The organism is Kocuria sabuli (assembly GCF_040981185.1).
Classification (GTDB): Bacteria; Actinomycetota; Actinomycetes; order Actinomycetales; family Micrococcaceae; genus Kocuria; species Kocuria sabuli.
Window position 1 is genome coordinate 1 of record NZ_JAVHZE010000005.1, and the last position, 113,278, is coordinate 113,278.

Sequence of the window (113,278 nt, forward strand, 5' to 3'; positions counted from 1 at the left end):
CCCCCTGGTGGTCGTCGTCTACAACGACTCCGCCTACGGCGCTGAGGTACACCACTTCGACGCCGACGACGAGGATCTGCGGATCGTCCGCTTCCCGGTGACGGACATCGCCTCGATCGCGCGCGGCCACGGCGCCGCGGGCGTGGTCGTCCGGACCCGCGAGGACCTCGCCGCGGTCTCCGCGTGGGTCGACGGACCCCGTGACCGTCCGCTGGTGATCGACGCCCGCATCGTCTCCGACGGCGGGGCGTGGTGGCTGGCGGAGGCCTTCGCCGGGCACTGAGGAGAACGACGGCGGGAGAGGCCCGGGGCCGGGCCTCTCCCGCCGTCCGTGCCGGTTCTCAGGCGCGCGCGGGCACCGGGTCGACCATGGCGTTGGTCAGCGCGCCGATCCCGTCGATCTCGACCTCGACCACGTCGCCGGAGGTCAGGAACACCTGCGGGTTGCGGGCGCGCCCCACCCCGCCCGGGGTGCCCGTGAGGATGATGTCCCCGGGGTGCAACGGCAGGATCGTGGAGAAGTAGGAGACGAGGTGCTCGGGGCTGAACAGCAGGTCCCCGGTCGAGTGCTCCTGCATGGTCTCGCCGTTGACGCGGGTGCGCAGGGTGGCGGCGCCCGGGTCGAACTCGTCGGCGGTGACCATGACGGGGCCCACCGGGGTGGACCTCGCCCAGATCTTGCCCTGCAGCCACTCCTTGGTGCGGAACTGCCACTCGCGCATCGAGATGTCGTTGGCCACGGAGTAGCCGGCGATGTACCGGCCCGCGTCCTCCTCGTCCACCTTGTGGGCGCGCTTGCCGACGACGACGACGAGCTCGCCCTCCCAGTCCAGCTGCGTGTCCTCGGCCACGGCCTCGATCGCGTCGTGGGGGCCGGTGAGGGTGTCGGTGAACTTCGCGAAGACCGTGGGGTAGCCCGGCAGCTCACGCCCCATCTCCTGGATGTGGGACCTGTAGTTCAGTCCCACGCACAGGATCTTGGACGGGTCGACGACGACGGTCTCCAGCTCCGCCGAGGCCGCCGGGTGCTGGGGCCCCGAGGCGTCCGCGGCGATCTGCTGCCAGTTCTCGTCGGCCAGGAGGGCGCCGAGGTCGGCGTAGCCGTCGATCTCGGTGAAGGTGTTCCCGTCCAGGCGGGCGGCCGTGGTGGTGGTGCCGGTGCGCAGGGTTGCAAGCTTCATCTGTTCCTCTGTTCCTGGTCGGGGGTGTTCCGGACGCCGAGCGCACGGTTGCGCACGCGCTCTCGGATGTGCTCGGGCCAGGGCGCCGACTGCTCGCTGCCCGGTGGCACGCACACGGTGACGAACCGCCCGTCGGCGGACAGCCGCCGGGGCCGGCCCTCGAAGGCCTCGCCCCACATCTGGAAGGAGAAGGTCATGGACCTCTCCCCCAGCCGCTCCAGGCGCAGCTCGGTGGTGACCTCCTGGCCGAAGTACAGCTTGGCCCGGAAGTTCACCTCGTGGCGCACCCGCGGGGACCGGCCGAAGTAGTCCGGGAGGGCGAGTTCTCGGAACAGCTGCGCCTCGCATGCCTCGGCGCAGCGCATGATCGCCGAGTTGTGCTGGTGCCCGGCGGCGTCGGTGTCGACCCACTCGATGCGCCGGGACGTGGTCGCCATGAGGACCGGGGTGTGCACGGGGCCTCCGTAAGTACGAGATGGGCTGGGGAGATCACGTGGAACGGGCCGGGGGTCCCGGCCCGCTCCACGCGTGGGGAGCGGGCCGGCTCAGCCGACGGGCTGGCCCGCCCGCTGGGGGGTCCAGCGGACGTGGGTGGGCAGCTCCTCGGCGATCGGGTCCCGCACCAGCGACAGCCGGGGCCGGACCGCGTCCGTGCGCGCTGACGGCGGCTTGCGCCGGCCGGCCCGGAACTGCTGCGGCCACTCGGCCCCGGCGCCCCGGTAGTCCTGCTCCGCGGCGGCGTGCAGGGTCCACTGCGGGTCGTACAGGTGGGTCCGCCCGAGCGCGCAGAGATCCGCGCGGCCGGCGAGCAGGATCGAGTTGACGTCGTCGTAGGTGGAGATGGCGCCGACCGCGATGACGGCCGCGCCCGTCTCCTTGGCCACCCGGTGCCGGATGACGTCGGCGAAGGGGGTCTGGTAGCTGCGGCCGAACCGGGGCTTCTCGTCCTTGGCGATCTGACCGCTGGAGACGTCGATGCCGTCGGCGCCGTGGGCGACGAACGCCCGGGCGATCTCCGCGGCGTCCTCGACCGTGTTGCCGTCCGGCAGCCAGTCGACGGCCGACAGGCGCACGAGCAGCGGCTTCCCGGCCGGCCACACGGCGCGCACGGCGTCGAAGACCTCCAGGGGGTAGCGCAGCCGGTTCTCCCGGGAACCCCCGTACTCGTCGGTGCGGTGGTTGGCGACGGGCGAGAGGAACGAGGAGAGCAGGTAGCCGTGGGCGGCGTGGACCTCGAGGAGGTCGAAGCCGGCCTCGGCGGCGCGCCGGGCGGCGTCGACGAACTGCTGCTTCACCTCGTCCATGACGGCCCGGTCCATCTCGCGCGGCACCGCGCTGCCCTCGCCGTAGGGCACGGCCGAGGGACCCACGGTCTCCCAGTTGTCCTCGGGCAGGGGCTGGTCGATGCCCTCCCACATGAGCCGGGTGGAGCCCTTGCGCCCGGAGTGGCCGATCTGCGCGCCGATGGCGGCGGTGGAGCGCTCGTGGACGTAGTCGACGATCCGGCCCCAGCTGTCCCGCTGCTCGTCGGTCCACAGACCGCTGCAGCCCGGGGTGATGCGCCCGGCCTCGGACACGCACACCATCTCGGTCAGCACGAGACCGGCCCCGCCCATGGCCTTGCCCCCGAGGTGGACCAGGTGGAAGTCGCCGGGCACCCCGCCGGCCGCCGAGTACATGTCCATCGGGGAGACGACCACGCGGTTCTTCAGCTGCAGGTCCCCGATCCGGTACGGCTGGAACATGGCGGGGGCCACCTGCTCGAGGCCCTGCGCCCGGGCGAACGCGCGGTCCGCCTCGGCGGCGAAGTCCGGGTCCCGCAGCTTGAGGTTCTCGTAGGTGATCCGGCGGGAGCGGGTGAGCAGGTTGAAGCAGAACTGCACCCGCTCCTGGTCCGTGTACTGACCGATGGTCTCGAACCACTCCAGGGAGGCCTGCGCGGCGCGCTGGGTGGACTCCACGACGGGGCGCCGCTCGGCCTCGTAGGCCTCGAGGGCGTCGGCGACCTCGGCGTGCTCGTGCAGGCACGCGGCCAGTGCCAGGGCGTCCTCCATGGCGAGCTTGGTGCCGGAGCCGATCGAGAAGTGGGCGGTGTGGGCGGCGTCGCCGAGCAGGACCACGTTGCCGTGGCGCCAGTTCTCGTTGCGCACGGTGGTGAAGTTGATCCACTTGGAGTTGTTGGTGAGCACCTCGTGGCCCTGGAGCTCCTCGGCGAAGATCTCGCGCAGCCGGGCCACGGACTCCTCGTCGCTCACCCCCGGCGGGAACACCGTCGACTCGCCGGCGTCGAAGCCGGCGGCCCGCCACACGTCCTCGTGCATCTCCACGATGAAGGTGGAGCCCTCGTCGGAGTAGGGGTAGCCGTGGATCTGCATGACGCCCCACTCCGTCTCCTTGACGAAGAACTTGAACGCCTCGAAGACCAGATCGGTGCCCAGCCACATGTACTTCGACGTCCGCGGGTCCAGGGTGGGTCCGAAGACCTCGGGGAACCGGTTGCGGATCCCCGAGTTCAGCCCGTCGGCGGCCAGCACGAGGTCGTACTGCGCGCTGAGCTCCTCGACGTCGGGGGCCGGGGTGCGGAAGCGGAGGTCCACCTCGAGCGCCTGGCAGCGCTGCTGGAGGAGCTGCAGCAGTTCCTTGCGGCCCATCGCGGCGAAGCCCTGACCGCCCACGGTGGTCTGCTCCCCCTTGTAGTGGATGTCGATGTCGGTCCACCGGGCGAACCGCTCGGCCATGGCCGCGGCGACGACGGTGTCGGCGTTCTCGATCCCGCCGAGCGTCTCGTCGCTGAACACCACGCCGAAGCCGAAGGTGTCCTCGGCGGCGTTGCGCTCCCACACGGTCACCTGGTGGGCGGGGTCCAGCTGCTTCATGAGGGCGGCGAAGTACAGCCCGCCCGGGCCTCCGCCCACGATCGCGATCTTCAATTCGGGGTTCCTCTCTCAGGACGGGAATTCTGGGGGCTCAGGACGCGAGGGTCCCGGCGGGGTGGGCGAGCTGCTGCTCGGCCTCCTGCTCGATCCGCTGCCGGAGCCGGAAGTGCTGGAGCTTGCCACTGGGGTTGCGGGGCAGCTCGTCCACGAAGCGGACGTCCCGCGGGTACTTGTAGGGCGCGATGGTCGCCTTGACGAAGTCCTGCAGCTCACGCCGCTTGGCGTCGTCCGCGGTCACGCCCCGGCGCAGCACCACGAAGGCGCAGACCACGCTGCCGCGCTGGGGGTCCGGACGGCCGACGACCGCGGACTCGACGACGTCGGGGTGGAGGTTGACGGCGTTCTCGACCTCGGGCCCGCCGATGTTGTAACCGGCGGAGACGATCATCCCGTCGGTGCGGGCCTGGTAGAGGAAGTAGCCGTCCTCGTCCTGCAGGAAGGTGTCCCCGGTGACGTTCCAGCCGTCGACGACGTAGTTGAGCTGCCGCTCGTCGTTGAGGTAGCGGCAGCCGGTCGGGCCGATCACGGCCAGCCGGCCCATCCGGCCGGGGCCCAGCTCGTGGCCCTCGTCGTCGAGGATCGTGGCCCGGTAGCCCGGGACCGGCCGGCCCGTGGCCTCGGGCCGGATGTCCTCTCCGGCCGCGGAGATGAACACATGCAGCAGCTCGGTGGCGCCGATGCCGTTGACCAGCTCCAGCCCGGTCCGCTCCCTGACCTCCCGCCACGTCTGCGCGGGCAGGTGCTCCCCCGCGGAGACCGCCACCCGCAGGCCGCGCAGCAGGTCCTCCCGGTTCTCCTTGAGGACGGCCCGGTAGGCGGTGGGGGCGGTGAACAGGACGGTCACGCCGTGGTCGTGGACCAGCTGGGCGAGCTCGAGCGGGGTGTTGCGCTCGGTCAGCAGGCTGGAGGCGCCGAAGCGCAGCGGGAAGACCACCAGTCCGCCCAGGCCGAAGGTGAACGCCAGCGGCGGGGAGCCGGCGAACACGTCGTCGGCCCGGGGCCTGAGGACGTGCCGGGCGAAGGTGTCCGCGTTGGCGAGCACGTCCCGGTGGAAGTGCATCGTGATCTTGGGGACGCCCGTGGTGCCCGAGGTGGGGCCCAGGAGGGCGACGTCGTCGGCCGCGGTCGGCACGGCCTCGAACTCGCCGGGCTTGGCGGCGCAGCGCTGCACGAGGTCGTCGGCGCTGTCCCCGCCCACCGGCACCAGCCGGACGTCGCGGCCCACGGCCGGCGCGAGATCCGCGAGGAACCGGGCGTCGGAGAGCAGGACCGTGGACCGGGTGCGCTCGACGAGGTGCCGGACCTCCTCGGCGCGCAGGATCGGCATGGTGGTGACCACCACGGCGCCGGCCTTGAGCACGCCCAGCCAGGACGCGACCAGCCAGGGGTTGTTGGGCGCGCGCAGCATCACGCGGTTGCCGGGGACGACGCCGAGGTCCTCCGTCAGCACCTGCGCCACCTGGTCGGCGCGGCGCTGCAGCTCGCCGTAGCTCCAGGTCTCGCCGTCGGGCGTGTGCAGGGCGGGGCGGTCGGGGCCGAAGGCCTCCACGGCCCCGTCGATCAGCGCGGAGGCGGCGTTGAGCCGGTCCGGGTACTGCAGCTCGGGGAGGGTGAACTCCAGGACCGGCCACTGCTCGGCCGGGGGCAGGTTGTCCCGCGCGAAGGTGTCCTGGTGCGCGGAGGGAGACAGGTGCATGACGTCCTCTTCATCGACGGGTGCATCACGGAGTGCGGGCGGAACGGGTGCCGGGTCAGGCGCCGGGGCGGATCATGCCCTCCTGGGCCACGGTGGCCAGCAGGCGGCCGGCCCGGTCGAAGAACTGGCCCCGGGCCAGGCCGCGGTGGCGCTGGAGGGAGCAGGCTTCCTGCACGTAGAGCACCCACTCGTCGGCGCGGCCCTCGCGGTGGAACCACATCGAGTGGTCGAGGCTGGCGGTGCGGAGACCGGCGTCGCCCCACGCCTGGCCCTGCGAGCGCAGCAAGGGCTCCAGGATCGTGTAGTCGCACACGTAGGCGAGTGCGGCCCGGTGCAGGTCGGAGTCGTCGGGCAGCCGGTCGAAGGCCTTCACCCACACGGCCTGCCGGGGCTCGGCGCCCGGGGCCGCGTCGAGGTAGAGGGGCCCGTCGACGTGGCGCATGTCGAAGGACCGCCCGTGCGCCCAGTACCCGGCCGCCGATCCGTCCACGCCGGCGAGGATCTCCGCCGAGGACGGCAGGTCCTCCGGCGCGGGCACCTGCGGCATCGCCGGGGCGTCGTCGGGCCCGTCCTCGGGAACGTGGAAGGAGCCGGTGGCGTCGTAGACGGCCCTGCCGTTCTGGAAGGCGCGCACGTGCCGGGTCGAGTAGCCGCGGCCGTCGCGCACCCGCTCGACCTCGTACCGGACGGTCGCGCCGATGTCGACGGGCCGCAGGAAGTAGCTGTGCATCGAGTGCAGCACGCGGTCCCCGCCCACGGAGCGCATCATCGCGGCGGCCGCCTGGGCGACCATGTCCCCGCCGAAGGCCTTGGTCCAGGGGACCCACTGGGTCCCGGCGGCCCAGGCCTCGTCGTAGGCCTGCGCCTCGACGGGCTCCAGGCGCAGGGCGGCGAGGAGGCGCGTGGAGTCCGGCGCCCGGGTGGCGCTGCCGGCGGCGCTCATGCGCGGCGGTAGTCCGCGAGGGACTCGTCGGCGACGTCCTCGAGGTTGACCACGAGGTTCTCGGGCGTGCGGGCGGTGAGCCACACGAGGTCCTCGGTGACGGACATGTTCGCCTCGACGTGCGGCATGAACGGCGGGACGAAGACCCAGTCGCCGGCGGTCATGTCGATGTGGTCCCGGTAGTCCTCGCCGAAGTAGATCCGGCCGTGGCCGCTGAGGACGTAGCCGCCGGTCTCGGCCTCGCCGTGGTGGTGCGGCAGGGAGCGGTAGCCCGGGGTGTTGGAGACCTGGCCGAACCAGATCCTGGTGGCCGGGGTGTGCTGGATGCTCACGCCGGACACGCGCACGCAGTCGCCGGACTGGGCGGTGTCGGTGTCCTCCTGGCCCGCCCGGGTCACGACGGGGACGACGCGCCCGTCGGGCCCGGCGTAGACACTGTTGTCGCCCTCGGTGCGGTACTCGCTGACCGTGCTCATCGGATGTCCTCCCTCGTTGTGTATGTCGCCTTTATGACGACCGTCACGTAGAGTGAATGTAACACGGGTCACAGGGGCTGGGCCAGAGGTTCTCCTCCCGCACCGCAGCACCGCCCGTCCGACCACCGACGCCCCGACAGAACGGAGCCACCACCATGCGGAACATGACCGTCAACCCCGCGGCCCTCCCCCAGCCCTCCGGCTACGCGCACGCCGTGCGCGCCGGCGACACCGTCTACCTGGGCGGGCAGACCGCCCTCGACCAGGACATGCGCATCGTGGAGGGCGGGATCGTCGAGCAGTTCGTCCAGGCCTTCCGCAACGTGCTCACCTCGCTCGAGGAGGCCGGCGGCAAGCCCCAGGACCTCGTGAGCGTGACGATCTACCTCACCGACGTGGACGACTACATGGCCCACGGCAAGGAGATCGGCCGGCTGTGGCGCGAGATGGCCGGGCGCGACTACCCCGCGATGGCGGGGATCGGCGTCAGCCGGCTCTGGCAGGAGGAGGCCCTGATCGAGATCCAGGGCGTCGCGGTGATCCAGGACGAGGCGTAGGCCCCGCCCGGCACCGTCCGCTACTCGTCGCCGGCGAGGACGCGGCGCGCGTGGGCGTCGGCGGGCGCCGCGAGCAGGCCGTGCAGCTCACCGAACAGCTGCTCGGCCACCAGGCCCCGCCACCCCTCGGGCAGCATCTCCAGCGGCAGCCCGGGGTCGAGGTAGGGCAGGCGCCGCCACTCGGTGACCATCGGGATGTAGGCGGCGAAGGCGGCGCGCTCGCCGTCGCCCGCCGTGCCGGGGCCCTCGACCCACCGGTCGCGCACGGGCGTGTGACGCGCCACGAAGTCCGCGTACTGCGCCTCGAGCGCCTCGAGGTCCCACCACTGCCGGACGGCGTCGCGCATCGCACGCGCCCCGAGGTAGTCGCCGCGGAACCAGTCGATGTACGGGGAGAGGTCGTGACGCTCCATGTGGGCGTGGGCGGCGTCCCGCAGGTGCTCGGGGGCGATCCACACCCCGGGAGACACCGCGCCGAAGCCCATGCGGATGAGTCCGCTGCGGATCCGGTGCCGCAGGTGGCGCTGCTTCTCGGGGACGGTGAAGACCGCGAGGATCCACTGGTCGGTCAGCACCGCGCGCCGGGCGCTGAAGATGCGCTCGTCGCCCTCGCGGAAGGTCTCCTCCAGGCCGGGCGAGACGGCGTAGCCGCTGAGCCCGGAGACCTTCACACTGTGCAGGACACCGCGCTTCTTCAGCCGGGAGATGGAGGAGCGCACGGCGGGGGCGTCCACACCGAGGTCGGCCATCAGCCGGATGAGCCCGGACACCGGCAGCGCCCCGCCGTTGGCGCGGCCGTAGAAGCCGAACAGGGTGATGATCAGCTGCTGGTGGTTCAGCGGTCCGACCTCGGCACGGCCGCGGACGCCGTTGCCGCTGTCCTCGATGCTCATGAAGAACAACCCTAGCGGCGGGCACGACGAGCGGCGGACGGGCTTCCGGGCAGCCGCCGGGGCCTGACCCGCCCGCCCTTGGGCCCGGGCGGCGACGTCAGCGGTGCAGCCGGACGCTCAGCCGGGGCAGCAGGACCTGGACCAGCGGCCCGATGGCCAGTGCATAGAGCACCGTGCCCAGGCCCACGGTGCCCCCGAGCAGCCACCCAAGAAGCACCACGGTCGCCTCGATCGAGGTGCGCACGAGACGCACGGATCCTCCGGTGCGCCGCACCAGGCCGGTCATCAGCCCGTCGCGCGGACCGGGCCCCAGGTGCACACCGATGTAGGCGGCGGTCGCCACGGCGTTGAGGAGCACCCCGGCGAGGACGAGCAGCACCCGCAGCGGCATCGCCTCGACCGGAGGCAGCACCAGCAGGGTGGCGTCGAGCACGATCCCGACCACCACCGCGTTGCTGATGGTGCCGATCCCGGGCCGCTCGCGCAGCGGGATCCACAGGAGCAGCAGCACCAAACTGAGGGCGACGACGACCGTGCCGATGCTCACCCCCAGCTGCCGGGCCAGTCCCTGGTGCAGCACGTCCCACGGGGTGACCCCGAGCTCCGACCGGACGAGCATGCCCAGGGTGATGCCGTAGAGCACCAGGCCGGCGTACAGCTGCACGAGCCGCCGGGGCAGCCTGCGCGACTCCGGCCGGTCGATCGAGCGGGCCAGGGCACGCGGACTCCAGTTCATGGGGATCATCTTCGCACCGGCGAGGTGGAACAATGCACCCATCCCTCTCTCGCGACCGGAAGGTGCCTCGTGACCGGCATGGAGATCGCCGTCGTCGCGCTCGTGGTGAGCGTGGCGTCCTGCCTCCAGGGCGCCATCGGCTTCGGCCTGGGCCTGCTCGCCGCACCCGTGATCGCCCTGTTCGATCCCACCCTGCTGCCCGGTTCCCTCATCCTGGTGGCCCTCGGGCTCACCGTGCTCGGCGTGCTGCGGGACCGCGCCGCCGTGGACGTCAAGGACGCGAGCTGGGCCGTGGCGGGGCAGGTCCCCGGCACGGTGGCGGGGGCCCTGCTGGTGGCCGCCCTGCCCGCCCGGACGCTGGCCCTCGTCCTGGCGGGCACCGTGCTGCTCGCCGTGCTGCTCAGCGTGTGCGGCTGGCAGCCGCGGCCACGGCCCGCGACCGTCGCCGCCGCCGGGGCGGCCTCCGGCCTCCTGGGAACGGCCACGTCCATCGGCGGTCCGCCCATGGCTCTCGTGTGGCACGGGTCCTCGCGCGCCCGGATGCGCGGCACCATGAGCGCGTTCTTCCTGTTCGGCACGCTGCTGTCCCTCACGGCGCTGACCGTGGTGGGGTCGCTCGACAGCCGGACCGTGCACTTCGCCGCCGTTCTGCTGCCGGCCATGGTCGTCGGCTTCGCGGCGTCCGGAGCGGTCAACACGCGGATCAACAGGCGCATCGTCCGGCGGGTGGGCCTCGGCGCCTCCACGCTGGGCGCCCTGCTCGTCCTGGCGCAGGCGCTCTGAGAACCTTAGACGGAGAGGCTTCCGGCTCACGGCGCCGAGAAGCGGACGGTGGGACGACGACGGACCGAGCTCAAAGCTGGTCGAGCCGCCGGTAGCGGGACGGCGTGGTGCCCGTGGTGGCCCGGAAGTGCCGGTTGAAGTTGGAGAGATTGGTGAAGCCCACGCGGTAGCAGATGTCCGAGACCGGCAGGTCGGTGCCGCGCAGCAGCCGGCAGGCCTCGGTGAGCCGCATCCGGGTCACCGTGCGGTTGAAGCCCACCCCCGTGGCCCTGGCGAACAGCCGGGAGAACGCGTCCCGGCTCAGGCCCACCGCCTCAGCCACCTCCGGCACGAGCATCCGGTCGGCCAGGTGCTCGGTGATGTGGTTCAGCGCCCGGTTGAAGACCTCGGCCTCCTCGGCGCCCAGGCGGTAGGAGCCGCCGTGGCTGTCCAGGTAGCGGCGCTCCGCCTCCGGGGACTCGGCGAGGAGGCCCAGCAGCTCCGCCACGGCGGCCAGCCGGCGGAGACCGAACGTCCCATTCACCGCCTCCATCGCCGCCGCACCCTGGACGGCGGTGCGGCCGGTGAACTCGATGCCCCGGGCCGCGGCCTCCAGCAGGGGCCGCAGGGCCTCGAGCTCGGGCAGCGTCCCGGCGGCGGCGAAGAACCGCTCCTGGTCGAACTGGAGCACGGCGTCCCGGTTCCGGACCACCTCGTCGTCGTCGCGGTGGGAGATCCAGTTGTGCGGCAGGAACGAGCCCATGACGCTCAGGTGCCCCGGTCCGAACGGCCCCGCGTAGTCGCCGGCCATGACCGTCCCGGAGGACTCCCGGATCAGGTGCACCTCCACCTCGGGGTGGTAGTGCCAGCGGGCCAGGGGGTGGGGCCAGTCGTGCTGGTGCCACCGCACGGAGCTCGACGGGTCCGGGATCACCAGCTCCCGGACCGGGGAGGTGGCGTCCTCCGTCGTCGCGCTCCGTGCGGTGGCCTCCACGGTCAGTCCCCCGCCACGCGGATCTGGATCTTCGTGTCGGTGGGGCGGCCCTCGGCGCCGCGCTCGAACGCGGCCACGGCGTCGGTGAACGGATAGGTCGCGCTGATCAGGGCCGCCAGGTCCACGGCCGGCGACGCCGCGAGCTCGATGGCCCGCTGGTAGGAGTTCGCGTAGCGGAACACGGTCTCGATCCGCAGCTCCCGGGCCTGGGCCGCGGCGACGTCCAGGGGCACCGGGTCCACGGGGATGCCGACCAGGACCACGGTCCCGCCGGGCGCGGGGAGCTCCCACAGGCCGCCGAACACGTGCGGGCTGCCGCTGGCCTCGAAGACCACGTCCGCGCCCCAGCCGTCGGTGGCCCCCCGCACCACCTCGCCGAGGTCCTGCCGGGACACGTCCACCGGGTGAATCGTCGGATAGGCCTCGATCTTGGCGAACTTCTCCGGGGCCACGTCCGAGATGTACACCCGGGACGCCCCGCTCGCGGCGGCCGCGATGGCGGTGAGCACCCCGATGGTGCCGGCGCCCAGCACCACGACGACGTCGCCCGGCGCCAGGCCGGCCTTGGTCACCGCGTGCACCGCCACGGCGAAGGGCTCGATCAGGGCGCCCTCCTCCAGGGAGAGCTGTTCCGGCAGCCTGTAGATGAAGTCGGCGGGGTGGACGATCTCGGGCTGCAGGCAGCCGTCCACCGGGGGCGTGGCCCAGAACTGCACGTCCGGGTCCACGTTGTACATGCCCAGGCGCGCGGCCCGCGAGCGCGGGTCGGGGATGCCCGGCTCCATGCAGACCCGGTCCCCCACCGCCAGGTGGTCCACGCCCTCCCCCACCTCCAGCACCGTGCCGGAGGCCTCGTGGCCGAGGACCATGGGGTGCTCGACGACGTAGGGCCCGATCCGCCCGTGCGTGAAGTAGTGGACGTCACTGCCGCAGATGCCCACGGTGTGCACGCCGATGCGCACCTCGCCGGGACCCACCGGACGCAGCCCTGGGACGGGCCGGACCTGGATCTCGTGCTGGCGTTCGAGGACGACGGCGTCCATGGTGCTCTCCTGGGTGTTCGGGGTCTTCGCGGTGGTGGTCTTGGAGTTCGTGCTGGCGGTGAGCGTCGTGGGGTTCATGGTGTCAGGTCCTTTCAGGCGGCGACGGCGAGGCGGTCGCGGCGCGGGAGCATCCGGCCGTCCGCGGTAGTGATGCCGGGCTGGGGCGGGTGGATGAAGAAGGTGGTGACGGTGCCGAGGAGCATCAGGCCGACGAAGACCCAGCACACCCCGATCGGGCCGATCACCGGCAGCAGCAGGGTGGCGATGCCGGGGCCGAGGAACGTGGTCAGCCCGGAGGCGAGGTTGTGGGCGGAGATCGCCGCGCCGCGGTGCTCGGGGGCCAGAGCCGGGAAGATCGCGCCCATCGGGACGAACGCGGTGACGGACAGGGCGAAGAGCACGGCGGCCCCGACCATCGCCGGGAAGCTGGGACCGAACCACACCGGGACGTAGGCGAAGGCGAGGACCGCGAGGGCCATGCCACCGAAGCCGAACCAGCGCATCTGGCGCATCCAGCCGTAGCGGTCACCGAGCCGGCCCCAGACGATGTTGGCGCCGATGGTGATGGTGTTCATGATCGCCCAGAGCATCATCCACTCGGGCAGGGAGAACCAGGCCGCGCCACCGATCTCGCCGGTGGTCAGGTACAGCGGCATCATCATGGGGAAGGCGTAGAGCGTGAGGTTGCACAGGACGCGGATGACCACGGAGAGGGCGATCTGCCGGTTCTCCACCAGGATGGTCACCCCACGCAGCAGTTCGCGGGTGCGCTCCGCGCCGTGCAGCTTCTGGGAGAGGTCCGTCTCGGGCGGGGCGCCGGGGACCAGGAAGGCGCACATCAGGGTGCCGGCCGCGACGAAGGGCAGGGACGCCCACAGGGTGGCGTACTCGCCGATGACCGGGACCAGCAGGCTGGGCACGTAGGCGCCCATCACGCCGATGCCCAGCGAGAAGGACGCCCAGAACCAGCCCATGGCCGAGGCCAGGCGGCTGGGGTGCACCGACTGCGCGATGAGCACCACGAAGGAGTACATGAACAGCGGGTAGGCGACCCCGCGCAGGGCGTAGATGAGGATCGTGCCGACCACGCTCTGCAGCCCCACGGTGAGGAACAGGACGTGCAGGACCATCCAGAGGACGCCACCGAGGACCATCAGGCGCTTGGCGCCGATGACCTCGGCGAGCACGCCGGTGGTCCAGGCGGAGACGGCGACCACCAGGCCGTAGACGGTGAAGACGAGGCCGGCCTGGGTGGGCGTGAAGCCGTTCTCGACGAGGAAGCGGGACAAAAACGTGAGCTCAAAACCATCACCGGTCATGAAGACGGCGAGGGCAAGATAGCCGAAAAGCAGGCGGCGGGGCATGCCGAACATGCGGAAGTACTCCTTCGTGGACACCAAGTGGGAGGCACCTGGCGAGCAGAAGAGCGGGCAGCCGGTGCGCGATGTCCTCAACGCTACGGAGGTGTGACGCGGGCCACTAGCCGATTAATCCTGCGCGGATTGGTACTTTTGCGCGCTGCTGAGGTGGGTACATCATCGGTGGAGAAGCTCACACCGCGAACTCCCTGCCGGGCGTAATCGGAGGGGATGAGGCAGCGCTCTAGCAGGGGTTACTGGCTGATTGGCGCGCTACTCGCAGTAGGACGCATGGGTCTCACCAAGTCAGCAAGGCCTATGGGGGAGTCCGTCCGGAGCCCGGCAATGTGAGTGAGCACTGGTGATCACGGCTTGAGTGGAGGTTCCTCTACCGCGGCCGACATCCCGATAAAGTTCGGGCTTATGACCCCTGTACAGCCGAAGCTGCCCATGTCACCGCCTGTCAAGATGGTCGATCTCTTCGCAGGCCCCGGTGGACTTGACGTCGCCGCCCACTGGTTGGGCATCTCAGTGGTCGGCATCGAGTGGGACGAGAATGCCTGCGCCACCCGGCACGCCGCCGGCCTGAAAACGGTGCAGGGAGACGTCAGCCAACACGGTCCCGCCGAGTTCCCCAATGCGACCATCCTCGCCGGCGGACCTCCCTGCCAGACTTACACCGTGGCCGGAACGGGCGCCGGACGCCGGGCGTTGGAGCAGGTCCTGGCCTTCATCAGACGCATGGCCGCCGGAGAGGACGTCAGCGCTGAGCTGGCGCACCTGGACGACGAACGTACCGGACTGGTGCTGCAACCCCTCCGCTGGGCCTTGGAAGCATACGCACAGGGACGCCCCTACGAGACCATCGTGCTGGAACAGGTACCAGCCGTGCTGCCAGTCTGGAAGGCCATGGCACAGGCCCTGCACAGCACCGGGTACAAGACCGCATGCGGCATCCTGCACGCGGAGGAGTTTGGCGTCCCGCAAACCAGACGACGAGCCGTTCTGATCGCCCGCCGCGACCACATACCCCGCCTGCCGCGACCGACGCACCGCCGATTCCGCAAGGGACAGGGGCGTGAGGAGGAGCATCCACCGCTGCTGCCCTGGGAGGCCGTGCTGCGGCCCTACGAGACCCTCGGCAGCACACTGGAACGACCAGAGCCGTTCGTCGTCGTCTCCAACTACGGCACAGGCGGGAACCCGAAGGCTCGTGGACGACGCACCTCCGAGGAACCGGCCGCCACGGTCACCGGCAAAATATCGCGTAACCGCCTGGTAACCCACGACGGCCTAGAGCTCGCGCGGCTGAAAGAGGCCGAGGCCGGTCAACTACAGACATTCCCCGCAAACTATCCGTGGTCCGGCAGCGACATTGCCCAGCAGATCGGCAACGCCATCCCCCCACGATTGGGCGCCCACGTCCTGGCAGCCGCCCTCGGCCGTGAGCTCGACCCCGCAGCCCTCGACAGAGCGGTACGGAACAGATGGGAGCAGACCGGTGGTGGGAAACGTCTGCTCGTAGCAACCGTGGACACGGTATCAATGCGGTGAGAGCACGGGGGGACCCAACCGAGCCCAAAGTGGTGGCCCCGCAGGCCCTGCGCGCATCGGCGAAAGGGGAGAAATATACGTTCTATGATGCCGAAGTAGGGACCTGACCGGCAGTGAATTGTGTCGGTTCACCTTGATACACCTTCATGGCCTGCTCCCTCGCCTTATTCACAGGCCGTCCCCGCGACACGTGAGCACAGAAAGCAGGAAGACGCCCGTGGCCGACGCCGACGTCGTTGAAACCATCCAGCTCGCCCCCGATGCCGGTTTGGTCAAAAGTCTCGGAGCTCACCACACTCTCGAATCCGCGCTCGCGGACCTGGTCGACAACGCGATCGACGCCGGTGCCGGTCGCGTCGTCGTGCGGCTGCTGACACGAGGCTCTCATCTGGCCCGTGTGGAGGTCCTGGATGACGGGACCGGCATGGACCAGGAAGCCGCGACCCAGGCCATGACGATTGGACATCGACGAGACTACGTGACCTCGGACCTCGGGCACTTCGGCATGGGCTTGAAGGCCGCCTCGTTCGCGCACGCCGATACCCTGACGGTGTGGTCTCAGCGCGACGGCACGGAGCCGGTCGGACGTCGTATCGTGCGTGCGGACTTCTCCCGCGACTTCTCCTGCGAGCTACTGTCCACCAACAGGGCCGCTGCTGCTGCCGAGGCCCGCAGCGTGCACACGGGAAGGACCTCGGGTACGAGCGTCGTCTGGACCGGTATTCGGCACGGTTACCGTGGCGCCAGCCCGGCGGCGGCCGTGGAGTGGCTCGATGACCAGGAGAACAAGGTCCGGGTCCACCTCGGTGTCGTCTTCCACCGCCTCATCGCCTCGGGGCGTCTGCGGATCGACATCTCCGTGGACGAGATTGACGCCGGCGGTGGCGCGCTGGCCGTTCCGGTATCGGCAATCGACCCGTTCGGCTACGCCGTGTCGGGTCATCCGGGGTACCCGAAGACTCTCGTGGCCGCCGTCGGTGAGCAAAAGATCTCGATGACCGCCCACGTGTGGCCGGCGAAGAAGGACATCACCGGTTTCCGTATCGGGGACCGCAACGGTGAGAAGCTGCAGGGGTTCTTCATCTACCGCAACGACCGGCTTCTTCACGCGGGGTCGTGGGCGGACACCGCCGTCCCGTCCCGGGAACGGCAGCTGGCCCGTGTGGTCCTGGACGACCCTGAGGCGATCCAAGGGTTCGTCACGATGAACTCGGAGAAGCAGGGGGTTCGCTTCCAGCACGCCTTCCACGAGGCGGTCTCGCGCGCCGTCTCCGAGGACGGGACGGGCTTCGAGGAGTTCCTCGCCGACGCCGAGCAGGCCTACACGATGGCGAACAAGCGTCGGGTGGCACGCCGGAAGCCTGCGATCACCCCGGGCAAGGGTTTCGCTCCGGGAGTGCGCAAGGCCTTCGAGTCTGAGCTGCCTCTGATTCAGGGGGACGAGATGCACCTGCGGTGGAAGAACCTGCCGGAAGACGAGTTCGTCGATGTCGACTTCCCGGAGCGGGTCCTGTACCTCAACGCCCGATACCGTTCTCTGTTCACGCCCGAGCGAGGCAGCCTGAACGACGCTCCCGTGGTCAAGGCCCTCCTGTACCTGTTGACGCATGAGATCTACGAGGGTCAGGTCCTGGGCGCTCGTGACAGGGATCAGATAGAGCTGTGGAAGGCCGTGCTCGGCGCGGCCGTGATGGAGGAGGCCAGGATGCGTGGGGACAAGCAGCCATGACGGCGGGGTGGCCTTCTGACGCTCGGCACCTTACACCGGACACCCTCAACCTGTTGTGGTCCACCGGTGCGCCCATGGTGGTTCCGGTCTCCGGCTCCCCCTGGGTCCGGCTCGGCCTGGATCCGGTGACGGATCGCCTCACGCTCACCACTCCGTACACCCGTCCCGAGCCCGACACGTCCCGTTTCACGCACATCGACTACCAATCGGTGGTCAGCGACGAGGACGATGTGGGAGAGCTGACCGTCACCGTGCCCGAAGGAGGCCTGCATGGTGTGTACGGGTTGTTGACCACAGTCATCGACGAAATCCAGCTCCATGGACGCACTCTCGCACACTCCCTGGCTGTTGCTCTGGAACGTCACCAGGACGTGCTCTCCACCCGTGGTGCGCTTCCCATCGAAGCGGAGGTCGGTCTATTCGGAGAACTTCTGCTGCTGGACCATGCGATCCGGGTATACGGGGCCGTGGAGGCAGTTTCCTCGTGGCAGGGACCGCTCGGTGAGGAGCACGACTTCACGCTCCCGGGCACCTACCTCGAGGTGAAGACCACGATCGGCGAGGCCCGCCGCCATGTCATCCATGGGTTGGGGCAGCTGGTCCCGTCGGTCGACGGTCTGCCCCTGCACCTCGTGTCTGTGCAGTTGACGCGCACTAATCATCACGACGGACAGACTCTGTCTGGGATTGTCGCCTCACTGCGCGCATCGGCCGCCGCGGTCGTGTTCGACCTGGAGGAACGGCTGGCTGGGGCCGGATGGCGTGACGAGGACGCGGACCTGTACACGACCTCTTGGACACTGCGCAGCTGGCCTCGAGCCTATCTGGTCGACGACTCGTTCCCGGCCCTAACACCGCGACGCGTTTCTGCTGTCGTCCCCGACCCCCATCTGATCTCCGGTGTCGTCTATCAGGTCGACGTGACACCCCTGCCCCACACCCCGTTGCTGGCCCTGCCCGGATTCGTCGAAGACAAGGAGCACTGAACATCGTGCAGACCTATACCGCGCCCACGTGGACTCCTGCGCTGCGTAACCTCATGACGGGTATGGCTGGCGGCCGGCCCTTCGAGCTGCTGCCGGCGCTCACAGGCTTCAACGGTGGCACGCCCGTCAGCCAGGACGATTTTGCCTCATGGATTCGGGGCATCTCCGAGAACGACGCGGCGCTGGCGCAGATGCGCATCGCACTGGCGGGGTGGGACGCAGCGGAGTCCGCAGACCTCACCGGTGCGCCAAAGACGCAGCAGCGGCGCCGTGCCGTGTACGAGAAGCTGGGCCTGACCGGTTCTGCGCTGACGGCTCTCGACGAGCGCATGCCGGTCGCCGAAGAGGCCGACATCGTCATCTCCACCGACTTCACCAAATGGTATGACGCTGCCAGCAGCGAGCGCCCCAATGTCTACTGGAGTCACTACCGCGACTATCTGCGCGATCAGAAGGGGTGGGGAGGTGAGGCAATTGCTTCCCTCGACGAGGCGTCCACCCAGGTGGTCCGGCGGCTCTCGGATCCGTGCCGAGCTGACGCCAAGCGCACGAAGGGCCTTGTCGTTGGGTATGTGCAGTCGGGTAAGACGGCCAACTTCACCGGAGTGACGGCAAAGGCGATCGATGCCGGATACCGGCTCATCATTGTTCTGACCGGAACGATCGAGATTCTACGCGCCCAGACACAGCGCCGCATGGACATGGAGTTGATCGGCGTCGAGAACATTCTGGCCGGCGGGGACGAGGACGATCCCGATGTGCAGAAAGAGCAGGACTATCTGACCGATGAGGACTGGGACCAGGGCAAGTTTGTCTCGCACGGTGCTGCCCTGGATCAGTACAACGTTCCTGCTATCCGGCGCGCTACGACGCTGCACCGCGACTACCGCCGGCTGCCTGAAGGCATCTCGCAGTTCCGCTTCTCACGCGCCGACAAGTCGAAGCCGCTCAACGCCCCGGTGAACCTGCAGGGGACCGCGGCGTATGTCGCGATTGTGAAGAAGGAGAAGAGCGGGCTCAAGCAGCTGATCCAGGATCTCAAACCCCTGAAAGACCGACTCAAGGAACTGCCGGTGCTGATCATCGACGACGAGGCCGACGTCGCGTCGCCGGACACCACGAACCGCACGTCCCTGAAGGCGACCACCAATGCCGGTAAGCGCACGGCGATCAACGAGAAGATCCGGGAGATCCTCGCCCTGTGTCCGCGCGCCCAGTACGTCGGGTACACGGCGACTCCGTACGCCAACGTGTTCGTTGACCCCGGGGACGAGATCGATCTGTTCCCCACCGACTTCGTGATCTCACTACGTCGGCCACCGGGCTACATGGGTGTGCAGGAGTTCCACGACGTCGGTACCAGCTGGGACGGCGAGCGGCCCACCGTGGAGACCTCGAACGAAGAAGCCCACATCCGCTACCTCGAGGGCGACCCCGAGGAGGACGTGCCCACACGCAACCGCGAACTGCTGGAGGCCATCGACGCCTGGGTCCTGTCCGGTGCCGTCAAGAAGTACCGTGAGGCCAACGAGGGGCTCTCCTTCAAGCACCACACCATGCTGGTGCACGAATCGGTCAGGACGATCCACCACGCCGATGCCGCCGAGGCCGTCCGCTCGCTCTGGAAACAGGCCGCGCACAGCACCAGCGTGGGACGAGAGCGTCTGAAGAGCCTCTTCGTCAACGACTTCCAGCCCGTCATGAGGGCTCGCCCGGAAGGCCACCTGATCCCGGAAACCTTCGAGGAGCTCGAATCCTACATCGGGGAGGCCCTGCAAGAGATCAGGAAGGATACCGACCCCGTCCTCGTCGTGAACTCGGATAAGGAGATCCAGGCCAACCAGAAGGCGCTGGACTTCCAGGCCGACAAGGTATGGAAAATCCTCGTCGGCGGCACCCAGCTCTCCCGCGGGTTCACCGTCGAGGGACTCACCGTGTCCTACTACCGACGGAAGGCCGGCCAGGCCGACACCCTGATGCAAGCCGGGCGCTGGTTTGGCTTCCGCCAGGGCTACCGCGACCTGGTCCGCCTGTACATCCCCGAAGAGCTCTACCGCGCCTTCGAAGCACTCCTGATCGACGAGGAACACTTCCGCGCCGAACTGCGCAAATTCGAAGGACTCGACGAGAACGACAAGCCCCTGATGCTGCCGGTCAACATCCCACCCAAAGTTCAACAGAGCCTCGCCTGGCTCAAACCCACCGCTCGCAACAAGATGTACAACGCCGTGATCACCTCCGAGGCGACCATCGGAGGATTCAAAGACCTCTACGGCATCCCCACCTCCCCCACCGCCCTGCGCAAAAACCTCACCGATGTCGGCCTCTCCCTCCTGCAACACACCACGACGTCAGTCCAGATACCGGGCCACCGCGGCTCGGCCCTTCCCTTCCGCCTCGGCACCATGAGCGCCCCAGCACTCCTCCAACTGCTCGACAAGCACATCTGGCAAGAAAAATGGGCCGTCTCTTACCATCCCACCCTGAAATTCCTCCACACCGCCACGGACGATGGCCGGATCAAGGAATGGGCGCTCGCGTGGCACCAACCTGACGGTGTCGAGCACATGATGATCGAGGGCCTCGGTACCGTGCCGGTCGTCAAGCGTTCGCGCCGTGAGCGGCGCGGCGACTTCCCGGGCTCCGACCGGAAGCACGCCAATGCGGTGCTACCCCTGGCGCAGGGGAAGGGCCTGGCCGACCTGCTGCCTTTGGCGGGCCGCGGGGTTGTCATGGCCTACCTGGCCTATGACCCGGCGGAGTCCGGTGAGCCGACCAGCGACGACTTGTTCGTCCTGCTTTCGGTCGCCGTGCCCAATGCATCCGTGCGACGGGCCAGCGACAAGATCTACTGGTCCGTGGAGGCGCCTGACGACAGGCTGCAGGTACTGACTGCGAAGTGAGGAGACCGTCGTGCGGGGGTTTTGATAACCCTTGGGCTCCACACGCCCAGTGGTGGTCCCCTTGCTGCGTTGGCGGGGTTCATCTCCCAATGCTGTGGCCGAATCACCTCTCACAGCAACGGTAAGCGCCTAGCCTACCGTCGTCCCGTCAGATCCACTGGGGGGTGTCTATGCGCGTGGCGGGCACCTCGGAGGAGTACTCCGTCGCCGACGGTAAAAAGGTTCTGCGCTGGCATCGGCCCGGGGGTGCCTCTCTGCACAAGTCATCGAGTGGACGGTACGCGGACATGTGGATCATTGCGGTTTCTGCAGGTGGGCTCGGTAAGCTGGATTATGGGCGCTACGTTAATACTGGGGGTGGGCAAGTGCTGCCGTTGACGGTGGTGTCGGTCGAGGACGGGGTCAGGACCGGCCCATAATGGACGCTGATAGTGCTCTTCCAAGCCCGAATGGCGGGATACTGCCGGTGTCGCGTGCATTGGCGTGGATGATGATGGCCGTCCCTTAGGAGTGACGTGGGACTGTGACCGTCGGTGAGTTATATGGGCTGGGCTGTCGTACGCATATCGTCCCGACCGCTGGCTGGTGGTGCACTACAACCGCAGTGTGGTCACCACCGGCGTTGGGGTCGCCCTGGCCGTCGTCGTCATCTGGGATGGACAACTGCGGCGAAATAGCTGTTGCACCATCCTTGAGTCACGAGGCACTCCCCTGGTCATCTGGAATTCGGTGACTGCCTTAGCGGAGCCTCGATAATATGGCGGCGATTCTCCTGCGCATCACATCAGCTTGCTAGTGAAACAGCTCGTCCGGGGACGAGGCGGAACAGCTGACCTTTGTGGAGGAGTGCCCCTAGGGAGCTTATGCGGCTCCCATATGCGTCAACAGTGTATTTTCGCTTGTGTGGAAAATTTTAAGCGTGTACTGGCCGCCCCTGGGTCCAGTTGCTTGCGTGACCCCAGAGAGCGTAAGGGCATAGTTGTCGAGGAGTTCTCTCCGCACGCGATTCTGCCCCCTGTTGAGGACGATGAACTCCAAAGGGTTTTCCGATGGCTGCAGAACAAGGATCTGGCTAGCCTTCTGACGGTCGCTGTGGACGACGCCGTAAAGTACGTCCTTGATGGCTCGAGGACGGGGCGGTTCGATCTCAACTCCGACGAGGTCGACTCCGACGAGCGGTCCGCGGTCGGGACAAACTTGCAGTACCGGATCATCAACGCGCTGGACCTGCTTAAGGAGCGCCCGCTTGACACTGTAATTGACGGGGTACCTGTCGAGCTCAAGGCGACGGTGCGCAATAATTGGATGATCCCCACCGAGGGGCAGTGCGAGGTCTGCCTGCTGTCCGAGGTAGACACGAAGAACATGCGTCATCGGGCACTGCTGATGCGCACTCACCGCGCTTGGCTCAACAAACCGAACAAGGATAAGAAGCGCACCATTGGGGCCGGTGCTATACGGACCTACTCCTTGACCGTGCTGGACTGGACCCCATTACCTCCTGAGCCGCTCAAACTACTCACTTCTGATCAGCTTGCCATCGTCTTCGCTCCCCGTGTCGGTCAGACAGAACGCCTGACCTCCTTATTCGGATTTCTGCCCGACATCGTTTTCCCTCGCAGCTCGATCGAGACTGTCTGCTCAGGAAAAAAGGACCCGATACGACGCGCCCGTCAGGCCAAACCAAAAGTTCTAGATCGTCACGGCTTCATAGTGCTGTGCGGCGCCTGGCGCGAGGATCTCGAGACCGCGGCCGAGAGAGGCTACGACATCTCCAATAATGCGTGGATCTCGCTGAGTCCGGAAAAATTCAAGACCTCCTTTCCGTCTGAATTCTTGTTCTGAGACCATTGGATAGTTTCTCGCTCCGGCCCTCAATCGAGGGCTTCACAGGTGAAAACTGCCTTAGTCTGGCCGATGCACTGCATAGCACGCCTGTGCTGGCAGCGATGAGGGCGGACTGCGCAATTCTGCGGAACAGGCGAGCAATACGGCTCTTTGTATCCACCGATGAGCCATCCTGGACTGGAAGGCAACCCGCCGTGGGCGATTTCACACTCTATTTGATATCGATTCACAAATCGACCTTCACAAATCAGGAATAGTTAGATCTGGGGTATTGACGGCGCAGGACCGGCGACGCAGGGGAACACCGATGATCAGCTCCTGTCCCGAGTGGATACAGGAAATCTTGGAAGAGGTGAACACCGCCACGATCGTCGATGAGACGGCAACTCTTTATATTTTCCTGGATCTCGAAAGAGAGGCTGGAGGCGTCATTCCGCTGACCGTGGGGCCAACCGGCTGACCCATGCTCCTGTCGATCAGGGCTTCGCCGGTCGCACGGCGAAGCAGTACACCCGGTCGCCACTCGTTCCGGCCATAGGTTGCGGTGGCACCGACAGCGCGGTCCGTACTGCCCTCCTGATTCATAGGGGCGCTGGTCCGACATGGGTCGACAGCTCGATAGAATCGATCACCATGGCCTATGAACATCCGCAACCACCTGTGTCACCGCCCTACCATATGGTGGACCTCTTCGCCGGACCCGGCGGACTCGACGTAGCCGCACATTGGCTGGGGATATCAGTGGTTGGGATCGAGTGGGACAAGAACGCCTGTGCCACCAGGCGCTACGCCGGATTAGGAACCGTGCAGGGCGATGTTCGCGATCACGCCCCTGGAGAATTCCCCATGGCGACCATACTCGCCGGCGGACCTCCCTGTCAGACCTACACCGTGGCTGGCACGGGCGCCGGCCGCAAGGCGTTGGACCAGGTCCTGTCCTTCGTCAAGCGCATGGCTGACGGAGACGATATCGCCGAGGACTTGACCGCCCTCGATGATGAGCGCACCGGATTGGTGCTGCAACCGCTGCGCTGGGCCTTGGAAGCCCATCGACGGGAGCACCCCTACGAGGTCATCGTATTGGAGCAGGTACCGGCTGTACTGCCCGTATGGGAGGCCATGGCAAAGGTGCTGGAAGGCATTGGCTACAAGACCGCTACGGGGATCCTGCACGCAGAGGAATTCGGGGTTCCACAAACCCGTCGACGAGCCATCCTGATCGCTCACCGGAACCACACGCCCCGCCTCCCACGACCCACCCACCTCCGCTTCAACAAGACGACGAGCTCACCCGTACAATCACCGCTGTTACCGTGCGAGACCATCGGCGGGACGCTCAAACGAGCCGGCTCCTTCGTGGTCATCTCCAACTACGGAACCGGTGGCGACCCGAAGGCTCGTGGCCGTCGCACCTCGGCCGAACCCGCCTTCACGGTCACCGGAAAGATCTCGCGCAATCGCCTGGTGTCGGACGACGGCCGCGAACTCGACCGGCTCGACCTCTCCGAGGCCGGTCAACTTCAAACCTTCCCCATTGACTATCCCTGGTCCGGCAACGACGTCGCCCAACAAATCGGAAATGCCATCCCCCCACGACTGGCCGCCCATGTCCTGGCAGCAGCCCTCGGCCATGAACTCGACCCGGAGGCCCTCGACGAAGCAGTGCGAGGCGCTTGGGAGGACACCAGCAGGAGTGCACCTTTGTGTGCGAAGTTCCTGGACCCTCTATCAGTGGAGGCACCGCACACGTCCGGTGAAAGTGAGCCTTTTTGGGTACTCGTGGCGACTCAGTCCTGACCGGCCCAGGCCCCATTGATCCCAGAGCACACGTAGTGACCGCTCGGGTGCAATGAGGGATGCGGGCCGGGGTCCTGCTGACTGGGCTGTCGTGGATTGATGCATGGAGGCCGCCTGTTCCCCTGATCAACAGTCAAGGAAGCCCCCCCCCCCGTGCCGACAGGACGTAAGAGTGTTAGTCGGGACGGATACGCGCGATGATCAGCAGCATCGATTGGTGATGATACTGGCGCGAAATCATGGGCCCAGCTGAACCTGCACCGCAAACGCATCCGGACCTGAATCCGGGATCTGCCCGGGTCGGCGACGGGCGCATACAAAGCTGGCACTCCCGCTCGGGATGAATCCCAAGCGGGAGTGCTGGCAGACGGAATCGGTGACGTGGTCGCGTCTCGACAACACTGCATCGCCCCCCACCGGGATCGAGGGGACGTCAACGCCCTCGACGCAGCACTTCTTGTTCGCCGACTGCGCCACGACGACCACACCGTTTTTTCGCGCCACCTTATGGCTGAAGCACGCCTGAGGTTCGCTGTGAAAACCGGAACATTATCAGGCGGTATTCAGTCGGGTTCACCACTTGGACCTCGGATCTACGACTGTGTCACAACATCGTCAATATGCAGATTTGAAGCGCCCCGTAACCACCTCGAGACGGATGTACTCGCATATAAATATAACCAGAAGCATGAACCAACGTGGGTTCTTCCATGTTTTCGCGGGTTCCTCGGCCCACCACAACCTTTCGTTTCCGAAAGCCAATTACTCGACTGGGGCCGCGCTGTCCACCGGCCACAGGGGTCGAGATCAAGATCCATCGTCACGACTCCGAAGAACACGAGCCTTTTGACCAGGAGCAGCTCCCTCAACTCCACGCATGGCAGTAGCAGTGGACGCGTCCACCTTACGCGGAAGCAAACCCATGGGTCCGCGTGTTTCCGGTACACCGGATGAGGACAAACCGACAGTTATTGAGTCGGACACGCTGCATAGACTGCAACGCAACACAGAACAAGTCAGGCGCCTCCCGATCTTTGGACAAATATTTATTGACCGATGGTTGGGGTGGGGGCAACCGCTCCAGGCGTGCAACGCGCACGCGCTCGATGGCAACAAAGTAATTCTTAGGAGCACCGTGACTACTACTTCTATCACCATGATCGACCTTTTCTCAGGCTGCGGTGGGATGACCCAGGGTTTTGTCCAAGAAGGATTCAAACCTGTCTTGGCCGTCGAGTTCGACCAAGCGGCAGCATCCACGTATGCGGCAAACTTTGGGGAGGAGCACATGTATTTTGGTGACATCCTGGAGCTTCCGGACGCGTACATCCCCGAGGCCGACATCGTCATCGGTGGTCCTCCATGCCAGGGGTTCTCCAACTTGGGCAGCAAGGACGTGAACGATCCCCGGAACAAGCTCTGGAAGGAGTACATCCGCGTCGTCAGGAAGGCAAGACCGCAGGTCTTCGTTCTGGAAAACGTCGAACGCTTTTCGAAAAGCACCGAGTTCCAGATGCTTTTGGACGAGGCTGATGGCGGTATGCTCGCCGAGTACGAGCTGCGTTGGCGTGTCCTGCTAGCGGCTGACTACGGAGTCGCACAGCGACGCCCGAGAACTATTCTGATCGGTTCCCGAATAGGAGCCATAGAACCCCCTGCGCCGACACACTCCAAGGACGGGCTCGGAGGACTTATACCGTGGCGAACGGTCAGGGACAGGATCGACGGACTCCCTGCCCAGCCTGATTTGACGGAACTCCCTGACCGCGTCACCGAGTGCTTCGGGCACCAGATCGCCGGCGCATTCACCTCCGAAGAGATTCACATCGGACGGAACCCGCGGCCGCTCTCCCTGCAGCGTTACGATCACGTACCTCCCGGAGGAGGCCGGTTCAACCTGCCGACGGCACTCCAGCCCAACTGCTGGAAAAACAAGGCGGCCGGCACGACGGACGTGATGGGCCGCATGCGGTGGGATGCCCCTTCCCTTACCATTCGCACGGAATTTTTCAAGCCGGAGAAGGGTCAGTATCTTCACCCCCAATGGGATCCAATAGATCCATCAAATAGAGTAAATCGCGTAATCACCCATCACGAGGCTGCTCGGCTGCAAGATTTTCCCGATAGCTTCCTCTGGTGTGGTAGCAAGATTCAGATTGCTCGTCAAATCGGCAACGCCGTCCCCGTGGGTCTGGCAGCAGCTGTGGCAAGACAGATGAGGACCGCTTTTAAAGCACCGCATGAAGAGGTGCGCGCAACATGGAATATCAGGGGTTAAATTAAAATATGATGAAAATAAATTTCCGTGAGCCACGTTACGAGTTGGGCACTCATGCCTCCACCGAAACGGACGCGCATCAAGTCGACAACATCAATTACATATGGGACTCGCGGAATCACATCGGCTCCAAAGGGATTCTTGTCTTCAGCCACTATGCGCTCCGCTCTACAAACTCTAGGGTTTGGGGCCTTCTCGATTAAGTTTCAGCCGGCGCGTCAGCTGTTGCGCAGTGAACCGGTGATCGTGATGACCCGGCATATTTATTCAGGTTGACAGCCGACCTTGGAAAGTGACACCTCCGAGTGATCCCGTGGTCATGGCTTCACTGCTACCGCCGCAGGGAAAGGGAGTGTGTGAGGCCAGCGTCACCACTGTGGGCAGCCTAAAGGCTTGGTGACAGAACACATACCGACCATGCCCCCTCGCTCATGAGCGACAATTGAACGGTGGATAGCATGCCGCCGATAGGAAGGCCCGGCGCACAGGACGGGGCCAGAAAGAGACCCCCGACCGTTCTCCCGTGCGCCGTGGATGCATCGACCTCGGCCAGAATGTCACTCCAGCGGCGCCGTGACACGGCCCCTGAGCTTTTGCTTAGGAAGGAACTTCACAGCCGGGGCCTGCGCTATCGCGTGGACTCGAAACTTCCGGACATGCCTCGACGACGGGCCGATGTGTTGTTCACGCGCCAGAAAATTGCGGTCTTTGTAGACGGCTGCTTTTGGCACGTCTGCCCCATCCATGCCACGAGCCCCCAAAACAACAGTGCTTGGTGGCGCACCAAGCTCGACGGCAACATTGCCAGAGATCGGGACACCGACCGCCGTCTACTGGAACAGGGATGGCAGGTTCTGCGCTTTTGGGAACACGAGGACATGACACTCGCCGCCGACATCGTCGAATCGCATGTGAGAGGCACCTTAGTACCGTGAAACATACCTGCATGCTCTAATTCGCTCCGAGTAGTACTGCGCGTACGGCGTCTGCTTCAGACGATCTTTCATAACAGCGAGATGAGGGGCTTGAGCATCGGGACACCGATCAAGCAGGAACGCGTGACATTGTGTCGCATGCACTTTCAGAAGAGTGGTCAAGGTCAGCGACCTCAGCGACCCTCCACCGCCCCTTCAACCTGGGGCACCCTTCCTGCCCTGGGTGTAGCGCTGATTCGATAGGGCATAGCGCTTCACTACATGTACGGGCATACAGGTTTACTGGTTCCGTCGCCCCTAGAATAGTGCTGAATCGAATTACTGCTCTTCGCTACCTCCCGCCGCTTCTTCGGCCTCCGTGATAGCACCTTGGGGAATGGTCGAGTTGGCTCGATCCGGGATAGCCTGAACAGCACTTACGAGTTCGTCGTAATCGCGGATCCGTCCTTGTTTGAGCAGGCGATCGAACGTCAGGCCCGGGCTCCAGTTTGCTGGCTTTCCCGATTTAACCCGTTTCATCGCCCGAATCAGAGCTGGCAGATCTAAGTGATAGACGTAGTCCACGGAACCCGACTGATCGGCAATAATTTTTAGCATTGCCGGACGTGGCTCCATGGTGATCACGGCGTAGTGCGGCATTGGCCCGCGCCGCTGAGACGCAAGCTTGGATCCTTGTGAAACGCAATCTTGGGCGCGATCGGTCCTGAGTGACCATTTCGACGATAGGCCTAGGTGAAGGAACGACTCTCTGCCTTCGTCCACAGACGCACACGTGAGGTCAAGCTTCAGCAGCGACTCTTCTGGCATGTAGAGCTTCAGACGCGCGCTCATGCGATCCTGTTCCGCGAATTCCGCGGTTGCCTTGGCCAGCCCCTTCTTTAAGTGACTGGTGGCGACAGAAGCGGGTAACTGGTCAGCGATCTTCTGCAGCTGTTCGAGACTCGGCGCCGCTTCCCTATGTTTAGACACGTACTCCGGGAACACCCTAAGATGTGCATACTGTTCAAATTCCAGAGCAGAACGTGACCGGCAAATTGCCAAATCTGGCCGGAGGGGCTGCAGATGTTGCTGGATGGCTTCTTCCATCCGCGCTCCTGCATCTTTCCCAACCATCTTTTCGGACGGTACGCCCAGCTCACTGAAGAGGGCTTGACCAAGTTCAACAGAGCCTGGATCGTTCGCATCCGAGGTGTTCGGGTTGGCGGTGACTTGTCCATTTTTGCTTCGAAAACCGCACAGACTAGCAGCGAAGGGAGCAGGCATGAGACCGAGCTTCCCATTAAGGACGGGGTGCTGGTGTCCGACACTCCAGACCGAATAAGATCATCAATCTATCGGGCCGGATAGGACTACGACCTTCGCGCGACTACGACCACGGCTGTGGCCGTTCTGGGCATTACTGTCACTTGCATTCGACGGCCGCCCGTAAAAAGCCATTATGTCCATCTGTTAAAACTCAATGACCTGCCTGACCGCCCGCCCCGCGTCCAGCTCGTCCATCGCCTCGTTGATCCGGTCCAGCGTGATGTGGGAGGTGATCAGCTTCTCCAGGGGCAGCACGCCGTCCCGCCACATCTGCTCGTACTTGGGGATGTCCACCGCGGGCACGGCGGAGCCGAGATAGCTGCCGATGATTTGGCGGGCCTCGGCAGTGATCTTCAGCGGCTCGATCTGGGACATCGCCCCGGGCGCCGGCAAGCCCACGGTGACGGTCACCCCGCCCACGGCGGTGGCGTTGAACGCGGTCTCGAACGCCCGGGGGTGCCCGGCGGCCTCGATCACCACGCGCGGCTTGTCCTCCAGCGCCACGAGCTCGTCCGGGGTGAGCGCCTCGTCGGCGCCGAACTCCCTCGCCAGCTCCAGCTTCTCGGCCAGCGCGTCCACGGCGATCACCCGGCGGCAGCCCACGGCCTTGGCGACCAGCACCGCGGCGAGTCCCACGCCGCCGAGACCGACCACGGCCACGGCGTCGTCGGGGGTGGCCTGCGCCGCGTTGATCACGGCCCCTCCCCCGGTGAGCACCGCGCAGCCCATGACGGCCGCGATCGCGGCCGGGACGTCCTCGCCCACGGGCACCACGGAGCGGCGGTCCACCACGGCATGGGTGGCGAACCCGGAGACCCCCAGGTGGTGGTAGACGTTGCCGCGGGTCTCGGAGGTGAGGTGCTGCGAGCCCTCGATGAGGGTGCCGGAGGCGTTGGTCTTCGAGCCGACCGTGCACGGCAGCAGCCCGTCGGTCCGGCACGCGGCGCACTCGCCGCAGCGCGGCAGGAACGCCATGACCACGTGCTGGCCCACGGCCAGGTCGGTGACCTCGGCGCCCACGTGCTCGACGACGCCGGCCGCCTCGTGCCCCAGCAGCATCGGCAGGGGCCGCGGCCGGTTGCCGTTGACCACGGAGAGGTCGGAGTGGCACACCCCGGCGGCGGTGATCCGCACCCGCAGCTCGGTGGGCCCGGGCTCGCCGAGCTCGAGCTCCTCGACGCGCAGCGGCTGCGACTCGGCGTACGGGGCGGCGGCTTCCATGGTTTCCAGCACGGCTCCACGAATCTTCACGACGACCTCCGGTATCGGGACAGGGGTGGAACGACGCTCACGCTACCGCCCGGTCCGGTGGTTATCGAGGAGGTGCGCCCGAGCGTCCCCGTTGGGCGGAGCAGTCGAGGTGCTGGCCGGAAGCGCGGCTATCCGAGCAGAACCGGCAGGAGCAGGCCGATCCCGGTGAGGACGGCGCCGACTCCGAGCAGCCACCACGTCGTCCGGTAGGGGGCGGTGAGCGCCCACCGGTGCGGGTCGCGGACGTGGAAGTACACCGTCACCTCGGCCCCCGCGGCGGGAGCAGGGACCGGCGGATGCGGCCAGGGCTCCTCGTGGATTTCGTAGCGTGTGGTGTGCCAGCGCAGGTGGTGCGCCCCGTCCGCGAAGACGTGGATGGCCTCGGTCCGGTGCCACCGGGCGTGCAGGCATCGGATGAGCACGGCCGCCACCACCAGCGCCAGACCGGTGTTGGTGGCCGCGGCGCTGAGGACCTCGAGCAGAGCCGCCCCGCAGAGACCGTCCACGGCCTCAGGCGGTCGTCGGCGGAGCGGCCCGGTGGACCAGTCCCCGCCGCCGGGCGAGGACGATCAGGATGACCGCAATGACTGCGATCACGGCCATCGGCACCAGCATGAACGGGCCGCCGACGCCGGCGGACCGGTCGAGCGTCTCGTTCATCCGCCCCGTGGGCACGGACATGAGGAACAGCAGGACGTTGTTCGCCGCGTGCACGAGCGAGGCCGCCTCGAGCCCGCCCGTGGCGTGGGTCAGCAGCGACATCGCGATCCCGAAGACGAGGTAGTAGACGATGAGCCACACGTCGGTCGCGAAGTGCGCGACGGAGAACGTCACCGCGCTCACGAGGGTCCCGAGCACCAGGGACGGAACGGCCCCGGAGACCCACGAACCGGCCGCGCGCTGGATGACGCCGCGGAAGAGGTACTCCTCGGACGCCGCCTGCAGGGGCGTCGTCAGCAGGACGACGGCGAGGAAGGCCCATGCGGTCGCGCCCCAGGAGAGCGGGCCCGGCGCCTCGACGAGCGCCACGACCGCGACGTAGACCACGAACAGCGGCCCGACGACCAGGGCGGCCCGGCCGAACCAGTTCCAGCGGAAGCGGCCCGCCACCGAGTGCAGCGTGCCCACCGGTTGCCGGTGCAGGTACCGGTGGAGGAGCACGGCGACGCCGGCGGAGGCGATCAGGGACAGGTTGGTCGCCAGCAGCAGCGCCGGCGTCATGGTGATCCGCCCGCTCGCGATCTCCTCCATCGTCGTGCTGCCCAGGAGGAGGTCGATCCCCAGGGCACCGAGGGTCAACGCGATCGAGATCAGCAGGATCGCGGCGCCGACGGCCACGATGCTGAGCAGTCCCTTCCACCAGCGGTTGCGGGGCGTGCGGTAGAACTCCGAGTAGGTGAGCGGCTCCGTCGTCGTGGGAACGCCGGCGGGCGGGGCGGCGCCGCCCGGACGCCCCGGGTACGGGGCAGGGGCGCCGGGCCAGCCCGCGGGCGGAACGGGGTGGCCGAGGCCCCCGGCGGCGTCCGGGGACGGGGCGTCGGGGTGCCAGGGGGCCGGTCGCCGTGGGGGATGCGAACTCATGCTCACAGGGTAGATCCCGGAGGTGCTCCCGGGAGACGGGGACCCGGAGCTGGGGTGTTCTTCCCAGCCGACTCCGAGCCGGAGGACGATCCCACGCCGCACAACCCACGTGACCGGACCCTTCAGGCTCGACTCCTCGCGGGCATGCTCATGCCCATTTCCGACCGCCGCAGCGAAATGTCAAAGATCCTGGACATTGAATGTCAACGATCCCTAACATGTAGCCATGGTCCCCCGAGAGTCCACCACCGCGGCGGCACACCCGGTGCGACAGCGCCGCAAGCAGCAGCGCATCACCCAGGCCCAGCTCGCCGACCTGGTGGGCGTGAGCCGGCAGACCATCATCGCGGTCGAGCAGGGCGACTACGCACCATCGGTGTACCTCGCCCTGCGGATCGCCCGCACGCTGGGGGCGACCGTCGAGGAACTTTTCACCCACGAGACGGGAGAGAGCAGATGACACGCAGGGACAACTTCCTGGACCGCGCGGCGCAGCGGATCATGGACCTCGACAGTCCGGCCTACGGCGACGAGCGGGAGCGAGCCGTGTTCATGGAGGCCAGCTCCTTCGGACTGACGACCGGACTCTTCATCGGCCTCCTCGGCGCCGTCGTCGCGTCGGTCTTCGGACTCCTGCTCCTGCCCGTGGTCCTGCTGGTCCTGACGGTCCTCCCCTCGGTCGCGGCCCTGTGGTACGCCGGACGACGGGGCGTGAATCTGCAGGAGCTGGCCGAGAACGCGGGCTCCCGCTCGACGACGGTCAACACCGTCGTCGTCGGGGCCGCGATGGTGCTGACCTTCGCCGCCATGACCTACACCGTCCTGACCGGCCACCCGGTGCTACCGGCACCGTCGCTGGAGGCGACCCCGGGCGAGGGGCTCCTGGGCGGAATGGCACAGGGCGCCCTCATCGGCGGAATGCTCGGCGGGCTCGCCCTGATCATCGGCAGTGTGCGCGACTTCCGGCGGACGAGCCGCCGCCACAGACGGCTCCGCGGCTAGGGCACCGACACCTCCGGCCGCCCACCCGTCGGCGCCCCTGACCCTCCCCAGCTGCATCTTCCCGGCAGCGCCGCCCTGGCCCTGCACCCGCGGGTACCCGGACACCACCCGGACAAGTTTTCACGTAATGATTGACACGTCACCGCATATCCATGGAAACGACTGGACAAAGGTCTAGCCTCGAATCAGGAGGTACGGACATGAGAGCGAGAATCGGTGACGTCGTCGCAGGCAGTGGTGCGACGCTGATGGCGGTGACCCTGGCCGGGATGGTCCTCGACCTGAGCGCAGGAGTGGTGCCCGGCGTGGCCCTGACGATGCTGCTCAGCCTCGGCCTGCTGGGAGTGGTCGCCGCCCTGGTGTGGCGTTTCGAGCAGGCATCGGCCCAGCAGCTGAGCTCCGTGCAGTCCCTGCAGGAGGTCCGGCAGCGGCGCACCGAACTGATCCGGCGCCAGCAGGCCGAGAACGGGACCCCCCAGGCATCCATCGCGGCCTGAGGCCCACCCGGCGCAGTCCAGGAACTCGGGTCCCTCGCCGGCGGGACGACCGGCGCCCGCATCGACGTGCGCAGCCTTCGCACTGACGGAGAGGAAGCGGCGGATGCATGCACGGATCACCACCTATGACAGCGGCTACCCGGAGGACTACGACGCCGGGCTGGCCGCGCTGCGTGCGGAGATCGCTCCCCAGATCCGATCGCTGCCCGGCTACCGCGGGGCCCTGAGCCTGCTGGACCGGGCCACCGGCCGGTCCCTGTCGATCACGTTCTGGAAGGACGCCGACGCCGTGGCCGCCACCCGGGCCACCGCGGAGCAGATCCGGGAACGGGCTGCGGCGACCTCGGGATCGCGGGTCGTGGAGGTCGTGGAGTACGAGGTCCGCCTCACCGACGTGCCCCTCCCACCGGCAGGCGGGCCGGACACTCCCCCGCTGCCGTGAGATCGCGCCGCCGCGTCGCGGCTAGGCCTGCTCCTCCCCGAGGACGTGCCTCCGCTGCTCGGCGTAGAACTCCGCCTCCGCGGGCTCGGGCCGGTCCTGGCCGTTGAGCAGCCGGTGCCACAGCGGGTAGTAGGCGGGCAGCTGCGAGGCCGACGTGATGCGGTCGCGGGCCTCCTGCGGCAGCGTCAGCTCGGCGGCGTCGAGGTCCTCCTGCAGGTGCTCGAACCGCCGCGCGGCGATCACGGTCCCGTCGATGCCCGGGCGGCCCAGGATCCAGGAGATCACCACCTGCGGGATCGACCAGCCGATCTCCCCGGCGATCTCGTCGAAGAGCTCGATCAGGTCGTAGGCGCGGTCCCGGTCCACCACGTGGGGTTCGGGCCACCCGGTGCCCTGGCGAGTGTCGGCCGGGGTCTCGGCGCCGCGGCGGACCTTCCCGTTGAGCAATCCCTCGCCCAGCGGGCTCCAGCCGAAGGTGGCCACCCCGAGGTCGCGGGCGGCCGGGACGATCTCGTACTCGATCTCCCGGGCCTCCGGCGTGTAGTAGGCCTGGTGCGCGATCGGCCCCTCCAGCCCGGCCAGCCTGGCCTCGTACACCGTCTTGGCCAGCTGCCACCCGTTGTAGTTGGACACGCCCCAGTACCGGATCTTCCCGGCCCGGATCAGCTCGTTGGCGGTGGCGACGGTCTCGCTGATCGGGGTCTGCCCGTCCCACTGGTGGAGGTAGAGCAGGTCGAGGTGGTCGGTCCGCAGCCGCTTCAGGCTGTCCTCGACGGCGCGGGTCAGGTGGATCCGGCCGGCTCCGCCGTCGTTCGGGCCGTCCCCGGTGGGGGTCCGCGCCTTCGAGGTGAGGACGACGTCGTCGCGCTTGCTCCCGAGGACCTCGCCCAGGACCCGCTCGGCGTCGCCGCCGGAGTACAGGTTGGCGGTGTCGATAAAGTTCACGCCGCGGTCCAGCGCCTCGTCGATCTGGCGCCGGGCCTCGTCGACCTGGACCCCCGCGATCTTCTCGAAGCCTCCGCCGGAGCCGAAGGGGACGGTGCCCAGCGCCAGCCGGGAGACGTGGAGGCCGGAGCTGCCGAGCCGGGTGTACTCCATGGGATGACTCCTTCGGTCGTGGTCGTGCGGTAAAGGCGGTTCTCGAGCGTATGCGGCCCGTGGCCGGACGTGCACGGAGTCCTGCTGTGCGCGAACGCCGACGCTCACCGGGGCGCCGCCACCAGCTCCTCGCGCATCTCGGCCACCGCGGCGCGGATCGCGGCCATGACCGCCTGCACGGCGGGCCGGCGCAGCAGGTCGGAGCGGGACACCACCCAGTACTCCACGGGGAACCACAGCTCCTCCGGGAAGAGCCGCACCAGGTCCGGGGCGCGCGCGGCGAGGTAGCAGGGCAGCAGTCCGATCCCGGCACCGGCGCGGGTGAGCTCCACGTGCACCACGGAGGAGGTCGCCCCGACCCCCTGGCGCATCCGGGGGAACCGCCGGCGCGGGATGTCGAGCTCCGCGACGTCCTGCATGGAGTCCACGAAGTAGATCAGCGGGTGCTCCTGCACCTGCTCGGGCGTGTCGAGCGGAGGGTGGGCGGCGAGGTAGTCGCGGGAGGCGTAGACGCCCAGGGAGTAGTCCGCCAGGTGGAAGGCCTCCTTGCGGGAGACCTCCGGGCGCCCGACGACCACCTCCAGGTCGATCCCCACCGGATTGGTCTGCGGCCGCCGGGCGGCGTTGATCATCTCCAGCCGCACCCCGGGGTGCTCCTCGACGACCCGCCGCATGGCCGCGCCCATGACCACCCCGCCGAATCCGTCCGGGGCCAGCGCCCGCACCACGCCGCTGACGGAGCCGCCGCGTCCGCCCGGCCCGAGCGGAAGGGCGTCCACGGCGTGCTCGATCTCCTCGCCGGCGGCCACGAACTTCCGGCCCAGTTCGCTGGGCTCCCACCTGTCCCCGGAGCGCACGAGCAGCCGCGCGCCCACGGCCTTCTCGAGCCCGGCCACCCGGCGCGACACGGTGGTGTGGCTGAGTCCGAGGGCCGCCGCGGCCCCGGCGTAGGACCCGTGCCGGACCACGGCGAGCAGGAGCAGGAGGTCGTCGGCGCCGTGTGACATGGGGCTTCTCCTCCGGGAGGGGGCGCGGCACGGACGGCTGCGCAGATTCGAGCGGCGTGTGCATTTTTGCACAGGTACCGCGAGCGCATGGTCATTGTGAAGCAGGCCACAGATCCGCACACTGTAGGCAAACATTGTGACCACCGTCACCGTTTTCCCAGCACGAGGAGATCCCCATGAGCACTGAGGACAGGGTCGCCCCCACGGCGGACCCGAACGACTCGCCCGAGAACCGGGGCGGGCTGAAGAAGGTCGTGGCGGCCTCGATGGCCGGCACGGTGGTGGAGTGGTACGAGTTCTTCCTCTTCGCCACCGCGTCCACCCTGGTCTTCGGCCAGCTGTTCTTCGTGGACACCGGCAATCCGCTGGACGGCATCCTCAAGGCGTTCCTGATCTACGCCGTCGGCTTCATCGCCCGCCCGCTGGGCGGCATCGTCTTCGGCCACTTCGGCGACAAGTACGGGCGCAAGCACCTGCTGCAGATCTCGATCGTCATGGTCGGCGCCGCCACGTTCCTGATGGGCTGCCTGCCCGGCTACGACCAGATCGGCTACTGGGCCGCGGCGATGCTCGTGGTCCTGCGCTTCGTGCAGGGCTTCGCGGTGGGCGGCGAGTGGGGCGGGGCCGTCCTGCTGGTGGCCGAGCACTCCCCCAACAAGGAGCGCGGCTTCTGGTCCAGCTTCCCGCAGGCCGCGGTGCCCCTGGGCAACCTGCTGGCCACCATCGTGCTGCTCACCCTGTCCTTCGCCCTCTCCGAGGAGGCCTTCCTCGCCTGGGGCTGGCGCGTGGGCTTCTGGCTCTCGATCGTCATCGTGGCCATCGGCTACTACATCCGCACCCACGTGACGGACGCCGCCATCTTCAAGGAGGCCCAGAAGGAGGTCCTCGAGGAGAAGAGCGCTTCCTACGGCGTGGGCGAGGTCTTCCGCCGCTACCCCCGCGGCGTCTTCGGCGCCATGGGCCTGCGCTTCGCGGAGAACATCCTCTACTACGTGGTGGTGACCTTCTCGATCACCTACCTCTCCACCCAACGCGACGTCGACACCAGCCGGATCCTGCTCCTGCTGCTCATCGCCCACGTGATCCACGCGATCTGCGTGCCGATCGTCGGCCGCCTCACCGACAAGGTGGGCCGCCGCCCGTTGTACGCGGCCGGCGCCGCGCTGGGCATCTTCTGGGCGTTCGTCGCGTTCCCGATGTTCAACACCGACAACAGCTTCGTCATCCTGGCGGCGATCACCCTCGGCCTGATGATCCACGCGCTCATGTACGCCGGGCAGCCGGCGATCATGGCCGAGATGTTCCCCACCCGGATGCGCTACTCGGGCGTCTCGCTGGGCTACCAGGTGACCTCGATCGTCGCCGGCTCGCTGGCCCCGATCATCGCGACCGCCCTGCTGCGCGAGTTCAACTCGTGGGTGCCGATCGCGATCTACATCAGCATCGCCTGCCTCATCACCCTCTTCGCGGTGGCGACGCTGCGCGAGACGAAGGGCATCTCCCTCCAGGACGTCGACGCCGAGGACCGGCGCCGGCTCTCCGAGGAGAAGGCCGCCCGGGAGGGGACCTCCTGATCCCCGACCGCCCCGCCCCGCCCCGCGCGTGCGCCCGGCCACGGACCGGCCCCTCGGCCCGTGGCTGGGCGCACTGCGCATGACCCCCACCTCCCGACACCTCTCAGGACACCGCACCGAAGGGAACACACGATGAGCACCATCACCTGGATCGGCCTCGGCCACATGGGCAACCCGATGTCCGCGAACCTCGTCCGGGCGGGCCACGACGTCCGCGGCCACGACGTCAGCGCCGACGCCATGGCCGCCGCCCGGGACAGGGGCGTGCAGACGTTCGACACCATGGAGGAGGCCCTCCGGGGGGCGGAGGTCGTGTTCACGATGCTGCCCAAGGGCGAGCACGCCCGGGCGGTCTACCTCGGGGACACCGGCGTCATCGCGCTCGCGCCGGAGGACGCGCTGCTCGTCGACAGCTCCACGATCGACGTCGAGACCGCGATGGACCTGCACCGGGCCGCCCGGGAGGCCGGCTTCCGCTTCGTGGACGCGCCGGTCTCCGGCGGGATCAGCGGCGCCGCCGCCGGCACCCTGACGTTCATGGTCGGCGGGGAGCCCGACGACGTCGAGGCCGCCTCCGCCTGCATCGAGCCCATGGCGCGCAAGATCGTGGCCACGGGCGAGGCCGGCACGGGGCAGGCCGCGAAGATCGTCAACAACATGATGCTGTTCATCTGCCTCGAGGCCTGCGCCGAGGGCTCCGTGCTCGCCGACCGGCTGGGCCTGGACCCGCAGGTGTTCTGGGACATCGCCTCGGTGTCCTCCGGCAACTCCTGGGCCCTGCAGACCTGGTACCCGGTGCCCGGCATCGTGGACTCCGCCGCCGCCAACCACAACTTCGAGGCGACCTTCAGCGCGACCCTCGCGGCCAAGGACGCCGGCCTGGCCCTGATGGCCGGCGAGCAGACCGGCGTGCACCTGCCGGCCGCGGAGCTCGTGGCCGAGAAGCTGCAGCAGCTCATCGACGAGGGCTACGGGGACAAGGACTGCTCCCTCATCACCAAGTACGCCGCCCCGGACGGGAAGATCCAGGGCTGGGACCCGGAGAAGGCCTGACCGGCCATCGGACACCAGGAGGACACCATGCAGGACACCAAGCAGAGCGCCGAGACCCGCGCGCAGCAGGCCGCCGAGCAGGGCGCCCGGGACCCCCGGGGCGCCGGGGAGGTCATCGAGCACTTCATCGACGGGAGGCGCCACGGCGGCTCCGAGCGGACCGCGCCCGTCTACAACCCCGCGACCGGCGAGCAGGCCAAGCAGGTCCTGCTGGCCTCGGCCGAGGAGGTCGCCACCGCCGTGGAGGCCGCCGAGACCGCGCTGCGCGGCTGGCGGCAGACCAGCCTGGCCAAGCGGACCGCGATCATGTTCAAGGTCGAGAACATCATCCGGGAGCGCACCCCGGAGCTCGCCGAGATCGTCACCGCCGAGCACGGCAAGGTCCTCTCGGACGCCGCTGGGGAGGTCGCCCGCGGGCTGGAGAACGTGCAGTTCTGCACCGGGCTGATGCACCACCTGAAGGGCGAGCACCTCGAGCAGGCCGCCACCGGCGTGGACGTGCACCAGATCCGCCAGCCGGTGGGCGTGGTCGCGTGCATCACCCCGTTCAACTTCCCGGCCATGGTGCCGCTGTGGATGATCACCACCGCGATCGCCGCCGGGAACACCGTGGTCCTGAAGCCCTCGGAGCGGGACCCCTCCGCCTCCGTCTGGATCGCCGAGGCCTTCGCCGAGGCCGGCCTGCCCCCGGGCGTGCTCAACGTGGTGCACGGGGACAAGGCCGCCGTGGACGAGCTGCTGACCAACCCGCTCGTGAAGGCCGTGTCCTTCGTGGGCTCCACCCCGATCGCCCAGTACATCTACGAGACCGCGGCCGCCCACGGCAAGCGCGTCCAGGCGCTGGGCGGGGCAAAGAACCACATGGTGGTCATGCCGGACGCCGACCTCGACGGCGCGGCCGACGCCGCGGTCTCGGCCGCCTACGGCTCCGCCGGGGAGCGCTGCATGGCCATCTCGGTGGTCGTGGCCGTGGGCGACACGGCGGACCCGCTGATCGAGCGGATCACCGAGCGGGTCGGGAAGCTGACCATCGGCCCGGGCACCGACCCCGCCTCGGAGATGGGCCCGCTCATCACGCCGCAGGCTCTGGAACGGGTCAACGGCTACGTGGCGGGGGCGGAGGCCGAGGGCGCGACCGTCGTCGTCGACGGCACGAAGCAGGATTTCGAGGGCGGCGGCTTCTTCACGGGGGTGTCCCTGATCGACCACGTGAAGCCGGGGATGAAGGTCTACGACGAGGAGATCTTCGGCCCGGTCCTGTCGGTCGTGCGGGTCGGCAGCTACGACGAGGCCGTGCGGCTGATCAACTCCAACCAGTTCGCCAACGGCACCGCCGTGTTCACCCGCGACGGCAAGACCGCCCGGGAGTACCAGTTCGACATCGAGGTGGGCATGGTGGGGATCAACGTCCCGATCCCGGTGCCGATCGGCGCGTTCTCCTTCGGCGGCTGGAAGAAGTCCCTGTTCGGCGACACCCACATGTACGGGCCGGAGTCGTTCAACTTCTACACCCGCCGCAAGCTCGTCACCACCCGCTGGCCCGAGCCCTCGGAGTCCCAGGTCAACCTGGGCTTCCCGACCCACTGACGGGGCGGGGCGGGAGCACGGCCGCGTCGTCGTCGGTCCGCGATCTCGCTACGCTGGGAGGGCCCCCGCCCCGCCCCGGAAGGACGTCCGTGAAGTCGATCGTCGCGAGCCTGCTCGTGCTGGCCCTGGTGCTGACCTCCGCCGGGGTGCTGCTGACCTCCCTGGACGCCCAGGAGTGGCTGCCCACGGTGGTGCTCGCCGCGCTGGCCTATCTCGGGACGTTCGCCCTGTACCGGCGCGTGCGGGACCGCTACGCCGGTCGCGAGGACTGAGGCCCGCGGGGCTCAGCGCTCGCGGCGGGCCCGGCGCCACGCACGCCAGGCCCCGGTGGACCACAGGGCCCACACCACCAGCAGCGGCTGGAACAGCAGGCGGACCGCCCGGGCCCGGTCGGTGTCCAGGCCGAAGGCGTCGGTGCGCGTGAGGTATTGCGAGACGTTGCCGGGGAACACGGCCACGAAGAACGCCGCCACGAGCCAGCCGATGGCGACCCTCTGCCGCGGCAGCACGATCAGCGCGACGCCGAGCACGATCTCCACCAGGCCGGAGCCCAGCACCACGGCGTCGTCGGAGACGGGCAGCGCCTGGGGCACCTGGGCGGTGAACTCCTGCCGGGCGACGGTGAGGTGGCCGATGCCCGCCCCGAGGAGGACGAGTCCGAGGACCACCCTGGCGACCGTGCGCCTGACGGACGTGGCGGGGGCACTCGCCCGGGACGATGGGGTCATGCCCGGAGGCTAGCAGGCGCCCCGGCCGATCAGGAGCGGCCGAGGTCGGCCTTGCGGATCAACCCGTGCACGCCGACGGTGCGGTCCACCACCTGGGAGATCGCGAAGTCCGCGGCGGCCGAGAGGTAGGCGTAGGCCACGGCGCGCTCCATGCCCTTGTCGTGCTCGAGGAAGTCGAGGGCGTTGACCACGGCCCGGCGCATCGCCACGTCGAGGTCGGAGTTCTGCTCGCCGCCGCCCGCGCCGTCCGGGTCGGAGAGCCCGATGGGGATCCAGTGCTCGGCGGTCTCGGCGAACGGGTAGTGGTGGGCCACGGAGGGCGCGTCACCGTCCCCCGCGCGGCAGACGGTGAGCCGGAAGGTCCCGCGCAGCGACCCCTCCATCGCGGTGAGCGCCACCTCGCCGTCGCCCATGGCCATGTGCGGGTCGCCGACGTAGAACAGGGCGCCGTCGGCCCGCACGGGCAGGTAGAAGGTGGAGCCCACGCCCAGGTGGCGGATGTCGATGTTGCCGCCGCCGAGAGTGGGCGGGATCGAGTTCAGCAGGTCGTCCGTGGGCCCGGCCCCCTGCTGATGGGCGACGCCCATCATGCCCATGAACGGCCGCAGCGGGAACCGGACCCGTCCCCCGCCCATCACGCCGTGGCCCTTCTCGACCGGAGTGAAGACGGAGACGTTGCCGTAGGACTCCGGGTCGCCGGTGGGGCGGCCGTCCGCGCCGACCGGGGGCATGACCTCGTCGAGGGTGATCCCCGCCGCCGGCCCGCCCGCGGTCAGCGGCAGGGCCCCCTTGCCGTGGCGGCTGGAGACCACCCCGTACGGCACCCGCAGATCGGCGCGGAGGGTCTCGATCTTCAGGACGTCACCGGGCCGCGCCTCCTCCACGAAGACGGGTCCGGTGACCACGTGGGGGCCGTCCCGGTCGAAGTCGCGCTCGGTGCGGTCGTAGTCGCGGGCGATCTCGACCGCGTCGTCGAGGACCCGGGACCTGGGGACGCCCTGCCCCGCGAAGAACTCCACGGGGTCCCGGCCCTGGTCCTCGAGGATCCCCTCGTGGGAGACGGCGTCGATGGTGACCGTCTGCCCGGAGCGCATGCGCAGCGAGGGCTCCGCGTCCACGGACGGGACGTAGCCCCACAGGACGCTGTCCACCTCGGAGGGCAGGTAGTGGTCGCCGGGGATAGGGCCGCGTCCGGGCTGGAGGACCGTGCCGTGGAAACCGGGACGCCCGCCCTTCGAGGAGTGCTGCGCGCCGGCGGAGGCGGCTGACGCGGCGGCCGCGGCCGCCCCGGCGCCGGTGGTGGTGACGGCGCCGGCGGCGGCCACTCCGGCCGCGGCCCGGAAGAAGGTGCGCCGTCCGAGCCCCCGCTGGAGTTCGTCGGCGGCTCGTCGTGCGAGGTGCTCACGCATGGGTGTCTCCCGAGGTCAGATGTACGTTCATGGAACGACTACGACCCTAGGGAGACGGTGTTACCGATTCGGCGCCCGCGTGTTTCCGCGCCGTGACGGCGCCGGCGGGACCGCGGTGCGGACCGGGCGCAGAGGAGGTGGACAGGTCACCGGGCGCCCCGGCCGTGGAGCTTCCGCCGGCGGCAGACAGTCCGACCTCGTTGTCGGAACCGCGCACGGACGCCCGCGTGACCTGCGGAACCCACAGTAGGGGCAGCGGGGCCCCGGCATCGCCCGGATGCGAAATATGACGCTTGCAGGTGCACACGCGGTGGGGCGACCGCGCGCTGCCGCGGTTCAGCGGAAGTCGGCCTTGCGGATCCGCCCGTGCGCGCCGACCGTACCGTCCCCGAGACGGGTGACGGCGAACTCGGCGGTGGCCGAGAGGTAGGCGTGGGCGATCGGGCGGTCCATGCCGCGGTCCTGCTCCAGGAACTCGACGCCGGCGCTCACCGCCCGGTGCATGGCGGCGGTCATGCAGAAGACCCGCTCGTCGTCGGCCTCCGCAGGTCCCGAGGGCTCCTCGGGCCCCGCGGTGGCGGAGTGCCCGACGACGATCCAGTGCTCGTCGGTCTCGGCGAACGGGTGCCGGTGCGCCACGGACGGCAGGTCCCGCGCGCCGGACGGGCACACGGTGAGCCGGAACGAGCCGACCCGGGACTGCCCGTCCGTGCCCAGGGCGCGGCAGAGCTCGAGGGGGCAGAAGACGGTGCCCTGCGTGCGGACCGGCAGGTACGCGGTGCAGCCGGGTCCGAGCGGTGCGCTCCCGTCCGCCGGACCCAGCACCTGGACCCGGAGCACGTCCCCGGGCCGGGCGGCGGCGAGGAACGCCCGGCCCGTCACAAGGTGCGGACCGGTGCCCTCGAGAGGTGGGACGCTGTCGGGCCGCTCCTCCCGTTCGCCCGGGCACGCCCCGGTGGCCGACGGCGCGTCGAGGACGGCCGCGCCGGGCTGCGGGCGCCGGAATCCCGGGACCCCCGCACCGGAGGACGGATGGGCGGCGCGCGCGGCGGCGGCGCGTGCCCGGGCCTGCTCCTCGGCGTCGGGAGATGTCACCGCGGTGCCGCCCACCACCCGGAGAACCGGTCGCCGCCCGTGCGGCGGCGAAGGCGCGGGTCCTGGTCCGGCGTGCTCGGTCATGGGTGCTCCTCGGGGGCGGGGCGAGCGGTACTGCACCGACTGTAGGGAAGCCGTGTTACTGCACCGGGCACACAACGTTTCGGGAACGTGACGGTGCCCATAACGAGATGAAGCATGCCACGGGCCTCGGCACAAGCCCCATAAATGACAATTGCGACGAAGGTGCTTCCATGACGCGAGGAGTGGGAATGCACCGGCATTCCCACTCCTCGACACCCAGCAGTGAGGGCGTTCGGACCCTGGACCGGGATCAGCGGCCGGCGCCGAGCCCGGCGCGGGGTCCTACTGGCCCTGGTCGCCGATGGTGATGGCGATCTTGCCCCGCACGTGTCCCTCGATGCTGCTGCGGAAGGCGTCGGCCGCACGCTCCAGCGGGAAGGTCTCGGCGAGGACGGGCGTCACGCTCCCGGCTTCCACGAGCTCGGTGAGCGCCAGCAGGTCGGCAGGGTTCGGGCGGACGAAGATGTAGCGGCCACCCTTGTCCTTCACCTCGGCGTCGGCCACGGAGGCGACCCGCTCGGGGGTCTTCAGGTGCTCGAGGGACGCCACCCAGTCGTCGCCTCCGACGAAGTCGACGACGGCATCGAGGCCCTCGGGCGCCGCCTCGGCGATGCGCTCGGCGAGCCCCTCGCCGTAGGTCAGCGGTTCGGCGCCCAGTGAGCGCAGGAAGTCGTGGTTCTTCTCGGACGCGGTGGCCAGCACGCGGGCTCCCCACGCCGTGGCGATCTGGATGGCGTAGGTGCCCACGCCGCCGGCTCCGTTGTGCACGAGGACGGTCTCGCCCTCGGCCACCCCGACCGCCTCCAGCGACTGGTAGGCCGTGAGTCCCACGAGCGGGATGGTGGCCGCTTCGGCCCAGGACACGTTGCGCGGTTTCCGGGCGAGAGCCCGCACCGGAGCGGCGACCCGCTCGGCGAAGGTGCCCAGCCCCACGGTGTCCATGCGGGCGTAGCCGATCACCTCGTCACCGGCCTGGAACTCGGTCACCGACGGACCGGGCTGCACGACGATGCCGGCCACGTCCCACCCCGGAATGACCGGGAAGTAGGTGGGCAGGACAGCGTCGAGGTAGCCGGCGGTGATCTTCCAGTCGACCGGGTTGACCGACGATGCCCGCACGTCGACGAGCACGGCGTCCGGCCCCACCTTCGGGTCGGGCTGTTCGCCGTACTGGAGAACGTCGGGATCACCGTATTTTTCGTAGAAAACTGCCTTCATCGTGCTCCTTCTCAGGATCATCTGCCCCGGAAGCCGGGGCCGGTCATCTTCCAGTGACGGCAACCGGCACTTCTCGGTGCCTATTCCGCACGAGAGCGTGTCGCTGCAGTCAGGACGCTTGCCGTCGGCACCTGCCGGCCGGGGCGGACCGACGAAGATCACACTCCGCGGGCCTGGGAGACCGGGAAGAGCGCGCGTAGCATCGGGAGTTCCCCCATTCCTTCACGGGCTCGATGACGCGCTCGTCGCCCGATCCGCAGCCCTCCGGAAGGATCCTCCGTGTCCGCACCACGCACCGCCCTGCTCCAGGTGGTCAACGCCCCCGGTCCCGCCGGCACCCGCCTCGCCCTCTTCGCCCTGGCCATGGGCGGCTTCGGCGTGGGCACCACCGAGTTCGCCTCGATGGGCCTGCTGCCCTTCATCGCCGAGGACCTCGGCGCCTCGATCCCCGCCGTGGGCCAGTCCATCTCGCTCTACGCCCTGGGCGTGGTGGTCGGCGCGCCGCTGATCACGGCGCTCGCCGCCAAGGTGGAGCGCAAGACCCTGCTGCTCGCCCTGATGCTCACGTTCGTCGTGGGCAACGGGCTCTCGGCGGCCGCCCCCTCCCTCGACTGGCTGTTCGTGGCCCGGTTCCTCTCGGGCCTGCCCCACGGGGCCTACTTCGGGGTGGCCGCCGTCGTGGCCTCCTCTCTGGTGGCGCGCGACCGGCGGGGCACCGCGGTGGCCCGCGTGATGCTGGGGCTGACGGTCGCCAACATCGTGGGCGTGCCGTTCGCGGCGGCCCTCGGCGGAGCCCTCGGCTGGCGCTCCGCCTATCTCCTGGTGGTGCTCCTGGGCGCCCTGACCATCGCGGCGCTGGCCCTGTGGGTCCCGCGCACACGCAACGAGGGCATGGCCTCCCCGGCCCAGGAGATCCGCGCCCTGGCCCGCCCGCAGGTGGCCCTGACCCTGCTGGCCGGCTCCGTGGGCTTCGGCGGGATGTTCGCGGTCTACACCTACATCTCCCCCACCCTCACCGAGCTCTCCGGGCTGGACATCGCCACCGTGCCGTGGGTGCTCGCCGTGTTCGGCGTGGGCATGACCGTGGGCTCGCTGCTGGCCGGCCCGCTCGTGGACCGCTCGATCGAGAGGACCGCGCTGGGCGCCGGCGCCGTCTCGGGGCTGGCCCTGACCTTCTTCGCGCTGTTCGTCCACCTCCCGGCGGCGGCGGTGATCGGCGTGCTGTGGATCGGGATCATGGGCTCGATCTTCACGACCTCCCTGCAGGTGCGCCTGCTGCGCGAGGCCAAGGACGCCCCCTCCCTGACCGCCGCCATGAACCACGCGGCGTTCAACCTGGCCAACGCCATGGGCGCCTTCCTGGGCGGAGCCGTCATCTCCGCCGGATGGGGCTACCGCTCCCCCGCCTGGGTGGGCGTGGGCCTGGCGATGGCCGGTCTGCTGATCCTGGGCCACGCGGTCCGGCGGCGCCGGCAGGAGTCCCTCACCGCGGGCTGAGCCCGCGGTCCGCATTTCCCACCAGGACGCCCGTGCCCTCCGTTCCCGGAGCGCACGGGCGTTCTGCTGTGCCCCGCCCGACCTCGACGGAGCGCAACGGCCCCGAGCGCCGCACGTCCGGACCGGGCCGGGGGGTGAACGGGCTCAGGACAGCATGGCCACGACCGTGCGTGCCTGGTGCCGCAGGGCCTCTGCCGCCGCGGGATCCAGCGCGTCCGGCCTTCCCGGGGCGTCCAGGTGCCGCCGGAACCGCTCAAGGGCGTCGACGGCCTGGGCCGTCCGGTCCGCATCGAGGTGGTGCCGGGCCGTGCCGAGGGCGTTGGTGAGCTGCTTCGCGGTGGGACCGGTCACCGTGCCGTCCGCGATGGAGTCCTGCAGCGCGCGGTCCAGGGCCGGCAGGGCACCGGGCGCCCGGTAGTGCGGCACCGGCACCTCGGCCCAGTCGACGTCCGAGGCGAGGTAGAAGCCCGGATAGGAGGGCTGGTTGTACGTCGTCTGCTGACGGGCGACCTCGGCCCGGTACTGCGGGTCGTGCATGAGCGTGTACATCTTGCGGTCGGTCACCTCGGTGCTGAGGTGGATGCGGATCGCCGAGCTGTCGGCAGTGCGCACCAGCAGCTCCTCGCGCCAGTCGCCCAGCACGTCGGCCACGAGAGCGGGGTTGCCCTTGGTGCCGTTGTTCGAGCGGGTGCCCTCGGCGGTGAGGAGCCGCCCGTGCGTCCAGTCGTCGATCGTCACGTCCCGGTCCCCGGAGCCGTTGACGAGCTGGGTCGTCATGTCCGCGGCCCACCGGATGCTCTGGTTGGTGCCCGGGACCGTCCCGGAGAGGCGCTCGCCCGTCGCGCTGTGCACTCCGAGGGCGTCGGATCCACCGGGCATGCTGGCCCAGGACTCGATCCCGCGGGACTCCGGCAGGACGTCACCGATCATGCCGCGGCCGGTGTCCCGGCCGGAGTATGCCCCGAAGAGCACCTTTCCGTCCTCCGCCTGGCGCAGCACCATCCCGTAGGGCGCCGACGCGCCGCCCTCGTGGACGGTGAAGATCTCCAGGCCGGGGCGGTCGGGGTCGATGTCGGTGACGTGCATGGCGTCCCCGTGGCCGAGGACCGCCGGCTCGCCCGGCGCCGTGCTCCCTTCCGGCAGCAGGTCGGAGGAGCTGTAGAGCAGGGAGCCGTCGTGGTCGATCGTGGCCGAGCCGTAGACGATCTCGTGCTTGCCGTCGCCGTCGACGTCGGCGGCGCTGAGGGAGTGGAACCCCTGACCGGCGAGGGCGCCGAGTTCCGGGTCGGTGCCCGGGACACCGTGCGGGCTGGCGTCGAAGGGGTTGTCCATCGGTGTCCAGCCGCTGTCGGCGATCCAGCGCCGGCTCAGCTGCTTCCCGTCCCAGTCGTAGGCGGCGACCGCCGAGCGGGTGTAGTAGCCCCGGGCGAAGATCGCCGAGGGCCTGCTCCCGTCGAGGTAGGCGACCCCGGCGAGGAAGCGGTCGACCCGGTTGGCGGGCTCGATGCGGGCCATGGCGTAGTCGCCCCACATGAGCCCGTCGTCGGAGCGGCCGGGTTCGTAGTGGACGGTCTGCAGCTCGCGGCCCGTGGCACCGTCGAAGACGGTGAGGTACTCCGGGCCGGTGAGGACGAACCCCTCGAAGCTGCGCAGATCGTTGCGGGCACTGCGCCCGGGGGCGTGGACGTCGATGAAGTGGTCGGCCAGCGCCTCGGCGTCGGCGCGGCCGAGGGGATAGTCGTAGCGCGGCTCGATGCCGAAGGCGTCCTCGAGGGTGGCGGGCCAGTTGCCGGCCACCACTTCGGGGTGCTCGTGCCAGCCGAGGAACATCTGCACGAGGTGCTCCTCGTAGTCGGCGGCGCTCATCCGGTGGTCGTCGTCGTGCGCGTGGCCGGCGGCGACGTCCTCGGCCGGCAGGGTGATGAACTGCTCGCCCACCGGCCGGCCGTCGTCGTAGGTCACGGTCCGGGTGCCGGGCGCGGTCTTGAACATCATCTCGGCCCGGCCGTCGCCGTCGAAGTCGTTGACGAGGAACTGGGTGTAGTGCGCGCCGGCGCGGATGTTGACCCCCAGGTCGATGCGGTGCAGGAGGGTGCCGTCGGCCTGGTAGGTGTCGATGTAGACGTTGCCCGTGTAGCCCTTCTGGGACACGTCCTTGGAGTTCGAAGGGTCCCACTTGACGACGTACTCGTACTCGCCGTCGCCGTCCACGTCGCCCACGCTCATGTCGTTGGCCGAGTACGTGTAGGACTCGCCCGCCGGAGTGATCCCGTCGGCGGGACGCTGCAGCGGGATCTCGCCGTGGGCCTCGCCCCACGGGCGCACCTCGGCGCTGACGTCGACCTCGACGCCGTCCACGACGGCGGCGACGCGGTATCCGGACTCCGCACCGCCCGAGGTGTCGAGGTGGTTCGTGCTGTCGGTGACGGTCGCGACCAGCTCGCCGTCCCGGTAGACCCGGAAGTCTGGGCCGGTCATGCCTTCGTCGGAGTGCCCGGTCACCTCGTGGCCGAGCAGCCGCCAGCTGAGGAAGATGCCCTCGGTGGTGGGGGCCGCGACCAGACCGCGGTCCAGGTACTCGAGCTGGAGCGACGGCGTGCCCGCCTCCGCGGGCGCCACCGGGGCACCACCGGCGGAGGCGGGGATCCCGACGAACAGCAGCGCGGCCACGGCTCCTCCGGCGATCAGGGGGCGCGGGTGGACTCTGACGGGGGGAATCAGCATGGCAGCCCTTCGTTGGGGACCCGGATCGGGTGCTGTCACCGGTGGGGGTGCCGCCGAGCGTAGCAGTGGTTCACATCACATGGAAAGCGTTTTCCTCCATTGTGTGCGAAAACCGAGGGTGTCCCACCGACCGGCAGCGGTGGTCGTGCCGCTACCGGTTTCCGCACCCGCCGGACGGAGCGGGCGGCGACTGCCGGATGTGCGTGCGGCGTGGGGCTCCGCTGTGGGCCACCACGGCACGACACAGCCTGCGCACAGCGTGCACAGGAGCTGTGCCTACCCTGGTCCTGCACAGTGGTGCTGTCACCGCCGTCCGCCCGGAACCGGGAGCCCTCCATGTCCAACGCCTCCAGCTTCACCGCCCTCACCGAGGTCCTGCCCCGCCTGACCCACCCGGACGGCTCCCCGATCCGGGTCCTGGTCGTCGACGACGAGCCGGCCCTGGCCGACCTCGTGGCCATGGGCGTGGGCATGTGCGGCTGGCAGGCGAGGATCTCCCACGAGGGCTACGACGCCGTCGCCCAGGCCCGCGACTTCGCCCCGGACGTGCTGGTGCTGGACCGGATGCTGCCGGGCCTCGACGGGATCGAGGTCCTGTCCCGGATCCGCCAGTCCTACCCCGAGGTCCCGGTGCTGTTCCTCACCGCCAAGGACACCGTCGCGGACCGGATCGAGGGCCTGGCCTCGGGCGGGGACGACTACGTGACCAAGCCCTTCTCGATCGAGGAGGTGCTCATCCGGCTGCACCGGCTGGTCCAGCGCTCCGGGGCCGCCGCCCAGGACAGCAACACGCTGGTGGTGGGCGATCTCGTGCTCAACATCGACAGCCGCGAGGTCACCCGGGCCGGGGAGGCGGTGGAGCTGACCACCACCCAGTTCGAGCTGCTGCGCTACCTGATGGAGAACCCGCGCCGGGTGCTGTCCAAGGCCCAGATCCTCGACGCGGTGTGGCACTACGACTTCTCGGGGCAGGCCAACATCGTGGAGCTCTACATCTCCTACCTGCGCAAGCGGATCGACGCCGGCCGGGCCCCGATGATCCACACCGTGCGCGGGGCCGGCTACGTCATCAAGCCCGCCCCCTGATGACGCACGGCCGCCCGACCGCACCGCGGCCCCGCCGCCGCCTGGCCACCCGGCTGATCGCCGGCGTCCTGACGATCCTGGCCCTGGTGCTCCTGGTGCTCGGCGCGACCATCGTCGAGCTGACCCGGCAGGACCTCGCCGAGCGGCTCGACGGGTCCCTGCGCCAGGCCACCGGGCGCGCCATCACCTTCACCCGGCCCGACGCGCCCCGGGACCGGGACCCGCTCGACGCGCCCGGACAGCCGGTGGGCATCCTGGTGGTGGCGATGCAGGACGGGGAGGTGACCTCGGCGGCCCACCGCGCCGAGTCCGGGGAGGCCCAGCCGCTGCCCGACGAGGACGTCGAGGCCCTGCGCGCGGCGGGTGCCTTCGAGGCCGAGACCCCGGCCGAGCGCGGCTTCGGGGACCGGCGCCGCTCCGTGGGCACGGAGCAGGGGCGGCTGACCGACGTGGAGCTGTCGGTGGGCGAGTACCGGGTGGAGTCGGTCGCCCTGCCCCGGGACGTCGAGCAGGTGCTCGTGGTCGGGCTGCCCACCGCGTCCCTGGACGAGACCGTCGGGGAGCTCGTGGCCACCATGTCCGTGGGCAGCCTCCTCGCGCTGCTGACCACGGCGGTGGCCGGCACCGTCGTCGTGCGCCGGTCGCTGCGGCCGCTGGAAGAGGTCTCGGCCGCGGCCGCCGGGGTGGCCGCGCTGCCGCTGGGCTCCGGGGAGGTCTCCCTGGCCGATCAGCACCTGCCCGCCGCCCTGGCCGAGCCGGGCACCGAGGTCGGGGAGGTCGGCCACGCCCTGAACCTGCTGCTGGGCAACGTCGACTCCGCCCTCACCGCCCGCCAGCGCTCCGAGACCCGGCTGCGCCAGTTCGTCGCCGACGCCTCCCACGAGCTGCGCACCCCCCTGGCCGCCGTGCGCGGCTACACCGACATGCTCCAGCTCACCGAACCCCTCACCGAGCACGGCCGGGCCTCCCTGGGACGGGTCGAGCAGCAGGCCCTGCGGATGAGCGCCCTGGTGGAGGACCTGTTGCTGCTGGCCCGCCTGGACGAGGGCCGGGCCCCTCAGATGCGCGAGGCCGACCTGGCCGAGCTGATGCTCGAGGCCCTCACCGACGCCTCCGCCGCCGGGCCCGACCACGTCTGGTCCCTGGACGTGCCCGCCGAACCGGTGCTCGTGCGCGCCGATCCCGCCCAGCTGGGCCAGGTGCTGGCCAACCTGCTCTCCAACGCCCGCAAGCACACCCCGCCCGGCACCGCGGTCACCGCCACGGTCAGCACCGCTGACGGGTGGGCCCAGGCCGGTGTGGCCGACGAGGGCCCGGGCATCCCGGCGGGGTTCCAGGACCAGCTCTTCGAGCGCTTCTCCCGCCTGGACACCTCCCGGGCCTCCCGGGAGGGCAGCACCGGGCTGGGGCTGTCCATCGTGCGCTCCGTGGTCACCGCCCACGGCGGTGAGGTCGCCGTGGACTCCCGCCCGGGTCGCACCGTCTTCACGGTCCGTCTGCCCCGGCAGCACGGCTGAGCCGAGGGCGCCGGAACGGCGGTCCCCGGGGCGAGTGCCCCGGGGACCGCCGTTCCAGGGACTACGCCTCGCGGCGCCCGGCGCCCAGGACGAGCCCGCGTCCGGCGCCGGCCACCCACGCCACGCCCTGTTCCAGCGGGCCCCGTCCGTAGGCGCGCTGCCACGCCACCGCGAAGAGCGCGGCAACGCCCGCGTGGATGAGGAACCACAGCAGCGGCACCTCGTAGTGCAGCATGGCGGCCAGGGCCAGCAGGTGCGCCGTGTAGAGGGTCAGCGTCATGGAGCCCATGGCGCCCAGCGGCAGCAGCCAGGCCCCGGCCTTCCGTGCGACCAGCAGGAACGCGCCCAGCACGGCCGCGCCGGAGCCGAGGTCGTACAGGATCGCCACCGGGGTGTTGGTGTGCGGGCCGGGGATCAGCAGCCACCACCACGTCGTCGTGGGCAGGACGGGGTCCGGGCCCCAGATGATGATCTCGTCGATCTGCTCCTCGCCCAGCCAGGGGGTGGAGCTCATCAGGTGGTCGTAGCCGCCGGACTGCAGGACCAGCACCCAGTAGACCAGCCAGGCCCCCACGGCCAGGACGAGACCGGCGCCGAGCAGCCGGCCCTGGACGTGCAGCGACCGCAGGTTGAGCCGGCCGATGCCCATCCCCGCGAGCAGGTAGGCCAGGTACGGGAGCGCGGGATAGGTGCCGGTGAGCAGCACCTGGGAGAGCACGGTCCCGGGGTCGGAGAGCACGTCGGTCACGGTGGGGTTGTAGACCTCCAGCGCGGGCAGCACGTCCCGCAGCGCCTGCATCAGCACGGGGCCGGCCACGGCGGCCACCCCGGCGAGGACGAACAGGGTCCGTGCGGGCAGGTGCAGGAAGGGCACGGCCAGGAGGAAGAACATCCCGTAGTAGAGCAGGATGTCGTAGGCGGGCGGGTCCTCCGGCATGACCTGGTTGACGAGCAGGCCCAGCACGGTGATCAGCACGGCCCGGACGAGCAGCCCCGCCCGGTCGCCGGTCATGGTCCGGCCCCGGTGGGGCGTGCGCCCGCCGGAGGAGAACGCCAGGCCGACCCCGGCGAGCAGCGCGAACAGGGCCGCGGCGCGCCCGGCGAACAGCTGCCACTGGAGGGTGGGCTCGTAGGTCTCGGGGTTCCAGGCGGGCAGGATGTGGATCGACATCATCCCGAGCAGGGCGAGCCCCCGCGCGGCGTCGACGCCCACGAGCCGTGGCTTCCGGATCAGGGGCAGCCCCGGGGCCTCTGCGGACGGCGGTGCCCCGGCGGCGGGGTGGTGGACGTTGACCATGCTGGCGCGCTCTTCCTGTCGGACGTGCCGACAGGTCCCGCCCGCCGGCCCGGGCCCTCGGGCCCTCTCGTCCCCCATCCGACCAGGCACGATTGTGCCGCCGTTGTGGCGATCCTGTGCCGGGGCTGTAGAAGCCGCCGCGCGAGAGCTCCCGCCCTCCAGGGGTGGAGGTCAGCGCCGCAGGGACTTTTCCAGCCCGCTGACCAGCAGCACCGCGCACGTGGACCAGATGGCGCCGGCCGGGCCCAGCGGCGCCGCGACCAGCCCGGCCAGCAGGGGCATGGCCACCTGCCCCACGCGGTTGCCGACGAGCCGCACGGCCAGCGCCGAGCCCCGCCACGTCGAGGGCACCGCGGTGGACACCAGCGTCATGGTGAGCGGCTGGCCCAGGCCCAGGCAGAACCCGCCCACGAACAGGAACAGCGCCGCCAGCCACGGCACGGTGATCAGCAGGGGCGGCGCCGCCAGGGTCACGCCCGCGCCGTAGAGGCTCACCAGCAGCAGGGCCCTGCGGGACATGCGGCGGGCGAGCCACGGCAGCAGGACGCGGGAGAGGATCGACGCGCCGCCGCGCACGGCCAGCAGCACGCCGATCCACGCCGGGGAGACCCCGGCCCGCTCGCCCACCAGCGGCAGGAACGCGGTGAGGATGTCGAGCATCGCCAGCAGCGAGAGCGAGGCCAGCATGTGGGACGGGATCCCCGGGACCCGCAGGATCCGGAGCATCGAGGCGCGCGGCACCGGGTCCTGGACCACCTCCAGCTCACCGGTGACGGGAGCGGGCACGGCGTCGTCGGCCCGGGTGCGTCCGCGCTCCGCACCGGTCGCGCGCAGGCGCAGGAGCATCAGCGGCACCACGAGCAGGGACAGCCCCGCTCCGAGCCACAGCGACAGGGTGATGTCGGCGACCCGTTCGGGGGAGTCGACGTCGTTGCCCGAGCCCAGCAGCAGGCCCGCCAGCAGCGGGCCCAGCAGCTGCCCGGCGGAGAACGCGGCGGTGAACCAGCCGAAGCCCTTGTCGAGCTGGTCCTCCGGGGAGAACCGGGCGACCGCGGACTGGCCCGCGATGGTGAACAGCAGGTGGCCCATGCCGAGCAGGGCGCTCGCCGTGGCGACCAGCGCCACGGTGGGTGCGACGGCCAGCCCCCCGGCCCCGAGGGCCAGGACCAGGGCGCCGGCGATCACCATGGTCCGCAGGTCCCGCACCCGGTCGGTCATCCGCCCCAGCCACATCGCGGTGGCCAGGGGCAGGACCGCGTAGGCGGCCGTGACCAGGCCGATCGTCACGGAGTCGGCCTCCAGGGAGAGCAGCTTGTAGGTGGTGACGGGCCGGACCAGGTTCAGCGCGGTCTGCGTGAGCAGCGCGCCGGCCACGAGGAACCACAGCCACGCCCCGGAGCGTGGCCCCGAGGACGCCGGCATGCCTCAGGCGCGCCGGGGCTTGACCGCGATCACCGGGGCGTTGGCCTCGAGCAGGACCTGCTGGGCCGCGCTGCCGAGCAGCAGCTTCCCGACGGGGCTGCGGTGCTTCACGCCGATCACCACGGCGGAGGCGTCCACCTGCTCGGCGGCGTCGAGCAGCTCGCCCACGGCGTCCCGGTTGCGGGCGTCGGGGGTGCGGAAGGTGACGGGCACGCCGTCGAGCTCGCTGCCCTCGGGGTCGAGCTGGGTGCCCTCGAGGTTGAAGACCAGCAGGTCCTCCTGGCGGCGCCGGGCCTCCTCGAGCGAGGCCGCGAGCGCGGCCTCGCCCTCGGGGGTGCTGGTACGGGCGACGACGACGGTCATGGGGGCCTCCGGGGCGGGTGTGAGGGTCGGACGAACAGAGCGAGGTCCACCCTACGGCCGAACCTGTGACGTGCGTCTCTCACGGCGTGAGCAGAATGCGCAGAACCTGCACAACGATCAGTACGCACGAAAAGGCCATCAAGGGCCGACACGTGACGGGGATCACTTAGGGTCGGGTGAGCGGCTCGCCCAGAGCCCAGTATTCCCCATCCTCGACATTCCCCGACCTCGACCAAGGACAGTTGATCCCGTGAGCTCACCACCAGATCAGGCCCGGTCCGGCACCCGCCGCAAGCACCCCGTCGCCATGGCCGTCTACGGCGTCGCCGCCGCCGCTGTGATCGGCGTGGCCTCGTTCTCGTCCATCCAGGCCGCGAGCGGAGGGTCTGACCTGCGCGCCAACATGACCCTGATCGCCCCGGCCGGTGCCGGCGGCGGATGGGACACCTTCGTGCGCGAGCAGCAGCAGGCCATGCGCACGAACAACATCGTCAACAACGCCCAGGTGGTCAACATCCCGGGAGCCGGTGGGACCATCGGCCTGGGCCAGCTCACCACCATGGAGGGCCAGGCGAGCACGATCATGTCCACGGGGACGGTCATGCTGGGCGGTGTCGCGCTGAACGACTCGCCGGTGGGCCTCGACGACGTCCGGCCGATCGCCCGCATGGCGGAGGAGTACGACGCGCTCGTCGTGCCCGCCGACTCCCCGTACGACACGCTCGACGACCTGGTGGACGCCTGGAAGAAGGACCCGAAGGCGTTCCCGTTCACGGGCGGCTCGGCCGGGTCGATCGACCACCTCATCATCGCGGACCTGGCCCTCCAGGCCGGGATCGACCCCGCGGACATCACCTACATCCCGAAGACCTCCGGCGGCGAGGCGATCCAGACGGTCTCCTCCGGCACCGCCGTGGCGGCGACCTCCGGCTACACCGAGTTCGCCGACCAGGTCGAGGCCGGGCGCCTGAAGATCCTGGGGATCGCGGCGCCCGAGCCGCTCGAGGGCGTCGACGCCCCGACCTTCAAGGAGCAGGGCTACGACGTCGAGATCACGAACTGGCGAGGCATGGTGGCGCCTCCCGGCATCACCGACGAGGAGTACGCCGAGCTGCAGGCCATCATCGCCGAGACCGTGGAGACCCCGGAGTGGCGGGAGGCCCTCGAGCGCAACCAGTGGCAGGACGTCTACCTGACCGGCCCGGAGTTCGAGCAGTTCATCGAGGAAGACCGGGCCGAGATCGAGGCCCTCATCGAGGAGTTGGACCTGTGAGCACATCGACGACGACCCCCGGGATCGCAGGCCACGGCCAGGGCGATCCCCCCGGCGGCCCCGCCGCCGCACCGGCCGGACGGAAGTCCTGGTGGGACGGCCGCAGCGGGCTGGTCGTGCCGCTGCTGCTGACGGCCTTCAGCACCTACCTGCTGCTCGGCATCCTCACCATGGAGGTGCCCGAGGGCACCGACTTCCCGGGCCCGAAGTTCTTCCCCGGCATCCTCATGGTGGCCGGCTACGCCCTGGCCGTCCTGCTCGTGCTCCACTACCTGCGCTCCCCCGAGCATCCCGAGGAGCTCTCGGAGCGCACGTACCGGACGCACTCGGACTGGTCCGCGGTCATCTGGTCCGTGGCCGGGTTCCTGGTCTTCGCCCTGACCATCGAGGTCCTGGGCTGGATCCTCGCCGCCGCCCTGCTGTTCTGGGCCGTGGCCCGCGGCTTCGGCAGCCGCCGTGCCCTGTTCGACATCTCGCTCGCCCTGGTCCTGTCCAGCGCGATCTACCTGGCATTCTCCGCCGGCCTGGGTTTGAACCTCCCGTCCGGCATCCTGGGAGGCGGTTTCTGACATGGAGACACTCGAACTGCTCGCCGGCGGCTTCGCCGGCGCGCTGACCCCCATGAACCTGCTGTGGGTCCTCATCGGCTGCCTCCTGGGCACCGCCGTGGGCGTGCTCCCGGGCCTGGGCTCCTCCATGGCCGTGGCCCTGCTGCTGCCCATGACCTTCGCCCTGGACCCCACGGCCGCCTTCATCATGTTCGCCGGTGTGTACTTCGGCGGCATGTTCGGCGACTCGACCATGGCCATCCTGATGAACACCCCGGGACAGGCCTCCGCGATCGCCTCCACCTTCGAGGGCCACAAGATGGCCAAGGACGGCCGGGCCCCGCAGGCGCTGGCCACCGCGGCGATCGGCGCCTTCATCGGCGGCATGATCGCGGCCTGCGTCGTCGTCTTCCTCGCCCCGGCGCTGGCGGACTTCTCCGCGAACTTCGGCCCGGCCGAGTTCTTCGCCCTCGCCGTCTTCGCCTTCATCGCCACCTCCTCGGTGGTCTCCGACTCGGCGGTCAAGGGCCTGGCGGCCCTGGTCCTGGGCCTGGGCTTCGCCACCGTGGGCATCGACTCGATCTCCGGCACCGAGCGCTTCAGCTTCGGGGTCCCGCAGATGTTCGACGGCATCTCCCTGGTCACCGTCACCGTGGCCATCCTGGCCCTGGGCGAGGTGTTCTTCGTCGCCTCCCGGATCCGCCGCGACCCCGCCGCCATGCAGATCTCCGCCGCGGGACGCCCGTTCCTGTCCCGCGCCGAGCTCAAGGAGGCCGCTCCGGCCTGGGCCCGCGGCACCGCGATCGGCCTGCCCTTCGGCGTCATCCCCGCCGGCGGCGCCGAGATCCCCACGTTCATCTCCTACGACGTGGAGCGGCGCATCGACCGCCGCCGGAAGAACCCGACCTTCGGCAAGGGCGCGATCCGCGGCCTGGCCGCTCCCGAGGCCGCCGGCAACGCCACCACCGGCACCGCGATGGGCGCGCTGCTGGCCCTGGGCCTGCCGGTCTCCGCCACCGCGGCGATCATGCTCGCCGCCTTCCAGCAGTACGGCCTTCAGCCGGGCCCGCTGCTGTTCGACCGCGCCCCCGAGCTCGTCTGGGCGCTGCTGGCCAGCTTCTTCATCGCGATGGTCGTGCTGCTGATCATCAACCTGCCCTTCGCCCAGCTGTGGGCGAAGCTGCTGCTGATCCCCAAGCCCTACCTCTACGCCGGGATCACGGTGTTCTGCGGGCTCGGCGTCTACGCGACCTCCGGGGCGGTCTTCGACCTGCTGCTGCTGCTGGGTATCGCGCTGATCGGTTTCGTGATGCGCCGCCACGGCGTGCCCCTGGCCCCGCTGATGATCGGCATGGTGCTGGGCCCGCTGGCCGAGACCAGCATGCGCGACGCCCTGCTGTCCTCCAACGGCGACTACTCGGTGTTCGTGTCCGGCCCCATCCCGCTGGTGCTCTACGGCCTGCTGTTCATCGTGCTGGCGCTCACGGTGCGGTCCAAGATCGTGAACCGGTCCCGCCGGGACGTGTAGCCCCACCACCCCTGCACCAGAGTGCCGCCCCGCCCCGGGATCCCCGGGGCGGGGCGGCACTCGTCGTGGCGGCCCGGACGTCACCGGGCCGGCAGCGGTCCTCCTCGGCGTGCCGAGGGCCCGTGGCTGCCCGGCCGTTCCGTTCAGCGCGCGGCGGCCGGAACGGTCCGCGGCTGGTAGCGGACGGGTTCGAACGTGGCGGCGACGATGCTGCGCAGCGCCTCCAGGCTCCCCGTCACCAGGCCCGCCGCGCGGGCCTGCACCAGGACGTTGCCGACGGCGGTGGCCTCCACCGGACCGGCGAGGACGGGACGGCCGGTCCGGTCGGCGGTGAGCTGGCACAGCAGGGCGTTCTGCGATCCCCCGCCGACGATGTGCACGGTGCGGATGGTGCGCCCGGACAGCTCCTCGGCCTGCTCCACCGTGGTGGCGTAGGCGGCCGCCAGCGACTCCAGGATCGAGCGCACGACCTCGGCGCGGGTGCGCGGGGGCTCCAGACCGCGCTCCTCGCACCAGGCGGTGATGCGCGCGGGCATGTCCCCGGGGGCGGTGAACCGGTCGTCGGTGGCGTCGAAGACGGGCACCGGCCGGGTGACCGCGGCGGCCTCGGCGAGCAGTGCCGCGAGGTCGCCGGTGCGCTGGGCGTCAGTGCTCCCGGGCCCGTCCCAGGTGCGCATCGACTCGGACAGCAGCCACAGCCCCGAGACGTTCTTCAGGTACCGCACCCGCCCGTCCACGCCGCCCTCGTTGGTGAAGTTGGCGGCACGGCTCTGCGCGGTCAGGACCGGGGAGTCCAGCTCGATCCCGACCAGCGACCACGTGCCGGAGGAGATGAACGCCGACTCCCCGTCGGTCGCGGGCACCGCGACCACGGCGGAGGCGGTGTCGTGGGAGCCCACCGCGGTGACCGCCAGTCCCGGCCCCGCCCCGAGCTCGACGGCGACCCGGGGCAGCAGCTCGCCGATCGTGCTCCCCGGGGCGACGACGGGGGCGAAGAGGTCCCGGGCGTGGCCGAGCCGGTGCATCAGCCGGGTGTCCCACTGCCGGGTCCGGGCGTCGAGCAGCCCGGTGGTGGAGGCGTTGGTCGCCTCGGCGACCTGCTGCCCGGTGAGCCAGTAGGCGATCAGGTCCGGGACCAGGAGCATCCGGTCGGCGACGTCCAGGTCGCCGCGGGCGCGGTCGGCCGCCAGCTGGAAGACCGTGTTGAAGGGCAGGTGTTGCAGCCCGTTGCGGGCGTACAGCTCCTCCGGGGGCACCTGCCCGTGCACGGCCTCCACGCCGGCGGCGGTGCGCTCGTCCCGGTAGTGGTAGGGCACCCCGAGCATCCGGCCGTCCCGCAGCAGGGCGTAGTCGACCGCCCAGGAGTCGATCCCGATCGAGGCGACGTCGTCCTCATCCCGCAGGGCCTGGGCCAGCCCGGCGGTCAGGCACCGGTGCAGCTCGGTGATGTTCCAGTGCAGTCCGGCCCCGTGCCCCTCGTGCAGGCGCACCGGCTGGTTGGGGAAGCGGGCGACATGGCGCAGGCGCAGCCGCCCGTCGTCGACGGCCCCCAGGACGACCCGTCCGCTGGTCGCTCCGAGGTCCACCGCCGCCACTGTTCTCGTCATGGTCGTCTCCTCCGCCGCGGACCGGGCATCAGCGCAGGAAGGCGGCGGCCACGCCGGCGTCGACGGGCACGTGCAGACCGGTGGTGTGCGAGAGGTCCCCGGCGGTCAGAGCGAAGACCGCGTTGGCGACGTTCTCGGGCAGCACCTCGCGCTTGAGCAGGGTGCGCTGGGCGTAGTACGCGCCGAGCTCCTCCTCGGGCACCCCGTAGACGGCCGCGCGCTTGGCGCCCCAGCCCCCGGCGAAGATGCCCGACCCGCGGACCACCCCGTCGGGGTTGATCCCGTTGACGCGGATCTGGTGCTCGCCCAGCTCGGCGGCCAGCAGGCGCACCTGGTGGGCCTGGTCGGCCTTGGTGGCCGAGTAGGCGATGTTGTTGGGCCCGGCGAAGACCGAGTTCTTCGAGGAGATGTAGACGATGTCCCCGCCGAGCTCCTGGGCGATGAGCACCCGGGCGGCGTTCTTGGACACCAGGAAGGAGCCCTTGGCCATGACGTCGTGCTGCAGGTCCCAGTCGGCCTCGGTGGTCTCCAGCAGCGGCTTGGACAGGGACAGTCCGGCGTTGTTGACCACCAGGTCCAGCCCGCCGAAGGCCAGCACCGTCTCGTCGACGGCCGCCTGCACGGCGGCCTCGTCGGCGACGTTGACGGCCACGCCCACGGCCACGTCCGGGCCGCCGAGCTCGGCGGCGGCCGCGCGGGCCTTCTCGAGGTCGAGGTCGGCGATCACCACGCAGGCGCCCTCGGCGGCCAGGCGGGTGGCGATGGCCTTGCCGATGCCCGAGGCGGCCCCGGTGACCAGGGCGATGCGGGTGGCCAGCGGCTTGGGCTTCGGCATGCGGGCCAGCTTGGCCTCCTCCAGCGCCCAGTACTCGATGCGGAACTTCTCGGCCTCGTCGATGGGCGCGTAGGAGGAGATGCCCTCCGCCCCGCGCATCACGTTGATTGCGTTGAGGTAGAACTCGCCGGCCACCCGGGCGGTCTGCTTGTCCTTGCCGAAGGAGAACATCCCGACGCCGGGCACGAGCACGATGGCCGGGTCCGCGCCGCGGATGGCCGGTGAGTCCGGGCCCGCGTGGCGGTCGTAGTAGGCCTGGTAGTCGGCGCGGTAGGCCTCGTGCAGCTCCTTCAGCCGGGCCACGCACTCCTCCACCGGGGCGCCGGCCGGCAGGTCGAGGACCAGGGGCTTGACCTTGGTGCGCAGGAAGTGGTCCGGGCAGGAGGTCCCCAGGGCGGCCAGGCGGGGGTGCTCGGCGGCGGCCAGGAACTCCAGCACGCGGGCGTCGTCGGTGAAATGGCCCACCTGCGGGCGGTCGTGCGAGGCGAGCCCGCGGACCACCGGGGCCAGGGCCGCGGCCTTCGCCCGGCGCTCCCCCTCGGGCAGGGCCCCGTAGCCGTCCAGGACCGGACCGAAGGGCTCGCCCGAGGAGTGCCGGTCGATGTAGGCCTCGGCGGTACGGATGATCCACAGCGAGTTCTGTTCGGCCTCCTCGCTGGTATCGCCCCAGGCGGTGATCCCGTGGCCGCCCAGGATGCAGCCGATCGCCTCGGGGTTGGCCTCCTTGACGGCCGCGATGTCCAGGCCCAGCTGGAAGCCGGGACGGCGCCAGGGCACCCACACGACCTTGTCCCCGAAGATCTCGGCGGTCAGCCGCTCCCCGTCGGCGGCGGTGGCGACCGCGATCCCGGAGTCCGGGTGCAGGTGGTCCACGTGGGCGGCGTCGACCAGCCCGTGCATGGCCGTGTCGATGGACGGGGCGGCCCCGCCCTTGCCGTGCAGGCAGTAGTCGAACGCGGCGACCATCTCGTCCTCGCGCTCGACGCCGGGGTAGACCTCCACCAGGGCCCGCAGGCGGTCCAGGCGCAGCGTGGCCAGGCCCTGCTCGGTGAGCGTGCCGAGGTCCCCGCCGGAGCCCTTGACCCACAGCAGCTCGACGTCCTCGCCGGTGACCGGGTCCGTGGCGGTGCCCTGGGCGGAGGTGTTCCCGCCGGCGTAGTTGGTGTTCTTGGGGTCGGCGCCCAGCCGGTTGGAGCGTTCGATCAGGGCTTCGACGACGGAGTGCGTGGTGTCGACAACGGAATGGGTCATGGTGGAGTTCCTCGTGTTCGGTGGATGTGCGTCGGGACGTGGTGCGGCAGGCGGCTCAGGCGCCCCAGCCGGCCGGGGCGCCGCCGACGCGGTCGGCGGCGATGGAGTCCTGGTAGCCGGAGGCCGCGTAGGCGGCCATCGGGTCGGCCGGCAGCCCGCGGGACTCCCGCCAGGCGGCCAGCGCGGGCCGGACGTCGGTGTAGAAGGCGTCCATCAGGATCTGGTGGGCCCCGAGCACGTCCCCGGCGTCCTGGGCGGCGGTCAGGGCCGCCCGGTCGAGCAGCAGCGCGCGGGCGGTCATCTCCTGGACGTTGAGGACGGAGCGGATCTGGCCGGGGATCTTCTCCTCGACGTTGTGGCACTGGTCGAGCATGAACACCACGCCGGTCTCCGGGTCGAGTCCTCCCCCGCGGACCACCTCGACCATGATCCGGAAGAGCTGGAACGGGTCCGCCGCGCCGACGATGAGGTCGTCGTCCGCGTAGAACCGGGAGTTGAAGTCGAAGGAGCCCAGCTTCCCGAGCCGCAGCAGCTGGGCGACGATGAACTCGATGTTGGTTCCCGGTGCGTGGTGTCCGGTGTCGAGGCAGACGGTGGCCTTGGGCCCGAGCGCGGCGCAGTGCACGTAGCTGGTGCCCCAGTCCGGGACGTCCGTGTGGTAGAACGCCGGCTCGAAGAACTTGTACTCCAGCACCATGCGGTGGTCCTCGCCGAGCCGGTCGTAGATCGCCTGCAGCGACTCGGCGAGGCGGTCCTGGCGACCCCGGATGTCACCCTGGCCGGGATAGTTGGTGCCGTCGGCCAGCCAGATCTTCAGGTCCTTCGAACCGGTGGCGTCCATGACCTCGATGCACTCCAGGTGGTGCTCGATCGCCGTGCGGCGCACGGACGGGTCCACGTGGGTGAGCGAGCCGAACTTGTAGATGTCGTCCTGGAAGGTGTTGGAGTTGATCGTCCCGATGGCCACGCCGAGGTCCTCGGCGTGGCGGCGGAGGGCGCCGAAGTCGTCGACCCGGTCCCACGGGATGTGCAGCGCCACCTTCGGCGCCAGGCCGGTCAGGCGGTGCACCACGGCGGCGTCGGCGATCTTCTCCTCGGGCGTGCGCGGCGTGCCCGGCGTGCCGAAGACCTTGAACCGGGTGCCCGAGTTGCCGTAGGCCCACGAGGGCACCTCGATGGCCTGGGAGGCCAGCCGGTCCTGGACGGAGGCGGGAAGTGTGTCGGTCATGAGTTCTCTCCTGTGTGCGGGTGGTCGGTGCCGGCCTCGTCGGCGGACAGGGCGATGAGCTGGTCCTCGAGGTGGAACACCTCGGCCAGACGGAGGAAGCCCTGGTCGGGCGGGAGGTCGAGGTCCTCGAAGAACGGGGCCATCTCGGCCTGCCACCGGGCGTTGACCTCGGTGGCGGCCATGCCGGCCAGGGCGGCCGCCAGGTCCTCGGTCTCGAGGTAGCCGATCAGCAGGCCGTCCTCGCCCAGGAAGAGCGAGTAGTTGTGCCAGCCGGTGTCCTTCAGGGCACGGAGCATGTCCGGCCAGACCGCGGCGTGGCGGCGGGTGTACTCGGCCAGATGCTGCTGCTTGACCTGGAGCCGGAAGCAGACACGTTCCGTCGTCGTCCCCTGCCCTGCGTCCGTCGGGCCCGGGGCACCGGGGTGGGCGATCTCCGTCCCACCGTTCCCGGGGGGCGGCGAGGACGCGGCGGTCGGGTGGAGCCGTGGGTCGGGGGGACGACGGGTCATGGCGGGGTTCCTCGGGGTCTCGGGGCGGCGGGGGGAACGGAGGATCAGGTGGCGGTGCCCGCTGCCGGGGAGGGACGCGGCGGCGGACCGCTGGCCTCCCGGTGCAGGGAGCGGCTCCCTGCACCGGGACTGCGGCGACTAGAAGTCGTAGTCGCCGATGTTGTCGGCGTTGAACTCGGTCGGCGGACCGACGACGACGATGCCGCCGTCCTCGATCGTGCGCTCCCCCAGCTCGCCGGCGGTGAAGGTCTCGCCGGCCTCACCGGTGATGGTGCCGTCCACCAGGGCCTTGGCGGCGTGGGCGGCGACCTCGCCCAGCTGGGCCGGGTCCCAGAGCGCGAACTCGGTGACGGTGCCGTCCTCGACGAAGGAGCGCATCTCGTTCGGCAGGCCGAGCCCGGTCAGGGCGACCTCGCCCTTGTGCTCCGAGGTCGAGAGGTAGCGGGCCGTCGCGGCGATGCCGACGGTGGTCGGGGAAACGATGCCCGCCAGGTCCGGGTGGGCCTGGAGGAGGCCCTGGGCCTCCTGGAAGGACTTGTTGTCGTCGTCGTCGCCGTAGACCTTGGCGACCAGCTCGATGTTCTCGTACTCGGGGTTGGAGGCCAGCTCCTCCTCCATGAACCTGATCCACTCGTTCTGGTTGGTGGCGTTGGCGGTGGCCGAGAGGATGGCGATCTTGCCCTCGCCGCCGATCTGCTCGGAGATCATCTCCAGCTGGATCAGGGCGACGTCCTTGGAGTTGACCTGGTTGACGAACAGGTCGCGGCAGTCGGGGTTCGTGTCGGAGTCGAAGGCGACGATCTTGGCGCCGGCCGAGCGCGCCTCCCCGAGGGCCCCGCAGACGGCGTCGGGGTCGTTGGCGGCGATGGCGATGGCGTCCGTGCCCGCCTGGGTCTCGGCGTTGATGAAGGTGACCTGGCTGGAGGCCGAGGCCTCCAGGGGGCCGACGACGTTGGCCTCGGCGAAGCCGGCGGTCTCGGCGGCCTCCTGGCCTCCGCCGAGCACGACGTCGGTGTAGGGGTTGTTGAGCTGCTTGGGGATGAAGGTGATGGCCGCGTCGGTGACGGCCTCGCCGCCGCCCTCACCTCCTGCCTCGGTGGAGCCGCCGCAGGCGGACAGGGTCAGGGTGCCGGCCATCGCCAGAGCCGTCAGACCGGTGACGCGCCGGGCGCGGGATCGGGTGGAGAACATGGGTAGTTCCTTCCTTGCCGGGACGGTCCCGGCCGACGGTGAGTGGATGAGAACGGTGGTCAGGCAGGGGACGGGAGGGCCCGGTCTCTCCGGAGCCTGCGGGTGTGCCGCCACTTCCCGACGGCCGCGCCGATGCTGGGGGCGACGACCGAGGCGATGAGCAGCAGGCCGGTGACCGTGACGAGGACGACGTCGGAGACCCGGTCCAGGCGCAGGGCGTAGTTGAGCGCACCGATGAGCAGCACGCCGGCCACGACGCCGGGCACGGTGCCCTTGCCGCCGAAGATGGAGACCCCGCCGAGCAGGACCGCGGCGATGACCGTCAGCTCCAGTCCGGAGGCGTTGTCGGAGCGCGCGGAGGTGTAGCGGAAGGTCCAGAAGATCCCCGCGGCGGCGGAGACGAGGCCGCTGGTGAGGTAGAGCAGGAACTTGGACCGGTTGACGTCGATGCCGACGAACCGGGCGGCGTCCTTGCTGTAGCCCATGGCGTAGAGCCCGCGACCGAAGGCGGTCCTGTGGAGCACCAGCCCGGTGAGCACCACGAGCAGGGCCACGGGGAACATGACGAGCGGGATGCCCGTGACCCCCAGGCGGGCGGAGGCCAGGGCGGTGATCTCGACGGGGAAGTCGGCCACGGCGTTGTCGCCGATGATGACCAGGGCCAGGCCCCGGAACAGGGCCAGGGTGCCGATGGTCACGGCCAGGGAGGGCAGGCCGAGGTAGGCGATCAGCACCCCGTTGAGGGCCCCGGCGGCCAGCCCGCAGAGGACGGCGACGGCGACCGCCGCCCAGATGCCCATGCCCCCGGCCCACAGCACGCCCAGGACGGCACTGGCCATCCCGGCGATGGAGGCCACGGAGAGGTCGATCTCCCCGGTGATGATGATCAGCGTCATCGGCATGGCGATGAGCAGGACCGCCACGACGTCGAGCAGGAGGAACCCGACGGTGACGGGGGTGGCGAAGCGGGGGACGGCGATCGCGGCGAAGACGAGGAAGGCCACGAGCAGGTAGATCATGACGGCGTCGCGCCCGGCCCACCAGCGGGGTCCGGTCACGGAGTCGTCGGGCAGGGGCTTCGAGGTGTCGGCGGTGGTGACGGCGGTGACGGTCTCAGACATGACGTCCCTCCTTCTCGCGAAGGTGCTTGGCCCGGCGCAGGCCGGCCAGGCGGTCGATGAGGATGGCGGCGAGGATGAGGACGCCGACGATGGCCTGCTGCCAGAACTTGTCCACCTGCAGGGCGGTCAGGGAGGAGGTGATGGTGTTGAGCAGCACCGCGCCGATGGCGGCTCCGAGGATCGTGCCGCTGCCGCCGAAGATGGCCACACCGCCCACCACGGCGGCGGCCACCACGTCCAGTTCCAGGCCGGCACCGGTGGTCGCGCCGACGGCGTTGAAGCGGCTCGTGTAGAGGACGCCGGCGAGCCCGGCCAGGGCACCGTTGGCGATGAACACCGTGAGGGTGCGCCTGGCCACGGGGATGCCGAAGAGCCGGGCGGCGTCCGGATCGGAGCCGATGGCGTAGAGATCGCGCCCGGGGCGGGTGCCGCCCATGAAGACCGCGACGGCGACGACCACCACCAGGGCGAGGACCGTGATGACGGGAATGCCCAGGACGGTGTCCACGGACAGGGCACCGAACTCGGCGGGGCGGTCGCCGGCGAAGTACTGGGTGCCGCCCGCCCAGGCGTTGTTGAGGCCGCGGAAGATGTAGAGCGTTCCCAGGGTGATCACCAGGGCCGGGACCTTGGCGAAGGTGACCAGGGCGCCGTTGACGGCACCCAGCAGAGCCCCGAAGAGCATCCCGCCGAGGAAGACCAGGGGAATGGGCACCTCGGGGGCGATCGAGAAGACGGTGCCGGTGCCGAAGGCGACCAGGCCGAGCACGGAGCCCACCGAGAGGTCGACGTTGCGGGTGATGATCACCATGGCCTGCCCTGCGGCGAGGATCACGATGATCGTGGCGTTGAGCAGCAGGTCCTTCGTGCCCTGCGGCGAGAGGAACGCCGGGTTGTTGGCACTGGTGTAGGCGACCAGCGCCACCAGGGCCACGATCACCGGCAGCTCCCGCTGCTTCAGCAGCCGGGAGAACCGGTTGCCCTCGCCGTGCGCGGCCCGTGGTGCAGGAGCGGTGGCCGGTCTCTGGTCCAGGGGCGTGCTCATCGGTGGTCCTCCGTGGCTCCGGTGGCGGCGTGCATGACGGTCTCGGGCGTGGCCTCGGCCCGGTCGAGCGTGGCGGTGATGCGGCCCTCGTGCATGACCAGCACGCGGTCCGCCATGCCCAGCACCTCGGGGAGCTCGGAGGAGATCATCAGGATGGCCAGGCCCTGCGTGGCCAGCTCGGAGATCAGGCGGTGGACCTCGCTCTTGGTCCCCACGTCGATCCCGCGGGTGGGCTCGTCGATGATCAGCAGCTTCGGCCCGGTGGCCAGCCACTTGGCCAGCACCACCTTCTGCTGGTTGCCGCCCGACAGCGTGGAGACCGGCTGGTGCAGGGAGGAGGTCTTCACCTGCAGCTTCCGGGTCCACTCCCGGGCGGCGTCGGACTCGGCCCGCCCGTCGATCAGACCCAGGCGGGTGAACTTCTCGCGCAGGGTCAGGGTCGCGTTGCGCCCGACCGAGAGGTCCATGACGAGTCCCTGCTTGCGGCGGTCCTCCGGCACGAAGCCGATGCCGGCGCCGATGGCCGCCTTCGGGTTCCCGGCCTTCAGCGGCCGGCCCGCGACCTCGACGGTGCCGGCGTCGTAGGCGTCGATGCCGAACACCGCCCGGGCGACCTCGGTCCGCCCGGACCCCACCAGCCCGGCCAGGGCCACGATCTCCCCGGCGCGGACCTCGAAGCCGATGTCCGCGAACACCCCCCGGCGCTCCAGGTTCCTGACCGTGAGCACGGGCTCGCCGATCTCGGCCTCGAACTTGGGGAACAGGGCGTCGATGTCGCGCCCGACCATGTCCCGCACGATGTCCTCCACGGTGGTCTCCGCGGTGCGGTGCGTGGCGATGTAGCGGCCGTCGCGCATGACGGTGATCCGGTCGGAGAGCGCGAAGACCTCGTCGAACCGGTGGGAGATGAACAGGATCGCAGCCCCGCCCTCCCGCAGGGCACGGGCCACGGTGAACAGGCGGTCCACCTCGCGGCCCGAGAGCGCTGCCGTGGGCTCGTCCATCACCAGCACCCGGGCGTCCAGGGAGATCGCCTTGGCGATCTCGATGATCTGCTGGTCCGCGATGGACAGCCCCTCGGCCGTGCGGGCCGGATCCAGCTCCACCCCGAGGCGGTCGAACAGCCCCGCCGCGTCCCGGCGCATCCGCGCGTGGTCCACGAGGCCGAGCCGGTTCCGGGGCTGCCGGCCGATGTAGATGTTCTCGGCCACCGACAGGTCGGGGAACAGCGTGGGCTCCTGGTAGATCACCGAGATGCCGGCCGCCTTGCTGTCGGACACGCTCCGGAAGGACACCGGCTCTCCGGCCACCGAGAACTCGCCGGCGTCCGGGGCGTGCACCCCGGCCAGGATCTTGACCAGCGTGGACTTCCCGGCACCGTTCTCCCCGCACAGCGCGTGGATCTCGCCGGCCCGGAGCTCGACGGTGCCGTCCGCGAGGGCGACGACCGGTCCGAAGGTCTTCAGCGCTCCCCGCAGCGACAGCACGGGGAGGCTCTCCGGGTGGGCTGCAACGTCCATGGTGTGCACCTTTGCGAAGAGGGCTCGGTCGTCGGCCGAATGAATCGTTTCAATCAGCCTGTGAGCCAGATCATAAGCACCCCTCAAAAACCGCGTCAACAGTTGAACGGAGAAGTCCCCACTTCTGTTGATCCGTTTCAATGAGCAGGAGTACCGTGAGGAGCCTGTCCGTGCGGAGGAGGAGGAGGACACCGTGATGAACGTCGGCGTCAAGGACGTCGCGCAGCTGGCCGGTGTCTCGATCGGCACCGTGTCCAACGTGCTCAACCACCCGGAGCGGGTGTCGGCGGCCACCCGCGAGCGGGTGAACAGCGCGATCGAGAAGCTGGGCTTCGTGCGCAACGCCGCGGCCAGCCAGCTGCGGGCCGGGCTGAGCCGCAGCGTGGGCCTGGTCGTCCTCAACGCCTCCAACCCCTTCTTCACCGAGCTGGCCAGAGGCGCCGAGGACCACGCCTCCGCGCAGAACATCAGCGTGCTGGTCGGCAACAGCGGGGAGGACCCCCGGCGGGAGGCGGACTACCTGGACCTCTTCGAGGAGCAGCGGGTGCGGGGCGTGCTGCTCTCGCCCGTCGGCGACGTCTCGGCGCGGCTGACCAGGCTGCGTGCCCGGGGGATCCCCACGGTGCTGGTGGACCGGCAGACCTACCGGGAGGACTTCTCGTCGGTGTCCGTCGACGACGTCGAGGGCGGGCGCCTGGCCGCGGCCCACCTGGTGTCCCTCGGCCGCCGCAGGATCGCCTTCGCCGGGGGGCCGACCAGCCTCCGCCAGGTGCGGGACCGCCTGGACGGGGCCCGGGCGGCACTGCGCGAGGCCGGCCTGCCGGGACCGGACGTGCACGAGACGCACGCCATGACCACGGCGGCGGGGCGCGAGATCGCCGATGCGCTGCTCCGGCTGCCGGTGGAACGACGGCCCGACGGGGTCTTCGCCGCGAACGACCTGCTCGCGCTGGGCATCATGCAGGGACTGCTCTTCCGCGGGTCCCTCCGGATCCCGGAGGACGTCGCCCTCGTCGGCTACGACGACATCGACTTCGCGGCCTCGGCGGCCGTTCCGCTCAGCTCCGTCCGGCAGAACGCGACCCAGCTCGGGCGGACCGCCATGGAGCTGCTCCTGGCCGAGGCCTCCAGCGGCCCCGGGTTCACACCACGCCAGATCGTGGCCCAGCCGGAGCTGGTCGCCCGGGCCTCCACCACGGGGCAGGATCCGGCTCACGCCTAGGCCCCGGTCCGTGGACCGGAGACGCCGGATCCCGACCGGGCGGCAGCGCGCATCCCGGCCGCACCGGACAGCAGCACCGGCCGGAACGGGAATCCGGCCCGATCTCACGTTCCGGCCCGCCCGGACGTCTACGGGGTGATGAAGACGAAACAGCCTTTCGAGACGCTGGTGGCCCAGCACGGCGCGGTCGTGTGGCGGGTCTGCCGGGCGGTGCTGAGCACCCCCGCGGACGCCGAGGACGCGTGGTCGGAGACGTTCGTGGCGGCGATGCGCGCCTATCCGGACCTCCCGGACACGGCCAACGTGCAGGCGTGGCTGGTCACGATCGCCCACCGCAAGGCGGTGGACGTCGTCCGGGCGCGGGCCCGGGCGGCGGTGCCCGTGGCCGTCCTGCCGGAGCCGCCCCCGCACCGGGACGCGGCCCCCGAGCACGACCACCCCGTGTGGGCGGCGGTGGCCGCCCTGCCGCCCCGGCAGCGCCACGTCGTGGCCTACCGCTACCTGGGCGGGCTGCCCTACCGGCAGATCGCCGAGCTGCTGGGCGGCACCCCGGAGGCCGCCCGCCGGGCCTCCGCCGACGGCCTGAGCACCCTGCGCAGGACCCTGACGACGACCGACCTCGAAGGAGAGGACCGATGAGCACGAACTCGAAGACCGCGCGGCCGGAGACCCTGCTGCCCTCCGCTCCCGTCCCGGCCGGCACGCTGCAGCGCCTGCACCGCCGGCTGGAGGCCGCCGCGGCGGAGGCCGGGGTCCTCGACGTCGCCTACACCGTGCTCGACACCCCGGTGGGACCCCTGCTGCTGGCCGCCACGGAGCGGGGCCTGGTCCGGGTGGCGTACGCCCGGGAGGACCACGAGGAGGTCCTGGCAGAACTGGCCGGCCGGCTCGGCCCGCGGATGCTGCACGCCCCCGACCGGCTGGAGCCGGCGGCGCAGCAGCTCCGGGAGTACTTCGCCGGGACCCGCACCCGCTTCGACCTCCCCCTGGACCGCTCGCTCTCGCACGGCTTCCGCCGCCGGGTCCAGGAGCACCTGCCCGGGATCGGCTACGGCAGCACGCAGTCCTACGGCGAGGTGGCACGGTCGGTGGGCAGCCCCCGGGCCGTGCGGGCGGTGGGCTCGGCCTGCGCCACCAACCCGCTGCCCGTGGTCGTCCCGTGCCACCGGGTGCTGCGCAGCGACGGCGGCCTGGGCGGCTACATCGGCGGACCGGCCGCCAAGTCCGCGCTGCTGGAGCTCGAGGCGGCCGCCTGAGGCTCCCGACCGGCCCCCGGACACGGCGAGCGCCTAGAATTGGTGGATGTTCTCCCGTCACGGTTCCTCCCACCCGACCGGTTCCCGAACCCGGAACGGAGGTGAGCGCTGATGTGCGGCCTCGCCGGTGAGGTCCGCTTCGACGGTGCCGCCGCCGACCCGGGCACGATCCACCGCATGACCTGCGCCCAGGCCGGCCGCGGCCCCGACGGATCGGGGGCCTGGGCCCAGGGGCCGGTGGCCCTGGGCCACTGCCGGCTGAAGATCGTCGACCTCAGCTCCTCGGGCGGCCAGCCGATGGTCGACTCCCGTCTGGGCCTGTCGATCGTGTTCAACGGCATGATCTACAACTACCGACAGCTGCGCGAGGAGCTGCGCGGCATGGACTACGAGTTCTTCTCCACGTCGGACACCGAGGTGGCGCTGAAGGCCTACCACCACTGGGGCCGGGAGTGCGTCAACCGCTTCCACGGCATGTTCGCCTTCGCGATCACCGAGCACACGAGCGGGCGCACGGTCCTGGCCCGCGACCGGCTGGGCATCAAGCCGCTCTACCTCGACCACACGGGAGCGCGGCTGCGGTTCGCGTCCACGGTGCAGGCGCTGCTCGCGGCCGGGGACGTCGACACGTCGATCGACCGCACCGCCCTGTCCTACTACCTGACCTTCCACTCGGTGGTCCCGGCCCCGCGCACCGTCCTCAAGGGCGTCCGGAAGCTGCCGCCGGCCACCGTGCGCACGGTCGAGCCGGACGGGTCGGCCTCCGACCACGAGTACTGGAACCCGCAGTTCACCCGCGACGAGGACCGCTCCGGCTGGTCCGAGCAGGACTGGCAGGACGGGCTCGTCGAGAAGCTGCGCACCGCGGTGCAGCGGCGCATGGTGGCGGACGTGCCCGTGGGCGTGCTGCTCTCCGGCGGGATCGACTCCAGCCTCGTCGTCGCCCTCCTGGCCGAGGGCGGCCAGGAGGACCTGCAGACGTTCAGCATCGGCTTCGAGTCCCGGGGCGCGGAGTCCGGGGACGAGTTCGACTACTCGTCGCTGGTGGCCCGCCGCTTCGGCACGGAGCACCACCAGATCGCGATCGACGACGCCCGCCTGGTCCCGGCGATCGACCGGACCGTGGCCGCGATGAGCGAGCCGATGATCAGCCACGACTGCGTGGCGTTCTACCTGCTCAGCGAGGAGGTCTCCAAGTCGGTCAAGGTGGTCCAGTCCGGCCAGGGCGCCGACGAGGTGCTGGGCGGCTACCACTGGTATCCGCCGCTGGCGGAGGTCCAGCGGGACGACGCCTCGGAGACCTACGCCGAGGCGTTCTTCGACCGGCCGTGGTCGCGCCTGGCCAAGGTCCTCTCGCCCGAGTGGATGGCGAGCCACGACGCCCCGACGGCGTTCATCGAGCGCCACTTCGGCCGTCCCGGCGCCGAGACGGCCGTCGACGCCGCGCTGCGCACCGACTCCACCGTGATGCTCGTGGACGACCCGGTGAAGCGGGTGGACAACATGACCATGGCGTGGGGCCTCGAGGCGCGGGTGCCCTTCCTGGACCACGAGCTGGTCGAGTACGCCGGGACCCTCCCGCCGGAGCTCAAGCTCGCCGACGGCGGCAAGGGCGTCCTGAAGCGCGCGGCGCGGGGCGTCGTCCCCGACGAGGTGATCGACCGGAAGAAGGGCTACTTCCCCGTCCCGGCGATCCGCACCCTGGAGGGCGGCACGCTGGCCCGGGTCGAGGCCGCGCTGACGGACCCGGCCGCGGTGCGGCGCGGACTCTACAACTCGGACGTCGTGGAGACCCTGTTCGAGCAGCCCAACAAGCACCACACGCCCCTGCGCTCCAACGTGCTGTGGCAGCTGGGGCTGCTGGAGATGTGGCTGCAGGAGAACGGCATCTCCTGAGCCCTGCTCAGCCGGTGGGCGGGGTGCCGAGGCGCAGCCACTCCACGGCCCGCCGCACGATCTCCGGCGGGACGGCGTGGCCGCCCTCGAACTCGACGAACGTGACGTCGTAGCCGTCCTCCTCGAGCTCGTGCACGATGCGCCGGCTCGTGCGCTCGATCGGCAGGACCTCGTCCGCGGCCCCGTGGGAGACGAAGACCCGCGGCCGTCCCGTCCGCCGGGCGGGCGGGACGAAGCCGGGGGAGAACGCCACCACGTCGCCGAACAGCTCGCCGTTGGCCAGTCCCAGGCCGAGCGCGTAGGAGGCGCCGTCGGAGAACCCCGCCACGACGATCCGCTCCGGGTCCACCCGCAGCAGCTCGGACGTGCGCCGCAGCGAGCGGTCGACGACGTCGACATCCGCGCCGTACCGGCCGCCGACCGCGTCCCACGTGGAGCCGCGGGAGGCCGGGGCGAGGACCGCGACCCCGTGCTCGTCGGCCACCGCGCGGAGCAGGTCCAGCCCGCCGCGCGCGCCGCCTCCGGCACCGTGCAGGGACACGAGGAGGGGCACGGCACGGCCGGTGCCCGCCGAGGCCGGCACGTACAGGAGCGAGTCGCGCTCGTCCTCCACGCCGAGGGCGTGCTCGCCGGGGCCGGGCGGCGCCGCGGTCGGCGCACCGCCCGGACGGGCCGAGAGCGCCGCCCGGTCGGTCCCGCCACCGGCCCCGCCGAGGTCCGGCCGCCACCCCTGCTCCCCGCAGCCCGCGAGCAGCGCCGCCGGCCCGAGCAGCACGGCGGTCCCGAGGAACGCGCGACGGTCCGTCATGCGCCCGACTGTACTGAGCGCTCCGCACCGCCACCACGTGCCGGTGCGTTCCGGGGCTCGGCGGCTCGGTCCCCGCTCAGCCGGCGACGCCCGCGCACGCGCCCGCGTCGCCTACCGTGGGGCGGGGGCGCGGACCGCGTCCGGGACACGCGGAGGAAGGACCGGCAATGGCGGCGAGCGACGACGACGCCCGGCGGCAGGTCGAGGAGGCCGACCAGCTGAGCATCGCGGAGGAGCTCGCGCGCCGGCTCGACCGGCCGATGGGCGTCCTGGGGGTGCTCTTCCTGTTCGTGGTGCTGGGCCAGCTGCTCGCGGAGGACCCCGGCCTGCTGGCCTTCCTCAACGTGGTGGGGTGGCTGTTCTGGGCCGTGTTCGTGGGCGAGTTCCTGCTGCGCGCGTACATCGCCCGGTTCTCCGCGGCGTTCTGGAAGCGCAACTGGTGGCAGGTGCTCTTCCTCCTGCTGCCCTTCCTGCGGTTCTTCCGCGCGCTGCAGGCGGTCCGTCTCATCCGGCTCACCCGCCTGGCCCGGGCTGGGAGCGTGCTCTCGGCCGGGGTCCGCGGCTCGCGCTCCGCCGGACGGCTGCTGTCCAGCCGGATCGGCTGGCTCGCGGCGCTGACGGGCGTCGTCATCCTCGTCTCGAGCCAGCTGCTCTACGTCCTGGGCGCGTACCCGGACTACGGCCCGGCGCTCTCCGACGCCGCGATGTCCACGATCACGGGCCGGGAGCTCAGCGCCGAGGGGGGCTTCCCCCGCGTGCTCGAGGTCGTCCTGGCGGCGTACTCGGTGGGCGTGTTCGCGACCCTGGCCGGCTCGGTGGGCGCCTACTTCCTGCGGGGCGCCGACACCTCCGGGCAGCCCCCGGCCTGGCCTCCGGAGGAGACCCGCGGGTAGGATCGACCCGACCGAACAGATCAGCAGGCTGACGTTCTCGCCGGCACCGGCGGGCGCCCGGCCCTGAGAAGGAGGATCGATGAAGGCTTTGACATGGCAGGGAAAGCGCTCGGTGAGCGTGGAGGAGGTTCCGGACCCCAGGATCCAGGAGCCCACGGACGCGATCGTGCGGATCACCTCGTCCGGCATCTGCGGCTCGGACCTGCACCTCTACGAGGTGCTCGGACCGTTCATGGACCCGGGGGACGTCGTCGGCCACGAGCCCATGGGCATCGTGGAGGAGGTCGGCTCGGCCGTCACGAACATCAAGCCCGGCGACCGCGTGGTCGTCCCCTTCAACATCTCCTGCGGGCACTGCTTCATGTGCCGGCAGGGCCTGCAGTCCCAGTGCGAGACCACCCAGGTCCGGGAGTACAACAGCGGGTGCGCCATCTACGGCTACTCGCGCATGTACGGCTCCGTGCCGGGCGGTCAGGCGGAGTACCTGCGGGTGCCGCACGCCGACTACGGACCCATCAAGGTCCCCGACACCGGTGAGGACGAGCGCTACCTCTACCTCTCCGACGTGGTGCCCACCGCGTGGCAGGCCGTGCAGTACGCAGCGGTCCCGGAGGGCGGCTCGCTGACCGTGCTGGGCCTGGGCCCGATCGGCCAGATGTCGGCCCGGATCGGCCGGCACCTCGGCTACCGCGTGATCGCGGTGGACCCGGTCGCCGAGCGCCGGGCCATGGCCGAGCGCCACGGCATCGAGACGCTGGACTCCTCCGGCGACGTGGCCGAGCAGCTGAAGGACCTCACGGACGGGCGCGGACCGGACTCCGTGGTGGACGCGGTCGGGATGGAGGCCCACGGCTCGCCGGTGGCGGGCCTGGCCCACCAGGCCGTCGGCCTGCTGCCCTCCCCGCTGGCCCGCAAGGCGATGCAGACCGTCGGCACCGACCGGCTCGACGCCGTCTACACCGCGATCGAGGCCGTCCGCCGCGGTGGCACGATCTCGCTCAGCGGCGTGTACGGCGGCACGAAGAGCCCTCTGCCGCTGCTCACGATGTTCGACAAGCAGCTCCAGTTCCGGATGGGCCAGTGCAACGTGAAGAGGTGGATCGACGACCTGCTCCCGCTGGTGGACGACCCCTCCGACCCGCTCGGCGTCCTGGACCTGAAGACCCACACGGCCTCCCTGGACGAGGCGCCGGAGATGTACGAGAAGTTCCAGAAGAAGCAGGACGGGTGCATCAAGGTGGTGCTCAAGCCGTAGGGGCCCGCGCCCTGCGGTGCGTCCTGGCGGACCCCGGTTCTCGTCCGAGGGCCGGGGTCCGCCCTGTGCTCGACCGGCCGTGCTCAGCCGACCGTGATGTGCACCCGGGCCGGCAGCAGCGCGGCGAGGTCGCCGTCCAGGGCGAGGGCCGGCGTGGACGAGCCCAGGGCCGCGTCCGGGACGCCGCGCACGGCCATCCGCAGGGCGAGCTCCGTGATCAGCCACGCGGTGGTGCCGTAGCCGGGATTGCCCTGCGCCTCGAGAGTGCCGTGGAACGCCGAACCCTCCCGGGTGGTGAACGTGCCGCGCGTGGTCCACGACCAGCCGGTGAGCAGGTCCCCGTCCGGACCGGTCCCCGCCTGGGGCAGGACCCGCGCCAGGACGCCGGCGAGCCGGGCGCGCACCGGGTGCGGGAGGCGGGTGGCGACCCCGACGAGCGCCTGGAACGCCGCGACCCCCTCGGCGGCCGCGAACCGCAGGACGCCCCGGGGGCCTCCGGAGCGGCCCATCGCCATGGCCTCCCGGAACGCGAGCGGGTGCGCCGCGGCCCCCGGCACGGGGCTGAGGGCCTGGCTGCGGTGGACCACCGGGGGGTTGATCGCCGCGAGCGGGCTCATGGCGGCGACCACCTGGCCGCCGGCGGTCCGGGCGCGCAGGCGCAGGCGCCCGGCGCGGCGCACGGCATCCGGGTCCGCGGCGGTCCCGCTGCCCGGGACGGGATCCGGCAGCCGCGCCGCGACGTCGCCCACCAGGGCGGGCTCCCGGTCCCGCAGGACCTCGACGAGGCTCTGCACGGATCCGCCGGAGACCGAGTCCGAGAACCCGGTCCCCGGCGGGGTCCGCACCGAGGTCACGAGGTCCGCGCTGCGCAGGGTCTCGCCGCGGGCGGCGGCGTGCCGGCGGGCGGCGTCGACGAGGACGTCGGCGGGCAGCGCTTCGAAGCCCGCCGCGTGCACGAGGGCGACCCCGGCGGCCCGGGCGGGCCCGTGCAGGTGGCGGTCGGTGCGGTGGGCGAGCGGGGACTCCCCCGCCAGGTCGAGGTAGTGGGTGCCCTCGGCGACGCACGCGGCCAGCACCGGCGGGGCCAGCCGGGTGTAGGGGCCGGCGAGGTCCACCAGCACGTCGAGCCGCCGCACGAACGCGCGCAGGGAGTCCGGGTCCGTGACGTCGGCGTGCACGACCTCGGGCACCGGGATCCCGCGCCCGGCGCACAGGTCGCGCACGCGCTGCGGGTCACGGGCGCCGACGACGACGTCCGCTCCGGCCTCGGGCGCCCGCGCCACGAGGTGGGCCAGGGCCACGCGCCCGGCGACGCCGGTGGCCCCGAGCAGGCCCACGACGGGCCGGGGGTTCTGGGGAGAGTCCATCCGGTCACTCTAGGGGACCGGCCCGGGCGGCGGGCGTACCATGGGGCCACCAGCACTCGAGCCCTGGAGGCCGCCATGATCGGTATGGTCAGCGGGGAGGGCATGCTGTTCCTCCTGGTCGGGATCCTCTCCTGGACGGTCCTGATCGCAGCGGCGCTGTTCCTGCTCTGGACCCTGTACCTGCTCAACACCTACCTCCGGCTCCGCATCGCGCAGCTGCGCGAGGAGCGCCGGGCGGTCCACTCCGACCCGTGACGCCCCCGGCCCCGCACCCCTCGAGAAAGGCCCATCCGTGACCCCCTCCCCCACCCCCGCCGGGGACCCCCGGCCGGTCGCCGCGGACCGGGTCCGCCAGGTCGTGGTCACGGTCAGCGAGATCGCGTGCGTACTGGGCACCCTGGTGGGCGTCGGTGTGTTCGGCACCCGGGTCCCGGAGTCCTCGGGCGGAAGCCTCGCCGCGGACGCCACCCTGCTGGCCCCCGCGGGCACCGCGTTCTCCATCTGGTCGGTGATCTACCTGGGCCTGTTCGCCTACACCGTCTGGCAGTGGCTGCCCTCGCGCGCCGCCGCCGCCCGGGCACGCGCCACCGGCTGGCTCGCGGCCGCCTCCATGCTCCTCAACGCGGGCTGGCTGCTGGTCACGCAGCAGGGCTGGATCTGGCTCAGCGTCGGCGTGATCGTCGCCCTGGTCCTCGTGCTGGGCCTGCTCGTGCAGCGCCTGGCGGAGCTGCCGGGCCCCGGCGGCCGGCTCGACCAGCTCGTGGTGGACGGCACGTTCGGCCTGTACCTGGGCTGGGTCGCCGTCGCGACGGCGGCCAACGTCGCGGCGGCGCTCGTGGCCTCGGGCGCCCGTCAGGAGGGACGGGGCGCCGAGTGGATCGGCGTGGCCGTCGTGCTCGCGCTCGCCGCGGTGCTCGCATGGATCCAGCGGCGGGTCGGCGGGCGCTGGGCCGTGGCCGCCGCCTCGGCCTGGGGACTGTCCTGGATCGCGGTCGGCCGGGGCCTGGACGAACCGCGCGCCCTGATCCTGGCCGGTGCGGCGGCCCTCGCCGCCGTGCTGGTGGTGGTGGCCACGGCACTCGCCCGGGGGCGCGCTCCGGCGCCCGGGACCGCGCCGCACGCGGTGCGGCGCCAGGAGCAGGGCGCGGTGTCCGCGAGCACGGGCCACCGGGCGAGGTAGCCGTACTCGCGGCCGCCGGGGTCGCCCGACCGAGGACCACGGAGACCGTGCGGTGCCCGGCCCGGAGGACAGGGACGTCGACAGGGATCACCGGTGCAGCACCCGAGTTCCCCGGAGAGGTGATCCTTGACACACTTATGACATGCTCATATGTTTGTGTGAGCGCTAACATCACGCTCCGCCGAGGTTCCCCGAGGGTCCGGCGGCCGGACCCGAGGAGGGCGCCCGTGCGCGTTGCCCGCTTGCACGCAGCCGAGGACATCCGCATCGGCCAGGAGCCGGTCCCGGTCCCCGGCCCCGGGGAATCACTGGTGCGCGTGGAGGCCGTGGGCCTGTGCGGATCCGATCTGCACTGGTTCGACCAGGGCGGGATCGGCGACGCGGTCATCGACCACCCCTTGGTGCCCGGTCACGAATTCGCCGGCACCGCCCTCACCGGGCCCTTCGAGGGCCGCCTCGTGGCCGTGGACCCGGCGATCCCCTGCGGCGGCTGCGCCATGTGCCTGGAAGGCCACCGCAACCTGTGCCCCACGGTGCAGTTCGCCGGGCACGGACATCTCGACGGCGGGCTGCGCCAGTTCATGGCCTGGCCCACCGACCTCCTGCACCCGCTGCCCGAAGGAATGACCGCCGCCGACGGAGCGCTCCTGGAACCCCTCGGGGTCGCCCTGCACGCCTGGGACCTCTCCCACGCCCGGGCCGGCGCCACGGTGGCGGTGATCGGCTGCGGCCCCATCGGGCTGCTGCTCGTCCAGCTCGCCCTGGCCTGCGGGGCCGGGCGCGTGATCGCAGTGGAGGCCCTCGCCCACCGCCGCGCCGCCGCACGAAGCTGTGGAGCCGACACCGTGCTCACCCCCGAGGAGGCCCAGGACCCCGCGACGTGGAAACAGCTCGCCGGCCTGGGATGCGAGGTCTCCTTCGAGGTCTGCGGCCACGACGGGACCATCCGGACCGCCCTGCTGGCCGCACGGCCCGGAGCACGGGTGATGCTGGTCGGGATCCCCGACGACGACCGCAGCTGCTTCCCCGCCGGACTGGCCCGGCGCAAGGGGCTCACCCTCGTGCTCGTGCGCCGCATGAAGGAGATGTACGACCGGACGATCGAACTGGTCTCCTCCGGGCGCATCGACGTGCGCGGTCTCGTCTCGAGCACCTACCCGTTGGAACAGGCCCACGACGCCTTCGGGGCAGCGGTCGCCCGTGAGGGTCTCAAGACCGTGATCGACCCCCAGGAGGAGTGAGCCGCCCCTGACGGATCCGGCGCCGGCCGTGCGGCCGGTCGCCGTCCTCACCGAGGGGCCGCGGTGCTGGCCCTGATGGACAGTGACGGCTGGATCCGGACGGTCCCCGTGTCCCGGGGCTCGGAGTCCGCAGGACGGATCATGTCCAGCAGCCGCTGCAGGCAGGCACGGCCGAGGTCGTCGAAGGGCTGCCGGACGGTCGTCAGCGGCGGGGTGAAGTACCCGGCGCCGGCGACGTCGTCGAAACCGGCCACCGAGATCTCGGAGGGAACGCCCACGCCCCGTTCCCAGAAGGCGCGGAGCATCCCCAGGGCCATCTCGTCGTTCGCCGCGAACACGGCGGTCGGCCCGTGTCCGGCGCGGATCCGGTCGGCCGTGTCCAGGCCGATGGCGTACCCGCTCGAGGCGTGCCAGTCACCGATCGCCAGACGAGTGCTGTCGAGCCCGCGCTCCTGCATCTCGTCACGCCACCCTCGGACGCGGATCCGGGCGTCGAACCAGTCCTGCGGTCCGGAGACGTGCAGGACGTCCTGGTGCCCGAGGTCCAGCAGGTGTGCGGTGACCGCTCGGGCGCCCCCGTACTGGTCGACGTGGGCGCGGGAGAGCGACGGAGAGCTGGGACGCCCCCGCCCCTCCTCCCGGGAGGTGATCATCACGATGGGCACAGGAGCGCGGAAGTGGTCGAGGACGTGGGCGACGGTGTCGTGCGGGACGATGACGACGATCCCGTCGACACCGTGGCCCAGGAAGTGCTCCAGCACCCGGTTCAGCGAGTCGACCCCGTAGTCCCGCAGCGTCGCGACGGTGACGAAGTAGTCGTGCTCCCGCGCGGCCTCCTCGATGCCGACCAGGGTGCTCAGCGGACCGTGCAGGGACGACCCCGTGGCGATCACTCCGATCGTGTCCGTGCGCTTCCGCACCAGGGCGCGCGCCACGGCGTTGCGCCGGTACCCCAGCGCGTCGATCGCCGTGTGGACCCGCTGCCGGGTGGCCGGGCGGACGCTCGGGTGTCCGTTGAGCACGCGGGAGACGGTCTGGTGGGAGACACCGGCCATCTTCGCCACGTCCATCATGGACGGGGCACGCTCACCGGTGCCGATGGGTGGTGGGGCCCCGGTCTGGTCGATCTGCGACATGCACCCATCATCCACCCCATCGGGACGGAGCGGTCGGTCACCACCTGCCGTCTAGAGCTCCAGCCGGTCCTCGAAGCTCTCGCCGGCCCGCGCCCGCACCACGGCGTCCACGGCCCGGATGAAGCCCAGGTGGCTGAACGCCTGGGGGAAGTTCCCCGCCAGGCGCCCGCTGTCCGGGTCGAACTCCTCGGCGTAGAGACCGAGGTCGTTGGCGTAGCCGGTCAGCTGCTCCAGCAGCTCCCCGGCGTCGTCCACCCGGCCGCTGCGGGCGTACTGCTCCACGAGCCAGAACGTGCAGATCAGGAACGGGTACTCGTCCCCCTCGAGCCCGTCGAGCCCCGAGGCGGTCCGGTAGCGGTGCACCAGCCCGTGCGCGCCGCGCAGGTCCCGCTCGATCCGGGCCACGGTGCCGAGCATCCGCGGGTCGTCGTAGGCCACGAACCCCGTGTGCGGCAGCTGCAGCAGGGAGGCGTCCACCTCGGTGTTGTCGTAGGTCTGGGTGAACGTGTTCAGCTGCTCGTCGAAGCCGTGCTCCATGATCTCGGCGCACAGCCGGTCCCGCAGTCTCCGCCACCGCTCCACCGGACCGGTGAGCCCGTGCTCCTCCACGGCCCGGATCCCCTGGTCGAAGGCGGCCCACATCATGGCCCGCCCGTGCACGAAGAGGGCCGGTTTCCCGCGCATCTCCCAGATGCCGTGCCCGGGGCGGTCGTAGTTGTGCTCGCAGAAGCGCAGCAGGTTCTTCTGCAGCCCCCAGGAGAACTCGTCCTCCTCGATCCCGGCGTCGCGCAGGGCGGCCAGGGCGAGCATGACCTCCCCCACGACGTCGGCCTGGTACTGGCCCACGGCCCCGTTGCCGACCCGCACCGGGGTGGAGCCCTCGTAGCCGGCGAGGTGGCCGAGCTCGGACTCCGGCAGCCACCGCTCCCCCGCCAGCCCGTACATGATCTGCACCTGGTCGGGGTCCCCGGCCACGGCGCGCAGGAGCCAGTTGCGCCAGTGCAGCGCGCCGTCCGTGAAGTCGTGGGCGACCATCACCTCGATGGTCAGCGCCGCGTCCCGCAGCCACGTGTACCGGTAGTCCCAGTTGCGGGTGCCCCCGAACTCCTCCGGCAGGGACGTGGTGGGGGCGGCCACGATCCCGCCGGTGCCGCGGTGGGTCAGCGCCCGCAGGACGAGCAGGGAGCGCAGCACGGCCTGCTCGTGGCGCCGGTGCGTGCTCACGTGCGAGGACCACTCGGTCCAGAACGAGACGGCATGGTCCAGGGCCCGGGCGGGGTCCACCGGCTCGGGCAGCTCGTGGTGGGACTCGTGCCAGGTCAGCACCCAGTCCAGGGACTCCCCGGAGGAGAGCCCGAAGCACCCGCCCAGCCGGTCGGAGACGGCTCCCGCGTCGTCGTCGGGGCGGCCGGGCTGGTCCGGCCCGGCGTCCTGCGCCGGATCCTCGTGCGGGGCCTCCTGGGGATGGAGCATGGGCCCGGTGAGCAGCAGGGCGGCGGGGCCGGCGATCGAGAGCAGCCCGCAGGTGCCGTCCCCGTCCACCTCGACGCGCCGGGTCCAGGGCAGGGTGCGGTTGTAGTCGAAGCGGATCCGCAGGTCGTGCTCCACCTCGACCGTCCCCGAGGTGCACTCGACCCGCCGCACGAGGTCCGCCTGGTCCGGGTAGTCCTCAGACCCTCCCGGGGGCAGGAAGTCGGTGACCACGGCGGTGCCGGTGGGGGTGCGCCACGTGGTCTCGAGCACGAACGTGCGCGGCAGGTAGCGGCGGGAGACGACCTCGCCGTCGACGGCGCAGAGCCGCCAGCGCCCGTCCTCGGGGCCGCCCAGCAGGGCGGCGAAGACCGACGGGGAGTCGAAGCGGGGGAAGCACAGCCAGTCGATGCTGCCCTCGCGGGACACCAGCGGGCCGGTGTGCAGGTCGGAGAGGAGGGCGTAGTCCTCCAGGGGCGTGGACGGGTGCCGCGCGGGTTCGTCGCTCATGCGCCCATTCAACCAGCCGGACCGGTGCCCTGCGCCGGGGCCGCCGGGACGGGGGCAGAACCCGCGCGGACCGGGGTACCGTGCTGACATGAAGAGCATCAGGACCCTGATCATTCTCGGCGCCACCGGCGACCTCACCTCCCGCCTGCTCCTGCCGGGCCTGGGCACGCTGCTGAGCTCGGAGCCGGAGCTGCGGATCGACGTCGTCGGCTCCTCGCGCGAGCCCGCGGACGGGTGGGAGGGGGTCGTGGCGGAGGCCTTCGACTCCGTCGGCGCCTCCGGGCCCGCCGCCGCGCACACGCGGGAGACCGCCCGCTACGTCCCGGGCGACGTCACGGACGCCGGGGACCTCGAGCGCCTGCTCGGGGGCGTGGCGGGTCCCGTCTGCCTGTACTTCGCCCTGCCCCCGGCGGTCACCGCCCGGGCGTGCGAGGTGATGGCCGGGATGGACCTGCCGGACGACCTGGTGCTGGCGCTCGAGAAGCCGATCGGCTCGGACCTGGAGACCGCCCGGGAGCTGAACCGGCTCGTGGCCCGGCTCGTGCCCGAGGAGCGGACCTTCCGGGTGGACCACTTCCTGGGCATGCCGGCGGTGCTCAACTTCGTGGGGCTGCGCTTCGCCAACCGGCTGCTGGAGCCGCTGATGACCCGCGAGCACGTGGAGTCCGTCGAGATCGTCTTCGACGAGACCCTCGGCCTGGAGGGACGCGCGGGGTTCTACGACTCCACGGGGGCACTGCGGGACATGATCCAGTCCCACCTGCTGCAGGTCATGGCCCTGGTCATGATGGAGCCGCCGTCCTCCTTCGACCAGGTGGAGATCCCCACGCTGACCAGCCACGTGCTGCGGGCGGCGAAGCCCTGGCAGGGCGACCCCGCGCGGGCCGCGGTCCGCGGCCGGTACACCGCGGGCACCGTGGGCGGCCGCGAGCTGCCCGACTACACGGCCGAGGAGGGGGTGGACCCGCAGCACGGGACGGAGACGTTCGCGCAGGTGGTCCTGGAGGTCGACACGTGGCGCTGGAACGGCGTGCCGGTCATCCTGCGCTCGGGCAAGGCCGTGGGCAACCCGCGCCAGGAGATCGCGATCACGTTCCGCCGCCCGCCGCACGACTACGAGCAGCTGCCGCGCTCGGGCGACGTCGCCCCGGCCGTGCTGCGCATGGGCCTCGAGGAGGAGCAGCTGTCCCTGGAGCTCAACGTGGGCGGCCCCTTCGACTCCCGCGGCATGACGCGGGTGACGCTCTCGTCCGGGATGGCCCGGCCGGGCCTGACCGCCTACGGCAGCGTGCTGCGCGGGATCCTCGAGGGCGACCACACCTTCAGCGTGCGCGGGGACGCCGCGGAGCAGGGCTGGCGGATCGTCGACGAGGTCCTGGCCGCCTTCGAGGACGACCGCGTGCCGCTGCTCGACTACCCCGCGGGCAGCCCCGGGCCGGTCTGAGCGCCGGCCCCGGGCTCCTCGCCCGGAAGCCTCCGCTCAGAGGTCGCCGCTCAGAGGTCGCCGCTCAGAGGTCGCCGCTCAGAGGTCGCCGATGGCGGAGCCGAGCAGGCGCACGGGCTCGAAGGCCTCGGCGTTCGTGTTCTTGGCCTGGGCGCCGCGGAAGGCGGCCATGCCCCGGACCCGCCCCGGGGTCATGTAGGGCTTGCCCGTCTGGTCCCGGTGGGCGAGCACGGCCTCGACCTTGACGTCCACGTAGCCGTCGATGTTCACGAACACGGACGGGTCGAAGTCGCGGGTCACCGACGGCGACTCGAAGCACAGGATCGAGTGGTGGGCCCTCGCCGCACGCAGGGTGGCCTGGTGCACCGCGTAGTGGTCCTGGTGCTGGTCGTGGGCCGAGTGCGTGAAGATCACGTCGGGCTCGAACTCCTTGATCGCGTCCTCGATCGCCCGCACCATCTCGTTGCTCACAGTCTCCAGCCTCGTGTCCGGGAAGTGATGCACCCGCAGGGCCGAGAGCCCGAGGAACGAGGCGCCGCGCTGCGCCTCCGCCGGGCGCAGCCCGGGATTGCCGCCGACCTCCCCGGAGCTCATGACCAGGCCGCGGACCTCGTGGCCGGTGTCGACCAGCTTGGCCAGGGTGGCCCCGCACGCGAGTTCGAGATCGTCCGGGTGCGCTCCCACCGCCAGCACCCGGCGGCGCTGCACCACGGTGGTCGCGGGAATCCGCCGTTCGGCGAGGACGAAGCCGAAGGTGCCCGTGGCGACCAGGGTCGAGACGGCGATCGCGTCGCAGACGAGCGTCACGGGCATGACCGCGGCGCACCACAGGTTCAGCGCCAGCAGCACCGTGTAGACGACGACGATGGCCCGGCGCAGCGCCCGGGCCCCGACGACGGACCGCTTGTGGCGCATGTAGTTCGCGTCCGGCAGCACGTACGCGAGGACGACGGCGCTCAGCAGAGCACCCACGACGGATGGCAACATGTTTCCCCCCAGAAGTCATTCGGCGCGGCCCGGGCACTCCCTCGCGTCCGGGCCGTCGACGCCACCGGCCCCCCGACCGGCTCCGCGTCCTCCCGACGACGCTGGTGACCAGCGCGCCGGGTATGGATCAGTTTGCATGAGGAAACAGATTTTTGCATCAGTTAATGGGGTTCCCGGCGACCACAGATCTGCCCACATCCACGCCGGCGCACCGCGCCGTGAGCGAACCGGGCCGGCGCTCGACCCGCAGACATCCGGGGGCCACGCGCGGCAGCGCAGCGGCGGACACATCGTCCACTTTTATCGTCAGCCTGCTTTCCTATTTCCCCGTTTCGTGTGAGACTGGGCGAACACGGCTCGACCAGCTCACCCTCGACGGTGACCACCACAGGAAAGAGGTACTTCCATGATCAGCACGATCCAGAACCTTGGTGTCCGCAGCGAGCACGCCTATGCGGCCGGCTTCGCGTCCATCGGCCTGTCCGTCCTGTCCTGGACGGTCAGCCTCGGCAAGAGCAAGTCCAAGCCGCAGGCCGACCGCTGGGGCCTGTTCGTCGGCGAGTGGACCCCGACCTTCTTCGCGATCGGCGTCGCCCTGAAGCTCGAGGAGAGCTCCTCCAAGAAGTAGCCCCTGCCCCGGGGCGCCCGGCAGGCCGTGTCCCCCGGGAGCACCGACGGCCCCCACCGATCGCGGTGGGGGCCGTCGTCGTGCCAGGGATCAGCCGTCGACCCGGGGCAGGTCCTTCACCGCGGGGCCCTCGAGCAGGGCGCCGTCGGCGGCGAACCGGGAGCCGTGCAGGGGGCAGTCCCAGGAGCGCTCGGCGTCGTTCCAGCGCAGCACTCCCCCGAGGTGGGTGCACACGCCCGAGACCCGGCACGTGCGGCCGTCGACGGTGGACGCGGCGACCGGCCGCCCCTTCCGGCGCCCGACGACTCCCTCCCCCTCGCCCGGGGCCTCGCCGGGCAGCTCCTGGAGCTCGGCCTTGAGCCAGTCCTTGGGGGCGTTGACCCCCACCCCCGCGTTGAAGCGCAGGGAGGTGAGGATGTCCGACGGCGTGGTCACGCGCCGTCCGAGGGTGGCGGCCCACGGCACGCTGCCGCCGAGGATCTCGGCGCTGAGGGCGATCGCCGCGGCCACGGCGTTGCTCATCCCCCACTTGTTGTAGCCGGTGGCGAGATAGATGTTGCCGCCGCCACGGGGGAGGGTCCCGATGAACGGCACGAGGTTGACCGACTGGTAGTCCTGGGCGGCCCACGCGTGGGTGCGCTCGGCGCCGGGGAAATGGCGCTGGGTCCACTCCTCGAGGTCGTCCACGGCTGCCTGCGGCGAGGCGGAGCGTCCCACCACGTGGTCGTTGCCGCCCACGAGCAGCAGCTCCTCGCCGTCCAGCGGCACGGTGCGCAGCGTGCGGGTGGGGCTGTCCGCGCTGATGTACATGCCCTCCGGGATCGACTCCGGCGCACCGGGGACCCGGTAGGTCAGGGCGTACGAACGGTTCGGGGAGAGCTTGGCGAAGTAGCCGCCCCGATCGAGCACGGGAGTGCCCGTCGCCAGCACCAGCCGGTCGGCCTCGACGGACCCCGCCGAGGTCTGCACCGTGAGCGGGGAGCGGAATCCTGCACCGTTGATCCGCACGCCCTCCACGAGCGTGCCGCCGCGCTCCCGCAGCTCGGCGACGAGGGACCCGAGGACCTCCATGGGGTGGAACTGCACCTGGTCCGGGAGCGTGATCGCCCCGGCGACCGCGTAGGGCAGGCCGGTGTCGCCGGTCCAGCTCACGTGCAGGTCGACCGCACGGGCGGCCTCGAGCTCCTTGCGGAGCCGGGCGGTGCCCCGGGAGGTGGTGGCGTAGGTGTAGGCGGAGCGGCGCTGGAAGGGGACGCCGCGCTCCTCCAGGTGACGCACGAGCCAGGACATGCCCTCCCGGTTGCCCTCCACGTAGGCCCGGAGCACCTCGTCCGACTGGTGCCGGCGGATCTGGGAGAGCGTGGCGCCCTGCAGCAGGGACAGTTTTGCCGTGGTGTTGCCCGTGGTCACGGCCCCCACGGAGCGCGCCTCGAGCACGGCGACGCGCTGGCCCGCGCGGGCCAGCAGGACCGCCGTGGTCAGCCCGGTCAGTCCGGCACCGGCGACGACGGTGTCGTAGCGGGCGCCGGGGACGAACTCGTCCGTCGCGGTGGACGGCACCTCGTACGTGTCGAGCCATACGGATTTCATGGGGTTGCTCCCTCGTGTTCGGTGCGGGTCGGCGGACGGGGCGACGTGCGGGGCCCTCCGCCTCCGCCGGTGGCACTCCCGCGAGGACGCCGGCCGGGCGGCAGGAGCGGCCTCGCGGGCCGTCATGGTGCCATCCTGTCCGTCCCCGAGTGGTAAGTCCACTGTCGGAGGGGGTCCCTAGAATCAGCTCATGCCCCCCGAACCGCCGCTGGTCGACATCACCCGCATCTACTACGAGCCGGCGGCCGCCGAGCTGCCCCGCGGCCGGGAGGTGCTCGAGCGGTGGCCGGAGGCCACGCTCGTGGAGGTCCCCAGCCACTGGCAGATCCCGGAGCTGCACGGGGACGAGACCAACGTGCGGCGGTGGGTGCGGATCAAGCGCGAGGCCCTGGTCCTGGGCGTCAAGAAGTCACTGGCGGCGCGGCCCAACGGCCGGTCCGCGGACTTCATCGCGCCGTCCACGGCCAACGGGTGCGCCATGGCCTGCGCCTACTGCTACGTGCCGCGGCGCAAGGGCTACAGCAACCCGGTGACGGTCTTCGCCAACATCGAGCAGATCACCGGCTACCTGGACCGGCACATCCGCCGCCAGGGCGCCAAGCCGGAGCCCAACCAGTGCGACCCGGCCGCTTGGGTCTACGACCTCGGGGAGAACAGCGACTGCTCCGCGGACGCGCTGTTCAGCGACAACGTGCACGACCTCGTGGACCTGTTCCGCCGCCATCCCACGGCCAAGGCCTCCTTCGCCACCAAGTACGTCAACCGGGAGCTGCTGGACTGGGACCCGCAGGGACGGACGCGGGTGCGGTTCTCGCTGATGCCGGAACGACTGGCAAAACTCACGGACATCCGCACGACCCCCGTGCCCGAACGGATCGCCGCGATCGACGACTTCGTGGCGGCCGGGTACGAGGTGCACGTGAACTTCTCCCCGGTGATCGTCACGGACACGTGGCTGGAGGACTGGGCGGAGCTCTTCGACCAGCTCGACGCCGGGCTGGGTGCCGCGGCCAAGGAGCAGCTCGCCGCGGAGGTCATCTTCCTGACCCACAACGCCCAGCTGCACGAGGTGAACACGCAGTGGCACCCCAGGGCCGAGGAGGTGCTGTGGCGCCCGGACCTCCAGGAGGCGAAGCGGTCGCAGAACGGGGCCCTGAACGTGCGCTACCGGTTCCGGGACAAGCAGCACTACCTGGAGCAGTTCCTGGACCTGCTGCAGCACAGGCTGCCGTACTGCGACGTCCGGTACGCGTTCTGAGGGACCCCCGGATCAGGCGACCCGGGGTTGGTAGCCGTCCGAGGGCCGGGAGACCGTGGTCAGCAGGAACACCGAGTCCTCCAGGGCCTCCACGGAGTGCTGGGAGTCGGTGAGGGACAGCAGCTCCCCGGCGGCGAGCTCCTCGGCGAGCTGGCCGCGCTTGAGCACCCGGACCCGGCCGCGCAGCAGCTGGAGCGTCGCGGCCGGCGGGGCCACGTGCTCGGCGAGCTCCCGCCCGGCGCACAGCGCCATGACCGTCTGCCGCAGGACGCCGTCGTGGACCACGAGCTCCGCGCTGTGTCCGCTGCCGGACGCGCGGGCCCGCTCCAGGTTGGCGCCGGCGAGGTCGTCGAGGCGGGGCATGGGTCCTCCTGGGGCGTCGGCCGGACGGGTCAGAGCAGGGCGCCCTCGAGGCGCAGCAGGTACTCCTTGCGGGCCATCCCGCCGGCGTAGCCGGTGAGCCGGCCGTTGGCGCCGACGATCCGGTGGCACGGGACGAGCAGGCTGACGGGGTTGCGGCCGTTCGCCGCGCCCACCGCCTGCGCCGCCTTCGGGGCGCCGATCGTGCGGGCGAGCTGCCCGTAGGTGCCGGTCGTGCCGTACGGGACCTGGGCCAGGGCGTGCCACACGCGCACCTGGAACGGGGTTCCGTGCAGCACCACGTCGGCGTCGAACTCCTGGAGGCGGCCGGCGAAGTACGCGTCGAGCTGCTCCCGCACGTGCGGGAGCACGTCGTCGTCGCGCGGGCCGAAGGAGTCGGGGACGGGCCCCTCCCGGGCCCCCTCGACGGAGAGCGCCGCCAGCGCTCCGTCCTCCTCGACGAGGGCCAGCGGTCCGATGGGTGACTCCACCAGGGCGTGGCGGCGGGCGGCCGTGGTGGAGGGTGCCGGGCTCAGTCTCAGTCCCATGGAACGAGTCTACGTCGGACGCAGCTCGTCCCGCGGGGCACGGGCCAGGCTGTAGGACGGCTCCCGCAAGTGGCAGGTCCACTCGTAGTTCTCGGCGCCCACGGGGACGTTGAGCAGGGGGTCGAAGCGTTCGTCCTCCCCGAACGGTGCACCCGGGCCGAGCTCCACGGCCCCGAAGCGCTGCCACGGACCCAGGGGGGTGGCCCAGTAGAGGCCGAGACGCCACGGCTCGGCGGCGACGGAGGCCCGGAAGCGGTCGGGGCGGGCGGGGAGCCGCTCCGCGCGGGGCTCGGGGTGCGCGGCCACCAGGACCGGGCCGCCCAGGCCGCGGTAGGGCATGAAGGACGCGAACGCACCGTCCGGCACGTGGCGGTGCAGGGTCGGCACGAAGCGGGAGAGGCGCCCGTTGCCGGCGGTGGCGAGGAGGATGTCGGCGCGGCCGTCGCTGCGGCCGTCGATCTGCCCGGAGGGCGGCACCGGGCAGCGCAGGGCCAGACCGAGGATGTCGGGCCACCCGTGCGGGAGACCGGCGGAGCGGGAGAAGCGGGCGCGCACGGGGTCGTCACCGGCCTCGTCGATCCAGCGGATGCCGCTGGACCCGCCGCCCGTGCGGGTCAGGACGCCTTCGAGCCCGACGCCCTCGGAGTGGATGGGCCGTTGCGGCCGGAACTGTTTGAGCAGGACGAACGGCACGCGGAGTGCGGAACCGAGCAGGGCACTGATGGGGGCGGTCGTCATGGGCACACGGTACCCGGGGTGCGCGCCCGGGGCCGCAGCGGATGCGCGCCCCGGCCGGCGGAGGCGTCCGCCGGCCGGGGCGGCACCGGTACGGCCCCGGCCCCGCCCGGCGCTGCGGGTGGGGCCGGAGCCGGGCGGGGCTGCGGCCGGCTCAGGCCTGCGCGAACGGGTAGTCCGTGTAGCCCTCGGCGCCCTGGGAGTAGAAGGTCTGCGGGTTCGGCACGTTCTCCGGGAGACCCTCCGCCCAGCGCCGGGCCAGGTCGGGGTTGGCGATCGCGGGGCGGCCGACGACGACGCCGTCCGCCACGTCCTCCTCGAGCAGCCGCACGCCCTCCTCGCGGCTGGTGGGGGTCCCGAAGCCGCTGTTGGCGAGGAAGACGCCCCCGAAGGCGCGGCGCAGTCCCTGCACCAGCTCGCCCTCCGGCTCCCGGTGCAGGACCGAGAGGTAGGCGAGCCCCAGGTCGGCGAGGCCGGTCGCCAGGGCGGTGTAGGTGGCCACGACGTCCTCGTGCTCCAGCTCCCAGGCGTCCTGGATGTTGTGCTCCGGGGAGATCCGCAGGCCGACCTTCTCCGCGCCGATCGCGTCGGTCACGGCCTGCACGACCTCGATCACGAAGCGCGCACGGTTCTCGGGGGTGCCGCCGTACTCGTCGGTGCGCTGGTTGGCGCCCGGGGCGAGGAACTCGTGCAGCAGGTAGCCGTTGGCGCCGTGGATCTCCACGCCGTCCATCCCGGCCTCGACCGCGTTGCGGGCGCCCTGCACGAACGTCTCGACGACGCCGGGCAGCTCCTCGGCGGTCAGCGCGTGGGGCACGGGCAGGGCGGCCTTGCCGCGGTAGGTGTGGATCTCGCCCTCGATCGCGACAGCGCTCGGCGCGACCGGCTGGGAGCCGCCGTTGAGGTCGGGGTGGGAGACCCGGCCGGCGTGCATGACCTGCATGAAGATCCGTCCGTCGGCGGCGTGGACGCTGTCGGCCACTCGCCGCCAGCCCGCCACCTGCTCCGGGGTCTGGATGCCGGGCTGGAAGGAGAAGCCCTGCCCGACCACGTCGGGGTAGGTGCCCTCGGTGACGATGAGGCCCATCGAGGCGCGCTGGGTGTAGTGCTCGACGTTGAGCTCGCCGGGAACCCCGTCACGGCCGGAGCGCATCCGGGTCAGCGGCGCCATGACGAGGCGGTTCGGCAGCTTCAGGACACCGAGATCGAGCGGGGTGGTCAGGGAGGACTTCGGCACGGGGAGACCTTTCATCAGGGAACTGGTTCTTTCCGTGTCAACGGGATTCCCGCCGCAGTTATTTTCGTCTCCGGTGTCTGATCCCTCACATTCCTGCCCGCGGCCTCCGCGTCGCGGGAGTGACGGCCCCTTGCGGGACCGGCAGCTGCTCCTGTCCTGCGCGCGAGCGGCCGTAGCCGCGCGGTGTGGCGCCCAGGACCGACCGGAACTCGCGGGTGAGGTGGGACTGGTCGGCGAAGCCCAGCTCCGCGGCGAGCGCGCCGAGGTCCCCGGCCGGGTCCGCGCGCATCCGTTCGGCGGCCTCCTGGAGCCGACGGCGGCGCAGCAGCAGCTGCGGCGGCATGCCCACGAACCGGGCCGCGAGCCGCTGCAGCGAGCGCACGGACACGTGCAGCTCCCGGGCCAGGTCCTCCGGGCTGCGCGCCCCGGCGCCCGCCTCCACGAGGTCCACCATGCGGTTGGCCAGGACGCCGTCCCGCACGGCGTCGCCGGACACCGCCGCCGCCCGGGCCCGGGCCCGGACATGGTCCACGAGCAGCGCCGCGGCCCGTTCCCGCCGGGCAACGGGGTCCCGGCCCGGCGCACCTCCCGCCATGGCCTCCAGCACGGCGCGGTGCAGGCCCGGCGCCTCGAGCGGCGCCGACGCGTCTAGCAGCCCGGCCGGGGAGTCCGTGAACAGCAGCACGCCCGCCGGGCGCAGCAGCGCGCCGACCGCCCAGCCCCGCCCGCTCAGCACCCGGGTGGAGGCGCGGGTCGTGGGCCCGTGCAGCGCCACCCCCTCCGGCTCGACCACCACGTTGCTCGCCGGATAGCCCAGCACCAGCTGCTCGACCCGCTCCCCCGGCGGCAGCTCCCACTCGGGCACCCACAGCTGCCGGACGAGGTGGGCGACGTCGTCGGGCGCGGGGAGGCGCGTCACCGTGGCCCGCGGTCCCGGGGTGAGGTGGCCCCGCGTGGTGGGCGGCTCGCTCATGCCCCGAGCGTAGCCACCGCCCCGGCGGGCGTGGCGGAAATCTTCAAGACCGCGCCCCTCCCGCTCCCTAGGCTCGGGGCATGAGCACAGAGCACAGCGTCCGCGGCGTCACCGGGACGCACACCACCGACGGCACCCCGCACGGGTTCACGTCCCTCACCCCGTTCCTCGCCGTGGTGGACGCCGCCGCGGCGATCGACTTCTGCACCCGCGTCCTCGGGGCCGTCCTCGTCGACCGGACCGACATGCCCGGCCCGGACGGGACGCCGGTCGTGGTGCACGCGACCCTCGACCTCGGCAACGGGCGCCTCCAGCTCGGCGAGGCGAACCCGGCCTTCCACCTCGTCCCGCCGCCGGACGGGGACGACGCGTGCTACTCGCTGGGCCTCTACGTCCCCGACGTCGACGACGTGGTGGCACGCGCCGTCGCGGCGGGCGCCACGGTGCGCGAACCGGTCAGCACGTTCGTCTCCGGGGACCGGTACGGCAGCATCCGCGACCCCTTCGGCATCCGCTGGTCGATCATGACGCGGGTCGAGGACCTCTCCGACGAGCAGAGCAGCGCCCGGGTGGCCGAGTGGGCGGCCTCCTTCGGCCAGGACTGATGACGGCGGCCCGTCCTCGGTCCGCCGCGCTCAGGCGGGGGCGAGAAGCTCCAGGGCGATGTTGTCCGGGTCGCGGAACTCCAGGATGTGGCCCACGCCGATGTCCTTGATCCCGCCGTGGGCGACCCCCAGGTCGTCCAGCACGACGACGGCGTCCTCGAGGTCGATCCTCGACGCCACGCCGAAGCACAGGTGGTCGAGCCCCACCCGGTCCTCGTCGTGGCGGTCCGCACCGGGCGCCACCGGGCGCAGCCCCAGCAGGCCCCCGCCGAACCGGTAGATGACGCCGCCGAACAGGAAGGACAGCTGGTCCTTCGTCCGCTGGTCGGCGTCGGCCGGAGGGGCCTCGAAGGCGGTCTCGAAGCCGAAGACGGCGTCGTAGAAGGCGCGGGAGCGGTCGATGTCGGTCACCGTGAGGCGGACGTGGGCGAAGTCGGCGGCATTGATGGGCACAGTGCACTCCTGGGTCGTGAGGGTCGTGCTCCGGTCGGGGTGCCCCGCCCCGGGTGAGATCGGCCGGGCCCGGCACCAGGACTCGCACTCTACGGGGGCCGGCCGCGGTGGGCGAGGGCTCACCCACGCCGTGCGGACCGGGTCCGGGCCCCGCGTGCGGGCTCCTCAGCACCGCGCGCGGGACCCGGTCCCCGGGACGGATCACCGCTCGCCGACCCTCCAGCCCGCGACCGGCGACCACCAGCACTCCCTTGGTGTCCCGGGGATCCCCCGTACGACCCAGACAACCACCGCGTGCTGAAGAGGGCCTGAAACGGGCGGCCGCGGCGGCGCCACCGCGGCTCATCCCCGCAGCCGCAGCAGCGCCCTCGTCGTCGCGTCCCCGTACCCGCCCCCGAACCGCACGGCGTGCACCAGCAGCGGCGGGAGCTGGTACCACGGCACCCGCTCCTCCCAGCCGGGGGCGAGCGGGTGCTCCGCGTCGTAGGCGGCCAGGCACTCCTCGCCGAAGCCGCCGAAGAGCAGCATCATCGCGATGTCGACCTCCCGGTGCCCCCAGTACGCCGACGGGTCGATCAGCCAGTTCCGCCCCTCGGCGTCCACGAGCCGGTTGCCGGCCCACAGGTCTCCGTGCACGAGGGTCGGCGGCTCCTCCGGTCCGGCGAGCTCACGGGCCCGCGGTGCGAACTCCTCGAGCAGGTCGGCGGCACCCGGATCGATCCGGCCGGCTCCGACCGCGTCCCGCATCAGCGGCCGGATCCGCCGGTCGAGCAGGAACTGCGCCCAGTCCTGCGTCGGGGACAGGTCCACGTCGAAGGAACCGATCCGTCCGGGCAGCTCCGGGACGAGCGCGCCGAAGGCCTCTCCCTGCGCGCGGTGCAGGGCCGCCAGTCCCCGGCCGAACTCCTGCTCGGTCCCGCCGCGGCCCGGGCCGGGAGCCTCCTCGACCCACTCGAGGACGATGCCGGCGTCCGTCCAGCGCACGACCTCCGGGACCCCGAGGAACTCCGGTGCGTGCTCCCGCAGGGCGTGCAGCCCGGCGACCTCCACCGCCATCATCCCGGCGGGCGGGTCCGCCATCGTCTTCGCGAACAGCGGCCCGCGGGCCGTCTCGAGGCGGAACGCGGCCGCGGTGTCGCCGCCGCCGATCGGTCGCGCCCGTTCGACGCCGAGGCCGTGCGTGAGGTCAGGGGGCAGGTCCGGGGAAGTCATGCCTCCCGTTCTACTGCATGACGGGGCCGTGGTGCCCGGGAACGGCGTGCCGGGAAACCGGGACGCCCCAGCAGCGGCCCGGCCGCTCCTCGCTCACGGCGTTGCGGGCCCGCAGCGGTCCGCGCACTCGCGCACCCGCGCCACGAGCTCCCGCGCCGCCGGGTCCTGGTCGAACTCGTCCACCACGAGCCGCCGGACGTCGGAGCTCTCCTGGACCTCGATGACGTAGGTCTGCTGGTCGGCCGCGCCGCCGGGGGCCGTCGGGGCGGCCGTCGAGAGCCGGTGCGTGCGGACGGTCTCGAACAGGTCGAGGAGCTCGTCGCGCTGGGGCTCGGGCAGGGCCTCCGTCTCGAAGACCCGCTCCGCGGCCAGACCGGGGAAGAAGGCGAGGCCTCCCTCGACGTGGTAGCGCACTCTCGCCATGGTCGGCACCGTCCTCTCCTAGGACGCGGGCGGCCCGGGCCGGCGCCGCACAAGGATGCCGACGCGCCCGGGTGGGATCAGTTCCCGACTATACCCGCGGCGCCCTGGCGGGTCAGGTGCCAGCACCCGTCCGCCCCCGCGAACGTGGACATGGCACCGGTGGCGACGTCGCCGACGAGTGTTCCCGCGTACTGGGCCGGCCCGTCGTCGAAGCTCAGCAGCAGCGTGCCGTCCTGCTGGTGCCACTTGCCCGCGAGGTCGCCGTTGAACGACCCGTCCTGGTGGAACGTCAGGACCGCGCGCGTGGAGGAGTCCGTGCAGCCCCAGCTGTAGTGCAGCACCCACACGTCCGCGACCTGCTCCGCGACCGGGACGGTCTCCGCGGTGACGCCCACCTGCTCCCAGGCGTCCTCCACCACTTCCCGTTCCGCGGGTCCGTACAGTGCGGCGGCGTGCTCGAGCGTGAGCCGCGCGAAGTCCTTGAACTGCGCGGTCCCGCGCAGGCGCCGCAGCTCGGGGTCCCGCATCGCCGCGTACCAGATCCGGCCGCCCTTCTCCCAGGTGTAGCCGCCCAGCCCGGTGGCCGCCAGGTGGAAGGCCCGGTTGGGGATGCCGGAGTTGATGTGCACACCGCCGTTATCGCTGAGCGTCTCCACGTAGCGGGACATGTGGTCCGGCTGCGGGTCCTTGCCCAGCACGGGGTCGTCGAAGGCCGTTCCGGGCGCCTTCATCGAGCGCAGGCCGACACCGTTGACGGCGCTCGTGAGCAGTTCGGCCCCGATGATCCAGTCGGCCTCCTCCGCGGTCTGCCGGGGAACGGCCACGTACTGCTTGACCATGGCCCCGACGACGTCGGAGAAGTGCTCGTTGAGCGCCCCGGACTGGTGCATGTACAGGAGGTCGGACTCGTGCGTGGTGACGCCGTGGGCCAGCTCGTGGCCGATGACGTCCACCGCGGCGGTGAAGCGGTTGAAGTACTGGCCGTCCCCGTCCCCGAAGATCATCTGCCGGCCGTCCCAGGCCGCGTTGTTGTACTTGTCCTGGTAGTGCACGGTGGAGATCAGCGGCATGCCCGCGTCGTCGAGCGAGTTGCGCCCGAAGACCTCCTGGAGCAGGTCGAACGTGGCCCCCAGTCCGTCGTACGCCTCGTCGACGGCGGGGTCGCCGTTGGACGGGTCGCCCTCGGAGCGCACCAGGGTGCCCGGCAGCGCGCCGGTGTTGTCCGCCGTGTGGACCGCGCGCTCCTTGTGGGCTGTCGCCTGCGCCGCGACGCCCGCCGTGGTGAGGTCGACGATCAGCCGTTCCGCCCGCACGGTCGTGTCCACGGACAGGGCGGTGAGCGCGTTCCTGCGGGTCCGGTCGTCGCCGTGCACGGCCATGTGCTCGTGCACGAACGGCGGAATGACACCGCAGAAGGTTCCGTGTGCGTGGTTCATGGTGCTCTCCTCCCGAGGTGTCCGCATCAGATCCGGTTTCCCGCGGCGTCCAGCGCGCCGGAGTCCGCCCCTCCGGGAGGCACGCCCCGCCCGGCGACGTCGGCGGGCTGGCCGGCACCGCTGTCCGCCTGTTCCGTCCCGCCGGCGGTGCCGCGCTCGACCAGGTACCAGCAGCCGCTCAGGGAGCCGTCGAAGGTGGACATCGCGCCCGTGCCCACGTGGCCGGAGACCGTTCCGCCGTACTGGGCCGGGCCGTCGGCGAAGCGGAGCAGCAGGATCCCGTCCTGCTGCCGCCAGGAGCCGGAGAAGCCGCCGCCGGAGAACGTGCCGTCCGCCCGGAAGTCGAGGCTCGTGCGCCCGTGCTCGCCGGTGCAGCCCCAGCTGTAGTGGAGCACCCACGTCCCGGAGATCGTCACTGTCCTGCCCCTCTCCTCGTGCCGTGCGGGGCTGCCGGGGTGGTCACCGGTCGGAGGACCTCGCCACGCTCGGCATCACCGCGTCGCCGTCGCGGTCCTGGACGTCCGTCCGGGACCGTTCACCCGTTCGTCGGCGGGGCCGGGAACCGCTGTGCACCGATCGTGCCACGTGGATCGGACGCCCCAACAGGCGCCGCGCGGGTCAGCAGCCGGCGCCCTGCGGATTCTGCAGGCAGTCGTCGGCGTAGTTGCGCACCGTCGAGCGCCAGACGCTGATCGGCACGGGCGCGCTCACGACGTCGTTCAGTCCGGCCACGGGAAGCCACGGCCCGCCCGCCACGGAGTACTCGCCGTAGAACCAGGTGGTGAGGGTGACGGCGTAGTCGCCCGTCTCGGCGTAGACGTGGCTGGTGTCGGTCTCCACGTCCCACGCCCCCTCCTCCAGCGGGGCGCCGCTCAGCTCGGTGGGTCCGAGCGCGCTGCCGTCCCCGTAGTCCCAGGCGTACTGCACCGGAACGGCCCGCACCTGGACCGGGAAACCGCCCAGCTCGGTGGCGAACTGCTGGGGCTGGGCCTCCGCGTAGACGTTGGTCGTGTACACCCCTACGGCGTGGAAGTCGCTTGATGCTCAACATAGCAATCTCCAACGCATCCGCAGTGCAGCATCTGTCCCGCGCAGGGAGGACGCTCCAGTTTATAAGAAGCAACTACCAGGACGTGGATTCGGAATTTTGAAACGCCCCTCCCCGCAGATTCTAGGAAATAAATGAATGTTGCCCCCGGAGCCAGGCTTTAATTACGGACTTCCAATAAGGATGCGTGTTGTTGACAAGCAACATAAAATCACTGTTTGCTAGTATCGATTGGGCTTCACTCCTACTAGAACCCCATCGAACTTCCTTAAATTCGTAAACCTCAGAGGGAAGAATCTTACGGGAGTACTCAACATTAATTAGCAACACAACGGCGATTAGCGCAGAGGCTGACTTACTGTAGTTTATACGATTCATCGAATCGTTTCCCACAGTTGCGCGATAAACAAGATCCAACGCAAACTCTAGGTCAAGCTGAGCACGCTCCTTTTCCCTCTTAGAAATTGGTTGCAATTTGAATCCCCCAGCTAGAATAGTGTCTTTGACTAATCCCAACAGAGCTTCCGCGGGACCCTCCTCGAAAATATAGTAGTCACCATAAAGCCTTGGAAAACGCATGGCACTGTCACACGCCAATAACCCATACCCACTTAAGTGGAAAGGATTGGAAAATGCACCTTGGGCTTCGAAGTCCCTAAGAGTAAAAAATGAAAGAAGGCGATCAGGGTCCCGCAACGTTTCCACAGATTCCATCTCCGTAAGGGCGCCTGCAGATACGGCAACCAAGCTAACCTCCGGATTATTCTTGACAAAATTTTTATAAACGTAAGAGTTTTCACGGATGTTTTTTCGAGCGCTATCCGACCAGAGTCGGCATGTAGCGTCATTTATATACTCGAAAATGGAAGGAGCGCTGATTTCTCCAAGAGCTCCTAGCAGGAGCATGAGGCGAATAGAAGATGCGCTTACTTTACTATCTGGGGAGCGAACTGACACAGCTAAAGCTTCAATAGTGTATCTAACAATAGGAGTTCCATGAAGGGTGCTGTTTTCAACCAGAGACTTTAGTGCGTCAATGTTGGCATTGAAAAAAGCACTCTGGCGACTCACCTCAAGCACGGAACGCTCTACTACAAGTCCGCAAAATTCCTTGATGAAAGAATCCGAAACAGTAGCAAATTTGAGGCATCTAGAAACAAAAGTAAGAACGTTTTCGCGTTTTTGATACTTACGGTCTCTTTTATCGCGAACCATCTTTTCCAGTGTCAATTGAGATCCCATATCGACACCTTTGTCTTTAATCTGCACAGCAAGTTGGGCAACCATATCCCATTCTGCTACAGATATGTGAGGGAGGAGAAAATTGGCTAGTTTACCTGGATCTAAGTACTTCTTGCAAATGTGATATGCAGCGAAGTATTCGAGGAACGTACGATGCGTGAATTTGAGTAGTTTTTGTCCTTTTTCTTCTCCCGCCTCACACAAGACCCATGCACGACCGGAGCAAAAATCGACAAATTCTTCGGCAGCTTTTTCACGCTCCTCGGAATGCTCAAACGACCGGTCCTCTAAGTAGGTCTGCAAGTTTCTGACTATATCTTGTCGACCCATAATGGTGTCATGGCCAGACTCCAGATACATGGAGTACGCGAGAAACTGAAGGGCGGAATCGACATACTTTTTCACCGCAAGAGGCACAACAATACTTCGATGCCCATCCCATTTTTCGAACAACATTTTCGCGCATTTTTCCAGAACTTCAGGTCTGTTTTGAGGGATATAGTGCTCGCCACGATAAATCATGCACATTAAAGATAGCATTAAAGGATTTGATCTAAGATCTGACACTTCGTGGCTTTGGGCCATAAAATCAGCGGCGAGAATTCCCGGCTCATTGTCATAGTCACTAGATTGCGTTTCAAACCATTGCTTAACGTATTGATGGGTCGACTTAGTGTCAAAAGACCCAACGATAAAGGCATCAAATACTTGGGGGTCGAGAGGTGCTTCCTCGTACCCAATTCTTCTAGACGTCACCAATATATCGGCATGCGGATAGCTTACACTGAATATTTCGACGCGATCTCTAACCTCTCGCCTATGATTAGAGTCAATTAGTTCATCAAGTCCATCAAAAATGACACAAGCGTTGCCGTCCGAAAGTATTGACTCTAGAGCATTTATCGAAAGTGCCGTACCATACCGACTTGACAATTGTTCAGCCATGAATTCGGTGATAGAGCGTTCATTCTCTAAGTCTTTGTGTGCATATTCCCTTAATACGACAATAAATGGTATTCTACGGTTCTTTTTAATCTCCTGATTTATAAGATATTGACTGAAAGTCGTCTTTCCAGCACCAGGGTCGCCCATAATGACAGTACGATGAATGTTCTCAAGCATCCATTCCGCTGGTATTTCATGATGTAGCCGTTCCACGCCTTGATACCGCTTGAATCTAGGAGGAACATATAGACGATCAATTTCGATGCGGTGGTTGACTGAAAAATCGGGTGTTTGAATGTTTTTATATTTTGTTCGACAAGCTTTAATATATTTTGGAATCCATTCGTGGATCATTTGATCCAACTTTTCCTGTTTTTTTAGATCCGTTAATCTTGCGGCTCTTTCAGGAAGATGCTCCATAACGCTAAGAATAGCCGTTTCTCTCCACTCCTTTTGCAGAATGGCATAAGATGTAGGAGACTGTTGCTGTATTTCTAGAACGGCGCGTTCAAACGCATTTTCAAAAGTTTCGTATACAGCATCTGAGATGTCCGGGCAACGGTTCGAATTCAGTTTGTCGCCGACAATTCCGCCTATGGTTGCCCGTAGCGATTCCCGCAACACCTCTTCGTGGTTAAGACTCATACCAACAAGCTTCGCTGTGAACATTTCGCGAGCTATTGTTATTACTCTTCTATTGGTCGGCAATTGCCGGAGGAGATGTTGGCCCTCTTCCGTATCCAATAGAAATGCGAGTGAGTCGGCACCTTCCGCCCATGCCTCTGATTCTGTTGGATTTTCGGTTAGCTGCGTTATGACGTCTAAGGTGAGCCCTTTGCGTCTATTAGCCGCTTTATTAATCGTCCATAGCACTGCATCTTTTACAATGGGGTACAGAAAAGATCCAATAGTTGAGCCTGAAATAATGTCCATATCAACCTGTCTATCGTCTTTGACTTATACCAAAAATCAATGATGCGCCCCCACAAGCATTTTCTTAAGCACTGCGAAGGCTCTGTATTCGATGTCCTTGTTCTCTGTTTATTCGATTCTATAGGACCTTTCATTGCTTTTCATGGTGTATACCTGTTTGCCCGAAGCCATTGACACTTTGGGATGGCGGAGATGCGGCCATCGAGTCATAACGTCATGCCGACCAAAAGGGTGTTATAGTCACTGCAACCCAAAGGCTCTGACGTGCAGGGAGGTGATGATGACCACGCAGATCGTGGCGCTGGCCGTGTCGACCGTCATCTTCGCCGCCCGGGACACCGGCCCCGACGGCCGCAAGGAGCTCTGGCTGCCCCTGGTGCGCCGCATCCGCGACCCCTTCCGGGGGATGTGGGCGCTGCCCGGCGGGCCGCTCCAGGAGCACGAGGACCTCGAGGCCTCCGCCGCCCGCTCCCTGCACCTCACCACCGGCCTGCAGCCGGGCTACCTCGAGCAGCTCTACGCCTTCGGCGGGCTCACCCGCTCGGCCAACGCCGAGGAGCGCGTGGTCTCGATCGTCTACTGGGCCTCGATCCGGGCGGACCAGACCTCCGACCTCCACGCCGACCTCAACGTCACGTGGATGCGCGTCTCGGACCTGCCGCCGCTGGCCTTCGACCACAGCGACATCGTGGACTACGCCCTCTACCGGCTGCGCAACAAGATCACCTACAGCCGCGTGGCCCACTCCTTCCTCGGCGAGGCCTTCACCCTGGCCGACCTGCGGGAGGTGCACGAGGCGATCCTCGGCACCGCCCTGGACCCCGCCAACTTCCGGCGCCAGGTGCTGGCCTCCGGCGCCGTGCTCGACACCGGCACCCGCCTGGAGGGCACCCGGCACCGCCCGCCCCGGCTCTACCGCTACAACTCCGACCTCGACCTCGCCGACCGCACCCCGGGCGGCCGCAGCACCCAGGAGCAGACATGACCTCCGTCGCCACCCGCATCGACCTGCTGACCGAGAAGCCGGCGAACCTGCCCGGCACCGCCCCCGCGACGAGCACGTGCAGCAGCACCCTCGGGACGAGCCCGTGGGACTTCGCCCCCACGGTCTCGGCCGGCTACGGCCCCGGCGCGTCCCAGGACGACGCCGTGCCCGCGGGCTCGCCCGCCCAGCCGGTCATCCCCGACGAGTACCAGCACGCCTCCGCGGAGGAGCTCGACCGCCGGATCAGCGCCGCCAAGGCGACCCTGGGCGACCGCGTGGTGGTGCTCGGCCACTTCTACCAGCGCGACGAGATCGTCAAGCACGCCGACTTCCTGGGCGACTCCTTCCAGCTGGCCCGCGCGGCCCGGAGCAGGCCGGAGGCCGAGGCCATCGTCTTCTGCGGCGTGCACTTCATGGCCGAGACCGCCGACATCCTCTCCGGCGACCACCAGTCCGTGATCCTGCCCAACCTCGCCGCCGGGTGCTCCATGGCGGACATGGCGGACGAGGACTCCGTGGAGGAGGCCTGGGAGCAGCTCATGGACGTCCTCGGGGAGACCGGCGAGAACGGCCTGCAGTCCGTCCTGCCCGTCACCTACATGAACTCCTCCGCGGCGCTCAAGGCGTTCTGCGGCCGCCACGGCGGCATCGTCTGCACCTCCTCCAACGCCACCACCGTGCTGGAGTGGGCGTTCGAGCGCGGGCAGCGGGTCCTGTTCTTCCCGGACCAGCACCTGGGCCGCAACACCGCCAAGGCCATGGGGATCCCGCCGGAGCAGATGCCCCTGTGGAACCCGGCCAAGGACCTGGGCGGCAGCACCGCGCAGGAACTGGCGGACGCCAAGGTCATCCTGTGGCACGGCTTCTGCTCGGTGCACCGCCGCTTCACCGTGGCGCAGATCGAGCAGGCCCGGGCCGAGCACCCCGGCGTGCGGGTGGTCGTGCACCCGGAGTGCCCCATGCCCGTGGTCGACGCCGCCGACGAGTCCGGCTCCACCGACTACATCCGCAAGGCGGTGGAGGCGGCCGAGCCCGGCAGCACCTTCGCGATCGGCACCGAGATCAACATGGTCAACCGGCTCGCCGACGAGCACCCCGAGCACAGCATCTTCTGCCTCGACCCGGTGATCTGCCCGTGCTCCACGATGTACCGGATCCACCCCGGCTACCTGGCCTGGGTGCTCGAGGAGCTCGTGGCCGGCCGGACGATCAACCGCATCCAGGTGGACGCCGGGACCGCCCGGGACGCCGAGGTGGCGCTCGAGCGCATGCTGGCGGCGCTTCCGCGGTGAGCAGGACACCGTTCCCGCGCGTGCTCGTGGTGGGCAGCGGCATCGCCGGGCTCACCACCGCGCTGGCGGCCGCCGACCGCGGGCTCGACGTGGTGCTGCTGAGCAAGGACCGCCTGGACGAGACCAACACCGACCGCGCCCAGGGCGGGATCGCGGCCATGACGGCAGGCCTCCCGGACGGCCAGCCCCGCGACGCCGAGGAGCTGCACGTCCGGGACACGCTGGGAGCGGGGGCGGGCACGTGCGACGACGACGCCGTGCGCGTCCTCGTGCGCGACTCGGCCGCCGCGATCACCGCCCTGGTGGAGCACGGCGTCGCGTTCGACCGCGCCGACGGGCCGGGCTCCCCCTGGGTGGAGGGCCTCGAGGGCGCCCACTCCGTGCCCCGCATCCTGCACGCCGGCGGGGACGCGACCGGCCGGGAGATCCAGCGCGCCCTCGTCGCCGCCGCCCTCGCCGCCGAGACCACCGGCCGGCTGCGGATCCTGCGGCACACCATGCTCGTGGACCTGGTGACCAGCCCCGGCCGAGGCGCCGTGGGGGCGCTCGTCCTCGACGGCGACCGGCCGCGCCGGCTCGCGGCGGACGCCGTGGTGCTCGCCACGGGCGGAGCAGGACAGCTCTATCCGCACACCACCAACCCGGCGGTGGCCACGGGCGACGGCATCGCCGCGGCCCTGCGCGCCGGGGCCGCCGTGACGGACCTCGAGTTCGTCCAGTTCCACCCCACCGCGCTCGCCGCCCCGGGCTGCTTCCTGGTCTCCGAGGCCGTCCGCGGCGAGGGCGCGGTGCTGCGGGACGGCACGGGCCGGCGCTACCTGACGGACGTGCACCCGCTGGCCGAGCTCGCCCCGCGCGACGTCGTGGCACGGGAGAACGTCCGCCGCTCGCTGGCCCAGGGCGGCCGGCCGGTGCTGCTCGACTGCACCGGCATGACCGGCCCGGGCGGCACCGTCTCCTCGGGACGCAGCACCGCCGAGCACCTGGCCCGCCGCTTCCCCACGATCGACGCCGCCCTCCGGGCGCACGGGATGGACTGGGCCCGGGAACCGGTCCCCGTCACCCCGGCGGCGCACTATCTGATGGGCGGCATCGCGACCGACGACCGCGGCCGCACGAGCGTCCCCGGTCTCTACGCCGTGGGCGAGTGCGCGGCCACCGGCGTCCACGGCGCCAACCGGCTGGCCTCCAACTCGCTGCTGGAGGGCGCCGTGTTCGGGGCCCGCACCGCCGAGGCCCTCGCCGCGGACCTCCGGGCCGACGACGACGCCCGGCCGCACCGCGGGCCGGCCGTGGACGGCGGTGCCCTGCCCCTGCCGGAGGGCACCGAGGGGGACGTGCCCTTTGACCGCCAGGCGTTCCAGGCCGCGATGTGGACCGGCGCCGGGGTCCTGCGGGACGGGCCCGGGCTCGAGGCGCTGGCCGCCCGACTGGCGGGCCTCCGCCCGCCCGCAGCGCTGTCCCGCCGCGCGCTCGAGGACCGGAACCTGCTGACCGTGGGCCGCGCCGTGGTCGCCGCCGCCCTGCACCGCGCCGAGTCCCGGGGAGCCCAGTTCCGGGAGGACTTCCCGGCGCCCGACCCCGCTCGGGCCCGGCGCACCTTCTGGCGCAGGGAGCCGACGGCACCCACCACTGAACACCAGGACACGGCCAGTACATATGCGTACGGCGACATACTCGAGAGGATTCCCGCATGCTGACCCGAGCCGCCATCACCGAGGTCGTGGACCGGGGCCTCGCCGAGGACGCGCCCTGGGGCGACATCACGTCCGAGCACCTCATCCCGGCCACCGCCGTCGCGCGGGCCGAGCTCGTCGCCCGCGAGGCCGGGACCTTCTCCGGCGGCCGGGTCTTCGCCGCGACGTTCGCCGCCGTGGACCCCGCCGTGGCCGTGGAGCTGATTACCGCCGACGGTGACCCCTTCGCCGCCGGGGACACGCTGGCCGTGGTGACCGGACCCGCCCGCGCCGTGCTGACCGGAGAGCGCGTGGCCCTGAACCTCACCCAGCGGATGTGCGGGATCGCCACGCTCACGGCCCGCTACGTCGCCGCCGTCGAGGAGACTGTCGCCCGCGTGGAGCGGGCGGCGGACCTGCCCCCCGGCACGATCACCCGGACCCGGGTGGCGGACACCCGCAAGACCACCCCCGGGCTGCGGGCGCTCGAGAAGCACGCCGTGCTCAGCGGCGGCGGGCACAACCACCGGCACTCGCTCTCGGACGCCGTGATGGCCAAGGACAACCACCTCGCGCTGCTCACGGCCGACGGGACCGACCTGACCGGCGCGCTGCGGCAGCTGCGCCGTCGGCTGCCCCACACGGTGCACCTCGAGGTGGAGGTCGACCGGCTGGACCAGATCGAGGCCGTGCTGGCCGGGGGCGCGGACACCGTGCTGCTGGACAACTTCTCGGTGGACGACCTCGTGAGCGGTGTGGCGATCATCGACGGCCGCGCGACCGTCGAGGCCTCCGGCGGCGTGAGCCTGGAGACCGTCGGGGACATCGCCGCCACCGGGGTGGACGTCATCTCGGTGGGCGCGCTCACCCACTCGGCGCGCAACCTGGACCTGGGCCTCGACGTCGCCCTGGACGCCCGGACGGGATGACGGTGCTCTACCTCGACGCGGCCGCGACCGCTCCCGTGCGGCGGGAGGTCCTCGAGGCCATGTGGCCCTACCTCACCCAGGAGTTCGGCAACGCCTCCAGCCACCACGAGATGGGCCGCCGGGCGCTCGCGGGACTGGAGACGGCCCGGGAGACCGTGGCCGGGGCGCTGAACTGCCGGCCCGCGGAGGTGGTCTTCACCTCCGGGGGGACCGAGGCGGACAACCTGGCCGTCAAGGGCATCGCCCTGGGGCGGCGGGACCGCGACCCGGCGCGCACGCACGTGGTGACGAGCGCGATCGAGCACTCCGCCGTGCTGGACTCGGCGCGCGACCTGGCCCGCTGGGACGGTTTCGAGGTGACCGAGCTGGAGGTCTCCCCCGAGGGACTGGTGGACCCCGCGGCGCTGGAGCGGGCTGTCCGTGCGGACACGGCCGTAGTATCCGTGATGCATGCGAACAACGAGACGGGTGCGGTCCAGCCGATCGCCGAGCTGGCTGCGGTGGCTCGGGCGCGGAAGGTCCCGTTCCATACGGATGCGGTCCAGGCGGCCGGGTCGCTGGAGCTGGACGTACAAGCGCTCGACGTGGCGGCGCTGAGCCTCGCCGGGCACAAGATCGGCGCGCCCAAGGGCACCGGGGCGCTGTACCTGCGCCGCGGGACTCCCCTGCGGCCGCTGCTCAGCGGCGGCGGGCAGGAGCGCGGCCGGCGCTCCGGGACCTCGGACGTGGCCGGCGCCGTCGGCCTCGCCACGGCCCTGCGGCTCGCGAGCGCCGAGCGCGGGGAGCGGGCGGCTCACCTGGCGGGTCTGCGGGACCGGCTGATCGCCGGGATCCTGACGGTGGTCCCCACGGCGGTCCTGTCGGGTCCCGACCCGCGGGAGCGGCCGGCGTCCCGGCTGCCGGGCACCGCGTCGTTCTGCTTTCCCGGCGTCAACGGCGAGACGGTGCTGGTGGACCTGGAGGCCCGCGGGCTGCTCGTTTCCTCGGGCTCGGCGTGCGCGGCCGGGGACGCCGAGCCCTCCCACGTGCTGACCGCGATGGGGTATCCGGCGGAGGTGGCCACGACCGCCGTCCGGTTCACGCTCTCCTCCGGGATCACCCCGGAGCAGGTGGACGGGATCGTCGCGGCCACGCGGGACGTCGTGCAGCGGCTGGGCGCCCCGCGCGGCTGAGCCCGGCTCAGCCCACGGGCACGGGGTGCTGCGTCCCCTCGTGGCGGACCATGAGGACCGGCTCGCCCTCCGTCTCGACGGTCTGCGCGCTGCCCTCGACCACGGTCCACGGGCCGGCGGGGCAGGAGTGGGGAGCCGGCCCCTCCGGGACGGCGCTCGACGCGCCGCGGCCGTCGAAGCCCTGCAACCGGAAGCCCCGGACCGGCAGCAACCCCCACAGGTTCTCCGGCCGGCTCGTGATCGCCCGGGACTCGGTGACCACGAGGTCCGTCCGCTGGGGCAGGACCTCCGCGGTCTCGGCGTGGGCGCAGGTCCAGGAGATGCCGGTGACCGACTCCGACTCCGCCACGAACTCGAGCGAGGCCGCATTGGCCTGCAGCGTGGCACGGTCCCAGCCGAGCGCGTCCTGGACGTCCGGGGCGGCCACGAAGCCCGTGCCGTCCTCGTGCAACTGCGAGACCGCCCCGAACGTCACCCCCGTCGCCAGAGCCGTCAGTAGCGCGATGATGTTCTGCATGTGCTGTTCCGTCTCCCCGTCCCCGACATCGGCGTGACTCCCCCGCCGCCTTCCCGAACGCTAACGGAGGGGCGGGGGCGGGTCCAGCGCCGTGACCGATCTGTGATCCCGCTGCGACCTGGGACGACATGCTCACCCCAGGACCGGGTCCCGCGGCGCCGTTCTGCGCGGCCGGTGCCGCGTTCCCGCGCCCCCGGTGACACCGGCGGCATCCGCGGCACCGGGAGCCCCGGGCCGGGGTCCGGAGCTCCGGAGCTCCGGAGAGCACAGGACCCCCGGACCGTGCGGTCCGGGGGTCCTGCTCGCGGTGGACGGCGCAGTCGTGCACCGGCCGTGCGGGGTGTTGGATCAGACGATCGACTTGCCCCCGGTGCGCGCCTTCTCGAAGCGCTCCTGGACGTCGGCCCAGTTCACGATGTTCCAGAAGGCCTTGACGTAGTCGGCCTTGACGTTCTGGTAGTCGAGGTAGAAGGCGTGCTCCCACATGTCCAGCTGCAGCAGCGGGATCGTGGCGACGGGGACGCCGTTCTGCTGGTCGTACATCTGCTCGATGACGAGGTTGCCGCCGATCGGCTCGTAGGCGAGGATCGCCCAGCCGGAGCCCTGGATCGTGGTGGCCGCGGCGGTGAAGTGGTCGCGGAAGGCGTCGAAGGACCCGAAGTGGTCGTCGATCGCCGCGGCGAGCTCACCGGTCGGCTTGTCGCCGCCCTCCGGGGAGAGGTTCTTCCAGAAGATGGAGTGGTTGACGTGACCGCCCAGGTTGAACTGGAGGTCCTTGGACAGCTTGGCCGCGGCGGCACCGTCGCCGTTGGCGCGGGCGTCCGCCATCTTCTCGAGGGCGGTGTTCGCGCCGGCCACGTAGGTGGCGTGGTGCTTGTCGTGGTGCAGCTCCATGATCTTCGCGGAGATGTGGGGCTCGAGCGCCGCGTAGTCGTAGGGGAGATCGGGAAGGGTGTACTTCTCGGCCATAGGAGAATCCTTTCGATAGCTGTCGTGTGGTTCCACCCTCGTCCCGTGCGCGAGCAGGGGTCAAGGAGGTTCCGCCACCAGCGTACGGTGCCCGCGTGGACCGGCCGGACAGGGCCTCAGAAGAAATCGGGCGGCGTCTCCAGCGGGCAGCGGGGCGGGTGCGCGGTGAGCTGGGACGGCACGGTGAACTCGAACTGCCCCGTTTCCAGGAGCCGCTTGAGGTCCCCGAGCTCGCCCGCCAGGTTGCGCCGCACGATCCGCTCGGCCCACTTCGCGAGACCTGCCCGGGCGGCCGTGAGGCGCGCGTCGACGGTGGCCCGCACCTCGGTGCCGCCGACCACGGCGGTCCACGTGGTGACCGCGAGCAGGTCGACGACGCCCCGGGTGGTGCGCAGCGCCAGCTTCCGTCCCGGGTCGTGCGCGGACACGATGGTGACGTAGGGGAAGCGCAGCGGGCCGACCCGGCCCAGGAACTCCACGGAGGTCCCGGTCTGGAGCACGGGGGTGCTGATGGTGGGCACGCCCGCCACCCCCCGGTGCCACAGCGGGAAGCATCCGCTGTCCAGCAGGAAGCGCTCCACGACGGGGGGATCGACGTCGATCACCACCGTGTGGTCCACGCAGAACGATGCCGGGCCGAGTGCCATTCCAACCTCCATGCCGGTCCCAGGGCCCGGGACGACGTCGGACCGCCCCCCGGATGCACGGGTGGGATCCACCATCCCATGCACAGGCATTCACATTAGCGACTGGATGTGCCGCCAGGCCAGCCCGGCGTGCACACCCGGTGGAGAAGGTTGTCCACAGGTGTGGACGCCCGTGTGCACAATTCGCAACTCCGTGCGCCCGCTGCCGTTCGGTGGCGGCAGTCGCACGTCAATGCGGGGTTCATGGCGGACAGTGGTGTCCGATGTCACCGGCGGAAGTTATCCACGCTGTGGACAACCCCTGTGGAGAAGCTGTTGAGAAGTGGGGATGCGCGACGTCACGGAAGGTCGCACACCGCCCGAGGTCCATCCGCACCGGGACGCCAGGGCCGGACCGCGGCAACCGGGAGGTCACCGCGAAGGGTGCACGACTGGAGAGTGCGACGGCGACGTCCCGGCCGGGACGTCAGCGAACGGGGCGTCAGGGGCCTGCTCGCGGTCCCCGGGGGTGCTCACCGGGCCGGTTCCTCGCGCGGCGCGTCGGCGGCGTGCAGCCCGGTCACGCAGGCGACGATGCCCGCGAGGAACAGCGCCTTGGCCCAGGACATCGTCTCCTGTCCGGTGCCGGCCGCCCACGCGACCGTCAGCACGGCCCCGATCCCGGTCCACACGGCATAGGCGGTGCCTATCGGCACGACCCGGGCGGCGCGGGCCAGGGTGAGCATGCTGAGGACCAGCGCCACCACGAAGAGCACGGTCGGGCCGGGCCGGGCGAAGCCCTCCGACGCGCCCAGGGCCGTGGCCCACACGGCCTCGAGGACCCCGCTCACGACGAGCAGCCCCCACGCCCGGGACCGCCGGGCCGCCGCGTCCGGCGAGGAGGAGGAAGGGGGCGGGAGGGGCGACGACGGACGTCCGGTCACCGGAGGCTCAGGCGACAAGCCGCAGTCCGATCACGCAGCCGATGATCCCGAGCACCAGCAGCACCTTGAGAGCGGTCGCCGCCTCGCGGCCGGTCAGCATCGACCATGCCACGGTGAGGGCTCCCCCGATGCCCACCCACACCGCGTAGGCCGTGCCCGTGGGCAGGCTCGTCATGGCGTGGGCGAGGCCGAGCAGACTCAGGACCGCCGTCACCGCGAAGACCGCGACCGGCACCGGGCGGCGGAAACCGTCCGAGGCGCCGAGCGCGGAGGCCCACACCGCCTCGAGGACGCCCGACAGGACGAGCACGACCCAAGCCCCCACGGGTCAGCGCTTCGGGACCACACGGATCCAGAGGAACCCGTGGGAGTCGATCAGCAGGCCGTGGCGCAGGTCGAGCTCGGTGTTCCCGTGCAGCTCCACGGCCTGGGGCAGGAACCCCGAGAGAGTCTCTCCCGTGACGAACTGAGACCAGTCGGAGAAGTTGGCCAGGCACAGCACCAGCGTATTGCTGCCCGGGCGCTGGTAGCCCAGCACGTGCGGGTTGCGCGCGTCGAAGGGGATGAGCGCGTTGCCGTCGAACTCCGGGGCGTTGCGGCGCAGCTCGACCATCCGGCGGATGCCGCCGAAGATCCGGCCCTGCACGGAGAACAGCTCGTGGCGGCGCTCGTAGTCCTGGACGGGCCGCGGCGGCCGGTGCACCCAGCGGGCGTCACCGGCGTGGGCCGGGTCCTCGTTCCAGGCGGGGTCGTTGAGCTGGCCGACCTCGTCCCCGAGATACAGCAGCGGGACGCCGCCGGTGCTCATCGCCACGGAGTGGGCGAGCAGGACCCGGTCCACGGCGGGGCCGGGGTCCTCCGCGAGGCCGAGCAGCGACGCGGTGGTCCCGCACACGCGGCAGTCGCCGGTGCGGGGGTTCTCCTGGAACGGCACGCCGTCCGCGAAGCTGCCGGGGTGGCGGCCGGTGTAGAAGGCGTTGAGAAAGCGTCGGTGGTCGTGGCCGTCGACGCCCAGCCGGGCCGCGTCCTCGTCGGAGAACGTCCACCCGATGTCGTCGTGTCCCCGCACGTAGTCCACCCAGGCGGTGCCGGGCGGCAGGGCGTGGCGCTCCTCGAGGGCCTGGGCCAGCAGCTTGGGCTCCCGGGTGGCCATCGCCTCCCAGGTCAGGGCCATCTGCAGCGGGTTGTAGGAGAGCTGGCACTGGCCGGGCTCGATGTACCGGGCCACCTCGTCCGGGTGGACGATCGCCTCGGACTTGAACAGCACCGACGGCGCGGCGATGCGGCACAGCGCGTTGTAGGCGCGCAGCAGCACGTGGGCCTGCGGCAGGGACTCGCACGCGGTGCCCAGCTGCTTCCAGATGAAGGCCACGGCGTCCATGCGCAGCACCTCCACACCCTGGGCGGCGAGGAAGAGCATCTCCGCGGCCATGGCCCGGAAGACCGCGGGGTTGGTGTAGTTGAGGTCCCACTGGAAGGAGTAGAACGTGCTCCACACCCACCGGGGGTCCTCCTCGGTGGCGCGGATCCGGGTGAAGGAGCCCGAGTGGTCGTCCGGGAAGATCTCGCGGGTGGTGCGCTCGAACCGGTCCGGGACGGTGCGGTCCGGGAAGATCCAGTAGTAGTCCTCGTACTCCTGCTCCCCGGCGGCGGCCCGGCGGGCCCACTCGTGCTCGTTGGAGGTGTGGTTGAAGACGAAGTCGAGGACCAGGCTGATGCCGTGCCGGCGCAGCTCCCGGCCCAGCTCGGCGAGCTCCTCCATGGTCCCCAGCCGGGGGTCCACGCGGCGGTATGACGACACGGCGTAGCCGCCGTCCGAGTTGCCCTCCGGGGCCTCGAACAGGGGCATGAGGTGCAGGTAGGTCAGGCCCAGTTCCTGGAAGTACGGGATCTGCTCCCGGATCCCCCGCAGGTTCCCGGCGTACCGGTCGACGTAGCAGACCCCGCCGAGCATCTGCCGCGAGCCGAACCACGCCGGGTCCTGCTCCCGGCGCGCGTCCAGGGCCTTGAGGTCGTCCGGGCGCTCGGCCCAGGAGCGCGCCAGCTGCAGGCCGAGCTCGGTGAGTTCCTCGAGGAAGTCCTCGCGGTGGCCGTAGACCTCGGCGAAGAGCAGGGTCAGCCCGGGGAAGTGCTCGTCGAACCGGCGGTCGAAGTCCTTCCAGCCGGCGTCCGGCAGCTCGGCCGGACGGCGCTCGCGCACCTGCTGACGCACGGACTCGGTGATCACACGGGCCTGGTTCTCGAGCGAGAGGCCCGGGATCCCGGGCGGACTGGTGTTCAGCACACTGCTCCTTCGGTCGTCCACTCCTGGGCGGGGCGGTCTCCGAACTCGAGATCCTCCTTGACGACGAGCCCTCGGATGGTCACGGGCACGTCCTCGCCCGGCGGCGGGAGCGACCCGCACCTCAGCATACTGATGCGCCCCGGTGATTTCAGCGGATGCCCCTCCACATCCCTGTGCACAGAGTTGTCCACAGGTGTGGACGGACGTTGGGGCACCGGGGGTGACCCCCTGTGGCTCCCGCGTCCGCACAGGGCGCCGAGGCCCCGGGAGGTGGGGACACAGTGCCGGGCGTGTGGAGAACCCTGTGCAGGACGGGTCCCGCCGCGGCGGCCCGGGAGGAGCCGCCCATGGGGCACCACCCGCGGAACACCGACGTAGGGCACCTCCCACGGGAGCAGCGCCCGTGGGGCCAGCGCCCGTGGGAGCACCGTGGTCCAGGGGCGAGGACGTCCCCGGGCCACGCTGCTCCTGCGGGGGGCTCAGTAGCCGTTGGCGGAGAGCCACTCCTCGGCGGCGGCGGCCGGGCTCACCGGCTGGTCGCCGCTGACCTTGCGGTTCAGGTCGATGAGGTCCTCCGTGGTGAGCTTGCCGGACAGCTCGTTCAGGGCGTCCACCGCCTCCTGGGGCAGCCGGTCCGCCGCGGCCAGCGGCAGGACCTGCTGGGCGATGAAGTTGTTCTCCGGGTCCTCCAGCACCACGAGGTCGTTGTCGGCGATCGCCGGGGTGGTCGTGAAGATGTCGGCGACGTCCACGTCGCCGTTCAGGAGGGCCTGGACGGTGAGCGGGCCGCCGCCGTCGTTGATCGGCTCGAAGGACTGCGGCACGCAGTTGTACTTCTCCTCGAGGCCGTCGAGGCCGTAGGCGCGCTCGGCGAACTCCGGCGGACCCGCGATCACCAGCTCACCGCACACCTGCGCCAGGTCCGCGATGCTCGTCAGGCCGTACTGCTCCGCCGTCGCGGGCGTGACCACCATGGCGTCCTTGTTCTCCGCCTCGGACGCCTCCAGGACGGTCAGGCCCTCGGGCAGCGCGCCCGGCAGGGCGTCCATGATCTCCTCCGCCGAGCTCGCGGTGGCCTCGGGGTCGGCGAAGAGCAGGAGGTTGCCGGAGTAGTCCGGGACGACGTCGACGGACCCGTCCTGCACCGCTCCCACGTAGGCCTCCCGGGCCCCGATCCCCAGGGAGGTCTCCGTCTCGACCCCGGCGGACTCCAGGGCCCCGGCGTAGAGCTCGGCCACGATCTCGCTCTCCGGGAAGTCGGCCGAGCCCACGGTCACGGTCCCGGAGGGTGCCGCCGAGGAGTCCCCGCCCCCGGCGAGCGGGTCGTCACCGCCCCCGCAGGCGGTGAGCCCGAGCAGCAGGGCGACCCCCAGGGCCGGGCCGGCGGAACGGCGGAGGGAAGCGGGAGCAGTGGTCATGGTGGTTCTCCTGTCGGTGCGGGCGGTCGGTGCGGGCAGTCGGGCGGCGTCGCGGGACGCCGGGAGGGGTCAGGTGG

General features: G+C 70.3%; 103 protein-coding genes (1 of these 103 cut by a window edge). 44 read left to right on the forward strand and 59 right to left on the reverse strand.

Annotation, left to right across the window (positions count from 1 at the left end; genetic code table 11):
• Positions 1–283: thiamine pyrophosphate-dependent enzyme (locus tag RE027_RS06845; RefSeq protein ID WP_368807506.1), on the forward strand; the 283-nt coding region annotated here is incomplete at its 5' end.
• A 58-nt stretch (positions 284–341) separates the two neighbouring features.
• Here RE027_RS06845 and RE027_RS06850 read toward each other — a convergent pair.
• The 6 genes from RE027_RS06850 to RE027_RS06875 all read right to left on the reverse strand — a co-directional run bounded on the left by RE027_RS06850 (position 342) and on the right by RE027_RS06875 (position 7,232).
• The gene (locus tag RE027_RS06850) at positions 342–1,181 is read right to left on the reverse strand and encodes a fumarylacetoacetate hydrolase family protein (protein ID WP_368807507.1); all 840 of its coding nucleotides are present in this window, start codon (positions 1,179–1,181) and stop codon (positions 342–344) included.
• Positions 1,178–1,636, reverse strand: a complete 459-nt coding sequence (locus RE027_RS06855; RefSeq protein ID WP_368807508.1) for an acyl-CoA thioesterase — start codon at positions 1,634–1,636, stop codon at positions 1,178–1,180. The genes RE027_RS06850 and RE027_RS06855 overlap by 4 nt, the downstream gene beginning before the upstream one ends.
• A gap of 90 nt (positions 1,637–1,726) precedes the next feature.
• Positions 1,727–4,111: a bifunctional salicylyl-CoA 5-hydroxylase/oxidoreductase gene (locus RE027_RS06860; RefSeq protein WP_368807509.1), complete on the reverse strand. Its 2,385-nt coding sequence runs from the start codon at positions 4,109–4,111 to the stop codon at positions 1,727–1,729.
• Positions 4,112–4,148: 37 nt separating this feature from the next.
• Positions 4,149–5,813: an AMP-binding protein gene (locus tag RE027_RS06865; protein WP_368807510.1), complete on the reverse strand. Its 1,665-nt coding sequence runs from the start codon at positions 5,811–5,813 to the stop codon at positions 4,149–4,151.
• A gap of 55 nt (positions 5,814–5,868) precedes the next feature.
• A complete protein-coding gene (locus RE027_RS06870; protein ID WP_368807511.1) occupies positions 5,869–6,756 on the reverse strand; it encodes an acyl-CoA thioesterase in 888 nt (295 codons plus the stop codon).
• Positions 6,753–7,232 (reverse strand): cupin domain-containing protein, encoded by a 480-nt coding sequence (locus RE027_RS06875; RefSeq protein WP_368807512.1) that lies wholly within the window; start codon positions 7,230–7,232, stop codon positions 6,753–6,755. The genes RE027_RS06870 and RE027_RS06875 overlap by 4 nt, the downstream gene beginning before the upstream one ends.
• A 155-nt stretch (positions 7,233–7,387) precedes the next feature.
• On the opposite strand from RE027_RS06875, the gene RE027_RS06880 reads away from it, so the two are divergent.
• Positions 7,388–7,789, forward strand: coding sequence for a RidA family protein (locus RE027_RS06880; RefSeq protein ID WP_368807513.1), 402 nt, complete (start codon positions 7,388–7,390; stop codon positions 7,787–7,789).
• 20 nt (positions 7,790–7,809) lie between these two features.
• Here RE027_RS06880 and RE027_RS06885 read toward each other — a convergent pair whose 3' ends face one another.
• Positions 7,810–8,682: a PaaX family transcriptional regulator gene (locus RE027_RS06885; RefSeq protein ID WP_368807514.1), complete on the reverse strand. Its 873-nt coding sequence runs from the start codon at positions 8,680–8,682 to the stop codon at positions 7,810–7,812.
• A 97-nt stretch (positions 8,683–8,779) separates the two neighbouring features.
• Positions 8,780–9,460, reverse strand: coding sequence for a membrane protein YczE (gene yczE, locus RE027_RS06890; RefSeq protein WP_368807515.1), 681 nt, complete (start codon positions 9,458–9,460; stop codon positions 8,780–8,782).
• Positions 9,461–9,496: 36 nt separating this feature from the next.
• Here yczE and RE027_RS06895 point away from each other — a divergent pair, with 36 nt between their 5' ends.
• Complete coding sequence (locus tag RE027_RS06895) at positions 9,497–10,201, forward strand: sulfite exporter TauE/SafE family protein (protein ID WP_368807679.1); 705 nt, start codon at positions 9,497–9,499, stop codon at positions 10,199–10,201.
• 70 nt (positions 10,202–10,271) lie between these two features.
• Here the strand turns inward: RE027_RS06895 and RE027_RS06900 are convergent, their stop codons facing one another.
• From RE027_RS06900 to RE027_RS06910, 3 genes are read right to left on the reverse strand one after another with little or no spacing between them, the layout of a single operon-like run.
• Positions 10,272–11,174 carry a helix-turn-helix domain-containing protein gene (locus tag RE027_RS06900; RefSeq protein ID WP_368807516.1) on the reverse strand — a complete coding sequence of 301 codons (903 nt, stop codon included), beginning with the start codon at positions 11,172–11,174 and terminating at the stop codon, positions 10,272–10,274.
• 2 nt (positions 11,175–11,176) lie between these two features.
• Positions 11,177–12,295: an NAD(P)-dependent alcohol dehydrogenase gene (locus RE027_RS06905; protein ID WP_368807517.1), complete on the reverse strand. Its 1,119-nt coding sequence runs from the start codon at positions 12,293–12,295 to the stop codon at positions 11,177–11,179.
• 14 nt (positions 12,296–12,309) lie between these two features.
• Positions 12,310–13,590 (reverse strand): MFS transporter, encoded by a 1,281-nt coding sequence (locus RE027_RS06910; RefSeq protein WP_368807518.1) that lies wholly within the window; start codon positions 13,588–13,590, stop codon positions 12,310–12,312.
• A gap of 453 nt (positions 13,591–14,043) precedes the next feature.
• Between RE027_RS06910 and RE027_RS06915 the strand changes: the two genes are divergently transcribed.
• From RE027_RS06915 to RE027_RS06955, 9 genes are all read left to right on the forward strand, one after another.
• Positions 14,044–15,129, forward strand: coding sequence for a DNA cytosine methyltransferase (locus tag RE027_RS06915; protein ID WP_368807519.1), 1,086 nt, complete (start codon positions 14,044–14,046; stop codon positions 15,127–15,129).
• Positions 15,130–15,346: 217 nt separating this feature from the next.
• Positions 15,347–16,858: an ATP-binding protein gene (locus RE027_RS06920; protein ID WP_368807520.1), complete on the forward strand. Its 1,512-nt coding sequence runs from the start codon at positions 15,347–15,349 to the stop codon at positions 16,856–16,858.
• Positions 16,859–16,932: 74 nt separating this feature from the next.
• Positions 16,933–17,844, forward strand: coding sequence for a PD-(D/E)XK motif protein (locus RE027_RS06925; protein ID WP_368807521.1), 912 nt, complete (start codon positions 16,933–16,935; stop codon positions 17,842–17,844).
• A 5-nt stretch (positions 17,845–17,849) separates the two neighbouring features.
• Entirely contained in the window at positions 17,850–20,747 is a 2,898-nt protein-coding gene (locus RE027_RS06930; protein ID WP_368807522.1) for a Z1 domain-containing protein, read from the forward strand.
• An 876-nt stretch (positions 20,748–21,623) separates the two neighbouring features.
• Entirely contained in the window at positions 21,624–22,592 is a 969-nt protein-coding gene (locus RE027_RS06935) for a NaeI family type II restriction endonuclease (protein ID WP_368807523.1), read from the forward strand.
• 310 nt (positions 22,593–22,902) lie between these two features.
• On the forward strand, positions 22,903–23,055 hold the full coding sequence (locus tag RE027_RS06940; RefSeq protein WP_368807524.1) for a hypothetical protein: 153 nt from the start codon (positions 22,903–22,905) through the stop codon (positions 23,053–23,055).
• A 173-nt stretch (positions 23,056–23,228) separates the two neighbouring features.
• The gene (locus RE027_RS06945) at positions 23,229–24,392 is read left to right on the forward strand and encodes a DNA cytosine methyltransferase (protein WP_368807525.1); all 1,164 of its coding nucleotides are present in this window, start codon (positions 23,229–23,231) and stop codon (positions 24,390–24,392) included.
• A 1,156-nt stretch (positions 24,393–25,548) separates the two neighbouring features.
• Positions 25,549–26,670: a DNA cytosine methyltransferase gene (locus tag RE027_RS06950; RefSeq protein ID WP_368807526.1), complete on the forward strand. Its 1,122-nt coding sequence runs from the start codon at positions 25,549–25,551 to the stop codon at positions 26,668–26,670.
• A 530-nt stretch (positions 26,671–27,200) separates the two neighbouring features.
• The gene (locus RE027_RS06955; RefSeq protein ID WP_368807527.1) at positions 27,201–27,605 is read left to right on the forward strand and encodes a very short patch repair endonuclease; all 405 of its coding nucleotides are present in this window, start codon (positions 27,201–27,203) and stop codon (positions 27,603–27,605) included.
• A gap of 318 nt (positions 27,606–27,923) precedes the next feature.
• On the opposite strand, the gene RE027_RS06960 is transcribed toward RE027_RS06955, so the two are convergent.
• The 4 genes from RE027_RS06960 to RE027_RS06975 form a co-directional block, all read right to left on the reverse strand.
• A complete protein-coding gene (locus tag RE027_RS06960) occupies positions 27,924–28,868 on the reverse strand; it encodes an NgoMIV family type II restriction endonuclease (RefSeq protein WP_368807528.1) in 945 nt (314 codons plus the stop codon).
• Positions 28,869–29,054: 186 nt separating this feature from the next.
• The gene (locus tag RE027_RS06965; RefSeq protein WP_368807529.1) at positions 29,055–30,161 is read right to left on the reverse strand and encodes a zinc-binding dehydrogenase; all 1,107 of its coding nucleotides are present in this window, start codon (positions 30,159–30,161) and stop codon (positions 29,055–29,057) included.
• 128 nt (positions 30,162–30,289) lie between these two features.
• Complete coding sequence (locus RE027_RS06970) at positions 30,290–30,667, reverse strand: hypothetical protein (protein ID WP_368807530.1); 378 nt, start codon at positions 30,665–30,667, stop codon at positions 30,290–30,292.
• A 4-nt stretch (positions 30,668–30,671) separates the two neighbouring features.
• A complete protein-coding gene (locus RE027_RS06975) occupies positions 30,672–31,742 on the reverse strand; it encodes a CPBP family intramembrane glutamic endopeptidase (protein WP_368807531.1) in 1,071 nt (356 codons plus the stop codon).
• Positions 31,743–31,968: 226 nt separating this feature from the next.
• Between RE027_RS06975 and RE027_RS06980 the strand changes: the two genes are divergently transcribed.
• The 4 genes from RE027_RS06980 (at position 31,969) to RE027_RS06995 (ending at position 33,683) form a co-directional block, all read left to right on the forward strand.
• Positions 31,969–32,202, forward strand: coding sequence for a helix-turn-helix transcriptional regulator (locus tag RE027_RS06980; RefSeq protein ID WP_368807532.1), 234 nt, complete (start codon positions 31,969–31,971; stop codon positions 32,200–32,202).
• Positions 32,199–32,744, forward strand: coding sequence for a hypothetical protein (locus tag RE027_RS06985; protein WP_368807533.1), 546 nt, complete (start codon positions 32,199–32,201; stop codon positions 32,742–32,744). The genes RE027_RS06980 and RE027_RS06985 overlap by 4 nt, the downstream gene beginning before the upstream one ends.
• 200 nt (positions 32,745–32,944) lie before the next feature.
• On the forward strand, positions 32,945–33,241 hold the full coding sequence (locus tag RE027_RS06990) for a hypothetical protein (RefSeq protein ID WP_368807534.1): 297 nt from the start codon (positions 32,945–32,947) through the stop codon (positions 33,239–33,241).
• A 103-nt stretch (positions 33,242–33,344) separates the two neighbouring features.
• Positions 33,345–33,683 carry a hypothetical protein gene (locus tag RE027_RS06995; RefSeq protein ID WP_368807535.1) on the forward strand — a complete coding sequence of 113 codons (339 nt, stop codon included), beginning with the start codon at positions 33,345–33,347 and terminating at the stop codon, positions 33,681–33,683.
• 21 nt (positions 33,684–33,704) lie between these two features.
• Here RE027_RS06995 and RE027_RS07000 read toward each other — a convergent pair whose 3' ends face one another.
• The gene (locus RE027_RS07000; RefSeq protein WP_368807536.1) at positions 33,705–34,781 is read right to left on the reverse strand and encodes an aldo/keto reductase; all 1,077 of its coding nucleotides are present in this window, start codon (positions 34,779–34,781) and stop codon (positions 33,705–33,707) included.
• A gap of 104 nt (positions 34,782–34,885) precedes the next feature.
• Positions 34,886–35,788 carry a LysR family transcriptional regulator gene (locus RE027_RS07005; RefSeq protein WP_368807537.1) on the reverse strand — a complete coding sequence of 301 codons (903 nt, stop codon included), beginning with the start codon at positions 35,786–35,788 and terminating at the stop codon, positions 34,886–34,888.
• A gap of 176 nt (positions 35,789–35,964) precedes the next feature.
• Between RE027_RS07005 and RE027_RS07010 the strand changes: the two genes are divergently transcribed.
• From RE027_RS07010 to RE027_RS07025, 4 genes are all read left to right on the forward strand, one after another.
• Positions 35,965–37,362, forward strand: a complete 1,398-nt coding sequence (locus tag RE027_RS07010) for an MFS transporter (protein ID WP_368807538.1) — start codon at positions 35,965–35,967, stop codon at positions 37,360–37,362.
• Between the two features lie 60 nt (positions 37,363–37,422).
• Entirely contained in the window at positions 37,423–38,415 is a 993-nt protein-coding gene (gene mmsB / locus RE027_RS07015; protein ID WP_438612419.1) for a 3-hydroxyisobutyrate dehydrogenase, read from the forward strand.
• Positions 38,416–38,442: 27 nt separating this feature from the next.
• On the forward strand, positions 38,443–40,002 hold the full coding sequence (locus tag RE027_RS07020) for a CoA-acylating methylmalonate-semialdehyde dehydrogenase (protein ID WP_368807540.1): 1,560 nt from the start codon (positions 38,443–38,445) through the stop codon (positions 40,000–40,002).
• A gap of 89 nt (positions 40,003–40,091) precedes the next feature.
• Positions 40,092–40,274 (forward strand): hypothetical protein, encoded by a 183-nt coding sequence (locus RE027_RS07025; RefSeq protein WP_368807541.1) that lies wholly within the window; start codon positions 40,092–40,094, stop codon positions 40,272–40,274.
• A 12-nt stretch (positions 40,275–40,286) separates the two neighbouring features.
• On the opposite strand, the gene RE027_RS07030 is transcribed toward RE027_RS07025, so the two are convergent.
• The 4 genes from RE027_RS07030 to RE027_RS07045 all read right to left on the reverse strand — a co-directional run bounded on the left by RE027_RS07030 (position 40,287) and on the right by RE027_RS07045 (position 44,536).
• Positions 40,287–40,730, reverse strand: a complete 444-nt coding sequence (locus RE027_RS07030; protein WP_368807542.1) for a DoxX family protein — start codon at positions 40,728–40,730, stop codon at positions 40,287–40,289.
• Between the two features lie 29 nt (positions 40,731–40,759).
• Positions 40,760–42,139 (reverse strand): acetamidase/formamidase family protein, encoded by a 1,380-nt coding sequence (locus tag RE027_RS07035; protein ID WP_368807543.1) that lies wholly within the window; start codon positions 42,137–42,139, stop codon positions 40,760–40,762.
• 336 nt (positions 42,140–42,475) lie between these two features.
• Positions 42,476–43,318 carry an acetamidase/formamidase family protein gene (locus RE027_RS07040; RefSeq protein WP_368807544.1) on the reverse strand — a complete coding sequence of 281 codons (843 nt, stop codon included), beginning with the start codon at positions 43,316–43,318 and terminating at the stop codon, positions 42,476–42,478.
• A 282-nt stretch (positions 43,319–43,600) separates the two neighbouring features.
• Positions 43,601–44,536: an NADP-dependent oxidoreductase gene (locus tag RE027_RS07045; RefSeq protein WP_368807545.1), complete on the reverse strand. Its 936-nt coding sequence runs from the start codon at positions 44,534–44,536 to the stop codon at positions 43,601–43,603.
• Between the two features lie 279 nt (positions 44,537–44,815).
• Here RE027_RS07045 and RE027_RS07050 point away from each other — a divergent pair, with 279 nt between their 5' ends.
• On the forward strand, positions 44,816–46,033 hold the full coding sequence (locus tag RE027_RS07050; protein WP_368807546.1) for an MFS transporter: 1,218 nt from the start codon (positions 44,816–44,818) through the stop codon (positions 46,031–46,033).
• A 144-nt stretch (positions 46,034–46,177) separates the two neighbouring features.
• Here RE027_RS07050 and RE027_RS07055 read toward each other — a convergent pair whose 3' ends face one another.
• The gene (locus tag RE027_RS07055) at positions 46,178–48,757 is read right to left on the reverse strand and encodes a rhamnogalacturonan lyase (protein WP_368807547.1); all 2,580 of its coding nucleotides are present in this window, start codon (positions 48,755–48,757) and stop codon (positions 46,178–46,180) included.
• 336 nt (positions 48,758–49,093) lie between these two features.
• Between RE027_RS07055 and RE027_RS07060 the strand changes: the two genes are divergently transcribed.
• Complete coding sequence (locus tag RE027_RS07060) at positions 49,094–49,843, forward strand: response regulator transcription factor (protein ID WP_368807548.1); 750 nt, start codon at positions 49,094–49,096, stop codon at positions 49,841–49,843.
• Positions 49,843–51,360 (forward strand): sensor histidine kinase, encoded by a 1,518-nt coding sequence (locus tag RE027_RS07065; RefSeq protein WP_368807549.1) that lies wholly within the window; start codon positions 49,843–49,845, stop codon positions 51,358–51,360. Before RE027_RS07060 ends, RE027_RS07065 begins: the two co-directional genes overlap by 1 nt.
• A gap of 61 nt (positions 51,361–51,421) precedes the next feature.
• Here RE027_RS07065 and RE027_RS07070 read toward each other — a convergent pair whose 3' ends face one another.
• The 3 genes from RE027_RS07070 to RE027_RS07080 all read right to left on the reverse strand — a co-directional run bounded on the left by RE027_RS07070 (position 51,422) and on the right by RE027_RS07080 (position 54,442).
• Complete coding sequence (locus RE027_RS07070) at positions 51,422–52,657, reverse strand: heparan-alpha-glucosaminide N-acetyltransferase domain-containing protein (protein ID WP_368807550.1); 1,236 nt, start codon at positions 52,655–52,657, stop codon at positions 51,422–51,424.
• Positions 52,658–52,828: 171 nt separating this feature from the next.
• Positions 52,829–54,079, reverse strand: a complete 1,251-nt coding sequence (locus RE027_RS07075) for an MFS transporter (RefSeq protein ID WP_368807551.1) — start codon at positions 54,077–54,079, stop codon at positions 52,829–52,831.
• A gap of 3 nt (positions 54,080–54,082) precedes the next feature.
• The gene (locus tag RE027_RS07080) at positions 54,083–54,442 is read right to left on the reverse strand and encodes a universal stress protein (RefSeq protein WP_368807552.1); all 360 of its coding nucleotides are present in this window, start codon (positions 54,440–54,442) and stop codon (positions 54,083–54,085) included.
• A 250-nt stretch (positions 54,443–54,692) separates the two neighbouring features.
• On the opposite strand from RE027_RS07080, the gene RE027_RS07085 reads away from it, so the two are divergent.
• Genes RE027_RS07085 through RE027_RS07095 form a run of 3 tightly spaced genes read left to right on the forward strand, consistent with a single transcriptional unit; the run spans position 54,693 to position 57,791 of the window.
• Complete coding sequence (locus tag RE027_RS07085; RefSeq protein ID WP_368807553.1) at positions 54,693–55,715, forward strand: tripartite tricarboxylate transporter substrate binding protein; 1,023 nt, start codon at positions 54,693–54,695, stop codon at positions 55,713–55,715.
• Entirely contained in the window at positions 55,712–56,284 is a 573-nt protein-coding gene (locus RE027_RS07090; protein WP_368807554.1) for a tripartite tricarboxylate transporter TctB family protein, read from the forward strand. The genes RE027_RS07085 and RE027_RS07090 overlap by 4 nt, the downstream gene beginning before the upstream one ends.
• 1 nt (position 56,285) lies before the next feature.
• Entirely contained in the window at positions 56,286–57,791 is a 1,506-nt protein-coding gene (locus tag RE027_RS07095; protein WP_368807555.1) for a tripartite tricarboxylate transporter permease, read from the forward strand.
• A 143-nt stretch (positions 57,792–57,934) separates the two neighbouring features.
• On the opposite strand, the gene RE027_RS07100 is transcribed toward RE027_RS07095, so the two are convergent.
• From RE027_RS07100 to RE027_RS07135, 8 genes are all read right to left on the reverse strand, one after another.
• Positions 57,935–59,398, reverse strand: a complete 1,464-nt coding sequence (locus RE027_RS07100) for a rhamnulokinase (RefSeq protein ID WP_368807556.1) — start codon at positions 59,396–59,398, stop codon at positions 57,935–57,937.
• Positions 59,399–59,426: 28 nt separating this feature from the next.
• On the reverse strand, positions 59,427–61,484 hold the full coding sequence (locus RE027_RS07105) for a bifunctional aldolase/short-chain dehydrogenase (protein WP_368807557.1): 2,058 nt from the start codon (positions 61,482–61,484) through the stop codon (positions 59,427–59,429).
• 55 nt (positions 61,485–61,539) lie between these two features.
• Positions 61,540–62,712 (reverse strand): L-rhamnose isomerase, encoded by a 1,173-nt coding sequence (gene rhaI / locus RE027_RS07110; protein WP_368807558.1) that lies wholly within the window; start codon positions 62,710–62,712, stop codon positions 61,540–61,542.
• Positions 62,709–63,221: an L-rhamnose mutarotase gene (locus tag RE027_RS07115; RefSeq protein WP_438612420.1), complete on the reverse strand. Its 513-nt coding sequence runs from the start codon at positions 63,219–63,221 to the stop codon at positions 62,709–62,711. Before RE027_RS07115 ends, rhaI begins: the two co-directional genes overlap by 4 nt.
• Positions 63,222–63,359: 138 nt before the next feature.
• A complete protein-coding gene (rhaS, locus tag RE027_RS07120; protein ID WP_368807559.1) occupies positions 63,360–64,412 on the reverse strand; it encodes a rhamnose ABC transporter substrate-binding protein in 1,053 nt (350 codons plus the stop codon).
• Between the two features lie 59 nt (positions 64,413–64,471).
• Positions 64,472–65,533, reverse strand: a complete 1,062-nt coding sequence (locus RE027_RS07125; protein ID WP_368807560.1) for an ABC transporter permease — start codon at positions 65,531–65,533, stop codon at positions 64,472–64,474.
• Entirely contained in the window at positions 65,526–66,578 is a 1,053-nt protein-coding gene (locus RE027_RS07130; protein WP_368807561.1) for an ABC transporter permease, read from the reverse strand. The genes RE027_RS07125 and RE027_RS07130 overlap by 8 nt, the downstream gene beginning before the upstream one ends.
• Positions 66,575–68,098, reverse strand: a complete 1,524-nt coding sequence (locus RE027_RS07135; RefSeq protein ID WP_368807562.1) for a sugar ABC transporter ATP-binding protein — start codon at positions 68,096–68,098, stop codon at positions 66,575–66,577. The genes RE027_RS07130 and RE027_RS07135 overlap by 4 nt, the downstream gene beginning before the upstream one ends.
• Before the next feature lie 196 nt (positions 68,099–68,294).
• On the opposite strand from RE027_RS07135, the gene RE027_RS07140 reads away from it, so the two are divergent.
• From RE027_RS07140 to RE027_RS07155, 4 genes are all read left to right on the forward strand, one after another.
• On the forward strand, positions 68,295–69,320 hold the full coding sequence (locus RE027_RS07140; protein ID WP_368807681.1) for a LacI family DNA-binding transcriptional regulator: 1,026 nt from the start codon (positions 68,295–68,297) through the stop codon (positions 69,318–69,320).
• A gap of 138 nt (positions 69,321–69,458) precedes the next feature.
• A complete protein-coding gene (locus RE027_RS07145) occupies positions 69,459–69,959 on the forward strand; it encodes an RNA polymerase sigma factor (protein WP_368807563.1) in 501 nt (166 codons plus the stop codon).
• Positions 69,956–70,576, forward strand: a complete 621-nt coding sequence (locus RE027_RS07150) for a methylated-DNA--[protein]-cysteine S-methyltransferase (RefSeq protein WP_368807564.1) — start codon at positions 69,956–69,958, stop codon at positions 70,574–70,576. The genes RE027_RS07145 and RE027_RS07150 overlap by 4 nt, the downstream gene beginning before the upstream one ends.
• Before the next feature lie 111 nt (positions 70,577–70,687).
• Positions 70,688–72,472 (forward strand): N-acetylglutaminylglutamine amidotransferase, encoded by a 1,785-nt coding sequence (locus tag RE027_RS07155; RefSeq protein ID WP_368807565.1) that lies wholly within the window; start codon positions 70,688–70,690, stop codon positions 72,470–72,472.
• Between the two features lie 7 nt (positions 72,473–72,479).
• Here the strand turns inward: RE027_RS07155 and RE027_RS07160 are convergent, their stop codons facing one another.
• Complete coding sequence (locus tag RE027_RS07160; protein WP_368807566.1) at positions 72,480–73,280, reverse strand: alpha/beta hydrolase; 801 nt, start codon at positions 73,278–73,280, stop codon at positions 72,480–72,482.
• 167 nt (positions 73,281–73,447) lie between these two features.
• Here RE027_RS07160 and RE027_RS07165 point away from each other — a divergent pair, with 167 nt between their 5' ends.
• Both RE027_RS07165 and RE027_RS07170 read left to right on the forward strand, forming a co-directional pair.
• Positions 73,448–74,173: a hypothetical protein gene (locus RE027_RS07165; protein ID WP_368807567.1), complete on the forward strand. Its 726-nt coding sequence runs from the start codon at positions 73,448–73,450 to the stop codon at positions 74,171–74,173.
• 79 nt (positions 74,174–74,252) lie between these two features.
• Positions 74,253–75,428 (forward strand): zinc-dependent alcohol dehydrogenase, encoded by a 1,176-nt coding sequence (locus tag RE027_RS07170; protein WP_368807568.1) that lies wholly within the window; start codon positions 74,253–74,255, stop codon positions 75,426–75,428.
• Positions 75,429–75,511: 83 nt separating this feature from the next.
• On the opposite strand, the gene RE027_RS07175 is transcribed toward RE027_RS07170, so the two are convergent.
• Positions 75,512–76,795: a saccharopine dehydrogenase NADP-binding domain-containing protein gene (locus RE027_RS07175; RefSeq protein WP_368807569.1), complete on the reverse strand. Its 1,284-nt coding sequence runs from the start codon at positions 76,793–76,795 to the stop codon at positions 75,512–75,514.
• Between the two features lie 75 nt (positions 76,796–76,870).
• Here RE027_RS07175 and RE027_RS07180 point away from each other — a divergent pair, with 75 nt between their 5' ends.
• The 3 genes from RE027_RS07180 (at position 76,871) to RE027_RS07190 (ending at position 79,216) form a co-directional block, all read left to right on the forward strand.
• Positions 76,871–77,050 carry a hypothetical protein gene (locus RE027_RS07180; protein WP_368807570.1) on the forward strand — a complete coding sequence of 60 codons (180 nt, stop codon included), beginning with the start codon at positions 76,871–76,873 and terminating at the stop codon, positions 77,048–77,050.
• A 37-nt stretch (positions 77,051–77,087) separates the two neighbouring features.
• Positions 77,088–77,975 carry a TspO-related membrane protein gene (locus RE027_RS07185; protein WP_368807571.1) on the forward strand — a complete coding sequence of 296 codons (888 nt, stop codon included), beginning with the start codon at positions 77,088–77,090 and terminating at the stop codon, positions 77,973–77,975.
• A 227-nt stretch (positions 77,976–78,202) separates the two neighbouring features.
• Positions 78,203–79,216 (forward strand): zinc-dependent alcohol dehydrogenase, encoded by a 1,014-nt coding sequence (locus RE027_RS07190; protein WP_368807572.1) that lies wholly within the window; start codon positions 78,203–78,205, stop codon positions 79,214–79,216.
• 47 nt (positions 79,217–79,263) lie between these two features.
• On the opposite strand, the gene RE027_RS07195 is transcribed toward RE027_RS07190, so the two are convergent.
• Complete coding sequence (locus RE027_RS07195) at positions 79,264–80,352, reverse strand: LacI family DNA-binding transcriptional regulator (RefSeq protein ID WP_368807573.1); 1,089 nt, start codon at positions 80,350–80,352, stop codon at positions 79,264–79,266.
• A gap of 51 nt (positions 80,353–80,403) precedes the next feature.
• Positions 80,404–82,332, reverse strand: coding sequence for a glycoside hydrolase family 15 protein (locus tag RE027_RS07200; protein ID WP_368807574.1), 1,929 nt, complete (start codon positions 82,330–82,332; stop codon positions 80,404–80,406).
• 88 nt (positions 82,333–82,420) lie between these two features.
• On the opposite strand from RE027_RS07200, the gene RE027_RS07205 reads away from it, so the two are divergent.
• Positions 82,421–83,776 (forward strand): glucose-6-phosphate dehydrogenase, encoded by a 1,356-nt coding sequence (locus RE027_RS07205; RefSeq protein ID WP_368807575.1) that lies wholly within the window; start codon positions 82,421–82,423, stop codon positions 83,774–83,776.
• A 78-nt stretch (positions 83,777–83,854) separates the two neighbouring features.
• Here the strand turns inward: RE027_RS07205 and RE027_RS07210 are convergent, their stop codons facing one another.
• Entirely contained in the window at positions 83,855–84,763 is a 909-nt protein-coding gene (locus RE027_RS07210) for a PIG-L deacetylase family protein (protein ID WP_368807576.1), read from the reverse strand.
• Between the two features lie 406 nt (positions 84,764–85,169).
• Between RE027_RS07210 and RE027_RS07215 the strand changes: the two genes are divergently transcribed.
• A complete protein-coding gene (locus RE027_RS07215; RefSeq protein ID WP_368807577.1) occupies positions 85,170–85,391 on the forward strand; it encodes a hypothetical protein in 222 nt (73 codons plus the stop codon).
• 90 nt (positions 85,392–85,481) lie between these two features.
• On the opposite strand, the gene RE027_RS07220 is transcribed toward RE027_RS07215, so the two are convergent.
• The gene (locus RE027_RS07220; protein WP_368807578.1) at positions 85,482–86,981 is read right to left on the reverse strand and encodes an FAD-dependent oxidoreductase; all 1,500 of its coding nucleotides are present in this window, start codon (positions 86,979–86,981) and stop codon (positions 85,482–85,484) included.
• 190 nt (positions 86,982–87,171) lie between these two features.
• On the opposite strand from RE027_RS07220, the gene RE027_RS07225 reads away from it, so the two are divergent.
• Positions 87,172–88,239, forward strand: coding sequence for a spore photoproduct lyase family protein (locus tag RE027_RS07225; RefSeq protein ID WP_368807579.1), 1,068 nt, complete (start codon positions 87,172–87,174; stop codon positions 88,237–88,239).
• 12 nt (positions 88,240–88,251) lie between these two features.
• Here RE027_RS07225 and RE027_RS07230 read toward each other — a convergent pair whose 3' ends face one another.
• From RE027_RS07230 to RE027_RS07250, 5 genes are all read right to left on the reverse strand, one after another.
• A complete protein-coding gene (locus RE027_RS07230; protein WP_368807580.1) occupies positions 88,252–88,602 on the reverse strand; it encodes a cupin domain-containing protein in 351 nt (116 codons plus the stop codon).
• Between the two features lie 29 nt (positions 88,603–88,631).
• The gene (locus RE027_RS07235; protein WP_368807581.1) at positions 88,632–89,147 is read right to left on the reverse strand and encodes a methylated-DNA--[protein]-cysteine S-methyltransferase; all 516 of its coding nucleotides are present in this window, start codon (positions 89,145–89,147) and stop codon (positions 88,632–88,634) included.
• A 9-nt stretch (positions 89,148–89,156) separates the two neighbouring features.
• Complete coding sequence (locus RE027_RS07240; RefSeq protein WP_368807582.1) at positions 89,157–89,885, reverse strand: hypothetical protein; 729 nt, start codon at positions 89,883–89,885, stop codon at positions 89,157–89,159.
• Positions 89,886–90,036: 151 nt separating this feature from the next.
• On the reverse strand, positions 90,037–91,134 hold the full coding sequence (locus RE027_RS07245; protein WP_368807583.1) for an alkene reductase: 1,098 nt from the start codon (positions 91,132–91,134) through the stop codon (positions 90,037–90,039).
• Positions 91,135–91,204: 70 nt separating this feature from the next.
• Positions 91,205–92,092: an AraC family transcriptional regulator gene (locus tag RE027_RS07250; RefSeq protein WP_368807584.1), complete on the reverse strand. Its 888-nt coding sequence runs from the start codon at positions 92,090–92,092 to the stop codon at positions 91,205–91,207.
• An 80-nt stretch (positions 92,093–92,172) separates the two neighbouring features.
• Here RE027_RS07250 and RE027_RS07255 point away from each other — a divergent pair, with 80 nt between their 5' ends.
• Positions 92,173–92,697, forward strand: a complete 525-nt coding sequence (locus RE027_RS07255; RefSeq protein ID WP_368807585.1) for a VOC family protein — start codon at positions 92,173–92,175, stop codon at positions 92,695–92,697.
• A gap of 30 nt (positions 92,698–92,727) precedes the next feature.
• Here the strand turns inward: RE027_RS07255 and RE027_RS07260 are convergent, their stop codons facing one another.
• From RE027_RS07260 to RE027_RS07290, 7 genes are all read right to left on the reverse strand, one after another.
• Positions 92,728–93,150, reverse strand: coding sequence for a VOC family protein (locus RE027_RS07260; RefSeq protein ID WP_368807586.1), 423 nt, complete (start codon positions 93,148–93,150; stop codon positions 92,728–92,730).
• A gap of 342 nt (positions 93,151–93,492) precedes the next feature.
• Positions 93,493–94,362, reverse strand: a complete 870-nt coding sequence (locus RE027_RS07265; RefSeq protein ID WP_368807587.1) for a fructosamine kinase family protein — start codon at positions 94,360–94,362, stop codon at positions 93,493–93,495.
• Between the two features lie 93 nt (positions 94,363–94,455).
• The gene (locus RE027_RS07270) at positions 94,456–94,785 is read right to left on the reverse strand and encodes a protealysin inhibitor emfourin (RefSeq protein WP_368807588.1); all 330 of its coding nucleotides are present in this window, start codon (positions 94,783–94,785) and stop codon (positions 94,456–94,458) included.
• Positions 94,786–94,862: 77 nt separating this feature from the next.
• On the reverse strand, positions 94,863–96,221 hold the full coding sequence (locus tag RE027_RS07275; RefSeq protein WP_368807589.1) for a M4 family metallopeptidase: 1,359 nt from the start codon (positions 96,219–96,221) through the stop codon (positions 94,863–94,865).
• Between the two features lie 26 nt (positions 96,222–96,247).
• A complete protein-coding gene (locus tag RE027_RS07280) occupies positions 96,248–96,637 on the reverse strand; it encodes a hypothetical protein (protein WP_368807590.1) in 390 nt (129 codons plus the stop codon).
• 202 nt (positions 96,638–96,839) lie between these two features.
• A complete protein-coding gene (locus RE027_RS07285; protein WP_368807591.1) occupies positions 96,840–97,238 on the reverse strand; it encodes a PKD domain-containing protein in 399 nt (132 codons plus the stop codon).
• A 154-nt stretch (positions 97,239–97,392) separates the two neighbouring features.
• Positions 97,393–100,389, reverse strand: coding sequence for an NACHT domain-containing protein (locus tag RE027_RS07290; RefSeq protein ID WP_368807592.1), 2,997 nt, complete (start codon positions 100,387–100,389; stop codon positions 97,393–97,395).
• Positions 100,390–100,669: 280 nt separating this feature from the next.
• Between RE027_RS07290 and RE027_RS07295 the strand changes: the two genes are divergently transcribed.
• The 5 genes from RE027_RS07295 to RE027_RS07315 are packed head-to-tail and all read left to right on the forward strand — an operon-like array spanning position 100,670 to position 106,443.
• Positions 100,670–101,374, forward strand: coding sequence for an NUDIX hydrolase (locus RE027_RS07295; protein WP_368807593.1), 705 nt, complete (start codon positions 100,670–100,672; stop codon positions 101,372–101,374).
• Positions 101,371–102,666, forward strand: a complete 1,296-nt coding sequence (gene nadA, locus RE027_RS07300; RefSeq protein ID WP_368807594.1) for a quinolinate synthase NadA — start codon at positions 101,371–101,373, stop codon at positions 102,664–102,666. Before RE027_RS07295 ends, nadA begins: the two co-directional genes overlap by 4 nt.
• The gene (gene nadB, locus RE027_RS07305) at positions 102,663–104,366 is read left to right on the forward strand and encodes an L-aspartate oxidase (RefSeq protein ID WP_368807595.1); all 1,704 of its coding nucleotides are present in this window, start codon (positions 102,663–102,665) and stop codon (positions 104,364–104,366) included. Before nadA ends, nadB begins: the two co-directional genes overlap by 4 nt.
• Positions 104,360–105,271, forward strand: a complete 912-nt coding sequence (nadC, locus tag RE027_RS07310; RefSeq protein ID WP_368807596.1) for a carboxylating nicotinate-nucleotide diphosphorylase — start codon at positions 104,360–104,362, stop codon at positions 105,269–105,271. The genes nadB and nadC overlap by 7 nt, the downstream gene beginning before the upstream one ends.
• 2 nt (positions 105,272–105,273) lie before the next feature.
• The gene (locus RE027_RS07315; protein ID WP_368807682.1) at positions 105,274–106,443 is read left to right on the forward strand and encodes a cysteine desulfurase family protein; all 1,170 of its coding nucleotides are present in this window, start codon (positions 105,274–105,276) and stop codon (positions 106,441–106,443) included.
• 7 nt (positions 106,444–106,450) lie between these two features.
• Here RE027_RS07315 and RE027_RS07320 read toward each other — a convergent pair whose 3' ends face one another.
• The 8 genes from RE027_RS07320 to RE027_RS07355 form a co-directional block, all read right to left on the reverse strand.
• Entirely contained in the window at positions 106,451–106,960 is a 510-nt protein-coding gene (locus RE027_RS07320) for a hypothetical protein (RefSeq protein WP_368807597.1), read from the reverse strand.
• Between the two features lie 348 nt (positions 106,961–107,308).
• Positions 107,309–107,929, reverse strand: a complete 621-nt coding sequence (locus RE027_RS07325; RefSeq protein WP_368807598.1) for a superoxide dismutase — start codon at positions 107,927–107,929, stop codon at positions 107,309–107,311.
• Positions 107,930–108,045: 116 nt separating this feature from the next.
• Positions 108,046–108,576 (reverse strand): SRPBCC family protein, encoded by a 531-nt coding sequence (locus RE027_RS07330; RefSeq protein WP_368807599.1) that lies wholly within the window; start codon positions 108,574–108,576, stop codon positions 108,046–108,048.
• A 512-nt stretch (positions 108,577–109,088) separates the two neighbouring features.
• Positions 109,089–109,499 (reverse strand): DMT family transporter, encoded by a 411-nt coding sequence (locus RE027_RS07335; RefSeq protein ID WP_387920395.1) that lies wholly within the window; start codon positions 109,497–109,499, stop codon positions 109,089–109,091.
• A 7-nt stretch (positions 109,500–109,506) separates the two neighbouring features.
• On the reverse strand, positions 109,507–109,824 hold the full coding sequence (locus tag RE027_RS07340; protein WP_368807600.1) for a DMT family transporter: 318 nt from the start codon (positions 109,822–109,824) through the stop codon (positions 109,507–109,509).
• 3 nt (positions 109,825–109,827) lie between these two features.
• Positions 109,828–111,711 carry an amylosucrase gene (locus tag RE027_RS07345; RefSeq protein WP_438612422.1) on the reverse strand — a complete coding sequence of 628 codons (1,884 nt, stop codon included), beginning with the start codon at positions 111,709–111,711 and terminating at the stop codon, positions 109,828–109,830.
• A 551-nt stretch (positions 111,712–112,262) separates the two neighbouring features.
• Positions 112,263–113,201 (reverse strand): ABC transporter substrate-binding protein, encoded by a 939-nt coding sequence (locus RE027_RS07350; RefSeq protein WP_368807601.1) that lies wholly within the window; start codon positions 113,199–113,201, stop codon positions 112,263–112,265.
• 69 nt (positions 113,202–113,270) lie between these two features.
• Positions 113,271–113,278: the end of an ABC transporter permease gene (locus RE027_RS07355; protein ID WP_368807602.1), read on the reverse strand. It continues 664 nt past the right edge of the window; only the last 8 of its 672 coding nucleotides appear in the window; its start codon lies beyond the right edge, outside the window; its stop codon occupies positions 113,271–113,273.

What these genes read in the sequence shown, in the direction of transcription:
- RE027_RS06850 (WP_368807507.1), bottom strand. Translation starts at nt 1,181, where the DNA reads ATGAAGCTTGCAACCCTGCGCACCGGCACCACCACCACGGCCGCCCGC.
- RE027_RS06865 (WP_368807510.1), bottom strand. Translation starts at nt 5,813, where the DNA reads ATGCACCTGTCTCCCTCCGCGCACCAGGACACCTTCGCGCGGGACAAC.
- RE027_RS06870 (WP_368807511.1), bottom strand. Translation starts at nt 6,756, where the DNA reads ATGAGCGCCGCCGGCAGCGCCACCCGGGCGCCGGACTCCACGCGCCTC.
- RE027_RS06875 (WP_368807512.1), bottom strand. Translation starts at nt 7,232, where the DNA reads ATGAGCACGGTCAGCGAGTACCGCACCGAGGGCGACAACAGTGTCTAC.
- RE027_RS06880 (WP_368807513.1), top strand. Translation starts at nt 7,388, where the DNA reads ATGCGGAACATGACCGTCAACCCCGCGGCCCTCCCCCAGCCCTCCGGC.
- RE027_RS06885 (WP_368807514.1), bottom strand. Translation starts at nt 8,682, where the DNA reads ATGAGCATCGAGGACAGCGGCAACGGCGTCCGCGGCCGTGCCGAGGTC.
- yczE (WP_368807515.1), bottom strand. Translation starts at nt 9,460, where the DNA reads ATGGGTGCATTGTTCCACCTCGCCGGTGCGAAGATGATCCCCATGAAC.
- RE027_RS06895 (WP_368807679.1), top strand. Translation starts at nt 9,497, where the DNA reads ATGGAGATCGCCGTCGTCGCGCTCGTGGTGAGCGTGGCGTCCTGCCTC.
- RE027_RS06905 (WP_368807517.1), bottom strand. Translation starts at nt 12,295, where the DNA reads ATGAACCCCACGACGCTCACCGCCAGCACGAACTCCAAGACCACCACC.
- RE027_RS06910 (WP_368807518.1), bottom strand. Translation starts at nt 13,590, where the DNA reads ATGTTCGGCATGCCCCGCCGCCTGCTTTTCGGCTATCTTGCCCTCGCC.
- RE027_RS06915 (WP_368807519.1), top strand. Translation starts at nt 14,044, where the DNA reads ATGGTCGATCTCTTCGCAGGCCCCGGTGGACTTGACGTCGCCGCCCAC.
- RE027_RS06925 (WP_368807521.1), top strand. Translation starts at nt 16,933, where the DNA reads ATGGTGGTTCCGGTCTCCGGCTCCCCCTGGGTCCGGCTCGGCCTGGAT.
- RE027_RS06935 (WP_368807523.1), top strand. Translation starts at nt 21,624, where the DNA reads ATGCGTCAACAGTGTATTTTCGCTTGTGTGGAAAATTTTAAGCGTGTA.
- RE027_RS06940 (WP_368807524.1), top strand. Translation starts at nt 22,903, where the DNA reads ATGATCAGCTCCTGTCCCGAGTGGATACAGGAAATCTTGGAAGAGGTG.
- RE027_RS06945 (WP_368807525.1), top strand. Translation starts at nt 23,229, where the DNA reads ATGGCCTATGAACATCCGCAACCACCTGTGTCACCGCCCTACCATATG.
- RE027_RS06950 (WP_368807526.1), top strand. Translation starts at nt 25,549, where the DNA reads ATGATCGACCTTTTCTCAGGCTGCGGTGGGATGACCCAGGGTTTTGTC.
- RE027_RS06960 (WP_368807528.1), bottom strand. Translation starts at nt 28,868, where the DNA reads ATGCCTGCTCCCTTCGCTGCTAGTCTGTGCGGTTTTCGAAGCAAAAAT.
- RE027_RS06975 (WP_368807531.1), bottom strand. Translation starts at nt 31,742, where the DNA reads ATGAGTTCGCATCCCCCACGGCGACCGGCCCCCTGGCACCCCGACGCC.
- RE027_RS06980 (WP_368807532.1), top strand. Translation starts at nt 31,969, where the DNA reads ATGGTCCCCCGAGAGTCCACCACCGCGGCGGCACACCCGGTGCGACAG.
- RE027_RS06985 (WP_368807533.1), top strand. Translation starts at nt 32,199, where the DNA reads ATGACACGCAGGGACAACTTCCTGGACCGCGCGGCGCAGCGGATCATG.
- RE027_RS06990 (WP_368807534.1), top strand. Translation starts at nt 32,945, where the DNA reads ATGAGAGCGAGAATCGGTGACGTCGTCGCAGGCAGTGGTGCGACGCTG.
- RE027_RS06995 (WP_368807535.1), top strand. Translation starts at nt 33,345, where the DNA reads ATGCATGCACGGATCACCACCTATGACAGCGGCTACCCGGAGGACTAC.
- RE027_RS07000 (WP_368807536.1), bottom strand. Translation starts at nt 34,781, where the DNA reads ATGGAGTACACCCGGCTCGGCAGCTCCGGCCTCCACGTCTCCCGGCTG.
- RE027_RS07005 (WP_368807537.1), bottom strand. Translation starts at nt 35,788, where the DNA reads ATGTCACACGGCGCCGACGACCTCCTGCTCCTGCTCGCCGTGGTCCGG.
- RE027_RS07010 (WP_368807538.1), top strand. Translation starts at nt 35,965, where the DNA reads ATGAGCACTGAGGACAGGGTCGCCCCCACGGCGGACCCGAACGACTCG.
- RE027_RS07020 (WP_368807540.1), top strand. Translation starts at nt 38,443, where the DNA reads ATGCAGGACACCAAGCAGAGCGCCGAGACCCGCGCGCAGCAGGCCGCC.
- RE027_RS07030 (WP_368807542.1), bottom strand. Translation starts at nt 40,730, where the DNA reads ATGACCCCATCGTCCCGGGCGAGTGCCCCCGCCACGTCCGTCAGGCGC.
- RE027_RS07035 (WP_368807543.1), bottom strand. Translation starts at nt 42,139, where the DNA reads ATGCGTGAGCACCTCGCACGACGAGCCGCCGACGAACTCCAGCGGGGG.
- RE027_RS07040 (WP_368807544.1), bottom strand. Translation starts at nt 43,318, where the DNA reads ATGACCGAGCACGCCGGACCAGGACCCGCGCCTTCGCCGCCGCACGGG.
- RE027_RS07045 (WP_368807545.1), bottom strand. Translation starts at nt 44,536, where the DNA reads ATGAAGGCAGTTTTCTACGAAAAATACGGTGATCCCGACGTTCTCCAG.
- RE027_RS07055 (WP_368807547.1), bottom strand. Translation starts at nt 48,757, where the DNA reads ATGCTGATTCCCCCCGTCAGAGTCCACCCGCGCCCCCTGATCGCCGGA.
- RE027_RS07060 (WP_368807548.1), top strand. Translation starts at nt 49,094, where the DNA reads ATGTCCAACGCCTCCAGCTTCACCGCCCTCACCGAGGTCCTGCCCCGC.
- RE027_RS07065 (WP_368807549.1), top strand. Translation starts at nt 49,843, where the DNA reads ATGACGCACGGCCGCCCGACCGCACCGCGGCCCCGCCGCCGCCTGGCC.
- RE027_RS07070 (WP_368807550.1), bottom strand. Translation starts at nt 52,657, where the DNA reads ATGGTCAACGTCCACCACCCCGCCGCCGGGGCACCGCCGTCCGCAGAG.
- RE027_RS07075 (WP_368807551.1), bottom strand. Translation starts at nt 54,079, where the DNA reads ATGCCGGCGTCCTCGGGGCCACGCTCCGGGGCGTGGCTGTGGTTCCTC.
- RE027_RS07080 (WP_368807552.1), bottom strand. Translation starts at nt 54,442, where the DNA reads ATGACCGTCGTCGTCGCCCGTACCAGCACCCCCGAGGGCGAGGCCGCG.
- RE027_RS07095 (WP_368807555.1), top strand. Translation starts at nt 56,286, where the DNA reads ATGGAGACACTCGAACTGCTCGCCGGCGGCTTCGCCGGCGCGCTGACC.
- RE027_RS07100 (WP_368807556.1), bottom strand. Translation starts at nt 59,398, where the DNA reads ATGACGAGAACAGTGGCGGCGGTGGACCTCGGAGCGACCAGCGGACGG.
- RE027_RS07105 (WP_368807557.1), bottom strand. Translation starts at nt 61,484, where the DNA reads ATGACCCATTCCGTTGTCGACACCACGCACTCCGTCGTCGAAGCCCTG.
- rhaI (WP_368807558.1), bottom strand. Translation starts at nt 62,712, where the DNA reads ATGACCGACACACTTCCCGCCTCCGTCCAGGACCGGCTGGCCTCCCAG.
- RE027_RS07115 (WP_438612420.1), bottom strand. Translation starts at nt 63,221, where the DNA reads ATGACCCGTCGTCCCCCCGACCCACGGCTCCACCCGACCGCCGCGTCC.
- rhaS (WP_368807559.1), bottom strand. Translation starts at nt 64,412, where the DNA reads ATGTTCTCCACCCGATCCCGCGCCCGGCGCGTCACCGGTCTGACGGCT.
- RE027_RS07125 (WP_368807560.1), bottom strand. Translation starts at nt 65,533, where the DNA reads ATGTCTGAGACCGTCACCGCCGTCACCACCGCCGACACCTCGAAGCCC.
- RE027_RS07130 (WP_368807561.1), bottom strand. Translation starts at nt 66,578, where the DNA reads ATGAGCACGCCCCTGGACCAGAGACCGGCCACCGCTCCTGCACCACGG.
- RE027_RS07135 (WP_368807562.1), bottom strand. Translation starts at nt 68,098, where the DNA reads ATGGACGTTGCAGCCCACCCGGAGAGCCTCCCCGTGCTGTCGCTGCGG.
- RE027_RS07140 (WP_368807681.1), top strand. Translation starts at nt 68,295, where the DNA reads ATGAACGTCGGCGTCAAGGACGTCGCGCAGCTGGCCGGTGTCTCGATC.
- RE027_RS07145 (WP_368807563.1), top strand. Translation starts at nt 69,459, where the DNA reads ATGAAGACGAAACAGCCTTTCGAGACGCTGGTGGCCCAGCACGGCGCG.
- RE027_RS07150 (WP_368807564.1), top strand. Translation starts at nt 69,956, where the DNA reads ATGAGCACGAACTCGAAGACCGCGCGGCCGGAGACCCTGCTGCCCTCC.
- RE027_RS07155 (WP_368807565.1), top strand. Translation starts at nt 70,688, where the DNA reads ATGTGCGGCCTCGCCGGTGAGGTCCGCTTCGACGGTGCCGCCGCCGAC.
- RE027_RS07160 (WP_368807566.1), bottom strand. Translation starts at nt 73,280, where the DNA reads ATGACGGACCGTCGCGCGTTCCTCGGGACCGCCGTGCTGCTCGGGCCG.
- RE027_RS07165 (WP_368807567.1), top strand. Translation starts at nt 73,448, where the DNA reads ATGGCGGCGAGCGACGACGACGCCCGGCGGCAGGTCGAGGAGGCCGAC.
- RE027_RS07170 (WP_368807568.1), top strand. Translation starts at nt 74,253, where the DNA reads ATGAAGGCTTTGACATGGCAGGGAAAGCGCTCGGTGAGCGTGGAGGAG.
- RE027_RS07175 (WP_368807569.1), bottom strand. Translation starts at nt 76,795, where the DNA reads ATGGACTCTCCCCAGAACCCCCGGCCCGTCGTGGGCCTGCTCGGGGCC.
- RE027_RS07180 (WP_368807570.1), top strand. Translation starts at nt 76,871, where the DNA reads ATGATCGGTATGGTCAGCGGGGAGGGCATGCTGTTCCTCCTGGTCGGG.
- RE027_RS07195 (WP_368807573.1), bottom strand. Translation starts at nt 80,352, where the DNA reads ATGTCGCAGATCGACCAGACCGGGGCCCCACCACCCATCGGCACCGGT.
- RE027_RS07200 (WP_368807574.1), bottom strand. Translation starts at nt 82,332, where the DNA reads ATGAGCGACGAACCCGCGCGGCACCCGTCCACGCCCCTGGAGGACTAC.
- RE027_RS07205 (WP_368807575.1), top strand. Translation starts at nt 82,421, where the DNA reads ATGAAGAGCATCAGGACCCTGATCATTCTCGGCGCCACCGGCGACCTC.
- RE027_RS07210 (WP_368807576.1), bottom strand. Translation starts at nt 84,763, where the DNA reads ATGTTGCCATCCGTCGTGGGTGCTCTGCTGAGCGCCGTCGTCCTCGCG.
- RE027_RS07215 (WP_368807577.1), top strand. Translation starts at nt 85,170, where the DNA reads ATGATCAGCACGATCCAGAACCTTGGTGTCCGCAGCGAGCACGCCTAT.
- RE027_RS07220 (WP_368807578.1), bottom strand. Translation starts at nt 86,981, where the DNA reads ATGAAATCCGTATGGCTCGACACGTACGAGGTGCCGTCCACCGCGACG.
- RE027_RS07225 (WP_368807579.1), top strand. Translation starts at nt 87,172, where the DNA reads ATGCCCCCCGAACCGCCGCTGGTCGACATCACCCGCATCTACTACGAG.
- RE027_RS07230 (WP_368807580.1), bottom strand. Translation starts at nt 88,602, where the DNA reads ATGCCCCGCCTCGACGACCTCGCCGGCGCCAACCTGGAGCGGGCCCGC.
- RE027_RS07235 (WP_368807581.1), bottom strand. Translation starts at nt 89,147, where the DNA reads ATGGGACTGAGACTGAGCCCGGCACCCTCCACCACGGCCGCCCGCCGC.
- RE027_RS07240 (WP_368807582.1), bottom strand. Translation starts at nt 89,885, where the DNA reads ATGACGACCGCCCCCATCAGTGCCCTGCTCGGTTCCGCACTCCGCGTG.
- RE027_RS07245 (WP_368807583.1), bottom strand. Translation starts at nt 91,134, where the DNA reads ATGAAAGGTCTCCCCGTGCCGAAGTCCTCCCTGACCACCCCGCTCGAT.
- RE027_RS07250 (WP_368807584.1), bottom strand. Translation starts at nt 92,092, where the DNA reads ATGAGCGAGCCGCCCACCACGCGGGGCCACCTCACCCCGGGACCGCGG.
- RE027_RS07255 (WP_368807585.1), top strand. Translation starts at nt 92,173, where the DNA reads ATGAGCACAGAGCACAGCGTCCGCGGCGTCACCGGGACGCACACCACC.
- RE027_RS07265 (WP_368807587.1), bottom strand. Translation starts at nt 94,362, where the DNA reads ATGACTTCCCCGGACCTGCCCCCTGACCTCACGCACGGCCTCGGCGTC.
- RE027_RS07270 (WP_368807588.1), bottom strand. Translation starts at nt 94,785, where the DNA reads ATGGCGAGAGTGCGCTACCACGTCGAGGGAGGCCTCGCCTTCTTCCCC.
- RE027_RS07275 (WP_368807589.1), bottom strand. Translation starts at nt 96,221, where the DNA reads ATGAACCACGCACACGGAACCTTCTGCGGTGTCATTCCGCCGTTCGTG.
- RE027_RS07290 (WP_368807592.1), bottom strand. Translation starts at nt 100,389, where the DNA reads ATGGACATTATTTCAGGCTCAACTATTGGATCTTTTCTGTACCCCATT.
- RE027_RS07295 (WP_368807593.1), top strand. Translation starts at nt 100,670, where the DNA reads ATGACCACGCAGATCGTGGCGCTGGCCGTGTCGACCGTCATCTTCGCC.
- nadA (WP_368807594.1), top strand. Translation starts at nt 101,371, where the DNA reads ATGACCTCCGTCGCCACCCGCATCGACCTGCTGACCGAGAAGCCGGCG.
- nadC (WP_368807596.1), top strand. Translation starts at nt 104,360, where the DNA reads ATGCTGACCCGAGCCGCCATCACCGAGGTCGTGGACCGGGGCCTCGCC.
- RE027_RS07320 (WP_368807597.1), bottom strand. Translation starts at nt 106,960, where the DNA reads ATGCAGAACATCATCGCGCTACTGACGGCTCTGGCGACGGGGGTGACG.
- RE027_RS07325 (WP_368807598.1), bottom strand. Translation starts at nt 107,929, where the DNA reads ATGGCCGAGAAGTACACCCTTCCCGATCTCCCCTACGACTACGCGGCG.
- RE027_RS07330 (WP_368807599.1), bottom strand. Translation starts at nt 108,576, where the DNA reads ATGGCACTCGGCCCGGCATCGTTCTGCGTGGACCACACGGTGGTGATC.
- RE027_RS07350 (WP_368807601.1), bottom strand. Translation starts at nt 113,201, where the DNA reads ATGACCACTGCTCCCGCTTCCCTCCGCCGTTCCGCCGGCCCGGCCCTG.